General features: G+C 64.6%; 100 protein-coding genes, 1 tRNA gene and 1 other RNA gene (1 of these 102 running past the window's edge). 70 read left to right on the top strand and 32 right to left on the bottom strand.

Annotation, left to right across the window (positions count from 1 at the left end; genetic code table 11):
- Positions 1-651: the 3' portion of a single-stranded DNA-binding protein gene (locus O3656_RS00510; protein WP_500062127.1), read on the top strand. Its footprint begins 132 nt before the window's first position; only the last 651 of its 783 coding nucleotides appear in the window; its start codon lies off the left edge, out of view; it ends in the stop codon at positions 649-651.
- Here O3656_RS00510 and O3656_RS00505 read toward each other — a convergent pair.
- The 5 genes from O3656_RS00505 to O3656_RS00485 are packed head-to-tail and all read right to left on the bottom strand — an operon-like array spanning position 648 to position 14,605.
- Entirely contained in the window at positions 648-1,112 is a 465-nt protein-coding gene (locus O3656_RS00505; RefSeq protein ID WP_500062126.1) for a holo-ACP synthase, read from the bottom strand. The two genes, O3656_RS00510 and O3656_RS00505, sit on opposite strands and share 4 nt — an antisense overlap.
- Positions 1,113-1,115: 3 nt before the next feature.
- Positions 1,116-10,343 (bottom strand): fatty acid synthase subunit beta domain-containing protein, encoded by a 9,228-nt coding sequence (locus tag O3656_RS00500; RefSeq protein WP_500062125.1) that lies wholly within the window; start codon positions 10,341-10,343, stop codon positions 1,116-1,118.
- Between the two features lie 44 nt (positions 10,344-10,387).
- On the bottom strand, positions 10,388-11,944 hold the full coding sequence (locus O3656_RS00495) for an acyl-CoA carboxylase subunit beta (RefSeq protein WP_500062124.1): 1,557 nt from the start codon (positions 11,942-11,944) through the stop codon (positions 10,388-10,390).
- Positions 11,941-13,734, bottom strand: a complete 1,794-nt coding sequence (locus tag O3656_RS00490) for an acetyl/propionyl/methylcrotonyl-CoA carboxylase subunit alpha (protein WP_500062123.1) — start codon at positions 13,732-13,734, stop codon at positions 11,941-11,943. The genes O3656_RS00495 and O3656_RS00490 overlap by 4 nt, the downstream gene beginning before the upstream one ends.
- Entirely contained in the window at positions 13,721-14,605 is an 885-nt protein-coding gene (locus tag O3656_RS00485; RefSeq protein ID WP_500062122.1) for a biotin--[acetyl-CoA-carboxylase] ligase, read from the bottom strand. Before O3656_RS00485 ends, O3656_RS00490 begins: the two co-directional genes overlap by 14 nt.
- Before the next feature lie 319 nt (positions 14,606-14,924).
- Here O3656_RS00485 and ettA point away from each other — a divergent pair, with 319 nt between their 5' ends.
- From ettA to malQ, 3 genes are all read left to right on the top strand, one after another.
- Complete coding sequence (gene ettA / locus O3656_RS00480) at positions 14,925-16,607, top strand: energy-dependent translational throttle protein EttA (protein ID WP_500062121.1); 1,683 nt, start codon at positions 14,925-14,927, stop codon at positions 16,605-16,607.
- A 270-nt stretch (positions 16,608-16,877) separates the two neighbouring features.
- Complete coding sequence (locus tag O3656_RS00475) at positions 16,878-17,162, top strand: PTS sugar transporter subunit IIB (RefSeq protein ID WP_500062120.1); 285 nt, start codon at positions 16,878-16,880, stop codon at positions 17,160-17,162.
- 41 nt (positions 17,163-17,203) lie between these two features.
- Positions 17,204-19,354, top strand: coding sequence for a 4-alpha-glucanotransferase (malQ, locus tag O3656_RS00470; RefSeq protein WP_500062119.1), 2,151 nt, complete (start codon positions 17,204-17,206; stop codon positions 19,352-19,354).
- 72 nt (positions 19,355-19,426) lie between these two features.
- On the opposite strand, the gene O3656_RS00465 is transcribed toward malQ, so the two are convergent.
- The 4 genes from O3656_RS00465 to O3656_RS00450 all read right to left on the bottom strand — a co-directional run bounded on the left by O3656_RS00465 (position 19,427) and on the right by O3656_RS00450 (position 22,392).
- Positions 19,427-19,900: a PTS sugar transporter subunit IIA gene (locus O3656_RS00465; protein WP_500062118.1), complete on the bottom strand. Its 474-nt coding sequence runs from the start codon at positions 19,898-19,900 to the stop codon at positions 19,427-19,429.
- Positions 19,897-20,127 (bottom strand): PTS sugar transporter subunit IIB, encoded by a 231-nt coding sequence (locus tag O3656_RS00460; RefSeq protein WP_048674525.1) that lies wholly within the window; start codon positions 20,125-20,127, stop codon positions 19,897-19,899. Before O3656_RS00460 ends, O3656_RS00465 begins: the two co-directional genes overlap by 4 nt.
- Positions 20,128-20,233: 106 nt before the next feature.
- Positions 20,234-21,496, bottom strand: coding sequence for an MFS transporter (locus O3656_RS00455; protein ID WP_500062117.1), 1,263 nt, complete (start codon positions 21,494-21,496; stop codon positions 20,234-20,236).
- Entirely contained in the window at positions 21,493-22,392 is a 900-nt protein-coding gene (locus O3656_RS00450; RefSeq protein WP_500062116.1) for an HAD hydrolase family protein, read from the bottom strand. Before O3656_RS00450 ends, O3656_RS00455 begins: the two co-directional genes overlap by 4 nt.
- A 204-nt stretch (positions 22,393-22,596) precedes the next feature.
- On the opposite strand from O3656_RS00450, the gene O3656_RS00445 reads away from it, so the two are divergent.
- Genes O3656_RS00445 through O3656_RS00435 form a run of 3 tightly spaced genes read left to right on the top strand, consistent with a single transcriptional unit; the run spans position 22,597 to position 26,755 of the window.
- Positions 22,597-25,056 (top strand): glycoside hydrolase family 3 C-terminal domain-containing protein, encoded by a 2,460-nt coding sequence (locus tag O3656_RS00445; protein WP_500062115.1) that lies wholly within the window; start codon positions 22,597-22,599, stop codon positions 25,054-25,056.
- A gap of 45 nt (positions 25,057-25,101) precedes the next feature.
- Positions 25,102-25,713: a hypothetical protein gene (locus O3656_RS00440; RefSeq protein WP_500062114.1), complete on the top strand. Its 612-nt coding sequence runs from the start codon at positions 25,102-25,104 to the stop codon at positions 25,711-25,713.
- 31 nt (positions 25,714-25,744) lie between these two features.
- On the top strand, positions 25,745-26,755 hold the full coding sequence (locus tag O3656_RS00435; RefSeq protein WP_500062113.1) for a glycosyltransferase family 2 protein: 1,011 nt from the start codon (positions 25,745-25,747) through the stop codon (positions 26,753-26,755).
- A gap of 9 nt (positions 26,756-26,764) precedes the next feature.
- On the opposite strand, the gene O3656_RS00430 is transcribed toward O3656_RS00435, so the two are convergent.
- Genes O3656_RS00430 through O3656_RS00420 form a run of 3 tightly spaced genes read right to left on the bottom strand, consistent with a single transcriptional unit; the run spans position 26,765 to position 29,353 of the window.
- The gene (locus O3656_RS00430; RefSeq protein ID WP_500062112.1) at positions 26,765-27,286 is read right to left on the bottom strand and encodes a GNAT family N-acetyltransferase; all 522 of its coding nucleotides are present in this window, start codon (positions 27,284-27,286) and stop codon (positions 26,765-26,767) included.
- Positions 27,283-28,641, bottom strand: a complete 1,359-nt coding sequence (locus O3656_RS00425) for a GHKL domain-containing protein (protein ID WP_500062111.1) — start codon at positions 28,639-28,641, stop codon at positions 27,283-27,285. Before O3656_RS00425 ends, O3656_RS00430 begins: the two co-directional genes overlap by 4 nt.
- A gap of 1 nt (position 28,642) precedes the next feature.
- Entirely contained in the window at positions 28,643-29,353 is a 711-nt protein-coding gene (locus tag O3656_RS00420; RefSeq protein WP_500062110.1) for a LytR/AlgR family response regulator transcription factor, read from the bottom strand.
- Between the two features lie 161 nt (positions 29,354-29,514).
- Between O3656_RS00420 and glf the strand changes: the two genes are divergently transcribed.
- The 5 genes from glf to O3656_RS00395 all read left to right on the top strand — a co-directional run bounded on the left by glf (position 29,515) and on the right by O3656_RS00395 (position 34,296).
- Entirely contained in the window at positions 29,515-30,657 is a 1,143-nt protein-coding gene (glf, locus tag O3656_RS00415; protein ID WP_500062109.1) for a UDP-galactopyranose mutase, read from the top strand.
- A 16-nt stretch (positions 30,658-30,673) separates the two neighbouring features.
- Positions 30,674-31,612, top strand: coding sequence for an AEC family transporter (locus O3656_RS00410; RefSeq protein WP_500062108.1), 939 nt, complete (start codon positions 30,674-30,676; stop codon positions 31,610-31,612).
- 183 nt (positions 31,613-31,795) lie between these two features.
- On the top strand, positions 31,796-33,382 hold the full coding sequence (locus O3656_RS00405) for a sodium-dependent transporter (RefSeq protein WP_500062107.1): 1,587 nt from the start codon (positions 31,796-31,798) through the stop codon (positions 33,380-33,382).
- Positions 33,379-33,540, top strand: coding sequence for a methionine/alanine import family NSS transporter small subunit (locus O3656_RS00400; RefSeq protein ID WP_016461098.1), 162 nt, complete (start codon positions 33,379-33,381; stop codon positions 33,538-33,540). The genes O3656_RS00405 and O3656_RS00400 overlap by 4 nt, the downstream gene beginning before the upstream one ends.
- Before the next feature lie 9 nt (positions 33,541-33,549).
- Positions 33,550-34,296, top strand: a complete 747-nt coding sequence (locus tag O3656_RS00395; RefSeq protein WP_500062106.1) for an HAD-IIB family hydrolase — start codon at positions 33,550-33,552, stop codon at positions 34,294-34,296.
- Positions 34,297-34,389: 93 nt separating this feature from the next.
- On the opposite strand, the gene O3656_RS00390 is transcribed toward O3656_RS00395, so the two are convergent.
- The 4 genes from O3656_RS00390 to O3656_RS00375 form a co-directional block, all read right to left on the bottom strand.
- Positions 34,390-35,268, bottom strand: coding sequence for a TrmH family RNA methyltransferase (locus O3656_RS00390; protein WP_500062105.1), 879 nt, complete (start codon positions 35,266-35,268; stop codon positions 34,390-34,392).
- Between the two features lie 7 nt (positions 35,269-35,275).
- On the bottom strand, positions 35,276-36,340 hold the full coding sequence (locus O3656_RS00385) for a quinone-dependent dihydroorotate dehydrogenase (RefSeq protein ID WP_500062104.1): 1,065 nt from the start codon (positions 36,338-36,340) through the stop codon (positions 35,276-35,278).
- A gap of 18 nt (positions 36,341-36,358) precedes the next feature.
- Positions 36,359-36,913, bottom strand: coding sequence for a hypothetical protein (locus O3656_RS00380; RefSeq protein ID WP_500062103.1), 555 nt, complete (start codon positions 36,911-36,913; stop codon positions 36,359-36,361).
- Between the two features lie 186 nt (positions 36,914-37,099).
- On the bottom strand, positions 37,100-37,681 hold the full coding sequence (locus tag O3656_RS00375) for a DUF3043 domain-containing protein (RefSeq protein ID WP_500062213.1): 582 nt from the start codon (positions 37,679-37,681) through the stop codon (positions 37,100-37,102).
- 97 nt (positions 37,682-37,778) lie between these two features.
- Here O3656_RS00375 and O3656_RS00370 point away from each other — a divergent pair, with 97 nt between their 5' ends.
- The 6 genes from O3656_RS00370 (at position 37,779) to trpD (ending at position 43,128) form a co-directional block, all read left to right on the top strand.
- A complete protein-coding gene (locus tag O3656_RS00370) occupies positions 37,779-39,152 on the top strand; it encodes a M20/M25/M40 family metallo-hydrolase (RefSeq protein WP_500062102.1) in 1,374 nt (457 codons plus the stop codon).
- Positions 39,149-40,117: a glycerate kinase gene (locus O3656_RS00365; protein WP_500062101.1), complete on the top strand. Its 969-nt coding sequence runs from the start codon at positions 39,149-39,151 to the stop codon at positions 40,115-40,117. The genes O3656_RS00370 and O3656_RS00365 overlap by 4 nt, the downstream gene beginning before the upstream one ends.
- 85 nt (positions 40,118-40,202) lie before the next feature.
- The gene (erpA, locus tag O3656_RS00360; RefSeq protein ID WP_003792846.1) at positions 40,203-40,556 is read left to right on the top strand and encodes an iron-sulfur cluster insertion protein ErpA; all 354 of its coding nucleotides are present in this window, start codon (positions 40,203-40,205) and stop codon (positions 40,554-40,556) included.
- Positions 40,557-40,575: 19 nt separating this feature from the next.
- Complete coding sequence (locus O3656_RS00355; protein ID WP_500062100.1) at positions 40,576-41,565, top strand: FKBP-type peptidyl-prolyl cis-trans isomerase; 990 nt, start codon at positions 40,576-40,578, stop codon at positions 41,563-41,565.
- 115 nt (positions 41,566-41,680) lie between these two features.
- Entirely contained in the window at positions 41,681-42,073 is a 393-nt protein-coding gene (locus tag O3656_RS00350; RefSeq protein ID WP_500062099.1) for a response regulator transcription factor, read from the top strand.
- Entirely contained in the window at positions 42,073-43,128 is a 1,056-nt protein-coding gene (trpD, locus tag O3656_RS00345; RefSeq protein ID WP_500062098.1) for an anthranilate phosphoribosyltransferase, read from the top strand. The genes O3656_RS00350 and trpD overlap by 1 nt, the downstream gene beginning before the upstream one ends.
- 13 nt (positions 43,129-43,141) lie before the next feature.
- On the opposite strand, the gene O3656_RS00340 is transcribed toward trpD, so the two are convergent.
- Positions 43,142-44,875, bottom strand: a complete 1,734-nt coding sequence (locus O3656_RS00340; RefSeq protein ID WP_500062097.1) for an exonuclease domain-containing protein — start codon at positions 44,873-44,875, stop codon at positions 43,142-43,144.
- 58 nt (positions 44,876-44,933) lie between these two features.
- Between O3656_RS00340 and O3656_RS00335 the strand changes: the two genes are divergently transcribed.
- From O3656_RS00335 to O3656_RS00325, 3 genes are all read left to right on the top strand, one after another.
- A complete protein-coding gene (locus O3656_RS00335; protein WP_500062096.1) occupies positions 44,934-45,746 on the top strand; it encodes a lysophospholipid acyltransferase family protein in 813 nt (270 codons plus the stop codon).
- 213 nt (positions 45,747-45,959) lie between these two features.
- The gene (locus O3656_RS00330) at positions 45,960-47,177 is read left to right on the top strand and encodes a pyrophosphate--fructose-6-phosphate 1-phosphotransferase (protein ID WP_500062095.1); all 1,218 of its coding nucleotides are present in this window, start codon (positions 45,960-45,962) and stop codon (positions 47,175-47,177) included.
- Positions 47,178-47,187: 10 nt separating this feature from the next.
- On the top strand, positions 47,188-48,627 hold the full coding sequence (locus tag O3656_RS00325) for a class II 3-deoxy-7-phosphoheptulonate synthase (RefSeq protein WP_500062094.1): 1,440 nt from the start codon (positions 47,188-47,190) through the stop codon (positions 48,625-48,627).
- 71 nt (positions 48,628-48,698) lie between these two features.
- Here the strand turns inward: O3656_RS00325 and pknB are convergent, their stop codons facing one another.
- Complete coding sequence (pknB, locus tag O3656_RS00320) at positions 48,699-50,636, bottom strand: Stk1 family PASTA domain-containing Ser/Thr kinase (RefSeq protein ID WP_500062093.1); 1,938 nt, start codon at positions 50,634-50,636, stop codon at positions 48,699-48,701.
- 83 nt (positions 50,637-50,719) lie between these two features.
- Between pknB and O3656_RS00315 the strand changes: the two genes are divergently transcribed.
- Entirely contained in the window at positions 50,720-51,073 is a 354-nt protein-coding gene (locus O3656_RS00315; RefSeq protein WP_500062092.1) for an Rv2175c family DNA-binding protein, read from the top strand.
- A 16-nt stretch (positions 51,074-51,089) separates the two neighbouring features.
- Here O3656_RS00315 and O3656_RS00310 read toward each other — a convergent pair whose 3' ends face one another.
- Positions 51,090-52,193: a polyprenyl synthetase family protein gene (locus tag O3656_RS00310; RefSeq protein WP_500062091.1), complete on the bottom strand. Its 1,104-nt coding sequence runs from the start codon at positions 52,191-52,193 to the stop codon at positions 51,090-51,092.
- Between the two features lie 144 nt (positions 52,194-52,337).
- Here O3656_RS00310 and O3656_RS00305 point away from each other — a divergent pair, with 144 nt between their 5' ends.
- From O3656_RS00305 to O3656_RS00225, 17 genes are all read left to right on the top strand, one after another.
- Complete coding sequence (locus O3656_RS00305; RefSeq protein ID WP_500062090.1) at positions 52,338-53,864, top strand: RNA polymerase sigma factor; 1,527 nt, start codon at positions 52,338-52,340, stop codon at positions 53,862-53,864.
- A 125-nt stretch (positions 53,865-53,989) separates the two neighbouring features.
- A complete protein-coding gene (locus O3656_RS00300) occupies positions 53,990-54,388 on the top strand; it encodes an ABC transporter (protein WP_500062089.1) in 399 nt (132 codons plus the stop codon).
- Positions 54,389-54,446: 58 nt separating this feature from the next.
- Positions 54,447-55,688, top strand: a complete 1,242-nt coding sequence (ftsY, locus tag O3656_RS00295; protein ID WP_500062088.1) for a signal recognition particle-docking protein FtsY — start codon at positions 54,447-54,449, stop codon at positions 55,686-55,688.
- 102 nt (positions 55,689-55,790) lie between these two features.
- Positions 55,791-57,374, top strand: coding sequence for a signal recognition particle protein (gene ffh, locus O3656_RS00290; protein ID WP_048676307.1), 1,584 nt, complete (start codon positions 55,791-55,793; stop codon positions 57,372-57,374).
- Between the two features lie 2 nt (positions 57,375-57,376).
- Positions 57,377-58,483 (top strand): amidohydrolase family protein, encoded by a 1,107-nt coding sequence (locus O3656_RS00285; protein WP_500062087.1) that lies wholly within the window; start codon positions 57,377-57,379, stop codon positions 58,481-58,483.
- Positions 58,484-58,697: 214 nt separating this feature from the next.
- Entirely contained in the window at positions 58,698-59,165 is a 468-nt protein-coding gene (gene rpsP, locus O3656_RS00280; protein ID WP_500062086.1) for a 30S ribosomal protein S16, read from the top strand.
- 2 nt (positions 59,166-59,167) lie between these two features.
- Complete coding sequence (locus tag O3656_RS00275; protein WP_003792828.1) at positions 59,168-59,407, top strand: RNA-binding protein; 240 nt, start codon at positions 59,168-59,170, stop codon at positions 59,405-59,407.
- 89 nt (positions 59,408-59,496) lie between these two features.
- Positions 59,497-60,009: a ribosome maturation factor RimM gene (gene rimM / locus O3656_RS00270; protein WP_500062085.1), complete on the top strand. Its 513-nt coding sequence runs from the start codon at positions 59,497-59,499 to the stop codon at positions 60,007-60,009.
- A gap of 4 nt (positions 60,010-60,013) precedes the next feature.
- Complete coding sequence (trmD, locus tag O3656_RS00265; RefSeq protein ID WP_500062084.1) at positions 60,014-61,366, top strand: tRNA (guanosine(37)-N1)-methyltransferase TrmD; 1,353 nt, start codon at positions 60,014-60,016, stop codon at positions 61,364-61,366.
- Positions 61,367-61,538: 172 nt separating this feature from the next.
- Complete coding sequence (gene rplS, locus O3656_RS00260) at positions 61,539-61,895, top strand: 50S ribosomal protein L19 (protein ID WP_007588732.1); 357 nt, start codon at positions 61,539-61,541, stop codon at positions 61,893-61,895.
- A gap of 110 nt (positions 61,896-62,005) precedes the next feature.
- Positions 62,006-62,752: a signal peptidase I gene (gene lepB / locus O3656_RS00255; protein WP_500062083.1), complete on the top strand. Its 747-nt coding sequence runs from the start codon at positions 62,006-62,008 to the stop codon at positions 62,750-62,752.
- Positions 62,749-63,420 carry a ribonuclease HII gene (rnhB, locus tag O3656_RS00250; RefSeq protein ID WP_500062082.1) on the top strand — a complete coding sequence of 224 codons (672 nt, stop codon included), beginning with the start codon at positions 62,749-62,751 and terminating at the stop codon, positions 63,418-63,420. Before lepB ends, rnhB begins: the two co-directional genes overlap by 4 nt.
- A 55-nt stretch (positions 63,421-63,475) precedes the next feature.
- Entirely contained in the window at positions 63,476-63,775 is a 300-nt protein-coding gene (locus tag O3656_RS00245) for a DUF2469 domain-containing protein (protein WP_500062081.1), read from the top strand.
- Positions 63,776-63,905: 130 nt separating this feature from the next.
- Positions 63,906-64,346, top strand: coding sequence for a YraN family protein (locus O3656_RS00240; RefSeq protein WP_500062080.1), 441 nt, complete (start codon positions 63,906-63,908; stop codon positions 64,344-64,346).
- Positions 64,343-65,890, top strand: coding sequence for a YifB family Mg chelatase-like AAA ATPase (locus O3656_RS00235; protein WP_500062079.1), 1,548 nt, complete (start codon positions 64,343-64,345; stop codon positions 65,888-65,890). Before O3656_RS00240 ends, O3656_RS00235 begins: the two co-directional genes overlap by 4 nt.
- Positions 65,883-67,043 carry a DNA-processing protein DprA gene (gene dprA / locus O3656_RS00230; RefSeq protein ID WP_500062078.1) on the top strand — a complete coding sequence of 387 codons (1,161 nt, stop codon included), beginning with the start codon at positions 65,883-65,885 and terminating at the stop codon, positions 67,041-67,043. The genes O3656_RS00235 and dprA overlap by 8 nt, the downstream gene beginning before the upstream one ends.
- Positions 67,044-67,052: 9 nt before the next feature.
- Positions 67,053-67,964 (top strand): tyrosine recombinase XerC, encoded by a 912-nt coding sequence (locus O3656_RS00225; RefSeq protein WP_500062077.1) that lies wholly within the window; start codon positions 67,053-67,055, stop codon positions 67,962-67,964.
- A 61-nt stretch (positions 67,965-68,025) separates the two neighbouring features.
- Here the strand turns inward: O3656_RS00225 and O3656_RS00220 are convergent, their stop codons facing one another.
- Positions 68,026-68,520 carry a peptidoglycan DD-metalloendopeptidase family protein gene (locus O3656_RS00220; protein ID WP_500062076.1) on the bottom strand — a complete coding sequence of 165 codons (495 nt, stop codon included), beginning with the start codon at positions 68,518-68,520 and terminating at the stop codon, positions 68,026-68,028.
- A gap of 444 nt (positions 68,521-68,964) precedes the next feature.
- Here O3656_RS00220 and rpsB point away from each other — a divergent pair, with 444 nt between their 5' ends.
- The 18 genes from rpsB to aspA all read left to right on the top strand — a co-directional run bounded on the left by rpsB (position 68,965) and on the right by aspA (position 85,331).
- Positions 68,965-69,795, top strand: coding sequence for a 30S ribosomal protein S2 (gene rpsB / locus O3656_RS00215; RefSeq protein WP_500062075.1), 831 nt, complete (start codon positions 68,965-68,967; stop codon positions 69,793-69,795).
- A gap of 25 nt (positions 69,796-69,820) precedes the next feature.
- Positions 69,821-70,648, top strand: a complete 828-nt coding sequence (gene tsf, locus O3656_RS00210) for a translation elongation factor Ts (protein WP_500062074.1) — start codon at positions 69,821-69,823, stop codon at positions 70,646-70,648.
- A gap of 130 nt (positions 70,649-70,778) precedes the next feature.
- A complete protein-coding gene (gene pyrH, locus O3656_RS00205; RefSeq protein ID WP_500062073.1) occupies positions 70,779-71,489 on the top strand; it encodes a UMP kinase in 711 nt (236 codons plus the stop codon).
- Positions 71,490-71,527: 38 nt separating this feature from the next.
- Positions 71,528-72,085, top strand: coding sequence for a ribosome recycling factor (gene frr, locus O3656_RS00200; protein WP_500062072.1), 558 nt, complete (start codon positions 71,528-71,530; stop codon positions 72,083-72,085).
- Positions 72,085-72,996 (top strand): phosphatidate cytidylyltransferase, encoded by a 912-nt coding sequence (locus O3656_RS00195; RefSeq protein ID WP_500062071.1) that lies wholly within the window; start codon positions 72,085-72,087, stop codon positions 72,994-72,996. The genes frr and O3656_RS00195 overlap by 1 nt, the downstream gene beginning before the upstream one ends.
- A gap of 92 nt (positions 72,997-73,088) precedes the next feature.
- Positions 73,089-74,273, top strand: a complete 1,185-nt coding sequence (rlmN, locus tag O3656_RS00190) for a dual-specificity RNA methyltransferase RlmN (protein WP_500062070.1) — start codon at positions 73,089-73,091, stop codon at positions 74,271-74,273.
- Positions 74,270-74,959 (top strand): DivIVA domain-containing protein, encoded by a 690-nt coding sequence (locus O3656_RS00185; protein WP_500062069.1) that lies wholly within the window; start codon positions 74,270-74,272, stop codon positions 74,957-74,959. The genes rlmN and O3656_RS00185 overlap by 4 nt, the downstream gene beginning before the upstream one ends.
- Positions 74,952-75,500, top strand: coding sequence for a DivIVA domain-containing protein (locus O3656_RS00180; protein WP_500062068.1), 549 nt, complete (start codon positions 74,952-74,954; stop codon positions 75,498-75,500). Before O3656_RS00185 ends, O3656_RS00180 begins: the two co-directional genes overlap by 8 nt.
- Positions 75,500-76,771, top strand: a complete 1,272-nt coding sequence (dxr, locus tag O3656_RS00175) for a 1-deoxy-D-xylulose-5-phosphate reductoisomerase (RefSeq protein ID WP_500062067.1) — start codon at positions 75,500-75,502, stop codon at positions 76,769-76,771. Before O3656_RS00180 ends, dxr begins: the two co-directional genes overlap by 1 nt.
- Before the next feature lie 2 nt (positions 76,772-76,773).
- Positions 76,774-78,015, top strand: coding sequence for a M50 family metallopeptidase (locus O3656_RS00170; protein WP_500062066.1), 1,242 nt, complete (start codon positions 76,774-76,776; stop codon positions 78,013-78,015).
- Positions 78,016-78,141: 126 nt separating this feature from the next.
- Positions 78,142-79,308: a flavodoxin-dependent (E)-4-hydroxy-3-methylbut-2-enyl-diphosphate synthase gene (ispG, locus tag O3656_RS00165; RefSeq protein ID WP_500062212.1), complete on the top strand. Its 1,167-nt coding sequence runs from the start codon at positions 78,142-78,144 to the stop codon at positions 79,306-79,308.
- 20 nt (positions 79,309-79,328) lie between these two features.
- Positions 79,329-79,832 carry a hypothetical protein gene (locus tag O3656_RS00160; protein WP_500062065.1) on the top strand — a complete coding sequence of 168 codons (504 nt, stop codon included), beginning with the start codon at positions 79,329-79,331 and terminating at the stop codon, positions 79,830-79,832.
- 109 nt (positions 79,833-79,941) lie between these two features.
- Positions 79,942-80,358, top strand: a complete 417-nt coding sequence (locus O3656_RS00155) for a hypothetical protein (RefSeq protein WP_500062064.1) — start codon at positions 79,942-79,944, stop codon at positions 80,356-80,358.
- A 78-nt stretch (positions 80,359-80,436) separates the two neighbouring features.
- Positions 80,437-82,245, top strand: a complete 1,809-nt coding sequence (locus tag O3656_RS00150) for a proline--tRNA ligase (protein ID WP_500062063.1) — start codon at positions 80,437-80,439, stop codon at positions 82,243-82,245.
- 1 nt (position 82,246) lies between these two features.
- A complete protein-coding gene (gene def / locus O3656_RS00145; protein ID WP_016461051.1) occupies positions 82,247-82,738 on the top strand; it encodes a peptide deformylase in 492 nt (163 codons plus the stop codon).
- A 170-nt stretch (positions 82,739-82,908) separates the two neighbouring features.
- On the top strand, positions 82,909-83,412 hold the full coding sequence (locus O3656_RS00140) for a DUF3145 domain-containing protein (protein WP_048676248.1): 504 nt from the start codon (positions 82,909-82,911) through the stop codon (positions 83,410-83,412).
- The gene (locus O3656_RS00135) at positions 83,412-83,783 is read left to right on the top strand and encodes an acyl carrier protein (RefSeq protein ID WP_500062062.1); all 372 of its coding nucleotides are present in this window, start codon (positions 83,412-83,414) and stop codon (positions 83,781-83,783) included. The genes O3656_RS00140 and O3656_RS00135 overlap by 1 nt, the downstream gene beginning before the upstream one ends.
- Positions 83,784-83,918: 135 nt before the next feature.
- The gene (aspA, locus tag O3656_RS00130; RefSeq protein ID WP_500062061.1) at positions 83,919-85,331 is read left to right on the top strand and encodes an aspartate ammonia-lyase; all 1,413 of its coding nucleotides are present in this window, start codon (positions 83,919-83,921) and stop codon (positions 85,329-85,331) included.
- A gap of 73 nt (positions 85,332-85,404) precedes the next feature.
- On the opposite strand, the gene O3656_RS00125 is transcribed toward aspA, so the two are convergent.
- Together O3656_RS00125 and aceE are read right to left on the bottom strand one after the other, a co-directional pair.
- A complete protein-coding gene (locus O3656_RS00125; RefSeq protein ID WP_500062060.1) occupies positions 85,405-85,974 on the bottom strand; it encodes a flavin reductase in 570 nt (189 codons plus the stop codon).
- A 151-nt stretch (positions 85,975-86,125) separates the two neighbouring features.
- A complete protein-coding gene (aceE, locus tag O3656_RS00120; protein WP_500062059.1) occupies positions 86,126-88,870 on the bottom strand; it encodes a pyruvate dehydrogenase (acetyl-transferring), homodimeric type in 2,745 nt (914 codons plus the stop codon).
- A 323-nt stretch (positions 88,871-89,193) separates the two neighbouring features.
- Between aceE and O3656_RS00115 the strand changes: the two genes are divergently transcribed.
- Both O3656_RS00115 and O3656_RS00110 read left to right on the top strand, forming a co-directional pair.
- A complete protein-coding gene (locus tag O3656_RS00115) occupies positions 89,194-89,595 on the top strand; it encodes a DUF3052 family protein (protein WP_500062211.1) in 402 nt (133 codons plus the stop codon).
- A 102-nt stretch (positions 89,596-89,697) separates the two neighbouring features.
- Positions 89,698-89,771, top strand: a tRNA-Val gene (locus O3656_RS00110).
- Positions 89,772-89,824: 53 nt separating this feature from the next.
- Here O3656_RS00110 and O3656_RS00105 read toward each other — a convergent pair.
- The 5 genes from O3656_RS00105 to lipB form a co-directional block, all read right to left on the bottom strand.
- The gene (locus O3656_RS00105) at positions 89,825-92,635 is read right to left on the bottom strand and encodes a tetratricopeptide repeat protein (protein WP_500062058.1); all 2,811 of its coding nucleotides are present in this window, start codon (positions 92,633-92,635) and stop codon (positions 89,825-89,827) included.
- A 190-nt stretch (positions 92,636-92,825) separates the two neighbouring features.
- Positions 92,826-94,208 carry an NAD(P)/FAD-dependent oxidoreductase gene (locus O3656_RS00100; protein ID WP_500062057.1) on the bottom strand — a complete coding sequence of 461 codons (1,383 nt, stop codon included), beginning with the start codon at positions 94,206-94,208 and terminating at the stop codon, positions 92,826-92,828.
- Between the two features lie 87 nt (positions 94,209-94,295).
- A complete protein-coding gene (locus O3656_RS00095) occupies positions 94,296-95,780 on the bottom strand; it encodes a class I adenylate-forming enzyme family protein (RefSeq protein ID WP_500062056.1) in 1,485 nt (494 codons plus the stop codon).
- Complete coding sequence (gene lipA, locus O3656_RS00090) at positions 95,777-96,832, bottom strand: lipoyl synthase (RefSeq protein ID WP_500062055.1); 1,056 nt, start codon at positions 96,830-96,832, stop codon at positions 95,777-95,779. The genes O3656_RS00095 and lipA overlap by 4 nt, the downstream gene beginning before the upstream one ends.
- Entirely contained in the window at positions 96,829-97,506 is a 678-nt protein-coding gene (lipB, locus tag O3656_RS00085) for a lipoyl(octanoyl) transferase LipB (RefSeq protein ID WP_500062054.1), read from the bottom strand. Before lipB ends, lipA begins: the two co-directional genes overlap by 4 nt.
- A 60-nt stretch (positions 97,507-97,566) precedes the next feature.
- On the opposite strand from lipB, the gene O3656_RS00080 reads away from it, so the two are divergent.
- Complete coding sequence (locus O3656_RS00080) at positions 97,567-98,481, top strand: Nif3-like dinuclear metal center hexameric protein (protein WP_500062053.1); 915 nt, start codon at positions 97,567-97,569, stop codon at positions 98,479-98,481.
- Positions 98,478-99,221: a zinc ribbon domain-containing protein gene (locus O3656_RS00075; RefSeq protein WP_500062052.1), complete on the top strand. Its 744-nt coding sequence runs from the start codon at positions 98,478-98,480 to the stop codon at positions 99,219-99,221. Before O3656_RS00080 ends, O3656_RS00075 begins: the two co-directional genes overlap by 4 nt.
- Before the next feature lie 3 nt (positions 99,222-99,224).
- Here O3656_RS00075 and O3656_RS00070 read toward each other — a convergent pair whose 3' ends face one another.
- Both O3656_RS00070 and O3656_RS00065 read right to left on the bottom strand, forming a co-directional pair.
- Complete coding sequence (locus O3656_RS00070) at positions 99,225-100,562, bottom strand: alpha-L-fucosidase (RefSeq protein WP_500062051.1); 1,338 nt, start codon at positions 100,560-100,562, stop codon at positions 99,225-99,227.
- Between the two features lie 79 nt (positions 100,563-100,641).
- Positions 100,642-101,454 (bottom strand): YaaA family protein, encoded by an 813-nt coding sequence (locus O3656_RS00065; protein WP_500062050.1) that lies wholly within the window; start codon positions 101,452-101,454, stop codon positions 100,642-100,644.
- Between the two features lie 52 nt (positions 101,455-101,506).
- On the opposite strand from O3656_RS00065, the gene rnpB reads away from it, so the two are divergent.
- An RNA gene (gene rnpB, locus O3656_RS00060) (RNase P RNA component class A) lies at positions 101,507-101,870 on the top strand.
- Between the two features lie 51 nt (positions 101,871-101,921).
- Here the strand turns inward: rnpB and ppgK are convergent.
- From ppgK to panB, 3 genes are all read right to left on the bottom strand, one after another.
- Positions 101,922-102,674, bottom strand: a complete 753-nt coding sequence (ppgK, locus tag O3656_RS00055) for a polyphosphate--glucose phosphotransferase (RefSeq protein ID WP_500062049.1) — start codon at positions 102,672-102,674, stop codon at positions 101,922-101,924.
- Positions 102,675-102,813: 139 nt separating this feature from the next.
- Positions 102,814-103,698, bottom strand: coding sequence for a type I methionyl aminopeptidase (gene map, locus O3656_RS00050; protein ID WP_500062048.1), 885 nt, complete (start codon positions 103,696-103,698; stop codon positions 102,814-102,816).
- Between the two features lie 28 nt (positions 103,699-103,726).
- Complete coding sequence (gene panB, locus O3656_RS00045; RefSeq protein WP_500062047.1) at positions 103,727-104,587, bottom strand: 3-methyl-2-oxobutanoate hydroxymethyltransferase; 861 nt, start codon at positions 104,585-104,587, stop codon at positions 103,727-103,729.
- Between the two features lie 170 nt (positions 104,588-104,757).
- Here panB and pheS point away from each other — a divergent pair, with 170 nt between their 5' ends.
- From pheS to tyrS, 8 genes are all read left to right on the top strand, one after another.
- Positions 104,758-105,843, top strand: a complete 1,086-nt coding sequence (pheS, locus tag O3656_RS00040; protein WP_500062046.1) for a phenylalanine--tRNA ligase subunit alpha — start codon at positions 104,758-104,760, stop codon at positions 105,841-105,843.
- Between the two features lies 1 nt (position 105,844).
- Positions 105,845-108,493: a phenylalanine--tRNA ligase subunit beta gene (pheT, locus tag O3656_RS00035; protein WP_500062045.1), complete on the top strand. Its 2,649-nt coding sequence runs from the start codon at positions 105,845-105,847 to the stop codon at positions 108,491-108,493.
- Between the two features lie 102 nt (positions 108,494-108,595).
- The gene (locus O3656_RS00030) at positions 108,596-109,084 is read left to right on the top strand and encodes a flavodoxin domain-containing protein (protein ID WP_500062044.1); all 489 of its coding nucleotides are present in this window, start codon (positions 108,596-108,598) and stop codon (positions 109,082-109,084) included.
- A 73-nt stretch (positions 109,085-109,157) separates the two neighbouring features.
- On the top strand, positions 109,158-109,679 hold the full coding sequence (gene argR, locus O3656_RS00025; RefSeq protein WP_500062042.1) for an arginine repressor: 522 nt from the start codon (positions 109,158-109,160) through the stop codon (positions 109,677-109,679).
- 61 nt (positions 109,680-109,740) lie between these two features.
- Positions 109,741-110,961, top strand: coding sequence for an argininosuccinate synthase (locus tag O3656_RS00020; protein ID WP_500062041.1), 1,221 nt, complete (start codon positions 109,741-109,743; stop codon positions 110,959-110,961).
- A gap of 99 nt (positions 110,962-111,060) precedes the next feature.
- Positions 111,061-112,416: an O-antigen ligase family protein gene (locus O3656_RS00015; RefSeq protein ID WP_500062040.1), complete on the top strand. Its 1,356-nt coding sequence runs from the start codon at positions 111,061-111,063 to the stop codon at positions 112,414-112,416.
- Positions 112,417-112,457: 41 nt separating this feature from the next.
- Positions 112,458-113,885 (top strand): argininosuccinate lyase, encoded by a 1,428-nt coding sequence (argH, locus tag O3656_RS00010; RefSeq protein ID WP_500062039.1) that lies wholly within the window; start codon positions 112,458-112,460, stop codon positions 113,883-113,885.
- A gap of 70 nt (positions 113,886-113,955) precedes the next feature.
- On the top strand, positions 113,956-115,218 hold the full coding sequence (gene tyrS, locus O3656_RS00005) for a tyrosine--tRNA ligase (protein WP_500062038.1): 1,263 nt from the start codon (positions 113,956-113,958) through the stop codon (positions 115,216-115,218).
- Positions 115,219-115,343 lie beyond the last annotated feature (125 nt).

Genomic DNA, 115,343 nt, shown 5'->3' with positions numbered 1-115,343 from the left:
ACGGGCAACGCCTCCTACGTGGAGGACGGCGCCTACTGGTACACGGTGGAAACCTGGGATACGCTCGCCTCCAACGTGTTCCGCAGCTGCCGCAAAGGCGACCCCGTCGTGGTGGTTGCCCGGCCCGTTCCCAACGGGTGGGTCGATGGGGCGGGACAGATTAGATCATCGATCGTCTACCGGGCCTCCTCGGTCGGCCATGATCTGGCGCGGGGGACCTCCCAGTTCAGAAAGAATGGCGCGCACTCGACCGACGAAGCCGCGGGAGGCACGGAGGGTGATCCCTATTCGACGAGGTCGGGGCCGGGTTCTGCGGTGATATCGCAGGGGTCGGGAGCGGAGGCCGAGCTCACGAACCAGCCGCACACTGAAGCTGTTGCCCCGGATGGAGGAACGGAGATGCTACCCGATGAGGCAGGCACACAGGATAGAGGGCCGACGCTTCACGCTCCGGCAGCGGGAGGCGACCTGACGCCTGTGGGCACATTGGAGGGGTGCGTTGGTGCTGAGGTTGAATCCTCGACCCCGAGCGGAAACACTGCGTCATGCTTCGACTATTCGGCGGTGGACCACGCCGGTGCCGATGCGACGAAAAACGCGTCGTTCGAGCCTCATGACGATGATGCGCTCGAACCGTCCGACGCCGCTTAGGCGGGCGCATCCACGATCGCGACCTGCGCGATGGCGCACGTCCCGTCGTGGCTGATAGAGACGAGCGCACTCCACGTGGAGCGCGCCCCGAGCGAGACCTCACACGCGGCGGCGACTCGTCCGTGCAGCGCGATCGCGGGGCGGTTCCACTCGTCGTGGATTACCTCAACCTCGCGCCAATCCATGTCGGTCTCGCTGATGAGGGGTGGAGTACCGAAGAGGGCACACGACCAGGCCTTCACAAAGGCCTCTTTCGCGGCCCACAGGCCGCCCGCGTGACGGGCCACGGCCTCGTCATAGCGGGCGGAACCGGGCTGAGCGCCAGAGGTGGCGGCTGCGCGGGCGCGGACCCGGCGGGCCTCCCTGGGCGTCAGAACGCCGTCCAGGAAGGTCGACCCCGGTTCCCTCACCTGAGCGGCAAACTCAGGGAGGGAGACCAGGTCAACGCCGAGTCCGCGCATCGCTCACTTGCCTTCGGGCAGGTGGTAGAAGCCGTCCTCACCGAGGCGTGCGTTCGGATCCAGCAGGATCGCTGCCTCAACCTCGTGCGCGTCACCCGCGATGCCGACAGCCGGGTCGTCGGGCAAGCGGCGACCCTCCACTGAGGTGAACAGCGGGGCGTGGCCCAGCATTCCCATCTCGATATGACGCTGGCCGTTGCGCAGGCGGCGATCCGATGCTGCGCGCCACGCCTCGAGGCGCTCACGTCCGGCCTCGCGCTCCACGATGGCCTCGAAGGCGGCCGGGTTAACCAGCGCCAGGAAGCCGGAGACGTGACCGAAACCGAGCGAGGTCGCGAACGCCGCACGCACCGGTCCGCGAGAGGACAGGTCGAGCGGGGAACGCAGCCACACGAGCGGGCTGTACTGCTCCATCGCGTCGTCGACGCAATCCAGCGCGACGTTCGCGGGGATCAGACCCGTGCGGAACACATCGATGATGCCGCCCACCTGGAACACGCACGCGCCGCCCTTCGCGTGACCCGTGAGGGTCTTCTGCGAGATGACCAGCAGCGGGTTGCCGGGGGTGCGGCCCAGCGCCATGCCGACGCGGGTGTGCAGATCCGACTCGTTGGGGTCGTTGGCGTTCGTGGACGTGTCGTGCTTGGACACGAAGGCCACGTCGTCGATACCAACGCCGAGCTCGCCGAGGTTGCGGGCGATGACCGAGTCACGTCCGCCGCGCGCCACCGCGAGGGCACCCAGGCCGGGCGCCGGAATCGAGGTGTGCGCACCATCGCTGAAGGTCTGCGCGTGTCCCACGACTGCCAGGACCGGCAGGTTCATGTCGAGCGCCACCGACGCGCGGGTCAGCAGCACGGTGCCACCACCCTGTGCCTCGACGAAGCCGCCGCGGCGGCGGTCATTGGCGCGCGAGACGAAGCGCGAGGAGATGCCGCGAGCGAGCAGCTCGTTCGAGTTCGCCGTCGCGTTCATCGCGCCGAAGCCCACGATCGACTCGACCTGAATGTCGTCAATCGCGCCGGCCACGACGAAGTCAGCCTTGCCAGCCTTGATCTTATCGACGCCCTCCTCGATGGAGACCGCGGCGGTCGCGCAGGCACCGACCGGGTTGATCATCGAGCCGTAGCCGCCCACGTAGGACTGCATCGTGTGTGCAGCCACGACGTTAGGCAGGGTCTCCTGCAGGATGTCCTGCGGGTATTCCTCGCCCAGGAAGCGGTCGACGAACAGCTTGTGCATCGAACGCATGCCACCGAAGCCGGTGCCCTGCGTGGAGGCAACGGCCGCCGGGTGGACGATGCGCAGCAGCTCGGCGGGGCTGAAGCCGGCGGACACGAACGCGTCGACGGCGGAGACCAGGTTCCACACGGCGATCGGGTCGATCGAGTCCAGCATCGAGGCCGGGATACCCCAGCGAGCCGGATCGAAGTCGGTGGGGAACAGACCACCGATGCGGCGGTTGAGGGTCGCGCGACGAGGCACGCGCACCTGGGCGCCGGACTTGCGGGTCACCTGCCACTCACCGAACGCGGTCTGCTCGACCACGGTGAACTGCGGGTCAGCCTCGGCGTAGGAGCGAGCCTCGGCCTCGTCCTCGACCGTGAACGTGATGTCGCGGTCCAGGAAGACCATCGCCGACTCGGGCGTGTAGCCGTCGTGCAGCGGGCCGTCATCGTGGAAGAAGCGCACGCCGGAGCGGGCCACGACCTCGTCGCGGTAGTGATCGAAGATCTCCGACTCGGGGACCAGCTGGTCGTCCTTGTCGTACCAGCCGCCCACGGGGGTGTCCGACCAGGTCAGCAGGCCGGTCATCCAGGCGAGTTCAAGCACGCCCGCAGGGGTGAGCTCGACGGTGCCGTCGGTGTGGATGCCGAGCTCGGCCTGCACGCGGGTACGAGCACTGCCCCACGGGCCGACCTCGCCGTGACCGACGATGACGACCGTGTCGGCCAGCGACGCGGTGGTGTGACCCCACTGTGACGGCTCGACGTGCGGCACGGTGACCTGCGAGGGCGAGGGCAGCGCGGACACGGTCGCAACCGGTTCCGATGCGGGGGCCTCGGGGGCTGCGGCCTCTGCCTGGGCGCGCAGGGCGCGCAGGTCGATGGAGGAGTCCAGGCCGCCGGTCAGGTCGGCATCCACCGGAGCGGAGGCAGCCTGGGCGCGGACCTCGGTGCTCGAGAGCGCGAGCAGCTGCTCGGCCATTTCCTTGGTCGACCAGGTGCGAACACCCGCAGCCTCGACGGCGGCGACCATCGGGTCGTTACCGCCCATGAGGCCGGTGCCACGCACCCAACCGATACGCGGGTGAGCGATCGACACGCGCGAACCCCAGATCGGCTCTGCCGTCCAGCGGGTCGCGATCGCGTCGAAGGAGGCCTTCGCCTCAGCGTACGCGCCGTCGCCGCCGAAGATGCCGCGGTTGGGGGAACCGGGCAGCACGACGTGCAGGCGGTGGTCGGCGTGCATGTCGGAACCGATTGCGCACAGACCGGCAATGGAGCGCTCGACGCTCCACAGCAGCAGTCGCATCTGGTTCTCGGAGGCAGGACCCGCGTCGGCCAGCGTGCCGGAGACGCGCGGGGCTGCGAAGGGGTAGAACAGCGTCGGGACCAGGGCTTCCTTGGTCACCTTAATGTCGGCGCCCACGGACTTGGTCTGCTCGGTGCCGATCCACTCCACGAGCGCGTCGACGTCGCGGTAGGAGGCCAGGTTAGCGGGAACCAGCCACAGCTTCGCGCCGCCTGCGGCGTGCGTGCGGTAGAGCTCCTTGGCGAAGGCCAGGCGCGCGGCCGAGATCGACGAGGAGGTTGCGATGACGGTTGCGCCGCCGGCGAGCAGGCCGCCCACGACCGCGCCGCCGATGGAGGCGGGGGTCATGCCGGTGACCACTGCGACGTCGCTGGCGTAGGGCAGCTCGTCCGAGGAGGAGAGCGCGTCGGCCGCGATCTGCTCCAGGCGAGCGGCGCGCTCGTGATCGCCCTCGCCGCGCAGGCGGTTCGCCCAGTACGAGGCCTGTTCGGCCACTGCGCGACCGGTGCCCACGAAGGACGCACCCTCGGCGAGGGTGCCTTCGGCGACGTAGCGGGCGACATCCTCACGGGCGGATGCCCAGCGGTCGTCCAGCAGGACGGCGCGCGCGGCATCGAAGCGAGGCTCGACGAGGTCGACCCAGCCCGAACCCAGTTCGGCGGCAACCGCGTCGATGACGCGAGCGTCATCGGAGGAATCCTCGCCGGTGGGGGCAGGAGCGTTCAGGCCCAGCTCGGACAGGATCGTGCGAGCCGTCTTGGCCAGGACGCCGTCCTCACCGGTGACGGACGCGGCGTAGGCGTCGAGAGCAGCGGAGTCGACGACACCGCCACCGGCAGAACCGCCAGCGCTGGGCAGGGACACCGCGATGCCTTCGCGGGCAGCAACGGCGGCCACGGCAGCATCGATGAGGGCATCGACACCGGCGGCGTTCGTCGGGGCGTCCAGGGGCAGGGTCGCCAGGTCGCCGTCGCGGGTCGAGGCACCCTCACGGGTGCCCAGGACGATCTCGGCGGTGACGTGATGCGCCCAACCGGTGCCCAGCTGCCACGTTCCGGTGACGCGCTCGGCGATGCGGCCGGCCTTGACGCCAGCGGCACCGAACAGCTTGCGCGTGCGCTCCTTGACGGCCTCGGCCAGAACCGGCCCGAAGGGCTTGTAGCCCTTGGCAGCCTTGTCGACCGTCGCAGACAGCGTGGCCACATCGGCCTCGCCGGCACCGTCGATCGAGTTCAGGCCCAGCTCGGAGGACATATCCATGAGCAGCTGGTTGCGACGCGAGGAGACGCCGTTGGTGAGCGACTCGGTCGTGTCGGTGGCGCCGACCTCGTCGATGCGGATCTTCGCGGACAGGGCCAGCAGGGCGCGAATCGCGGAGGACGCGGTGAAGGGCAGGTCCGCGACGTCGGCACCCGAGGGGCCGCCTGTCGGAGCCGCGGGGGCGGGGGCCGGAGCGGCCTCGGCCACGGGGGCGGCCGGAGCGGGCGCGGGGGCAGCCTCGGCGGCGGGAGCCTCCGGGGTGATTTCCTCGTCCTCATCGTCCTCGATCACGGCGACATCGGTCGCGTAGACGCGGGACTCGTCGCGCTGGACGTTGAAGACATCCACGCGAGAGAGCGCGAACTCGGGGGCGAGCAGGGTACGCGCTGCCAGGTTGGCCAGCGTCGGGGCGGCACCCAGGCCGACCTCGATGACCTCATCGACGCCCAGGCCCGCAACGCCGGGGGCGGCCTCTTCGGTCGAGAGCAGTACGCGCTGCGTCTCGATCCAGCGCACCGGGGAGGCGAACTGCCAGCACAGCAGCTCGATGAGCAGCGTGCGGGCCAGGACACCCGGGGTGGCCAGGGCGCCGTCCCACGCGCCTTCCGTCTCGAGCAGCTCGCGCACCGTCTCGGAGGGAACCACGTCGAGGATGGACTGGGCGAACTCGCGGGTGAGCTCGAAGGGACGCGCCACCAGGTTGGGGATGTAGCGGCCCACGAGCTTCGCGGGATCGATCTGCGCGGGAATACGTTCGTCGAGCTTCGTGCGGAAGTCCGCCACGCCACTGCGCAGGACGGTGGAGTGGAAGGGCACGTCGATGCCGGGAACGTACATGAAGGGACGCTTGCCGCCACGCTCGGCAGCGCGCTTGCTGGCGTCCTCCTCGAGGGCCTTCAGGCCCGCAACCGTGCCGGCGACCGCGTACTGCTGACCCGCCAGATTGAAGTTCACGATCTGGAGGAACTCACCCGAGGCCTGAGCGATCGAGTCGACGTACTCCACGACGTGCGCATCATCGACGCCGAACTGGTTCGGACGCAGGGCACCCATGCGGTAGTTCGAACGGCCGTTCTCATCGCGGGGCACGAGCGAGTGCATCGTGGAACCGCGCTGGAAGACCAGGTCGAGGACGGTTTCGAGGGGGAACACTTCCGCGTAGGCTGCCAGCGCGTCGTACTCGCCGAGGGAGTGGCCGGCGAAGGCAGCGCCGGGAACCAGGACGCCCTCTTCGCGCATGCGGGCCGTCTGGCCGATCGCCAGCGTTGCGAGCGCAACCTGCGTGAACTGGGTGAGGTTCAGGACGCCCTCGGGGTGACGGTAGGTCACGCCGCGCGCCACGATCTCGGTCGGGTTATCGCGCACGATCGACAGGATGGAGAAGCCCATCGCCGAGCGGGTGTGTGCATCCGCGCGGCGCCAGACCTCGTCGACCGCCTTTGACTTGGTGCGCTCGTCAAGGCCCATGCCGGCGCTCTGGATGCCCTGGCCGGGGTAGACGTAGGCGACCTTCGGGGCGAAGGTGTAGGCGGAGGCGCGAGACACGACCTGCTTGTTGATGCGGCAGGTGACCTCGAGGGACAGGCCGCCGCCGACGACGCGACCCACGCGCTCGACGGTGATCTCAACCTCGTCGTTCAGGTCGACGGTGCCGTACATGTAGTACGTCCAGCCGGCGATCTGAGCGCCGCCCTGGCCGGCGACGACAGCCTCGGCCGCGTGCTGAGCGGTGGCCGACAGCCACATGCCGTGCACGAGGGGTGCGTCCATACCTGCGACCTTGGCGGCCGCGTAGGAGGTGTGGATCGGGTTGTAGTCGCCCGACACGATCGCAAACGGCGTCATGTCGTCGGGGGCCTTGACGCTCACACGACGCAGGACCGAGCGGGGCGTGTCCACGACCTCGATGGTTGCGCCACCGAAGGGCGCGGCCTCGGAGGGCGCGCGGTTGCCGGTGGCGCGGCCACGGATCGCGAAGCGCTCCTGCGTGGAACCCACGTGCTCACCGTTGGCGGTCAGCTCGAGGGCGACCGTGACGATGCGGCCGGAGGAGGACTCATCGACGGCGGCCACGTGGCTGGTCACGTCGATCGTCGAAATGCCGCGCTGAAGCATCTGCTCGGGCGTGTACTCCAGGGTGATCGAGTGATCGAGGTGGACGGCGTTGAGCAGGCCCTCAATGACCGGGTAGTCGTTGTGGATGGCAGAACCCAGGGCCGCGTAGATCGCGGGCCAGGCGGGGCCAAGCAGGGCGTCGGGAGCCCAAGCCGCCAGCTCGTAGTTGGCGGGCAGGGCGGCACCCGTGGCCTCGGCGTGGTCGAAGCCCAGCGTGGGGGCCAGCGTGAAGGAGTAGTGGGCCTCGCCGAAGACGGACTTGGTGGAGGGAACCATCACCGGCAGCGCGTCCACGGTGTCACCCGCGACGGACACGGAGGTCACGCCGGCGGTGGCCGCGAGCATCGCGTACATGTGCTGGGGCAGCTTGGCCTCGTCAATGACGGGGACGGCGCCGTCTTCACCGGAGATAATCAGCGGGAAGACCAGCTCGCGCACGGCGTGCTTGTCGGTGCCGCGCGGATCATTGTCCCACGCGGTGTCCAGGTGGATGACCATGTCCACGCCGGTGTCAGTCGGATTCAGGGAGACGCGCTCCTCATCGAGGATGGCGGCGGGGTTCGTCATGAGGTGGCCGGTCCACGAGATGAAGGGGACCTTGCGCAGCCATTCCTCGCGGGTGGCAGCGGGCTTGCCGTTGCCCAGGCGGGAGGCGACCGGGGTCGCCACGACGCCGGAGTCGGTCAGACGCGAGGCTGCGGCGGCCTCGAAGCGGCCCAGCAGGGAGGCGACGGGCTCGTCGACGCGGTCGATGCCGGCCACGGAGACGGGGCCGGGGATGATGCGGACCTGGTCGGCACTGTAGCGCTCGTCCTGCGCCTGCCACAGGCAGTCCTGGCCCCACCAGCGGATGAGGTCGTCATCCAGGATCGGGACGAAGGGCATCGGCTTGGGGTAGGAGCGGCACAGAGCCGGGAACCAGGCGGCGTCGATCGGGGTGACGTGCGTGGTTGCGGCGTTCGGGTAGGCGGCCATCAGACGGTCGGCGGCGGCGTGCGCGTCGGCGACGTCCTCGACGGTCGGGAAGAGGGTTTCGACCTCGCCGTGGTCCACGGGCGCCAGACGCGCCTCGACGCGCTGGAGCAGGTCGTGGTAGCGGATCTGCCAGGTGGGATCAACCCACGGGTAGGACAGGTCAGCGAAGCGGCGCACCCAGGCTTCGTAGGTCATCTCTTCGAGGTCACCGAAGTAGGGCTTGGCCGTGTGGGAGAGGATTTCGACGATCTCGTCCTTGCGGGCGCGCACCTGGGCGCCATCGGAGCCGATTTCGGCGATGATGCGAGCGGCAGCGGCGGCCGCGTTGGATACCTCGTGCATGTCGGCGCGCAGGTGGGACAGGCCGGAGGTCATGCCGCCGCGGGTCACGCCCTCGCCGACCCAGCCGCCAAGCTCGTCGTTGTCGGGCACACCGGGGGTGGCCACGAGGAGCTCCTTGACGGCCTTCGTCGTGTGCGCTTCCTTCGTAGTCATCGCGGCGGTACCCACGAGGACACCGTCGACGGGCATGGGCGGGCGGCCGTAGCGTGCCGACCACTCGCCGGTCAGGAAGTCGGCCGCGCGCTCGGGCGTACCGATGCCGCCACCCACGGTCAGGACGATGTTGGACTGGGCGCGCAGCTGCGCGTAGGTGGCCAGCAGCAGGTCGGACAGGTCCTCCCAGGAGTGGTGGCCGCCGGAGTGGCCGTCCTCGACCTGGACGATCACCTTGATCGGATCGGCCTCGCGGGCGATCGCGATGACCTTGCGGATCTGGTCGACCGTGCCGGGCTTGAAGGCCACGTAGGGGAAGCCGTCGGCGCGCAGCTGCTCAATGAGGGCGAGGGCCTCGTCCTTCTCGGGGATACCCGCAGAGACAACGACACCATCGATGGGGGCGCCGGACGCGCGCGAACGCGACACGATGCGGGCCTGGCCGAACTGCAGGTTCCACAGGTAGCGGTCCAGGAACATGGAGTTGAACTCGGCGGTGTGACCGGGACGCAGCTGGGCGCGCAAGCCCGCCAGGTTCTCGTTGTAGACCTCTTCGGTGACCTGACCACCACCGGCCATTTCGGCCCAGAAACCGGCGTTGGCGGCAGCGGCAACGATCTCGGGGTCAACCGTCGTGGGGGTCATGCCGGCCAGGAGGACGGGGGAGCGGCCGGTCAGGCGCGAGAAGGCGGTGTCGACGACGGTCTTGCCGTCGGGCAGGGTCACGAGGCCGGGGCGCAGGTGCGACCAGTCGGTGCCGGGCTCGGGGGCCCAGCCGGGGGTCGCGGCCTTGTCACGGTCGGAGGCGGTTCCGGCGGCGACGACGCCGACGCTGGTGCCTTCGACGAGGGCGCGGGTCATGCGCACGGTCGTGGCACCGGGGCCCATGTCGACGATCCACGTGGCACCCGATTCGGCGGCGGCGCGGATCTGAGCCGGCCAGTCCACGGGGGTCGTGAGCACGGCGGCGGCCAGGGAGTGGGCAAGCTTGGCGTCAATACCGCACTGGGCGGCCCACTCGTCCACGAGGGCGAGGGCGTCGGCGAGCATGGGGGAGTGGAAAGGCACGTAGACCGGCAGGTATTCGCACACAGGGGTCAGCGGGCGACCGCCGCGCTCGTGCGCGTCGTGCGCGGCCTTGTCCTTGGCGGCGGCGCGCTCAATGGCGGCGACCAGGGACGCCAGGTCGTTGGGCGCACCCGAGACGACGTGAGTGTCGGTGTCGTTACGCAGCGCGATCGACAGCGGATGCGAGGTCGAGGGCAGGGAGGAGATGATGCGCTCGAGGAGAGCGTCGGACACACCTCGTACGGACACCATGTAGGTGGCGTCGCCCGCGTGCGGGGCGCGGGCGCGACGCGTGATGCGGGCAGCGGCCGCGCCGATCAGGCGGGCCAGCGCGAAGACGGAAGCGGCGCGGGCCTCGTCTCCGGCGATCCACGCACGCGCAATCTCCACGCCGAGCACGCCCTGAGAGTGTCCCTCAAAAGCGGTGGGCTGGTTCGCCACGATGTTCAGGCCTGCGCGCGTCAGGTCGATGAGTGCACCCAGCTGGGCGGCAACGATACCCGGAACCGACAGGGCGGCCTCGTCCGGGCCTGCAACGTCGCGGGTCACAGCCTCCTCGCCAGCCTCGGCCGGGATAGCGAAAGGCAGGGACGCAACCGACTGGGTGGCCAGCGAGCGGCGCACCGGGGAGAGCACCTGATCCGAGGCCTTGATGACGCCGTCAACGATCGCAGCGATCTCAGGATCGTGGGCGATCTCGTCGAGCGCGGCACGCCACGGGGTGGCCTGACCGGCAAAGGTCAGCGCGTAGGGGGTCTCATTCAGGGAGGTCACAAACGACATGTTCTTACTTTCCTTCGGGGACAATTCTTCTCAAACGGCTCCGGTCACAGAGGACCGTTGTCGTGACGCTTGACGTGGGGTGCACGCTGGTCTTTGGAGACCAGCAGGTGCAGGGAATCGATGATGGTCTGTCGGGTATCGGCGGGGGCGATGATGCCGTCGAGCTGACCGGAGGACACGGAAACCTCGGGATTGACGGTTTCCTCCTCGTAGCGGGCAACCAGCTCGGCCTTCGTCTCTTCGAAGGTGCCGTTCTCGCGGGCGGCAGCGAGTTCGCGACGGTACATGATCGACGCCGCGCCCTCGGCACCCATGACCGCGATCTGCGCGTCCGGCCATGCGTACGCCAGGTCCGCGCCGATCGACTTCGAACCCATGACGATGTACGCGCCGCCGTAGGCCTTGCGCAGGATGACGGTCACCATCGGGACGGTCGCGTTCGCATAGGCCACAATCACCTTTGCGCCGCGGCGGATGATGCCCGCCTGCTCCTGCTCGGTACCCGGGCGGTAGCCGGGAACATCCACGAAGGTCACGATCGGCAGACCGAAGGCATCGCAGAAACGAACGAAACGAGCAGCCTTCTCAGAAGCATCCACGTCGAGCGTGCCCGCATCGTTCATCGGCTGGTTGGCCACGATGCCCACCGACTGGCCATCGACGCACGCGAAACCGATCGTCACGTTGGGAGCGAACAGGTCCTGAATCTCCACGTACTCGCCGTGGTCCACAAGGGAACGCACCACGTCGCGCACGTCGTACGGCTGACGCGCCGAGGTCGGAACCAGCTCTGCAACCGCGCGTGCCGCCGCCTCGTCCTCGGGATTGGGAATGTACTCATACTTGGGAGGCGCAACCTCGCACGAGGACGGCAGGTAGTCGAGGAGCGAACGCACGTAGTCGATCGCCTCTTCCTCCGTGTCCGCCATGTGGTGCGCGACGCCCGACTGGAAGTTGTGAATCGCCGCGCCACCCAGCTCATCGAGCGTGACCTTCTCGCCGGTCGTCGCCGCGACGACATCCGGACCCGTCACAAACATGTGCGAGTTCTCGCGCGTCATCACGATGAAGTCGGTGAGGGCAGGCTGATACACGGCACCACCGGCGCACGGACCCAGAATGATCGAAATCTGGGGAACCAGACCCGAGGCCTCGCACGTCTTCTTGAAAATGCGGCCGTACTGCGCCAGAGCGACGACGCCCTCCTGGATGCGGGCGCCGCCCGAATCCTGAATGCCGACGATCGGAATACGCATCCGAATACCCCGGTCAATCAGATCGACGATCTTATCGCCCTCGACCTTACCCAGCGTGCCACCGAGAACCGAGAAATCCTGAGCGTAGGCAGCGACCATACGACCCTGGACGCGACCGTAACCAGCCGCGACCGCAGAACCGATACGGCCCTCACGCACCGAACCACCGATGAACTGACCGACCTCGTGCCACACGCCATCGTCAAAGAACAGAGACAGGCGCTCGCGGGCCGTCAGCTTCTTCTTGGCGTGCTGGCGCTGCGCGGCCTTCTCTTCGGCGGCCTGCGCGATTGCGTCTTGGGCCTGAATGAACCCGTCACGCGTGAGCGGACTGGGTGTGCTCATCGTGCCTCCTCTTCGGTAGCGATGTGGGCGATGCGACTTCCCGCGGTCACGGTGTCACCCTGCTTGATCGACAGGGAGGTAACGGTGCCCGCGCGGGGAGCGAGAAGCGGCTTTTCCATCTTCATGGCCTCGAGGACGGCCACGAGCTGGCCTTCCTCGACCTGGTCGCCCTCGGAGACGGCCAGGGCAACGACGATGGCCTGCATGGGGGCGACGATGTCGCCGGGGGCACCCTGGTGAGGCCCGGCCTGCACGGCGTATGCGCCTGCGCGGCGCGGGGCTGAGCGCAGCGGCTGGGGTGGGCGCGGGGCACGAGCCGCCGGGGCGTTAAACATGCCCGCCGGCAGCGTCAGGGACACCCGGCGTCCGTCCAGCTCGATGATGTAGGTCTGACGGGGCAGATCAGCAGTCGACGAGGCCTCGGCCGGCACCGCCAGATCCGAATAGTCGTGCTGGGGCATGAACGTCGTCTCGAACCACCGCGTCGAGACGTTGAATCCGCCCACGCCGCAGAAGTCGGGATCGTTGATGATGTCCTGGTAAACGGGCACCGGGGTGGCTACGCCCTGCACCGAGAACTCGGCCAGCGCGCGGCGCGAGCGAGCGAGAGCCTGCTCCCGGTCCGCACCCGTCACGATGATCTTGGCGATCATCGAGTCGAAGGCCGTCTGGACCGAATCGCCCTCATCGATACCCAGTTCGAGGCGGATGCCGGGTCCCAGGGGCCAGTGCACCTCATCGAGGCGACCGGCGGTGGGGGTGAGGTCTTTCGAGGGATCCTCGGAGGTGACGCGGAACTCGAAGGAGTGGCCGCGCGGCTCCGGGGGAGTGGTGAGCGGCAGTCCCTGCGCGATGCGAATCTGCTCGCGCACCAGGTCGATGCCCGTGACTTCTTCGGAGACGGGGTGCTCGACCTGCAGGCGCGGGTTGACCTCGAGGAACCAGATGCTGCCGTCGGGCTCCAGGAGGAACTCGACCGTGCCCACGCCGACGTAGTTCACGTGCTCGAAGAGCGCGCGCGACGCGTTCACGAGCGTTTCGTGCGCACCCTCGGGCAGGAATGGCGCGGGCGCCTCCTCGACCAGCTTCTGGTTGCGGCGCTGCACGGAGCAGTCACGGGTAGAGATGACGTGGAAGTTTCCCAGCGAGTCGCGCGCCGACTGGGTCTCCACGTGACGGGCGACCTCGACGAAGCGCTCGACGAAGTGAGCGCCCAGGTCGGCGGCGTCCGTGTGACGAGCAAAGAACAGGTCCAAGTCAGCCTGCGAGCGGATGATGCTGATGCCTCGGCCGCCGCCGCCGTCGGCTCGCTTGAGCACCACGGGGTAACCGGCGGAGGCGATGAATGCCTCAACTTCCTCGCGCGAGGTCACGGGTTCGGACACGCCGGGAACCGGCGCAACGCCGCACTCCTCGGCGACGCGACGCGCCTTGATCTTGTCACCCAGCGCATCAATGACGTCGGAGGCGGGGCCGAGCCACGCAATGCCGGCATCCTCGACGGCGCGCGCGAATTCGGAGTTCTCCGAGAGGAATCCGTAGCCCGGGTGAATCGCATCCGCACCCGTCTCTAGCGCAATCGCCAGGATTTTCTCACCGTTCAGGTACGTCGACGCAGCATCGTCGCCGCCCAGGGACAGCGCCTCGTCGGCCTCGCGCGTGTGGGGTGCGGCCATGTCCTGATCAGCGTAGACAGCGATCGTCGAGATGCCCATATCCGTGGCCGTGCGGCACACGCGCAGAGCGATTTCTCCACGGTTGGCGACGAGGATTCGATTAATTGTTCGCACGCTTCTCCTTGGTGTCGTGAGCGATTGTCAGAGGTATTCCGGTAGCCAGGACGTCGCCGGCGTTGATGTCGTGAGTGTGACCGTCATCCGTGCGCACGAGGAGGGAACCGGTCGACGATAGCGACACTGCCTCTCCTTCGAGTGCCACGTGGCCGCTGGGGTCCGTCGGCTCCGCGAGCGCAATACGGCGGCCGAGGAGCGGCAGGGCGCTTGCGGCTTCCTTGGCGAGTCCGCTGTCGTGGGCGTTTCCGCGGGCAATAAGTGCACGGATCCGCTTCTCTAGTCCGGAGAGCACGTCGGCAAGGACGGCATGTATGACAGCGTCAGTTGCCTGGGCTGCCTCGTCGTCACCTTCGGCGTACAGAGAGGTGGCTTGCTCGGTGGCGAGGTTATCGGGGCGTTGGGCAACGTTGATACCGTAGCCGAGGATGATCGCGGTCGTGAACGGGGACGAGGCCGGTGCGAGCTGGGCGAGGATTCCACAGATTTTGCGTTCTCCATCGACGAGGACGTCGTTGGGCCATTTCAGGCAGACACTGTGGCCGAGAGGTTCGAGTCGGCGCGCGAGCGCATCGCGAACAGCCAGGCCGCAGGCGTACACGAGCCATCCGAGTTGATCGGTGGGAACCGAGGTAGGCAGGGAAACGACGGTGGACGCGAGGATGGCCTCCCCCTCGGGGGCTATCCACGTCCGTCCGAGGCGGCCACGCCCGGCGCTTTGGCAATCGGCGATGATTGTTGTGAGATGCGGGGTGGGTGTCGCGGTATCGGTGAGGAGACTGGCCGCGAGATCGTTTGTCGAGGGGGTGCAGTGGACGTGATAGATCGGCGCACTGGTACCGTCGATGGTGATACGTTCGGGCGTATTCAACGGCGTTCCTCCCTCCGGGTGATGCTGTTTGACAGTGGAGGCACTCGTCCCCCGATACTTAAAAGTTTGTCTTAAAAATCAAACCTACGCATGCGTTTTTTAAAAAATTGGAATAGTTTTCGACAAATCACTACGGATCCGTAACCATCGCGTAACCCTTGCGGAAAGCGGAAGGCGGGAAATCCGCGAAATAGTGCGCTGAGATGAGGATCACCGACCCCTGCATCCCACTGTGCGGCTCATCGGCCCGTACCGGGTCGGTACCATAGGGGTGAACACGCGCGCGAGGGCGCGCCTCGAACCACCCGAACGGAGTAACGTGGCGGAGTTTATTTATCAGATGATCAAGGCTCGCAAGGCCATCGGTGACAAGGTCATCCTCGACGATGTCACCATGAGCTTCTTCCCAGGCGCCAAGATCGGTATGGTCGGCCCCAATGGTGCCGGTAAGTCCTCGATCCTGAAGATCATGGCTGGCCTGGATGAGCCCAGCAATGGCGAGGCCCGTCTGACCCCCGGCTATACGGTCGGCATTCTGATGCAGGAGCCCATCCTCGACGACACGAAGACCGTCATCGAAAACGTTCGTATGGGCGCTGCCGATATTTTCGCTAAGCTCGCGCGCTTCAATGAGATTTCCGAAGAGATGGCGAATCCTGACGCGGACTTCGATGCGCTCATGGAGGAAATGGGCAAGCTGCAGACCGAGATTGATGCTGCCAATGCGTGGGATATCGATTCTCAGCTCGACCAGGCTATGGATGCGCTGCGCTGCCCGCCCCCGGACCAGCCTGTCTCCGTGCTCTCCGGTGGTGAACGTCGCCGCGTGGCGCTGTGCAAGCTCCTCATTGAGGCCCCCGACCTGCTCCTGCTCGACGAGCCCACCAACCACCTCGACGCCGAGAGTGTGCTCTGGCTCGAAAAGCACCTTGCGTCCTACCCGGGTGCGGTCATTGCGGTGACCCACGATCGTTACTTCCTTGACCATGTTGCCGGCTGGATCGCTGAGGTTGACCGCGGTCACCTGTACCCCTACGAGGGCAACTACTCCACCTACCTGGAGACGAAGGAAAAGCGTCTCGAGGTTCAGGGGCAGAAGGATGCCAAGCTTGCCAAGCGTCTGAAGGAAGAACTCGAGTGGGTGCGCTCCAACGCAAAGGGGCGCCAGGCCAAGTCGAAGGCCCGTCTGGCTCGCTACGAGGAGATGGCGGCCGAGGCCGAGCGCACGCGCAAGCTTGACTTCGAGGAAATCCAGATTCCGCCGGGTCCGCGCCTGGGTAGCGTCGTCATCGAGGCCAAGGATCTTCGCAAGGGCTTCGGCGACCGCTCCCTCATCAACGGTCTGTCCTTCTCGCTGCCACGCAACGGTATCGTCGGCATCATCGGCCCGAACGGCGTTGGTAAGACCACGCTGTTCAAGACAATTGTTGGCCTTGAGCCCCTTGATGGCGGCGAGCTGACGATCGGCGAGACCGTCAAGATCAGCTACGTTGACCAGACGCGCGCCGGCATTGACCCTGAGAAGACGGTGTGGGAGGTTGTCTCCGACGGCCTGGACTTCATCCAGGTGGGTAACGTGGAAATGCCCTCGCGGGCCTATGTCTCCGCCTTTGGTTTCAAGGGTCCCGATCAGCAGAAGCCGTCCGGTGTCCTCTCCGGTGGTGAGCGCAACCGTCTGAACCTGGCTCTCACCCTTAAACAGGGTGGCAACCTCCTCCTGCTCGACGAGCCCACGAATGACCTGGATGTTGAGACCCTCAGCTCGCTGGAAAACGCCCTCCTGGCGTTCCCCGGCTGTGCCGTTGTTATTACTCACGACCGCTGGTTCCTCGACCGTGTCGCCACCCACATCCTGGCGTGGGAGGGCACCGAGGAGCATCCGGACAAGTGGTACTGGTTCGAGGGCAACTTCGAGGCGTACGAGAAGAATAAGGTCGCGCGCCTCGGCGAGGCGGCGGCGAATCCGCATCGCGTGACGCATCGCAAGCTGACGCGCGACTGATCTGCGCGACGCACATGACTGCGGGGGAGGGCCGAAAGGTCCTCCCCCGGTTGTATGTTGAGTAGGCACGCGCGAAGTCCTGATGGTGTCAATCTGCGAGAAGCGAGATTGACAGGGTGGGTGATTGTAGCTGCTTGCAGGAACTTTCGCCTCTGTCACGGGCGATCGGCGGATATTTGCTCATGTAGCGGATGCCACTTGCCTTTTGCGCAGGTCACATCTACTATGTGACACGTATCGCAAATATCCGACCGCGCGAAAGGGGCTCCGATGGCGATTGAACAAACGCTTATCGACGCGCTGGGTGGACACCTCAATATTGTCGAGGTCGAACCCTGCACGATGCGCATCCGAATTCAGGTGAAGTCTCAGAGAGACGTCGACGAGGCTGCGCTGCGCGTGGATGGCGTTCTTGCCGTCGTGCGTTCTGGTGATGTTGTCCAGATCGTGTGTGGCGCACAGTCGGACGATGTCGCTGCTGCAATGATCGCGATCCTCTCAGGCGTGGCCCATGACACGTCCACGGAGACTCTGTCTCAGCGAGTCCACGCCTAGAATTAAATGTGTTATCAGCCCGCAACGTAGAAGGCTTTTCTGTGGATATTCACGCTCCCGCATCTGACAACATCGAAGAGCTGCGCCGTATCGCCGATGCCAACGGCGTCGCAACCGGCTTCTGGGACTGGTATGGGAATTGGGTGGGCGTCAGCGCGTCCACACTACTGAAGGTTCTCGGCGCCCTCGGACTGCCCCTCGACGAATCCTCCACGGTGGGGGATGTGCATGAGGCGCTGCGCATCACCGACGAGCGCGAATGGCGTCGTACCCTCCCTCCGACGATCGTCGCCCGCCAGGGCGGCGGGTACCTCTTCCCGGTGCACGTGCCAGACGGTTCATGGGTGAACGTCCAGTGGGTGCTCGAAGACGGTCGCAAGGGCGCGTGTGATCAGGTGGATCGCTACGTCCCGCCCCGCATGATCGACGGTGAGCTCGTGGGTCGCGCGACCTTCGATGTCCCTCACTGGCTGCCGCTGGGCTGGCACCGCCTCGTCGCCACTGTTGAGGGTGGGCGCGTCGAGTCTGCGACCCTGATCATCGTTCCCAACACGCTCTCGCTGCCGCTCCTGGAGTCCTCGCGCCGCGTGTGGGGCGTCAACGCTCAGCTGTACTCGACGCGCTCGGCCTCCTCGTGGGGCATCGGTGACGCCACCGATCTGGCTGACCTGGCAGCTATCTGTGCTGACAAGGGCGCGGACTTCCTGCTCATCAATCCGGTACACGCATCCCAGCCTGTTTCTCCGCTGGAAACGTCGCCGTACCTGCCGGTATCGCGCCGCTGGCTTAACCCGATCTACATCCGCCCCGAGGACATTGAGGAGTTCTCATCCCTGCCGCAGGCCTCACGCGATGCTATCGAGCAGCTGAGTGATGAGACCCGTCAGTTCGACAGTCGCGAGGACCTGATCGATCGTGATTGTTCGTGGGAGGCCAAGCGCAAGGCGCTCGAACTGATCTTTGCGGCTCCTCGCTCGTATCACCGCCAGAGCCAGCTGGATCACTTCATTGAGCGTGGCGGCTCGGAGCTTTCCAACTACGCGCTGTGGTGCGCCCTCGTTGAGCGCGAAGGCACGATCGAGTTGCCCGAGGACCTGGCCCGTTCCTCCGCGCCTCGCGTCGAACTTGAGCGACTCGAGCTGGCCGACCGCGTTGACTTCTACCAGTGGTGCCAGTGGGTCGTCGCCGAGCAGCTCGAGCATGCGCAGCATGTGGCCCGCGAGGTTGGCATGGAGATCGGTGTCATGGCTGACCTGGCCGTCGGCGTGCATCCCTACGGTTCCGAAAAGTGGAGCCGTCCCGAGCTCTTTGCCAGCGGCATGAGCGTGGGTGCTCCGCCGGACGTCTACTCCCAGCAGGGACAGAACTGGTCGCAGCCGCCGTGGTCGCCGCGGAGCCTTGCCGAGTCGGGCTACCTGCCGCTGCGCGACATGGTCCGCGCCGCCCTGGCCAACGCGGGTGCCGTGCGTATCGACCACATCCTGGGTATGTTCCGCCTGTGGTGGATCCCGGAGGGGTGCGCCGCCACCGAGGGTACCTACGTGTACTACGACCACGAGGCCATGATGGGCGTTATCCTGCTGGAGGCTCAGCGCGCGGGTGCCGTCGTTATTGGCGAGGATCTCGGCGTGGTCGAGCCGTGGGTGCGTGACTACCTGCGTGAGCGCGGAGTCCTGGGCACGTCAGTCGTGTGGTTCGAGAAGGAAGGTGGCGGCTGGCCGCTGCGTCCCGAGCACTACCGTGACCGGGCGCTGGCAGCCGTCAATATCCATGACCTGCCGCCGACGCTCGGCTACATTCGTGGCATTCAGACGACCCTGCGTTCCGAGCTCGGTCTGCTGACGGATGATATTGAGACGGTGCGCGCCGGTGATCGCCTTGAGCTAGAGCAGATCAATGCACGCCTGCTTGAGTACGGTTGCGTTGACGGTGCCCAGCCCAGCGAGCGCGAGACCGTTGAGGGCCTGTATCGATACGTCGCGCGGACCCCGTCAAAGCTCGTCGTCGCTTCGCTCGTCGACGCGGTTGGGGATGTGCGCCCGCAGAATATGCCGGGCACGGGCGCCGATCAGTACCCGAACTGGTGCGTGCCGCTGTGCGACTCTGACGGCGACGAGGTCGCGATCGAGGAGCTGCCCACGGATGAGCGCCTCACGTCGTTGTTCGCTTTGCTCCGCGGTAGCGTCAACTGACGCAGCCCAGCGTCCCTGCGAATGGTCCCCGCGACTCGAAAGAGTCGCGGGGACCATTCGTTGGAGCGGTGATCACTCTCCGTCTGGAGTTGAGAACAAAGGAACGAGTGCGCCCACCGCGCAGCTTTCCGCGTTGTATTCAGGTCGCACGTGTACGCCGGACGGGTTCACGACGATGACGGGCACGCAGGGGGAGAGATGCGCCTCCTGGACGGGGGCGAGGTCCCAGTGGATGAGGGGCCTGCCGACGTCGACGATGTCTCCCTCATCGACGAGGGGCGCGAAACCCTTTCCGCGCAGTCCCACAGTATCGATCCCCAGATGGATGAGGATGGAGACCCCGCGCGTCGAGGTAACGATCGCAGCGTGTGACTTGAGCTTGGTGACGACGCCGGCGATGGGGGAGCACACCGTGATGCACGATGCGTCGGCATCGGGAAGAAGCGCGCGGCCATCTCCAACAACGCCACTGGCAAAGACGGGGTCAGGTACGTCGCTGAGTGGCAGGATGTGTGCGGCGAAAGGTGCGTGGACGAGGAAGCTCACCGGCTCGCGTTCATCTGCTCGACGAGGTCCTCAGAGTCGGGGCCCATGACGACCTGGACGGCATCGCCGACGATGACGACGTCGAAGGCACCGGCCTCGCGCAGCTTCGCCTCATCGATGAGGTCGGTGTTGGCCGCGTCGAGGCGGATGCGCGTGATGCACGCTTCCAAGTTGGAGATGTTGTCCCAGCCGCCCAGGGCTTCGATGATGGTCGTTGCGGTGTCCATGGTGTCCTCCTTGGCTCAATGACCCAAACCGCTGCGGTTTGCCTCACACTTATGGTATCGCGACGGTGCGTGAATAGACACTCTTGCGCCTACCGAGCGCGTCACATTATGAGGCGTCGGCGGCGCTCGTTCCTCGAATGCGTGCTGCAGGTGTGAAGCCCATGGCGATGCCCGCCGCGATCGACGCTGCGGTGAAGATGTACATGGTTGCCTCGACGCCCACCCATGACGCGATGATGCCCGCGACGAAGGATCCGAGGGGCATGACTCCCCAGACTGCGAAGCGGAAGATCGCGTTCATTCGTCCGAGCATGTCGGGCGGGCAGATTTCCTGGCGCAGACTCATCTGGGTGACGTTGTAGATCGTGATGAAATACGACGAGACGACGCCGGAGCAGGCGATGACCCACGCGGCGGCGACCGGGACGTGGACGGATGCGGGTTGGGCAAGGAGTGCTGAAACACCAACGATGTTCGTGATGACGATGCAGCGCCCGATTCCCAAGCGCGTGATCCACGCCGACCTCGTGAGAGCACCGAGGATACCGCCGAGCGCGCCCGCGCTCAGTAACAGGCCGAGCTGCGTGGCGCTCATGCCGAGGGTTCGCAGGACCAGGATGGGTAGGAGGACCTGGATGCCTGCCCCCGCGAATGCTGCGCATGCGATGCAGGAGAAGAGCGGAAAGAGGAGGCGTTGTCCGCGCACGAAGGACAGTCCTTCGACAATCTGAGAACGAAGTGACGCATCGGAGTGGGCGGGACGTGGTTCGGGGGTACGGATGCGCCAGATCGCCCACGTCGAGCACACATAGGTCGATGCCGTCAGCAGGTAGGCCAGGGGAGGGGCGAGGACGCCGAGGAGCCAGCCGCCCAAGCCCGGCCCGCCCGCGCGCCCCACCTGGTAGGAGGCCTCGAGGCGTCCGTTCGCGGCTCCGATGTAGCGTTTTGAGGCGATCATGGGCACGTAGGACTGATAGGCGACGTCGAAGAAGACGGTGGACAGGCCGAGGAGTGCGGCGACGACCATGAGGTGGGCGATGGTGAGAGAGAAAAAAGCGTAGGCAGTCGGGATGGAGACGAGCGCGGCGATGCGCGCAAGGTTCGCCGCGATCATGACGTGGCGCTTGCGCCAGCCGTCCACCCACGCGCCCGCGGGGAGTCCGACGATGAGGAAGGCCAGCGTCTGCAGGCCGGAGAGGACGCCGATCTGCGTTTCGCTCGCATGAAGGACGGTAATCGCGATCGCAGACGTTGCGAGAGTACCGACCTGGAAGCCCACTTGCGCCGCAGTTTGGCCCGCCCACAGGTGCATGAAGGCGGAGTTGCGGGTGAGGGGATGGTGCAGCCAGCGCTGCAGTGATCCGCTCACTGCGTATCGCCGAGGCCGGAGCCCCTCGTGTGGTCACGTTCAGTCAGCCCGGCGGCACGCAGAGCCCACGCGAGTCCATCTTCGGAGACGCTGGGGGCGACGATGTTTGCGGCCTTCACGAGGTCCTCGCATCCGTTCCCGATGCTGATGCCGAGCGCGGCGGTTTCCACGGCCTCGATGTCGTTGTTGGAGTCGCCGAGTGCGACGGTGCGGGAGCGGGGAATGCCGACATATTCGCAGACCGCGCTGATTCCGACTGCCTTCGACAAGTGGGCGGGGACGACTTCGAAAGGCACGTATCCTGCTGCTCCCACCGAGCCGATAATCGCACGGTAGCCGGCGGGGAGTGCGGCCGTCACCCGCTCCAACGATGCCTTCTCGGGCGGCACGTACGCAGTGACCTTCGTGAAGGTACCGCTGCCGATGTCGACGATGAAGGGCGTGATGGACTGGGCGTATTCGATCCAGTCCTCGGGGTATTTGCCAGCCCTGGGGACGAAAAAGTCGAGATACCCCTCCGACGGGCCCATCTGGTCCGGACCCTGCCAGATGTAGAAGGCGTCGAGCTCCTCCCACAGGGTAGTCAAGGCCTCGACGTGGTCGCGTGGCATGCGCTCATCGACCAGGACCTGATTCCCGACAGAGGCGTATCCGCCGGCACCGCCGACGATCCCTTCGAAACCGACGTCCCAGAAGCGTGGGTAAACTTCGGGTGCCGAGCGTCCTGTGCAGGCAAAGAGGCGGTGTCCGTTGCTCCGGACCTCGTGCAGAGCGTCGATCGCTGAGCGCGGGATGCGCTGGCGCGAATCGCACAGCGTTCCGTCGATGTCGACGAAGACCGCGCGGGGAGAGTCAGCCTCGTTGCATGCCTGTGCAGAACCGTCGGTGTTCGTCATAGAGCAATCTTATCTCAGGGACGACAAGCCCTCGGATGTGCAGAACACGGCCCGCAAACGACAAGCCCTCGGATGTGCAGAACACGGCCCGCAAACGACAAGCCCTCGGATGTGCAGAACACGGCCCGCAAACGACAAATCATGCGCATGGTCGGTTGCTCAGCGCAGCGAAGGCACACACTAGAGTCATTGATGACACCCGCGATGGAGCATGAAAGGCAGTTCACGACGATGGAACACCAAGCACTGAGCGACGCTAATGACCTGACGCTGCTGCAGGCGGCGGCTCTTTTGTCGGGATCGAGCGCCTGGGACTCGCGCGCGATCCCCGCTGCGAATGTCCCTTCCTTTGTCATGAGTGATGGCCCGCACGGCGTGCGCCGCCAGCTTGGCGACGCCGACCACCTGGGCATCGCGGAGTCTGAGAAGGCGACCTGTTTCCCGACTGCGTCGGCCGTTGCAGCCACCTGGAATCCTGACCTGGCCCGCGAGATGGGCGAGGCACTCGGACTGGAGGCGCGGGGACTCGGCGTCGACGTCCTGCTCGGCCCGGGCCTCAACATCAAGCGCTCGCCCCTGTGCGGACGTAACTTCGAGTACTTCTCCGAGGATCCGATCCTTGCAGGACGCATGGCAGCGGGCCTCGTCCAGGGAATTCAATCGACGGGAACCGCCGCCTGCCCCAAGCACTTCGCTGTCAACTCTCAGGAACTGCGCCGCATGGCCTCGGATTCCATCGTGGATGAGCGCACGATGCGCGAGATCTACTTGACCGGCTTCGAGACCGTGTGCCGAAGTGCGAAGCCACGGGTGATCATGAGCTCCTACAACCTCGTCAACGGTACCTACGCCCACGAGAACAAGCACCTGCTCACCGACATCCTGCGCACTGAGTGGGGTTTTGACGGCATGGTCGTCTCCGATTGGGGTGGTTCGAACAGCGCCGTCGCAGCGGTGCGCGCCGGTGGTAGCCTCGAGATGCCCGCTCCCGGCCTTGCTGGTGCGCGTCAGATCGTCGAGGCGGTTGAGGTTGGAGAATTGGATGCGGTCGACGTCTACGCGCGTGCCCAGGAGGTCCTCAACGTCGCGAGCGCGAGTACTGGCCTGCCTGCGCCCACTCCCTACGACCTCGACGAGCACCATCAGTTGGCTACGCGTATTGCCTCTGAGGCGATCACGCTCCTGCGCAACGAGGGCGACCTTCTGCCGCTGAGCGCGGGCACGAGCGTTGCGCTCATCGGCGATCTTGCGGATACACCGCGCTTCCAGGGATCGGGTTCCTCCCAGGTCAACCCCACGCGCATCGAGTCTCCGCGCGAGCTGCTCGAAGCGCAGGGAGAGGATGCCCGAGGCCTCGTTCTCACCGGGTACGCCCGCGGTTATGAGCGCCATGGCGGCACGAGCGACGCTCTCATCGCCGAGGCCGTGGCCCTCGCCGAGCGCGCTGACGTAGCGCTTGTTTACGTAGGTCTCGACGAGCTGGCCGAATCCGAGGGACTGGACCGTCCCCACATGCGCCTGCCCGAGGGCCAGGATCGCCTCATCGAGGCCGTCGCCGCAGCGAATCCGCGCACCGTCGTCGTCCTGACCGGTGGTGCCAGCGTCGAGATGCCGTGGGCCTCGTCCGTGCCCGCGCTCGTCAACGGTTACCTGACCGGGCAGGGAGGCGCCGCCGCGATGCTCGACGTCCTCACCGGCGTGGTCAATCCGTCGGGGCGCCTGGCCGAAACGTACGCGCTCTCCTACGAGGACCACCCTTCCGCCGCATGGTACCCGGCGACCGGGCCGCTGTCCTACTACCGCGAAGGCCCCTTCGTCGGCTACCGCTACTTCACGACCGCAGGCATCGACGTTGCATTCCCCTTCGGCTACGGCCTGTCGTACTCGCGTTTTGAGTACTCCGACCTCCAGGTGAACCAGGAGGGCGCGACCCTCACGGTCACCAACACCTCCACGCGCGACGGTGCCGAGGTCGTCCAGCTCTACGTCAGCGCTCCCGGCGGCGTGTTCGGCCCCGCCCGCGAGCTCAAGGGTTTCGCAAAAGTCGAGGTTGGCGCCGGAGCATCGGTGAGCGTCACGATTCCCTTCGACCGCTACACGTTCCGGCACTGGGAGACGTCGCGCGCAGCGTGGGAAACCGAGGCGGGAACCTGGACGATCCACGTGGGACGCAACGTCTCCGACACGCCGCTGAGTGCCACGCTCGAGGTCGAAGGAACCACGCCCTCGCCGATCGACCCGGCCCTCGGCCACTACCTGAGCGCGGACGTCGCAGGCATCACCAACGGCGAGTTCGCGATCCTCCTGGGACGGACGATCCCGACCGCTCACCCCGCGGACGACCTCGTCGCCTCCGACCCGCTGTCCGAGATGACGCGCGCCAAGACCTGGCTCGCCCGCGTCGCCGGACGGGGGCTCCACGCCATGAAAGCCAAGGCCGACGCGAAGGGGGCCCCGGACCTCAACATCCTCTTCGTCCTCAACATGCCTTTCCGTGCCATCGCGAAGATGAGTAACGGCGCGGCAAGCCCCGACATGGTGGACGCGATCCTTCTGGCCGTCAACGGACACCCCCTGCGAGGACTCACTCGCGCCGCCCTCGGCTACCTGTCCAACGCCCGCGCCAACAAGGCTACCCAGCGCGAACTCGACCAGACCCGATGACGCGGCCCCGGCCTCGTTACTCCCAACTGACGTAAAGGAACACTCATGCAGGCTCTTTCCCGGTGGTGGAAGAACTTCGAAACCAAACACACGACGGTTGCCCAGTTCATCGTCTTCTTTATCCTCTCCAACGGCATCACGGTGCTGCAGCTGATCCTCATGCCTGCCTTTAAGGCGTTGTTTGCACACACGAATCTCGTCGACACGGCGTTCCAATTCCTGCCCGTCGGCGTCTCGCACGGACACACGGTCTTCCTCTTCGACTACCCGGCAGGATCAATGTCGGTCGGGGGCGGCGGCGGCCTCGCGTATTTCCTCGCCGTGGAGATCACCCTGCTGATCGCGCAGGTCATCAACTTCTTTGCGCAGCGCAACGTCACCTTCAAATCCAACTCCTCCGTGGGCAAGGCTGCCTTCTGGTACGCAGTCGCCTACGTCGTTATCACGATCGCAGCCGCCGCCCTTCAGGTTCTCTACAAAGACCCGATCTACGCGTGGGCGATTTCGGCGATGGGCGCGGGCGGTGAGACCTTCGCCGATGTCATCACGATGATCATCAACGCCGCCATCTCCTTCTGGGTGTTCTTCCCCATCTTTAAGGTGATCTTTAAACAGGAACCCTCGGAGAAGGACGCGCGGGTCAGCGAGGCACAGTAGACTACTGGCAGACTTCACGAGAGGAGACTCCATGAGCGCGCCGCTGCTGACGGTTATTGTGCCCGCCTATAACTCCGAGGATTACCTCGACCGGGCGCTCACGACGCTCGTCGGATACGGCGACGAACTTGAGGCGATCATCGTCAACGACGGTTCGAAGGACGCTACCGCGCAGATCGCCGACGAGTGGGCCGCCCGCTACCCCTCCGTGAAGGTCATTCATCAAGAGAACAAGGGCCACGGCGGCGCCGTCAATGCCGGCCTCGCCGCCGCCACTGGCACGCACGTGCGCGTCGTCGACTCCGATGACTGGCTGGACCGTCGCGCCACGAACGCTGTCCTCGACTTGTTGCGTGAGGAACGCGAGGCCGGGCGTGACCTGGATCTGCTCGTCACCAACTACGTCTACGACAAGCAGGGAAAGTCGGTCAAGGCCGTCATCCGCTACCGCAACGTTCTGCCTCGCGGACGCACCTTCGGCTGGGCGGACCTGCGCCGATGCCGCTACGACCAGTACCTCATGATGCACGCCCTGACGATGCGCACCGAGGTCGTGCGGGCCTCCGGGCTGGTCATGCCCGAGCACACGTTCTACGTGGACTACCTGTACTCGTTCGTGCCGCTGCCCTACATTTCCACGATCCGCTACCTGGACGTGGACCTGTATCACTACTTCATCGGCCGTGACGACCAGTCTGTCAACGAGAAGGTCATGATCACGCGCCTCGATCAGCTGGCCCGCGTGAACGAGGCGATGACCCGTGCGCTGCCTCCGCGTGCCGAGGTCGAGGACAAGCTGTGGCGCTACATGGTCCACTACCTGCGCATTAACGCCGTCGTCTGCTCGGTCATGGCTCAGCTCTCGGGCACGCCCGAGCACCTGGCGCTCAAGGAGCAGATCTGGGAGACCATGGACCAGATCAACCCCGAGGCCACGGATCGCCTGCGTCAGGACCTGCTCGCCGGTCTCGTGCGCCACGCCTCCCCGAAGGTCGTGCGCGGCGGCTATAAGGTTGCGGCGGCTGTCCTCGGCTTCAACTGAGACGCACCCTCAGCGCGCGGCGAGCGCCAGCTCCGTTCGGTGGACGGTGAGGCGCTTGCCGATGAGCGGGTATTCCACGTCCTCTTCGCGGCTGCGCCACGCAAAGCCGAGCTTTTCGGAGACCCGGCGCGACGCGTCGTTTCCGTCGAAGTACTTCAGGATGATCGTCGACACGCCCAGCTCCCGCGCGCGGTCGATGATGGCACGTCCAGCTTCCGTCGCATAACCGTTGCCCCAGTAGGGCGCGCCGATCCAGTATCCGATGTCAGCGACGGTGTCATCGGTCGTGTCTGCGTCAATGCGCAGCGCGATCGAGCCAATCAGCTCACCGGTCGACGCGAGCGTCACCGCGTAGCTGTCGGGTGCAGCCAGGAACGTCGACAGAGCCTCGTGAGCCTCGTCGATGTGCTCGTAGGGCTTCCATCCGCACAGCATCCCGATACAGGGATGGCGGGCGAACTCAAAGAGAGCGGGCGCGTCGGAATCACTCCAGGGGCGCAAGCGCAGGCGCGGTGTGTCGATGATCGTCATTCGTCCTCCTGGGCATTCGTGGACGGGAGAAGAACCGTCAGCGTGAACCAGTGGTCTGCCACGTCCGTGACGGCTTGCCCGCCGTATTTGCGGGCCGTCCACTGGATGGATTTGACGCCCCACCCGTGTCGGACGGTGTCGGGCTTGATCGTCGTCAGGCGTCCGCCTGCGTCCGTGTTGAGGCGACCGTCGAACCAATTGTCGACCCGGATGACGACCATCTGTCCCTGACGAAACAGTGCCAGTTTAATGAGGCGCTTGGCCGGGTCGTCGACGCGGCGCGAGGCCTCGATTGCGTTATCAAGCGCATTGCCGAAGAGCGTGGCGATATCCATCGACGACATGGTGCCCAGGAGCGCGCCGTCAGCAACCGCCGTGAAATTGATGTCGGCGGCTGCGCACGCGCGCCCCTTCGTGGTGAGGATAACGTCGAGGACAGCGTTGCCACTGTGGTACTGCTGACCGATCTGCTCGATCGAAGACTCGAGCTCGGCAAACGATGCGGCGGCGCGTCCCGGGTCCAGCTCCGCGCGAATTGCCTCGACCTGGTGCTTGAGGTCGTGGTGGGCGCGGGCCACCTGTTCCATGTCCTCTTTGGCGGCCAGGTACTGATGGTGCTGGGCATCCAGCGATGCCTGGATGGACGCAAGCTCGCGCTCGGTCGCGCTCTGCTGGATGCGCTCGAATTGCGCGAAGAGGATCGCGTAGCCGGCCAGGTCCACGAGGGTGCGGATGTAGAAGACCTCCCACCCTGCGCGCCCGGAAAATGGGGTGGCCGTCGAGACGAAGCTGAGGTTGGACAGGGCAAAGATGGTGATGCCGATGAATACTGCCGAGGCCAGGTCAGGCAGGCGCAAGACGGGAAGCGCTCCCTGGCGGCAGACGCGGCGTTCAAAGTAGTAGACGACGGCCAGGCATGTCGCTGAGATCGCGGTGTATACGAGGAGGGATGCGGGGTGCCAGAAGGGTTTGTCGGCATGGGAGTAGACGACGACCTGCCAGGCGAGGGATGCTGCGAGCTCGGCCACGATGAACGCGCGTGCGCTCATGTGCGTCACCCAGCGCCAGTCCAGCGCGGTTCCCACGCGGATCACACACCACACGAGGGCGTACGCCGTCATCATGCCAGGAACCCACAGGGGCAGGGGAGCTCGGCCGAGCAGTTCCTGGGCGCCGGCGAGCACAGCGAGGCCACCGCCGGCCGCAGCGGCGAGCCGCCAGCGGGGGATAGCGGCGTTTGGGTTCAGGGCATTCGACGACGCCGAGCGCGCGACGACGAAGACATACACGAGGGCGGCGCCCCATTCGGCCAGGGCAGTGAACAGGCGCGGAATGTCGGGGAGGGACTCGAACACGTCAGTGGATCCCGCCCGCGAAGCTCGCCAGAGCCGTCATGAACGCCTTCTTCCGAGGCCGGGAGATACGCAAGCTGTCCCCGCCCGTCATCAGGCACTCCTGGTCGGCGACGCCGCGCACGTGGGCAAGGTTCACGAGGTAGCAGGAGTTCGACCGGAAGAAATCGTGCCCGTCCAGTTGGTCTTCCATCGCTTTGAGCGAGGAGGTGATGGAGTAGGTGCCCGAGGTCGTGTGGACGTCGAGGCGGTGCTTGATCGACTCGACGTAGACGATGTCGGCGACGTCGATGCGGTGGGTCGACGTGCCCGACTGAAGGAGGACCGAGGCGCCGCGCCGCTTGGCGACGGTCTCGAGACACCGTGACAGCTCCTGTGAGAACGCGAACCACGGCAGGGGTTTCATGAGGTAGGACAGTGCCCCCACCTGATAGCCATGAATCGCGAACTGCGCGGCTGACGTGATGAACACGAGGACGACCTCCTGATCGACCTCGCGGATCGCCCGGGCAGCGGTCATGCCGTCCACGTGCGTCATCTGGATATCCATGAAGATGATGTCGTACACCGGCTTGTAGCCGCCGATGATCGCCCCGCCGTCCTCGAAGTAGGTGATGTCGAAAGTGACGCCGTTTTCCTCGCTGTAGCGGGCAAGGTAGTCGGCGAGAAGTTGGCGCGAGAGTGCCTCGTCCTCGACGACGGCGATGCGCACCATGATCCGACCCTCCCTTATCGATCAGTTGATAGATACAAGAATAAGTAAGCGTGACCGCTCTGTTTGAGCGAGTCCACGCCCCGGCCTCGTCGATCACATTGAGGCGCACCCGGCAGTGGCGACCGCTACCATTGACCTGACGACCGTGAAAGGGGAGTGGAGTGGATCTGCTCGTTGTTGGGTCGGGCTTTTTTGGCCTGACGTTTGCCCGCGAGGCCGCGGAGCGATTCGGTATGAACGTGACCGTCATCGAGCGTCGCGATCACATTGGAGGAAACGCCTACTCGTCGATCGACGAGGCCACCGGCGTCGAAGTGCACCGCTACGGCACCCATCTCTTCCACACGTCGAACGAGCGCGTGTGGTCCTACGTCAACCGTTTCACCGCCTTCAACGACTACCGTCACCGCGTCTACGCCAACTACCGGGGCGTCGTCTACCCGCTGCCCATCAACCTGGGCACCATCAACCAGTTCTTCGGTGCAGCCTATTCGCCCGCCGAGGCCCGCGCGTTGATCGAGCAGCAGGCCGCCGAGATCACGGGCGAACCCGGCAACCTCGAGGAGAAGGCAATTAGCCTGATCGGCCGCCCCCTCTACGACGCCTTCATCGCGGGCTACACGGCCAAGCAGTGGCAGACGGATCCGCGCGAGCTGGCCGCCTCCATCATCACGCGACTGCCCGTGCGCTTCACCTACGAGAACCGCTACTTCCAGGATCGCTACGAGGGCCTGCCCTTGAACGGCTATGGCGCGTGGATCGCGAACATGGTTGACCATCCGCGCATCACAGTGCACACGGGCGTGGACTTCTTTGATGAGTCCACGCAGTTCTCGAAGGCGGCGACGGTGGGCCAAGTGCCCGTCGTCTACACGGGCGCGATTGATCGCTACTTCGACTACGACGCGGGTGAGCTTGGTTGGCGCACCCTCGATTTCGAGACCGAGGTTGTCGATGTACCCGACTACCAGGGCTGCTCGGTCATGAACTACTCGGATCGCGACGTGCCTTTCACGCGCATTCACGAGTTCGCCCACCTGCATCCTGAGCGGGATCGTAGCGGTGCGACCAACACGATCATCCAGCGCGAGTACTCGCGATTCGCGCGCCCCGGCGACGAACCCTACTATCCGATCGCCTCGCCGTCGGACCGCTCGACGCTCGCGGCATATCGCGAGATGGCGGCGGGGGAGCAGGGCGTTCTCTTCGGCGGGCGCCTGGGTTCCTACCAGTACCTGGACATGCACATGGCGATCGCCTCGGCCTTGACCAAGGTCGACGAGGCCGTGGCCTCCTGGCGCTGACGGGTTTCCTGCTGCCGTGGCGTCGATCGTCTGGTCGGTCCTGTCGATCGCCCTCATCATCGGTGTTGGCTGGGTTGCTCGTCGTGGCGGTGCACTCGGCCCGGAGGCCGCAGGCACGCTTGCCTCGGCTACGTATTGGGTGGCCAGCCCCGCGATGCTCTTCCACGCCATCGTCTCCACTGGGACCTCGGGAGTCTTCGGTGTTCCGCTCGCCGTGGCCGCCGCGTCGGGCGTCGGGACAGCGCTCATCTTCGCGCTGGTCGCGCGGCTTTTCCTGCGCCTGGCGCGCGGCGAAATCGCCTTGGGGGCCATGGCCTCGTCCCTCAATAACGGTGCGTATATCGGCATCCCGATCGCCGTCTACGTCCTGAACGACGCGTCGGCGGTCGTTCCCATCCTGGTGTTCCAGCTGGGTTTCTTTACCCCGATGTTCTTCGTCCTGGCCGACCTGGTGGGCTCCGGGCAGCGGCCATCGATTGTCGGCGTTGCGAGGGTCGTCGCGCGCAATCCCATGGTCATTGCGGCGGTGTGCGGTTTCCTGTTTTCCGCTGTGGGGTGGCCGATGCCGACCCTCCTCGACGTGTCGACGTCTATGCTGGGGGCTGCCGCGCCCCCGATGATTCTTCTGTCCTTCGGGGCCTCGCTCGTGGACCGTCGGTCGGCGTCTGGGGATTCCGGTATTGCTGCGACCGCCTGCGCCATCGTTGGCAAGCTCGCCCTTCAGCCTGCGATCGCGTGCGGCGTCGGAATTCTGCTCGGGCTGACCGGCCCCGCCCTCATGTCCGTGACCATCATGGCGGCGCTTCCCTCCGCCCAGAACGCCTACATCGCGGCTACTCGTGCCAAGGCGGGGGAGCGGATCGCGCAGGGAACGGTCCTCGTGACGACCTTCGCATCGCTGCCCGTCGTCGTTGGTATTGCGGCACTTTTCCATGCGTTGGGGCTCGTGGATTAACGTGTTCGTCTCTTATGAGGCGCTTTGAATATGGCCTGTCCGTGGCTGCTGTGTGCCAAGAATACGTAAAAAAGAGTGCAAAAACACGTTCTGTATCGTGGACTCTGGCTGACTTCCGCGGATATCAGACCTAGTCTGGCTGGGAATTATCCCGTATATACACGAATGCAAGGAATTCACTCCATGTCATCCTCCGCATCCAAATCCGCGCCTCGTGCGCGTGACTCGTGGAGCGGCCAGACAGGCTTCCTCCTGGCGGCCATCGGCTCAGCCATCGGCCTGGGCAACATCTGGCGTTTCCCCGGTGTCTCCTACTCCAACGGTGGCGGCGCCTTCCTGGTCCCGTACCTCGTTGCACTGATCTTCGTTGGCATCCCCATGCTGTGGCTCGACTACGCGGTCGGCCACAAGTTCCGCGGTTCACCGCCGTGGGCACTGCGCAAGATCATCGGAGGCGGCGAGTTCATCGGCTGGTTCCAGACCTTCGTCTGCTTCGTCATCATGGTCTACTACGGCGCGGTCCTCGCGTGGGGCGTGCAGTACACGATCTACTCGGTGAATGCGGCTTGGGGCGACGACCCGACGACGTTCTTCACTGATACGTTCCTGCAGGTTGTCCCCGGTGATACGTTCTCCTGGGCTCCCGCCTGGTCGGTGATGATTCCCCTCGCGCTCGTGTGGGTCCTTGTCCTCTTTGTGATCGGACGAGGCCTGTCCAAGGGTGTCGAAGCGGCTAACAAGGTCTTCCTCCCGCTGCTCGTCATCCTCTTCCTGGCGCTCGTCGTTCGCGCGCTCTTCCTGCCCGGTGCCGTTGAGGGCCTCAATGCCTTCTTTACCCCGAACTGGGCCGCGCTCGCTGATCCCAAGGTCTGGCTGGCCGCCTTCGCGCAGATCTTCTACTCGCTGTCTGTGGGCTTCGGTATCATGCTGACCTACGCCTCCTACCTCCAGCGCAAGTCGAACCTGACCGGTACGGCGCTCGTCGCCGGCTTCGCGAACTCGTCCTTCGAGATCCTCGCCGGCATCGGCGTCTTCAGCGCCGTCGGCTTCATGGCCCACCAGGGCGGCGTGAGCGTCTCCGAGGTCGAGGGCCTGACCGGCCCGATCCTGTCCTTCGTGACCTTCCCGAAGATCATCTCGATGATGCCCGGCGGCCCGATCTTCGGCGTCCTCTTCTTCTCGTCGCTGGTCCTGGCCGGCGTGACCTCGCTGCTCTCTCTCCTCCAGGTCGTTTCCGGCGGCCTGCAGGACAAGTTCGGCTGGTCGCCCGCCCGCTCGGCGCTGGTCCTCGGTGTGCCCGCGACCGTCATTTCCCTGGTGCTTTTCGGTACCCGCTCGGGCCTGAACAACCTCGACATCGTTGACAACTTCATCAACTCGATTGGTGTCGTGTCCTCGGCGATCATGTTCGCCGTCCTGTGCGCGGTCGCAGGTCCGCGCCTCGGGGTGCTGCGCGCCCACCTGAACTCGGTCTCCAGCGTGAAGGTTCCCAAGCTGTGGGAGCCCCTCGTCGGCATCGTTATCCCGCTCGTCCTCTTCATCATGATGGCGATGTCCATCGTTGACTTGCTGACGAACGGCTACGGCAAGTACCCGACGAGTTACGTGCTGATCTTCGGCTGGGGTTCCGTTGCGGTTGCAGTGGTCGCCGCCCTGATCCTCACGCTTATCCCGTGGAAGCATCGTCCGGTGGACACCCAGGCGACGGTCGCTCAGATCCTCGCTGATGACACTGACGAGACCGCTTCGATCGAAGGAGGTGCCAAGTGACCGCTCCCGCTATCGCCCTCATGATCCTGACGATTCTGCTCGTCTGGGGTGGCCTCGTCGCTTCCGTCGTCATGCTGCAGGTTCTCTCGGTCCCGTCGGACGAGGAGACCGAGGCAGCACAGCGCGCTATCGAAGCCGCCGAAGCTGCGAAGCAGTAGGGTGGCATCGTGAAGCTCGTTGCCTTTGATCTCGATGACACCCTGGCGCCCTCGAAGTCGCCGTTGCCCGCCCGCATGGACGTGGCCCTGCGTGCCCTGTTGGACCACGTGGAGGTGTGCATCATCTCCGGTGGTCAGATGGGGCAGTTCCGCACCCAGGTGCTGGACAACCTGAACGCCACTGACGAGGAGCTCTCTCGCCTGCACCTGATGCCCACGTGCGGCACTCGCTACTACCGCTACGAGGATGGCGCGTGGGTTGAGCGTTACGCCCACGACCTGGATCCCGAGGTTGCCGCCCGCGCGGTTGCCTCGCTTGAGCGTCACGCGCGTGAGCTCGGCCTGTGGGAGTCCAATCCGTGGGGCAACATCATCGAAGACCGTGGCTCGCAGATTACCTTCTCCGCTCTTGGCCAGGAGGCGCCGCTCGATGCGAAGCGCGCCTGGGATCCGGACGGCACCAAGAAGGCCGCCCTGCGCGACGCGGTGCAGCCCGACGTGCCGGAGCTGGACGTGCGCGGCGGCGGCTCAACCTCGGTCGACATCACCACGCGCGGAATCGACAAGGCATTCGGCATGGGCAAGCTTGTCGAGGAGACGGGAATCCCCGCCTCCGAGATGCTCTTCATCGGTGACCGCCTTGATCCGGAAGGCAACGACTATCCGGTCAAGGCCGCCGGTTACGCGACGCGGGCCGTGAGTGGCTGGGAAGAGTGCGTCCAGGTCATCGACGAGCTCGTGGCATCCATGAGCTGAAGCGTCGGACAGACGACGAGGCCGGGGCTGGGCAACCAGCTCCGGCCTCGTTGCGTTGTGCGACGGCGGTCGCGGCACCGCTTGCTGATAACCTCAGTGTTGCTGCGCCCCAATGCCCCTGGTGGCCCAGAAGACGACGGCGGATGCTGCCGCGACGTTGAGCGAGTCAACCCCGTGGTCCATGGGGATTTTGACGGTGTAGTCGGAGGCTGCGATGGTGCGACGCCCGAGCCCGTCGCCCTCGGTGCCCATGACCATCGCGAGGCGCGCGTCGGGGCCTTGGAGGATCGGGAGCGAGGCGAAGTCATCGAGGGAGACGGAATCGTCTGAGAGGGCCAGGGAGGCGACAGTGAAGCCGGCCGTCTGGAGGGTCGTGATGTCCCCGGGCCACGATTCGAGTCTGGTCCATGGGACCTGGAAGACGGTGCCCATGGAGACGCGCACGGATCGCCGGTAGAGCGGATCCGCACAGGAGGGGGTCACGAGGAGGGCATCCACGCCCAGCGCGGCCGCGCTGCGGAAGGCCGCGCCGACGTTCGTGTGGTCGACGAGGTCTTCCAAGACCACGACGCGGCGCGCGGGCGAGCCTGCGCGTGCGGTGGCGAGCAACTCGCTAAGGGAGGGGAGGACGGGGCGCTGCATCGCCGCCAGGGCACCGCGGTGCAGGTGGAAGCCCGTCATCTGCTCCAGGACGTCCTCGTCGGCAACGAACACGGGGATATCGGCACCGTCTGGAGCGCCCGTCGCCTCCGCGATGAGCGCTTCGAGTGTGGGCAGCCAGCGCCGGGACATGAGGAAGGAGCGCGGGTGGTGGCCCGCGCGGATGGCACGTTCGATGACGTTCGCGGATTCGGCCATGTACAGGCCGCGTTCTGGCTCGATCTTGGAACGAAGTTTGACGTCTTTGAGGCGCGTGTAGTCGTCCAGGCGCGAGTCTGCGGCGAGATCCGCGCTGGTCAGTTCGATGATCATGGCGTCCTCAGGCGCGCTGGAGGGCGCGAGAGACCTCGCCCGGCCAGGACGGGCCTTCGAAGATGAAGGCGGAGAAGGCCTCGACCAGGTCGGCGCCCGCTCCGATCATGCGCAGCGCGTCCTCGGGTGAGGAGATGCCGCCGGTTCCGATGAGGATCTGTTCCTCGTTGAGGTGGCGAGCCACGAGGGAGACCACCTCGAGGGCGCGGGGCAGTAGCGGAGCGCCGGAGACGCCACCCTCGCCCAGGTCGTGGTTGATCGTCGTGTTCGTGGCGACGACACCTGCCAGGCCGAGTTCCTTCGTCAGCTCGACGACGGCGACGATGTCCTCATCGGCGAGGTCGGGGGCAATCTTGACGAAGAGGGGCATGACGCGGTCGGGGGCCCCTGCCTCGCAGCCGCGGCGGGCGGCTTGCAGGATCGGGCGTAGGTGATCGACAGACTGCAGGTCACGCAGGCCGGGCGTATTGGGCGAGGAGACGTTGACGACGACGAAGTCGACCCAGTGGGCCAGCGTCTTCGCGCAGTACTCGTAGTCGGCCGGGGCGTCCTCCTCGGAGGTCACCTTGTTCTTGCCGATGTTGGCGCCCACAATGGCGGCGCGGCCCGCGGACGTTGAGCGCAGCTCGCGCAGCTTGTCCGCGGCTGCGTCCGCGCCAGCGTTGTTGAACCCCATACGGTTGCGTAGGCCGCGCTCTTCCATGAGGCGCCACAGGCGCGGTGCGTCGTTGCCGGGTTGAGGGCGCGGGGTGACGGTTCCGATTTCGACGAAGGCGTAGCCGAGTGCGCACATGCCGAGCACGGCCTGCGCGTCCTTGTCCATGCCGGCCGCGAGGCCCAGACGCGAGGGCAGGCGGCGCTGCCCCAACGTCAGGGGGACCTCGACTCCGTTCACCATCCGGGTGGGGCTGTGGTGGGGATCGAGGTAGCCCAGTGTGGCGCGCATGAGTCCGCGCGTCGGGGCGAATCGTCCGGCCACGGAAATCGCTCCCAGACCCAGGTGGTGTGCATCCTCCGGGTCGGAACGCGAGATGAAGTGTGTGAAAGCCCAGTTGTACGCGCGTCGGATCATGCTTCCTAGGATAGTTGATCAGTCCCACCATGCCCACCACCACCGCGTGGATGATCCGTCTCGAACGAGGACCCTCATTTCGTCGGGCGGTATCGCTTCCTCGCCAAGGCCGAGGACCGAGGATAGCGTGAGCCAGTGTTGAAAGCTCGGATATCGATCCTCGTCGATGGGGGCACCGGTGTGTGCGATGATTGCCGACTCGGGGACGAGCACGGTGTCGATGCTGACGCGTTCGTCTCGGCGAGGGGCCCGGATGACGTATCCCTCGAGCGTGAGCCCGTCGATGCGCGTGGCGGCGCGCAGCAGGTCGATGATCCGAGGCGCGTTGTTCTGCCTGTCATCGCGCGCGTCCTTCGGTAGGAGCGTGGAGAGGCGTCGGGCGTCTAGGCCCGTGAGATCAGCGAAGCGTGCGTAGTCACCGAGGTCCCACCCGTCGCACAGGTAGGGCGCGAGGAGTGCGGAGATGCCTCGGTCATCCAACCAGTGGGCGGGGCCGTACATGCCGTCGGGGGAGGGCTCGTCCTCCTCACAAGCAATATCACAGGTGGGCAGCAGTGTGGTCGTTGTGTGCATGATGCATCCTTGTCGTCTCTGTCGGGCGTCGATGCTCCGACACGAACAGGATGGCCTGCGAGAGGAAGGGGAATCCAGCGCGACGGCGGCCCCTGTGGATACAGGGTTGGTCGCGACGGACCCTGTGGATAAAACGCGTCGGCCCCGCCACCATGTGGATGGGACGGGGCCGACGTGGTCTGCGGATTACTTTGGGAACTGCCCGCGATCAACCTGGGGGCGCGGCGAGCGCCAGCGACGCGGCATGATCATGCGGGAGAAGGTGTAGTACCCGGTGCCGGAGGGAATATCCTCGCGCGGGTGTGCCTCGGCAAAGGTGCGCTTCACCTTGCGCCACACGAGGAAGGCCTCAACCGCGGTGATGATGAAGGAACCGTACATGAGGATCGACGATCCGTAGAGCAGGTAGGCCTGGTACTGCAGCGGGATCTTGTTGCCGAGCATCGAGAGCAACATGATCAGGATGATGGAGACCATCATGACGGCGAGGATCCACTCGGAGAACGAGTGTCGTGCGTCCACGTAGTCGCGCACGAAGCGACGGGCAGCGCCCTTATCGCGTGCCGGGAGGTATTTCTCCTCGCCGGTCACCAGCGCGCGCTGTTCGGCGTCGAAGCGCGCGTTGCGGGCGGCGCGTGCGGCACGCTTGGCTTCCTTGCGGTCCTTGGGAACCAGCGGGTGGATACGGGCGGCCTCGGCGTCCTTACGCTTGGGCGTGGGACGGCCTTTTTTGCCGCCGGGCGTCGTTGAGACTGGCTCCACGTGCATCGAGGTCTCGTCGTTGTTGTTCTTGCTTCGTCCAAACACGGTTCAAGGCTAGCGGATAGCCTGCCCGCCTCGCACTCCCATGGTCTACCCTGGTCGTATGGCTGATACTTCACACACATTGTCGTCGTCCGTTTTGAGGGAGCGCCTGGAGGCTGCTTTCCCGTCTCTGCTGGAGGAACTCACGCAGCTCGTCGCGATTCCGTCGGTGTCGTCGGATCCTGCGCACGCCGCCGACGTGGAGCGCAGCGCTGAGCATATTCGTGAGCGTTTCGCTTCCCTTGGTCTGGACGCCAAGGTCCTGCGCGAAACCGCTGCGGATGGGACCGAGGGCAAGCCCGCGCTCGTCGCGCATTCGCCCCGCATCGAGGGTGCCCCGACCGTCCTGCTCTACGCCCATCACGACGTGCAGCCGGTGGGCGAGCTGAGCCGTTGGAGCATGGACCCCTACAAGGCGGAGGTTCGTGGAGACCGCATCTACGGCCGCGGTTCTTCCGACGACGGCGCCGGCATCACGGTGCATCTGGGTTCCCTGTCGATCCTTGGCGAGGACCTGCCGGTCAACGTCGTCGTGTTCATTGAGGGCGAGGAAGAGATCGGTTCTCCTTCGTTCACCGCGTTCCTCGATGCACACAAGGATGAGCTTGCCGCCGACGTCATCGTCGTGACGGATTCGTCGAACTGGAAGGTCGGCGAGCCTGCCGTCACCTCAACGCTGCGCGGCAACGCGATCGTGACCGTCGATGTGACTGTCGCGGACCACGCGGTGCACTCGGGTGCGTTCGGTGGCCCGCTGCTCGATTCCGTCGCGGTTTCCTCGATGCTGATCGCCTCGCTCTTCGACGAGAAGGGCGATGTCGCGGTGCCGGGCCTGGGCGGTTCGGATCACGCGGACGTGGATTGGCCGGAGGAGGAGCTGCGTGCCGCGGCCGGCATGGTCGAGGGCCTGCAGTTGGCGGGTTCAGGCGACATCGCCGCCCGCATGTGGACCAAGCCCTCGATCTCGGTCATCGGTTTTGACGCGCGTCCCGTTTCTAACGCCTCGAACACGATTGCCCCGCACACGCGTTTCCGCCTGTCGATGCGCACGGTCCCCGGCGTCGATCCCGTCGAGGCTCAGACAAAGCTCGTTGACTACCTGCTCGCTCATGCGCCCTTCGGTGCGCGCGTCGAGGTCACGGCCGAGGATGCGGGGGCCGGCTACCAGGCTGACATGGATTCTCCCGTCACGAAGGCGCTGCACGAGTCCCTCACCGAGGCCTGGGGCGTTCCCTCGGTCAACATCGGCGTGGGCGGCTCGATCCCGTTCATTTCTGACTTCCAGCGTATCTTCCCCGACGCGCAGGTCGTCGTCACGGGCGTTGAGGACCCGCTGACGAACGCTCACTCGGAGGATGAGTCGCAGTCGATCTCCGACCTGAAGGCCGCGATCCTCGCCGAGGCGCTTCTGCTGACGCGCGTGGCGGCCCTGTGAGTCGTGTCGTTGTCGCCGGTCGGTGGGACGGGGGTATTCCCGTCTTGCCGACCGGCGACGCACTTGCTGCAATCGGTCGGGGCGTCCTCTCGGGCGATCCGGGCGCGGCAGTGGTGACGGTTCCCGTCGGCACCGGACCAACCTTCGACGAGGCCGTGGCGGCCTTGCGCTCCCAGGCCTCGTTCGTGCGTGTCCCGGCGGATGCCTCGTCGTCGCGTGAGGCGGGCGTGTGCGTGGCGGAAACGCTCGGGATGCAGCGGACGGTCATCGTTGAGGGGGGACACAACGCTTCCCCGGACTGCGGCATCGGCTTTCTCGAAGGACTCCTCGGCGATAGCTGTATTGATCCGAGGCGGCCCGAGGCGCTCGCCGATGCGCTGACGCGCGCCCAGGACCTGGTTGCGGATGCTGACGTCGATCTTGTCTGCGCGGCATCCACCGCGCGGCCGCTTGTGGGCCTCGACTCGATCCTTGCCGTTGCACCCGACCTGGAGCCGATCGAGAGTCAAGACACCGCCCTGACGGCTGCTCTCACGCAGGCGTTCGCGCACCGTCCGCTGAGGCGCCGCCAGCTTTTGGCGGGTCAGGAGGTCCACCCGGCGCGTCTGCGCGGTTCAGGTGCCGGTGGTGGCGTGGGGGCCGTCATCGCAGCGATCGGTGGACGTATCGTCTCTACCGGTGATCTGCTGTCCCAGCTTCTCGATCTGGATGACATGATGGAGGGCTGCGACCTCGTGATCGTCGCCGAACCTGAGCTGTCCTCGCCGCTGCTTGCTGAATCGACGCTCGACTGTGTGACGAGTGCCGCTGCAGCGCATGCGCTGCCCGTCGTCGCTATCACCCACAGGTCGAGTCTCTCGCACTTCGAGAAGGCCGAATGGGGGCTTCACGGAGTGTTCGAAATGGGGGAGTCCGTCACCCTCGAAGACGCCGGACGCCGCGTCGCCCGCACCTGGTTACGCTGAGCGCGCACCCCAGCCGTGGCGCGTGGTCCACGCAGGGGAGTAGTGTGTCAAGCGAATACGTCTATCCGTTACGAAAAGGAGCATCATGTCCGAGTCCGCAACTCAGGCTCCCACCCACGAGGTCATCCTCACCGACGTCGCAGCTGCGAAGGTGAAGAGCCTCCTTGAGCAGGAGGGTCGCGACGACCTGCGCCTGCGCATCGCCGTTCAGCCCGGTGGCTGCTCCGGCCTCATCTACCAGCTGTACTTCGATGACCGTACCCTCGACGGCGACGCGATTCGCTCCTTCGACGGCGTTGAGGTCGTCGTCGATCGCATGAGCGTTCCCTACCTGAGCGGCGCCACGATCGACTTCGCCGACACGATTGAGCGTCAGGGCTTCACCATTGATAACCCCAACGCCCAGAACACCTGCGCCTGCGGCGAATCCTTCCACTGAGCCGAAAGAACACTTTTCCATGATGTCCTCCCTGCGCCGCTTCGGCGCCCTCGCCGGCGCAGCCGCCCTCGTTCTCGGGCTCGCGGCTTGCTCCGACGCTTCGTCGTCTTCGTCTCCCGCTCCCGCGGAGATCGACTACTCCGCCTGCTCGACGGATGACTCCGCTGACCAGAACGCGAACGTCGACCGCAGCGGCAAGGGAAACTTCCCGTCGATTACCGGCGATGACACCCCCGTGATCGCCGCCGGGAAGGGAAGCGAGCCGACCGACAAGGTTCTCGTCAAGACCCTCAAGCAGGGCGATGGCGCGCTCGTGTGTCCGGGTGCGACAATCAGGGCGAACTACGTGGGTGCTCTGTGGAACGGCACCGTTTTCGATTCGTCCTTCAAGAAGGGACAGCCGATCGATTTCTCGCTCGACCGGGTCGTCAAGGGCTGGGGCTACGGCCTGGCCCACACGCACGTGGGTGACCGTGTCGAGCTCGTCATTCCTGCCTCTTTAGGCTACGGTAGCCAGGCCGCTGGCGATATTCCCGCGAACTCGACCCTCGTCTTCGTCGTGGACATCGTGGGCGTTGCCACCGAGAACCTGGCCGACGAGTCGATTCTCAGCGGCGCGACTGCGACCGGCGAGGAACTTCCCGCCGGTGTGACCGTGACCGGTGATCCCGGTGTCGAGCCGACCCTGGCTATCGATGAGAGCGTCGCCGCACCCACCGAGCGGAAGATCTACACGATCTACAAGGGCTCGGGTGAGGAACTCGTAGACGGGGAATCCTTCCTGTACAAGGCGGTCGCTGGTGGCTTCGGCGCGAACGGACAGACCCAGTCCAGTTGGAGTCAAGCTCCTGTCAAGGAGGCTGTGACGAACGCGGGTCTGGCCGGTTACACTGTTGGCTCCCGTATCCTCCTTGTTGTCCCGATCCCGGCTTCGCAAGCGCAATCGGGTACCCCGGCTCAGGCGAACGTGATGGTCGTCGACATCGTCGGCACCTCCTCGATGCAGTGACGATACGCCGACGCAGGTGAACGTGAGCGGGCGGCTCCCAGTGTGGGAGCCGCCCGCTACCCGTTAGAATGGGGCCATCGCGTCGAATTGGCCGACATATGCAAGGAGAGCTTCCATGAGTGAAGAAACCGTTCGAATCCTGGTTTTCAGCGACGATAAGGACAAGCGTCAAGCCGTCATCAACGGCGTCGGGCTGCGTGCCTCCAAGGACACGCCCCGCATCGAATGGGTGGAGGCCGCGACGGCTTTCGGCGTTCGTGACGCCTTTGATCAGCAGGATTTCGCGATGCTGATCCTTGATGCTGAGACGAAGAAGGAGGGCGGCATGTCCGTCGCCCAGGATCTGCGTGAGACTCGTGACGGCGTTCCTCCGATCGTGTTCCTGACGGCTCGACCGCAGGACGAATGGCTGGCCACGTGGGCCGGTGCAGCGGCGGTCGTGGCCGACCCGATCGACCCGATCATCCTGCAGGAAACGGTCGCCGACGTGCTGCTCGGAGCCAAGTGATGGCCGCTCAGGAATGGGCTCCGATCATCCAGGCGCTGACCGCGGGCGAGAGCCTCGACTACGGCCAGTCGTACTGGCTGATGGATCAGGTGATGAGCGGCGAGCTCGGCGAGGCGCGACTCGCTTCCTTCCTGACCGCCATGGCTATCAAGGGTGCCACGGTCGACGAGATCCACGGCCTCGCCGATGGCATGCAGGACCACGCGGCACACGTCGATCTGCCCAGCCGCGCCCTCGACATTGTGGGCACGGGCGGCGACGGGTACAAAACCGTCAACATCTCGACGATGTCCGCCATCGTGCTCGCCGCGATGGGCATCCCGCTCGTCAAGCACGGCAACCGTGCGGCGACCTCGAAGTCGGGTTCGGCGGACGTGATCGAGGCGCTCGGCGTCAATCTTGACCTCGACGCCGACGCCCTACGCCGCGTCTTCGATGAGGTGGGCATCGCTTTCCTCTTCGCCAACAAGATGCACCCGTCGATGCGTTTTGCTGCTCCCGTGCGCCGCGCGCTCGGTTTCCCCACGGCGTTCAACGTCCTGGGACCGCTGACGAACCCCGCGCGCGTGCAGGCGTGTGCGATCGGCGCGTCGCGTGAGGAGAACGCGCGACTGATGGCGGGCGTCTACGCCTCGAGGGGCCTGAGCGCGCTCGTCTTCCGTGGCGCGAACACGGGTCTCGATGAGCTGACGACCACCGACGCGAACCAGGTGTGGATCGTGTCGGGCGGATCTGTGACTCCCACGGAGTTCGACGCCCGTGAGTCCCTGGGCATGGCCTCGTCCTCGATCGAGGACCTCGCCGGCGGTGAGGCTGCCGAGAACGCGGCTGTTGCCCGCGACGTGCTGTCGGGCGGTGGAGCGGATTCCGTCCGCGATGCCGTTGCGCTCAACGTTGGCGCTGGCATCCTGGCGTGGGAGGGCCTGGAAAACCCGGTGACTCAGGCTGACTTTGAGAGGCGCATGCGCGGTGCCGTCGAGCGTGCCCTGGGCGTGCTGGCGGACGGCTCGGGTGCGCGCCTTATCGAGCGTTGGGTGGCTGCATCGAACGAATAGGGACAAGCCCGCGTCAGGTGTGCGGGCGGTGATGCGGATGGGCGGTTGCGTGGGCCAGGAGCTCGCGTAGCCGCCCGTCGCATAGCGGGCTGGCCGTCGGCTGGGCCCAGGGGAGAGGTCCGTTCCACTCGACGAGGCGCGTTCCCTCGCGGGCCAGCTCGGCGCACAGAAGCGCTGTTTCTGCCCACGACGCGCAGCTTGCTGCGACGCCGTCGGTCTCGATGGGTGTCGTGGACGTCAGAACGTCGATCCACGGGGACGGGTCGGAACGCGGCGGAATGACGACGGAACTGAGATGTCGGCCGTGGGAGGCGACGTGCAGGATCCAACCTGGTTCGCCCCCGTCTCTGCGTGATCCCCACACGATGCGCGGCGCCGCCAAGATCGGTCGCATTGTCGCGCGTTCGACGCCCGTCATGTAGGCGCTGAGGTCGTCACGAGCGGCCGCAGCGGGCTCAAAGAGTCCCTGGGTGGATAGCCTCTCCATGAGCGCGGTGAGCGCGCGGGGAACGGCGAGCGAGGAGGCAGCCACGGCCTCGTCAAGGAGGCGTAACCTAACGTCGGGTTCGGCCTGCGTTAAAACGCGCTCGATCGCTCCGGCTGCCCGCAGGGCGTGCGCTCGCGTGCCGAAGGGGCCGAGTGCGTGCGGCAGATCACCGAGCGTAATGGACGATACGACGCGTGGTCGGCCTGCCTCGGCGATGACCCAGTGCTGGGATCCCTGACGCGTCGATGCCGAATTGTAGGGCGGTGCTAGCTCCCTGATATCGCGCAGTTCTCGGATTCTCGCCTCGAGGATGGATGCGGTGGGATAGGGCCGCACGCCCGCGGCGAGGGAGACCATGCGCTGTACCTTCGGCCGCTTCTCGGCCTTCGTGTAGTAGCTGCCCACGCGCGAGCGCAGGGACGAGGCCGATCCCACGTAGAGTGTGTCACCCGCCGTATCGATAAAGTGATACACCCCCGGGGAGGCGGGCAAGTCCGCGACGAAGGGCGGCGTCGAGGGGCGGCGCGCGGGTGCCTGATCGGTGAGAGCGACGAGGTCCTCCACGTCGGTGGCACCTGCCCCTGCGAGCAGTTCGATGAATCCCAGGAGGATCTCAGCGGTTGCCCGGGCGTCTCCGAGTGCGCGGTGTTCGGGGACCGTGACGGTACCAAAGTACGAAGCGATCGTGGCGAGCTTGTGGTTGCGCACGAGCGGGCGGGGCAACGCGAGGCGCGCGAGGGCAAGGGTGTCCACAACGCGTACACGAGGCCAGGGGAGCGAGGACGCGCGGGCCGCGCGACGTAGGAAGCCCACGTCGAAAGACGCGTTATGCGCGACGAGGATGGGGGAGTCCTCCGCGCCGAGGCCAGACCACTCCAAGAAGCGCTCGAGGACGGCCGCGATCGGGTCTGCGTGTGCAACCATCGCCGGCGTGATCCCCGTCAGCGACGTAATGAACGGGGGAATGGGGCGTGAAGGTTTGACGAGTGAGGAAAATTCTTCCACCACGGCACCGCCCCGAACGCGCACCGCACCGATTTCCGTAATCTCAGCGCCCGCACCCAGCCCCGTCGTCTCCAGGTCGACGACCACCCAGTGTCCGCTGGTGGCGGGGGTGCCGACGGCGTCCAGGCTGGGCTGTAGCTCCACCGACGAGGCCCGGGATAGCGCCTGCGACACCAACGATCGGGCGAAAGGCCGGGCCGACTCACCGGGCGTTATGGTTTCCCCACAATCGCGCACGGGAGTCTGTTTCGTCATACAGTTGATACTAATTCGTTCGCGCGCTCGCGCGCCCGTCGAGACTTCAGGAGTGACAGTGGCGTTCTATCAGGCTCTCAAGGTGACCGGCAGCCCCGTTCTGAAGGCGGCCTATCACCCGTGGATCCGCGGCAAGGAGAACATTCCAGCCGAAGGACCCGCCATTCTCGCGTCCAATCACAATGCCGTGTGGGACTCGGTGTTCCTGCCGATGATGCTCGACCGTGAGGTCGTCTTCATGGGAAAGGCCGACTACTTTACGGGCACCGGTCTCAAAGGGTGGATGACGAAGGAGTTCATGCGCGCCGTCGGAACCATTCCCGTCGACCGCACCGGTGGCCGCGCGTCCGAAGCGGCTCTGAACGCCGGACTCAAGCGCCTGCGCGACGGTGAACTCTTCGGCATCTACCCCGAAGGAACGCGCAGCCCCGATGGGCGCCTCTACCGCGGCAAGACCGGCGTCGCGCGCCTTGCCCTCCTCTCCGGCGCACCCGTTATCCCCGTTGCGATGATCGGCACCCATGCCGCGCAGCCGATCGGCCAGAAGATTCCCTCGCGTACCAACATCGGCATGGTGATCGGTGAGCCCCTGGACTTCTCGCGCTACAAGGGCCTGCACAAGGACCGCTACGTGCTGCGCGCGATCACCGACGAGATCATGTATAATCTGATGCTCCTGTCCGGCCAGGAGTACGTCGACCTGTACGCCGCCGATGTCAAGGCGCAGCTGGCAGCCGAGGGTGCCTTCGAGGGCCCGGTTCCCTCCAACGGTCGCCCCGCGCCCGGCGGACGCACCGCTCCCAACGTCCCCGTGCCCACCGCCCCCGAGGAGGAGAGCGGCGAGGACCAGGAGGCCTCGGACAAGGAGTAACAGCACCTCGCCGTCATCTCACGGTTAGCTCGGGCACCGGGGTTTGTGGGACGGGTGCCCTTGGCGAAAGGCGATGCGGGCCGGGTAGAATGAACTGTGCCCTGCACACGCGCGCGCCCGTGCACTAGGCAGCCCCATCGGGCAGCCGGGGTGAGGCGGACCGCGCATGCACGCGCGGGGCCGTACCCAACCAACCTGAGAAAGGTGACATTCATGTCGGTCCGTCGTGTTGCCCTGCTGACCGCAGGTGGCTTCGCCCCGTGCCTGTCCTCCGCCGTCGGTGGACTCATCGAGCGCTACAACGAAATTGATCCCACGGTTGAGATCATCGCTTACCAGAACGGCTACCACGGCCTGCTCACCGGCAACTACGTGCTGGTCGACGAGGAAGCTCGCAAGCACGCTGCCGTCCTGCACCGCTTCGGTGGCTCCCCGATCGGTAACTCCCGCGTCAAGCTGACGAACAAGAAGAACCTGGTCGAGCGCGGCCTCGTCTCCGAGGATGAGGACCCGCTGCAGAAGGCTGCCGAGCAGCTGCGCGCTGACGGCGTTGACGTCCTGCACACCATCGGTGGCGACGACACCAACACGACGGCCGCCGACCTGGCCGCCTACCTGGAGGAGCACGACTACCACCTGACCGTCGTGGGCCTGCCGAAGACGATCGACAACGACGTCGTGCCGATCCGCCAGTCCCTGGGTGCCTGGACCGCGGCTGAAGAGGTCTCCGAGTACTCCCAGAACATCATCGGCGAGCACCGCTCCAACCCCCGCATGCTCATCATCCACGAGATCATGGGCCGCCACTGCGGTTGGCTGACGGCCGCCGGTTCGCAGCGCTACCACGAGTGGCTCAAGACCCAGGAGTGGGTGCCCTCGATCGGTCTGTCGAAGGAGCGTTGGGACATCCACGCCATCTTCCTGCCCGAGATGAAGATCGACCTGGATGCCGAGGCCAAGCGCCTCAAGGCCATCATGGACGAGCAGGGCAACGTCAACATCTTCCTGTCCGAGGGCGCTGGCGTCCCCGAGATCATCGCGGAGATCGAGGCTGCCGGCGGCGAGGTCCAGCGCGACCCCTTCGGCCACGTCAAGCTCGACACGATCAACCCCGGCCAGTGGTTCGCCAAGCAGTTCGCCGAGAAGATCGACGCCGAGAAGGTCATGGTCCAGAAGTCCGGCTACTTCTCGCGTTCCTCGCGTGCCAACGCCGACGACCTGCGCCTCATCAAGTCGATGACCGACCTCGCCGTCGAGTGCGCCTTCAAGGGCGAGTCCGGCGTGATCGGCCACGACGAGGAGGACGGCGACCGCCTGAAGGCCATCGCGTTCCCGCGCATCGCGGGCGGCAAGCCCTTCGACATTTCCGCCCCCTGGTTCGTCGAGATGATGGCCGAGATCGGCCAGACCGTCGAGCCCGCTGGCGAGTGAGTCGCTGCGCGTGATTCCTTCGATCACTCCCGGACGCGGCGGTGAGCCTGTGCGTAAGCCTCGCTCCCGCCGCGTCCCCGAGCGCCTGTGGTCACCCGAGTCCGGGGAGCGTGCTCCCTGGGATACGTGGCGCGGCCTGGACGCAGCCCAACAGCCTACCTACGCGGACGCGGAACATCTCAGTGATGTGACGGCGCAGCTGCGCCGCCAGCCGCCGCTCGTGTTCGCCGGTGAGGTTGACGACCTGCGCACGTGGATGGGTGCGGCTGCCCGCGGCGAGGCCTTCGTCCTGATGGGCGGAGACTGCGCCGAGACATTCGCCGAGGCGACGGCGGATCACGTGCGCCTGAAGATTCAGACGCTGCTGCAGATGGCGGTCGTGCTCACGTACGGCGCGTCTCTGCCGGTCATCAAGGTCGGCCGCATCGCGGGTCAGTACGCCAAGCCGCGATCCTCCGATTGGGAGACTCGTGACGGCGTGACGCTGCCGAGCTACCGCGGCGATGCGGTGAACTCCTTCGAGTTCACCTCCGAGGCGCGCGAGCCCGATCCGCAGCGCCTTCTGTCGCTGTACAACCATGCGGCGTCGACGCTCAACCTGATCCGCGCTTTCACGAAGGGCGGCTACGCCGACCTGCGTCAGGTACACCGTTGGAATCAGGGCTTCATGTCGAACCCGGCGTACGCGCGCTATGAGTCACTGGCGGAGGACATCCACCGTGCGATTAAGTTCATGGGTGCCGCGGGCGTCGACTTCGAGACGCTGCGCGACGTCGACCTGTATTCGTCGCACGAGGCATTACTGCTCGAGTACGAGTCGGCGATGACCCGCATCGATTCGCGCACGGGAGAGCCGTACAACACGTCTGCCCACTTCCTGTGGGCGGGGGAGAGGACGCGCGATGAGGAGGGCGCTCACATCGAGCTGCTGTCGCGCGTTCGCAACCCGATTGGGGTCAAGCTCGGTCCGTCGACCACGCCGGACCAGATGCTCTCGCTCGTTGATCGCCTGAACCCGGATGGTGAGGAGGGGCGCCTGTCGTTCATTACGCGTATGGGTGCCGGACGTATCCGCAAGGCGCTTCCGCCGCTGCTGGAAGCGGCGCGGGAAGATGGCCGTCCGATTACGTGGATGACCGATCCGATGCACGGCAACACGATTACGTCCTCGACCGGCTACAAGACACGCCGTTTTGAGACGGTCATGGATGAGGTTCGTGGCTTCTTCGAGGCTCACGAGGCAGCGGGCACTGTTCCTGGCGGCCTGCACGTCGAGCTCACCGGTGATGATGTCACCGAGGTGATCGGCGGCAGTGAGCACATCGATGACGAGTCGTTGCGTGATCGTTACGAGACGCTCGTGGATCCGCGTCTGAACCACCAGCAGAGCCTGGAGATGGCCTTCCAGGTCGCCCAGTACCTGGCGAAGGGTTCCTCCCACGAGGAGTGAGTTCACCGCACATAAGTATCCCCGGCCTCGTCTGTTATGGACGAGGCCGGGGATACTTATGACGGGCGAGGTCAGACGATCGTGATCGTAACGACGCTGCCCTTTTTCAGCATTGTTCCGGCGGCGGGATCGGTCTGTCGGACGGTTCCGAAGAAACCGCCGAGAATTGCCTCCTCTTGGACGGTGAAACCGGCCGCTTCGAGTGCAGCTCTGGCGTCGTCGCGCTGGCGGCCGACAACGTCGGGTACAGCAACCTTTTCGGGTCCCTTGGAGACCGTGTAGGCGACGGTGTCGCCTCGGTGCAGGACTGTTCCTTCAGCTGTTTGCTGAGAGATGACCTGACCTTGCGCGACCGTATCGGAGAACGCTTCGGTGGGCGCTGCGACGAGGCCGAGCCCCTCGATAGCCTTCTTTGCGGCGTCCGCGCTCATCCCGTTGAGGGATGGAACGGTGAGAGGCTCGCGTCCCTTGGAGAGGACGACGTCGATGGCCTTGTCGTGCGGCACCGAGGTGCCCGACGGCACGGACTGGGAGATGACCTGTCCCTGCGGAATATCCTCGGAGTAGGCATCGGTTATGGCACCGAGGGCCAGGCCTGCATCGGTGAGCGCTTTCTTCGCATCATCCTGGGTCTTGCCGGACACGTCGGGCACGTTCTTCATGTCGACGCCCTTGGAGACGTGGAGCGAAACCTCAGCGCGCTTATGGACAGGCGCACCGCCCTCAGGGTCAGAGCGAGTGACGGATCCGGTTGCTACGTCGTCCGAAAACTCCTCCTCGACGGTGAAGGTAAGCCCCATCGCACCCAGATCAGTCTCAACATCTGCGAGAGGACGACCGTCAGTAGCGGGCATCGTCAGATAGGAACCGGGGCCGTATTCGGTCCACCACCAGGTGCCTCCGATGCCAGCGACGGCGAGGAGGAGGACGACGAGGCTCACCCACAGGGCAGCACGCTTGTACGTTTTCGTCGTGCCCGCCTCCTCGGGCGTTGGGATCGGCGCGGAGGTGTGGACCGTCGTCACGGTTGAGGGTGCAGGAAGCGGCCTCGTGAACTGCGCGGACATCACCTCCGTATTGAGCGCGGTGGTCTCGGAGGCACCGCTGCGGTCGGCGGGGGCGACTTCTGCGCGGCGATTCGCTAGCTCGGCAGGTATGGCAGCGGCCGCGCGCGTTACCAGGTCGATGGCTTCGGAGGCATCGGCGGGACGCGAGGCGGGGTCGCGGGCTGTCAGCGCCGCGACGAGATCGTCGATTTCGCGGGGAATCCAGGGCTGGGAAGCCGACGGCTTGGGGACGTCGTCGGCGACGTGATGGGTGGCGATCTGCAGCGGTGATTCGCCTGCCCACGGCACAGCGCCGGTCAGCATCTCGTACAGCATGATGCCCACGGAGTAGATATCCGAGCGTGCGTCGGCCTCGGCTGTGGTGGCGATTTCCGGCGCGATGTACGCCACTGTTCCGAGCATGTTGCCCGTCGACGACATGGAGACCTCGGACGCTGCGCGTGCCAAGCCGAAGTCGGTGACCTTCGCGGGGCCGTCGGTCGGAACGAGGATGTTCTCTGGCTTAATGTCGCGGTGGATCACGCCGACGCGGTGAGCGGCACGCAGGGCTTCAAGGGTATCGGTCGTATAGCGCAGTGCCTGAGGGATCGTAAAGGCACCCTGTGCGCGCAGCAGTTGGCGCAGGTTCGTTCCGTCGATCAGTTCCATCACGAGGAAGCCCTGGCCGGTGATGACGCCCTGATCGAAGACGGAGACGACACCGGGATGAACGATGCGCGCTGCGGAGCGTGCCTCGCGGCGGAAGCGTGCGACGAAGTCCTGGGAGTCCGCGAGGTGCGGGTGCATGACCTTCAGGGCGACCGGGCGCTCAAGGCGTTCGTCCTGGGCGATGTACACGGTGGCCATGCCGCCACGCGCTAGACGACGCGTGACTCGGTATCGTTCGTCGACCAGAAGCCCAATCAGTGGGTCGGTCTGGTCGAATGTCTGTTCGTCGCTCACTCGGTCGATTCTATGGGAGTTTTCGCGAAATTATCGGAAGTGCCCACCTCGGTGCGGCGCATGAATGGGGTAGTCTTGCGCTCATGACCAGTGTTGATATCACCGTGCGCTCCACCGACGAGGTCTGCCGTCTCCTCGGCATTGAGGAGCGCCGCCTCAAGCAGCTGATCCGCGACCGAGTCCTCATTGAGGCGCGCGACGGCGCGGGCGTGCGCGGCGTGCCCCGAGAGATCATTATCAAGGGAGAGAACGGCTGGGAGCCGCTCCCGTTCCTGCAGGGAACACTCACCCTGCTGGCGGATGACGGGTTTACGTCTGAGGAAGCGCTCGCGTGGCTCTACACCGTTCAGGACGAGCTGGGTGAGCGTCCGATCGACGCGCTGACGTCGGGGCGCCATCACCGGGTGAATCGGATCGCCTCGACGCTGGCCTTCTGATTCGCGTCGGTGGGGCTCACGCTCGCCTGGCGGTGAGGATCGCGCACAGTTCGCGCAGCATGGCGCGGGCACCGTCGTCGAAGGACGAGGCCTCAAGCGCTGCGTGCCCGTCGGCTACCAGGCGCGCAATCTCAGCTTCGTGGGGGGCGCGACCGTTGGCCTCGACGATGCGGGTTGCCGCGCTGAGGCGCTCAGGCGATGCCTCTGCCACCCCCAGAACCTCGGTGAGGGCGGACCGCTCGGCGGGGGAGGAAGCCTCCCAGGTGAGTGCCAGGAGGACGGTGCGCTTTCCTTCGCGCAGATCATCGCCCGCGGGTTTTCCGGTCACCGCGGGGTCTCCGAAGACGCCCAGGTCGTCGTCGCGCAGCTGGAATGCCAGTCCCCAGGGCGTCAGGATCTCTTCGAGGCTGCGAGCGAGTGCCTCGCCGTCGTCGAGCGTGGAAGCACCGCAGATGGCACCCAAAATTGCCGGGTGAACGACCGAGTAATGAGCCGACTTATGGAGTGCGACCTCCAGCGCGTCACTGACGTTGAGCACGTCCGAGCGTTCGGGGTCGAGCGGGGTCTGCTCGGCGGCGATGTCCAGGTATTGGCCGAGCGCAACTTCAGCGTGCATGTCGGCGAAGCGGCGCGCGAACGCGCGCGCTCGTTCTTCGTCAAGCCTCAGCGCCTGCTCGTCTGCGGCGGCGGTCGCTGCGGAGAACAAGAAGTCCCCGACAAGGATCGCAGCGTGAGCTCCGAAGTCCCTCGATGATCCGATCCACGACCTCGATGCATGGTGGTTGGCGAGGCTTCGATGAGGGGTCGGGATGCCGCGACGCTCGTCTGCCTTGTCGATGATGTCATCGTGAACGAGAGCGCTGGCCTGGTAGAGCTCAAGCGCGGCGCCGAGGTGGGGGAGGGACACGTCTTCCAGGGGGGTAGCCGCCCCGAGCGAGTAGCCGATATGCGCCATCAGCGCGCGAAAACGCTTCCCACCGCGCACGGACGCGAGCACGGCCTCGGAAAACTCCTCGGATCGGCACGATGCGCCTGCGCGGACCAGAAGGCGCGCGAGGCTCGAGGCCGTTGCCTCGTCAATGTGCGGACGCAGCGTCGCGAAACTGTCGCTCAGAGTCATGAGGTAACTCTAACTGAGGTTGTGCTCCGAGCGGAGTCCAATGCGGGGCATCCTCACACCTACCGCCAGGAAAACTACGAAGCAAAGCACTAGACTGGCAACGGTATGCCGATTTGCAATCGGCTCTGTTGTGCATGCCCATCAATGAAAGGGACCCGTGTGAGTGCATCTCGCGCTTCGGCAAAGGACTCCGCGACGACTGAGGAAACCACGGAGGTGACGACCCCCGCGAAGAAGACGACGCGCGCCAAGAAGGCCACGGCCCCCGCGGCTAGCGCACCAGCCGAGGAGAAGAAGTCGGCCGCGAAGAAGGCTCCCGCGAAGAAGACGACGAAGAAGGCCGACGCCGTCGAGACCGACAAGCCCGCCGCAAAGAAGGCTCCTGCCAAAAAGGCAGCGAAGAAGGCTGGTGCCGGCGAAGACAAGACCGCGAAGAAGCCTGCGGCCAAGAAGCCGCGCGGTCGCAAGAAGAAGGACGAGGAAATCGTCGAAGAGGTTGTCGTCGAGGAGCTCGGTGACGCTGCCGAGGAGGACTTCGAGCCCACGGGCGACGATCTGGAAGATCCGGATCTCGAGGCAGGCGCCGACGACGAGGATGTGACCGACGCCGAGGAAGAGGCCGAGGAAGAAGACCCGAAGGTCGCTGAGGGTGCGGCGTTGCGCGAGCGTACCAACGCTGGCATCCACGTGAAGGGTGGTTTCGTGGTCTCGGATTCCGACGAGACCGACGAGCCCGTTCAGCAGGTGACGGTCGCCGGCGCAACGGCCGATCCGGTCAAGGACTACCTCAAGCAGATCGGCAAGGTGTCGCTGCTGAACGCGGAGCAGGAAGTTGATCTTGCCCGCCGCATCGAGGCGGGCCTGTACGCCGAGTACAAGCTGAAGAACCAGGCCGACGAAATGACCAGCCGCGAGCGCCGCGAGCTGCATTTCCTTGCGCAGGATGGTCAGCAAGCAAAGAATCACCTCCTCGAGGCAAACCTGCGTCTCGTCGTGTCCCTGGCCAAGCGCTACACGGGCCGTGGCATGCAGTTCCTGGATCTCATCCAGGAGGGCAACCTGGGTCTGATTCGTGCCGTGGAAAAGTTTGACTACACCAAGGGCTACAAGTTCTCGACGTACGCCACCTGGTGGATTCGTCAGGCGATCACCCGAGCGATGGCGGACCAGGCGCGCACGATTCGTATTCCGGTCCACATGGTCGAGGTCATCAACAAGCTGGCCCGTGTTCAGCGCCAGATGCTGCAGGACCTTGGTCGCGAACCCACGCCTGAGGAGCTGGCCAAGGAACTCGACATGACGGCCGAAAAGGTTGTCGAGGTGCAGAAGTACGGCCGCGAGCCGATTTCGCTGCATACGCCTCTGGGTGAGGACGGCGACTCCGAGTTTGGTGACCTGATCGAGGACTCCGAGGCTATCGTCCCGGCGGATGCGGTGTCCTTCACCCTGCTGCAGGAGCAGCTGCACCACGTGCTGGATACGCTCTCCGAGCGTGAGGCGGGCGTCGTGTCGATGCGCTTTGGTCTGGGCGATGGTCAGCCGAAGACCCTCGACGAGATCGGCAAGGTCTACGGCGTGACGCGCGAGCGTATCCGCCAGATCGAGTCCAAGACGATGTCGAAGCTGCGCCATCCGTCGCGTTCGCAGGTGCTGCGCGATTACCTCGACTGACGCGCAAGCGTCATGCATGGGGGCTGGGAACAAACGTTCCTGGCCCCCATGACAATATCGTCACAAAGCTCGTTTGCTCGGGTGGCTCCATCGCACAGCGGGGTCCGATAGGGCAGGATGATGACATGCTTGAGGGTGCGTTGATTCTTGTCGTGACTGTCGTTCTTGTCCTCGCCGTCGCCGGTGGTGTCGTGGCGGTGCTGGCTCTGTCTCGTCGTAGCGCGGACGAGTGGAAGGGTGTCATCAAGCGAGAGAGCGAAGAAATCGCGGACGAGGTGAAGACTCATCATTCGCTTCCCAAGCGCGCCTCGACGTCCCCCGATGGTCCCGTGGTGCCGCGGACAGCTTCCCTGCAGTCTCTCCTTCAAAATGCTGACTCGCGGAGCGCATACTTCGACGCTGACCGCTTGCCGGGCATCGATCGGCTGGAGACGGTCACCGGCCGCGTGAGTGAACGCTTTGATCGCGGCCGTCGGGGCTCCGACGGGGGTCATGCCTCCGCGCAGGAGTCGGCGCAGTCCTAAGGTAGTGATGCCGCACTCAGGTTTTCGGTGAAGAGCGTCCATAGGGGATAATGACCCTATGGACGCTTTTATTTCCACTCTCCAGTCACCGTGGGCGGTCGTTATCGGCCTGCTGGTCGCTGTGCTGATCGGTGTGCTCATCCGCATCGCCGTCAGTTCCAAGCGCCGCTCCACGGACGACGTCAGTATCCCCGTTGAGCCCCAGGTTCCGGCCGAAGCACCCGGCGACGCGCCCGCTTCTGCCCCGCAAGAAGGCGGCGATGAGCCTCGCGCTGGCCCGTCTGATACACCTGTGTCGACCTCCGAGGAACCCTCTGAGGCACCCGCCGCCCCGGCCTCGTCTATCGAACGCCCCGAACCCGTGCGCGGCCGCATGGAGCGCCTGCGTGAACGTCTTGCATCCTCCGGTTCGCTGGGGCGTGCCATCCTCGGTGTTCTCAGCCGAGGACAGCTCAGCGCTGCTGACTGGGAGGAGATCGAGGAATCGCTCCTCATTGCCGACCTCGGCCTCGAAGCAACCGACACGCTGATGGAGGCCCTCAAGCGCCGTGTTGCCGTCGAGTCCGTCACGGACGAGGCGCGCATCCGTGACATTCTGCGCGAGGAGCTCCTCGCTCTCGTTGGTCCCGACATGGATCGCTCCCTCAACCTCGAGCGCCCCGAGGTTGATGGTGCCACCAAGCCTGCCGTTGTCCTCATGGTGGGCGTGAACGGCACGGGAAAGACCACGACCGTCGGCAAGCTGGCTCGAATCCTCGTCGCGGAAGACAAGTCCGTGATCCTCGGTGCTGCTGATACCTTCCGTGCTGCTGCCGCCGATCAGCTTGCCACGTGGGGCGAGCGCGTGGGCGTGGACGTCGTGCGCAGCGATCGCGAGGGGGCTGACCCGGCTTCCGTCGCCTTCGAGGCCGTGCGCGAGGGTGTTGAGCGTGACGTTGACGTTGTCCTCGTCGATACTGCGGGTCGCCTGCAGAACAAGTCCACGCTGATGGACGAGCTCGGCAAGATCAAGCGCGTCATGGCCAAGCAGGCACCGGTTTCCGAGGTCCTCCTCGTCCTCGATGCCACCACCGGTCAGAACGGCATGAAGCAGGCCGAGGTGTTTGCCGAGGCTACCGGCGTGACCGGCATCGTGCTCACGAAGCTCGACGGCTCGGCCAAGGGCGGTATCGTCGTGTCCGTCCAGCGTGCGCTGGGTGTGCCCGTGAAGTTCGTCGGCCTTGGCGAGGGCGCGGACGATCTCGCTCCCTTCGATCCGCAGGGCTTCGTCGACGCGATCGTGGGCTGCGCGCAGGGCTGAACCCTCCACTCATGACGCGCACCTCGGCCCCGGTGAGGAGACTCCCGGGGCCGAGGTGCGCTAACCTGTGCCTAGTACAGCCGCCATCTTGGGAGTAAACACGTGTTTGGAAACCTGTCAGATCGCCTGACCCAGTCCTTCCGCAGCCTGCGCAGCCGCGGCGTCCTGACCGAGTCGGACGTTGATCACGCGATTTCCGACATCCGTCGCGCGCTTATCGACGCCGATGTCGCGCTCCCCGTCGTTCGTCAGTTCACCACGCAGGTGCGTGAAAAGGCCTACGGCGCGGCCCGTTCGAAGGCTCTCAACCCGGGCCAGCAGGTTGTTTCCATCGTCCACGAGGAACTCGTCGAGATCCTCGGTGGCGCGACGCGTGAGCTGACCTTCGCCGAGTCTGGTCCCACGGTCTTCATGCTCGCGGGTCTTCAGGGTGCCGGTAAGACCACGCTGGCGGGCAAGCTCGGCAAGTGGCTGCGTGAGGAAGGTAAGACCGTCCTCCTCGTCGCCTCCGATCTCCAGCGCCCCAACGCTGTCCAGCAGCTGCAGGTCGTTGGCGAGCGCGCCGGCGTCAAGGTGTGGGCGCCCGAGCCCGGCAACGGTGTCGGTGACCCCGTCGAGGTTGCGCGAAGCGGCGTCGAGTTCGCACGCCAGAGCGGCATTAACGTGGTCATCGTCGATACGGCCGGTCGCCTCGGTGTTGACCAGGAGATGATGGACCAGGCGATCGCGATCCGCGATGCTGTGAATCCGCACGAGATCATGTTCGTCCTCGACGCCATGGTCGGTCAGGACGCGGTCTCCACCTCCACGGCTTTCCGTGACGGCGTCGGCTTTACGGGCGTTGTCCTGTCGAAGCTGGATGGCGACGCGCGTGGCGGTGCCGCACTGTCCGTGCGCGGCGTGACGGGTGCGCCGATTCTCTTCGCGTCGACGGGTGAGGGCCTCGACGACTTCGAGCGCTTCCACGCCGACCGTATGGCGGGACGCATCCTCGACATGGGCGACATTCTCACCCTCATCGAGCAGGCCGAAAAGAAGATGGATGCCGAGGAGGCGGAGAAGGTCGCGGCTAAGGCGATGGCCGGCCAGCTGACCCTCGCTGACTTCCTGAGCCAGCTGCAGCAGATCAAGAAGCTGGGCTCCATGAAGAAGATGCTCGGCATGATCCCGGGTGCCGCGCAGATGCGCGAGCAGATCGAAAACTTTGATGAGCGCGAGGTGGATCGCGTCGAGGCCATCGTCCGCTCGATGACCCCCGCCGAGCGTGAGGATGTCTCGATCCTCAACGGTTCGCGTCGTGCGCGTATCGCCCGTGGTTCTGGCACGACGGTCACCGAGGTGAATCAGCTCGTGCAGCGCTTCGAGGCGGCGCGCGAGATGATGGCGCAGATGGGGCAGATGGGCGGCGGCGTGCCCGGCATGGGTGCGCTGCCCGGACGCGGCGGTAAGGCTAAGCAGAAGGCTAACGCCCGTAAGGCGCAGGCTCAGCGTGCGCGCATGAAGAAGAGCGCGCGTTCTGGTAATCCCGCGAAGCGCCGCCAGCAGGAGCTTGAGGCCATGCTGCCTCCGTCGGAGCGCAGCGCGCCCAAGGGTTCGTCCTTCGGCGTCGCCCAGGAGGCTCCCGCTCCGCGTCCGACCATCGACGATCTGCCGGACGACGTCAAGCGCATGCTCGGCCAACTCTGAGCATGGAGTTCTCCGGGCTCGCCCTGTGGGCGGAAAACGAGTCCGAACGCCCACAGTGGGTGCACGGCACGTGGCGTGTCGACGGCGGAGTGATCCGCCGTGTGGGCGACGAGGAAACCGCGCCCTCGGTCGGTTTCATCGTCCCCGGCATGGTCGATACCCACTGTCATATCGGATACTCGGCAACGGGTTCGGTGTCCGAATCCGAGATGGCGGAGCAAGCACGAGCAACGCTTGCGAGCGGCGTGACGGTTGTGCGCGACTGCGGCGTGCCCCTCGACAACTCGCCTGCGGCTCGCGCTACCGGCCTGCATCTGATCCGCTGTGGTCGCCACGTCGCGCGCCCGAAGCGCTACATGCGTGATCTGCCGCTTGACGTTGAGGATCAGCGTGAGCTTCCCGAGGTCCTCACCTCGATGGCGCGAACCTCCGATGGCTGGGTGAAGATCGTCGCCGACTGGATCGATCGCAGCGCCGGAGCCGACTCGGACCTCATGCCCTTGTGGGAACCCTCAGTCCTGAGTGACGCGGTGTGCGCCGTTCACGAGGCCGGAGCGAGGGTCGCCGTACACGCGTTCTCTCATCGTGTCATCGATTCGCTGATCGAGGCCGGTGTTGACGATATCGAACACGGAAGCGGAATCGATGCGGATCAGGCAGCTGAGATTGCCACGCGCGGCATCGCGGTGACGCCCACCCTCCGACAGGTAGAGCTCTTCAAGGACTTTGCCGCGCAGGCGGGGCAGAAGTATCCCGTCTACGCCGCGACGATGCGGGGCATGTACGAGACGCGCCGTGAGCACTTTGAGATGCTCGTGGACGCGGGAGTTCTATTGCTGATGGGAACGGATTCGGGCGGCTACCAGGATCATGGAACTATCGTCGGCGAACTCACGCTCTGGCATCAGTGGGGAGCGCCCGCTCAGTTCACCATCGATGCAGCCACATGGGTGAGTCAACGCTACCTGGGATACCCCGGCCTCGTCGAGGGCGGCCCCGCCGATTTTCTCCTCCTGAATGAGGACCCGAGGATCGATCCCCTCGCGTTGTCGAGGCCCTCTCGCGTCACGCTGGGAGGAAGCACTGCGTGGGAGCGAACCTCCGCCTGAGCGCCCGGCGTGATGGAATTAACCGACTCATGCGACGCCGCGCACGTCCCCGGCTTGGGATATCGATGCGAAATATGGCATAATCGCTAGCTGTACCCGGCGGTTCGTAGACCCTCTCACTGCGCATCGTCGTGTCCCGGTCCAATGCGACCCCTGTGTTTCCCACCTTGGGACGCAACGGTCCACACCAATCTGAAATGGAGAGACCACTCAAGTGGCAGTTCGAATTCGCCTGAAGCGCGTGGGTAAGATCCACGCTGCCCAGTACCGTGTTGTCGTCGTCGATTCGCGCAAGAAGCGTGACGGCCGCGTCATCGAAGAGGTCGGCTACTACGATCCTCAGCCCAACCCGTCGATCATCCGCATCGACTCTGAGCGCGCCCAGTACTGGCTCGGTGTTGGCGCTCAGCCCTCCGACCAGGTCCGCAACCTGCTGGTCCTGACCGGTGACATCGCCAAGTTCAACGGTAAGGCCGACGCGGTTTCCCGCGTGAAGGTCTCCGAGAACGACAAGGCCGCCCAGGCCGAGCAGGCCATCAAGGACGCCGAGGCTGCTGCCGAGAAGTCCAAGGCCGCTGCTTCCGCCAAGAAGGCCGAGGAAGAGGCCGCCGCTGCCGCAGCCGCTGCTGAGGCCGAGGCCGCCGAGAAGGCTTCCGAAGAGGCCGCCGGAGAGGATGCCTGAGCATGCTCGCCGACGCGTTGGAGCACCTGGTCAGCGGCATCGTTGACCACCCCGAAGATGTCGAGGTGACGCCTCGTTCCATGCGACGTGGCCAGCTTCTCGAGGTTCGCGTGAACCCCGAGGATCTCGGGCGCGTCATCGGACGCGGCGGTCGGACGGCTCGCGCGCTGCGCACCGTCATGGGTGCGCTGTCCACGCGTGGCACTGTCCGCGTTGACGTCGTCGACACGGATCGCGAGTAAGACTCGCACACGTCACGGAGGGGTCCGGCACTGCCGGGCCCCTTCGTTGTATCCTTCGGGGGAGTCCCCGTTCATCGTGAGGAGAACATATGCAGCTTACCGCCGCTATTGTCGGCCCCGCCCATGGCCTGCGTGGAGAGGTTATCGTGGACGTGCGCAGTGATGACCCCGAGGTCCTGGCACCCGGTGCCCGGTTGGATGTTGCGGGGGAGAAGCGCCACCTCACGGTGAGGAGCGTTCGTGTCCACAAGGAGCGCGTGCTCGCCTCGTTTGAGGAATGCAATTCCCGTGAGGAGGCCGAGGCCCTGCGTGGCGCGCGCCTGCTCGTCGATGCTCATCCGGAGGAGGATGCGTGGTATCCGCATGAGCTCAAGGGGCTTGAGGCGCGCACTCCGTCCGGAGATGTCCTCGGGACAGTGAGTGGGTTGACGCCCGGTGCCGCGCAGGATCTCCTCCTCGTGGCCACGGAGCGTGGAACCGTTATGGTGCCTTTCGTGACGGCCCTCGTCCCGACTGTCGACGTTGAGGGGGGCGTTGTCATCATCGACGCCCCTCCGGGGCTATTTGATGATGATGCTGTGTCGGAGCGCGAAGGTTGCTGAGCTCGTGCGTTTCGATCTCATCTCTATCTTTCCCGACTACTTCGCGCCTCTCCGACTGTCCTTGATGGGCAAAGCGGAAGAGACGGGTCTTGTGGACCTGCAGGCGCATGACTTGCGCGACTGGGCCACGGGCAAGCATCGCAGCGTCGACGATACCCCGTACGGTGGCGGCGCCGGCATGGTGATGCGCGCGGACGTGTGGGCCCGCGCCTTGGACGAGGTGCTCTCCGTTCCGCTTCCGGAGCGTCGCGACGAAGGGGCCCCGGCCTCGCCGAGGCGTGTCCTCGCGATCCCAACGCCTTCGGGCACGCCGCTCACGCAGGCCCGAGTGGAGGACCTCGCGCACGCCGACCAGATCATCGTCGCCTGCGGACGCTACGAGGGCATCGATGCGCGCGTCGCTGAGCATTACCGAGGCGCGGGGGTTGAGGTTGTCGAGTTTTCCATTGGTGACTACGTCCTCAACGGCGGTGAGGTTGCGGCAATGGTCCTGACCGAGGCGGTTGCGCGTCTCCTCGACGGCTTTATGGGCAACCCGGAGTCGCTTGTCGAAGAGTCGCACTCGGGAGCGGGGTTGCTCGAGTATCCCGTGTACACGAAGCCGCGCGACTTTCGTTCCCTCGAGATTCCGGAAGTTCTCCTCGGTGGCAACCACGCCGCGATCGAACGCTGGCGTCGTGACCGCGCGATAGAGAAAACCGCGCGGATTCGGCCCGATCTCGCGCTGTCGTTGGATGCCTCGTCGCTGACGGGTGAGGATCGCGCGGCACTCGCGTCCTGCGGCGTCGCCTACACCCGTGACGGAACGGCGCATCGCGTTCAGGTGCGCCTCGCAAGGCCCGACGATGCCGCCGCTGTCAGCGAGCTTGCTGCGCGTACCTTCCCGGATGCGTGCCCTTCCTCCCTCCCGGCTGAAGCGATTGAGGAACACATCGCGACGCAGCTGTCGCCGACCGTCTTTGCGGCTGTCATCTCCTCGCCCGATGAGCATCGGCTTTTTGTTGCGGAGGTCGAGGGCGCGCTCGTCGGTTATGTGCTGACCCACGTTGGTGCCCACGCGCTGCCCGGTGATCTTGTGCGCCCCGGGCGCGTCGAGGAAGGCAGTGCCTACCTGTCCAAGTGCTACGTGGGCGAGGAGTGGCGGGGGAGCGGTATCGCCGATGCGCTGATCGAACGAGCCGTCGCCGACGCAGGCGAGGCAGGGCACATGTCCATCGTCCTGGGCACTAACCGTGGCAACAAGTCCGCACAGGCCTTCTACAAACGCCATAGTTTCCGCAAACGCTCGAGCCGTACGTTTGATGTGGGAGGCGTTCGCAACTACGACGTCGTCATGGTGCGTGATCTCACCGCATAATGCGGCGGCGCACTGGCAGATCTGCTCGAGGCTGTGGGATAATAGCGGGGATTGTGCGCGGTTCATCCTGCCGCAGGGGGACACCGAGGCGCACGATCACACGTCAGATGAGCGGGCAAGACCCGCCCAACCAGGCGCTTCCGACCTGCGGCAGATGCGTCAAGGAGAAGAAATGCAGAAGCTGGACGCCGTTGATGCGGCATCGCTGCGCGATGACATCCCCTCGTTCCGAGCCGGTGACACCCTCAAGGTGCACGTCAAGGTTATCGAAGGCAACCGCTCTCGTATCCAGGTCTTCCAGGGCGTCGTGATCGCGCGTCGCGGCCACGGTGTGTCCTCCACGTTCACCATCCGCAAGGTTTCCTTCGGTGTTGGCGTTGAGCGTACCTTCCCTGTTCACGCCCCGACGATCGACCACATCGAGGTCGTCACCAAGGGCGACGTGCGCCGCGCCAAGCTCTACTACCTGCGTGAGCGTCACGGCAAGGCCGCGAAGATCAAGGAGCACCGTTCCGGCAAGGCCGAGTGAGGCCGGCCGGGCACAAGCCTTGGCATTTTTCACGGAAAGGCCCGACACCGCGCGCCGGTGTCGGGCCTCGCCGTATCCTGGGATAGTTGACGTAACGACAAGGAGATTGCATGACCCCGACTGCAGGCCCGACGCTCGGACCGTTGCATGCGCCTTCGCTCCGGGATCGTGACCGTGCGGAAGCCCGCGCGCGGCGTAACCCGCTCGTGTGGCTACGCGAGATTCTCGTGATTATCGTCGTTGCCCTCGTTATCTCCTCGCTCCTGCGTGCTTTCATCGTGCAGGTGTTCTGGATTCCCTCTCCGTCCATGCACAACACGCTCGTTGAGGATGACCGGATTGCTGTCTCGCGTATTGACGCGTTGACGTCGAATGTTCAGCGCGGAGACGTCATCGTTTTCGATGACACACTCGGCTGGCTCGGATCGTCGGAGACGACTGCGCCTTCTGTTTTGCGTCGGCTTGGCGAATTCACGGGCTTTGTCCCAGGCGGTGGCGAACAGACTCTCGTCAAGCGTGTGATTGGCGTTGGTGGAGACCACGTCACCTGCACGAGCGCGACCGGCAAGGTCAGCGTCAACGGGGTCGAACTGGATGAGACCTATGTTCCCGACGGCCAGGTCCCCTGTGGTGAACGCACCTTCGACGTAGTCGTTCCTGAGGGACACCTGTGGGTGATGGGTGATAACCGCTCCAATTCCGCAGACTCTCGCTATCACATGGGCTCTGGTCAGTCACCCTACGTGCCGGTCTCCTCGGTTGTGGGCACCGTCCAGGCCGTTATCTGGCCGACGTCTCGCTGGACGACCGACATCGCGCATCACGAGGTTTTTGCCTCCGTTCCTTCTGCGTCATGACAACCGCGTCCCGTGAGCTGGAGGTCTCCCTGGCCAGGCGCTGGGGTGTCGTCGCTGGCATGGACGAGGTGGGTCGCGGAGCCCTCGCTGGCCCTGTCGCTGTCGGCGTTGCGCTCATTGGCATTGATGCAGCACCCGTGCCCGAGGGGCTGACAGATTCCAAGGCACTCACGCCGCGCAGGCGCGAGGCGCTCGTTGAACCTGTGCGCTCGTGGGCACTCGCATCATCCGTCGGCTACGCGTCCGCGCAGGAGATCGATCAATGGGGCATCATTGCTGCGCTCCGGCTCGCCGGGCACCGCGCGCTTGCCGACGTCGCTGACCGGGGCCTCGTCCCCGGTGGCGTCCTCTTGGACGGGTCCCACAATTGGCTGTCGGCCCCGGATGACCTCTTCGGAGCGCTCGATGGTCCCGAGGATCCTTTCGGGCGTGAACTTCCCGTGCACATGCAGGTGAAGGCTGATGCTTCCTGCGCGGTTGTGGCCGCCGCTTCCGTTCTTGCGAAAGTTGCACGTGATCACCTGATGCAGGGGCTCGATGATCCCGGATACGGATGGGCCTCGAACAAGGGTTACGGTTCTGCCGCGCACGCACGCGCTATTGGTGAACTAGGCGTCTCGGATTATCACCGCCGCTCGTGGAAGATGCCGACGCAGGCCACAAAGTAGGGCGCGCCCGGGGTGGCACCACGCCGCCTGGGGCGCGGCCCGGCATGATGGGTGCGTGAGCGAAGAAATCGAAGGTTACGAAAACAATCTGGAGTTGGAACTCTTCAAGGAGTACCGCGATGTCATCGGATTGTTTAAGTACGTGGTTGAGACCGAGAGGCGTTTCTACCTGTGCAATCACGTTGATGTGCAGGCTCGCCCGGTCGGCGGGGATGTCTTCTTTGAATTGACGCTGAGCGATGCCTGGGTGTGGGACATCTACCGTTCGTCCCGTTTCGTGCGTTCGGTGCGCGTCGTCACGTACAAAGACGTGAATGTCGAGGAGCTTTCGAAGCCGGAGCTCGACATCCCCTAACCGTCGACGACGCCGAGGCGCGCAGTTATCCACAGGCCTTGTCGCACACCGTCCCCTATCCACAGGGGGCGGTTTTCGCGTTGTTGTGTCCTTCCTGCAGGGAGCACTGTGGGTGCGGAGGTGATCCGTGATGGGATGCAACATGCGGCCCGATCGTCGGGCGTTAGGCGCTGCGGGTGAACATACCGCCCGTTTGCTGCTGCAAGAGAAAGGTCTGCGCATTCTCGAATCGAACTGGCGGGACGGTCGCCGGGGAGAGCTTGACATTATTGCGCGAGACGATGCTGATCCACGGCGGTCGTGGACCGTGGTGGTGGAGGTACGCACGAGGGTGGGGCGCAGTCACGGAAGTGCGCTCGCATCGATCGATCCGCGTAAGGTGGCCAGGCTCCGCGCGCTGACAGGCGCGTGGTGTCGCGCTCATGGGCCTCTGTCCTCCCGCGTGCGCATTGATGTCGTTGCGATCACGGTGGACGCGAGGACGCTGAGCGCCTGGCCTGCGCCCATGGACGAGGCAGTGGACCTTCGCGCTCTGGGCGCGCAGGTGACCTGGTTGAGGGGTGTGCAATGAACGGGCCGGGTCTTGCTCGCACGTATTCGATGAGCGTCGTCGGCATCGAGGGACATCTGGTAGATGTGGAGACCTATGCGGGCGCTGGACTGGTGGCGTTTACGCTCGTGGGGTTGCTCGATACCTCGGTCCGTGAGGCACGTGATCGTGTGCGCGCGGCTTTCGAGTCATGCGGATTGGACGTGCTGGATCAAAGAATTACCGTCAACCTCTCTCCGGCTGGTATCCCGAAGTCGGGATCTGCTTTCGATCTGTCGATTGCAGCGTCCGTCGCGTTGGCCACCGGTCTTGTGTCTCCCGCCGCGTTTGAGGATGCGGTTCTCGTGGGAGAGCTTGCCCTCGATGGAAGCATTCAACCGGTTCGAGGGGTTTTGCCTGCCGTGCTGGCCGCGCGTTCTTTGGGTGTGCGACGGGTGATTGTGCCGACGGCGTGTGCCCAGGAAGCACGGTTGGTCAGTGGCATAGAGGTCCTTGACTTCTCCCATTTCGCCGACCTCGTCGCGTGGGCCGGGGGTGATGCTGTCAAGGCACCGTTCCATGGGCGGCTCGGGATACGCCGCGAGGTCGAGCAGGAGGCCGCTTCGCTGGCGCTCGACATGTCGGATGTGCGCGGACAACCGGAGGCGATTTCGGCGTTGGAAGTTGCCGCGGCCGGTGGACATCACGTGTTTCTCCTCGGTGAGCCCGGAGCGGGTAAAACGATGCTTGCCTCCCGACTTCCGACGATTCTTCCGGACCTGGATGCTGATACCGCGCTCGTGACGACGTCGTTGCATTCCGTTGCGGGGTTGCTTCCTACCGGCATGTCTCTTATGAAGCGGCCCCCGTTTCAGGCCCCGCACCATAGTGTGACGATGCCGGCGCTCATTGGGGGAGGAACCCGTACTCTCGTCCCCGGGGCTGCCTCCCTCGCTCACGGCGGGATTCTTTTTCTTGACGAGGCCGCGGAGTTTGCGCCCTCCGTGCTCGACTCGCTTCGCGAGCCGCTGGAATCCGGTGCGATTCACCTGCATCGCTCGGGGGTTCAAGCACGCTATCCGGCGTCGTTCCAGCTCGTGATGGCATCGAACCCGTGCCCGTGCGGCGGCGGAAGCGGCGGCCGTCGCTGCACGTGTTCATCCATCAATAGGAGGCGCTACCTGGCGCGCTTGTCGGGTCCGCTGCTCGACCGTATGGACATACGAATAGATGTGCACACGCCGAGCCGCGCGGATATGGCGGCGACCACGATGGTCGATTCCGAGTCCATTCGGCAGCGCGTCATCGAGGCACGTGCGAGGACGCGGAGGCGTCTTGAGGGGACTCCGTGGACGCTCAACGCGCAGCTTCCCGGGGCGTGGCTACGCCACCACTCGGGCATCGAGACATCGCTGATGAATGAACTCGATCGGCTTGTTGAATCGGGGCACTCCTCAATGCGAGGGGTGGACCGGATGCTGCGTCTGTCATGGACGCTTGCCGACCTTGATGGGGCGGCGCGCCCCACGTTTGACCACATCGTTGCAGCGCAGCAGCTGCGAAATGGAGCAGATCACTATGAATGAGACAGAACTATGGGAGGCCGCTTGGTGGTCGGCCGTTGCTGAGCCGGCCGACCCCTGCGCCCGGGTGGTCCGTCGCGCGTTGGGCGACCGCGGGGGTCGTGACTGGTTACAGAAAAGGTGGGTCGGCGTGCCGGAACAGCTCGTCGGGTACCCGAAGGTTGATTGGTTGACGCAGTGGGGCAGGTGGCGTGAGCGTGCCCTGGCCGTCGATATCGATGTCGAGCTCGAACGTGTCGCACGCACAGGTGGGGGATTTCTCATCCCCGGCGATCCTCGATGGCCGGAACAGCTTGTCTGTCTGGGCGAGGAGGAGCCGATGGGCCTGTGGTACCTGGGGGTGCTCCCCGAGGCTGCCCGTATGGGTGATTACCTGTCTGTCGTGGGCGCGCGTGCGTCCACCGGTGCGGGAAACCGCCATGCCCGCAACATGGCGGCATACGTCGCCTCTGCCGGGGTCACGGTTGTTTCCGGGGGCGCGATTGGGATTGATATTGAGGCCCATCGTGGGGCACTGTCCGCGCATGGGCGCACGATCTGCGTTCTTGCGGGTGGAGTATCCAATCCGTACCCGGCTGCTCACGGGAGCGACTTCCGAGCCATCGTCGAGGCGGGAGGCGCTCTCATCTCTGAGGTTGCTCCGACTGCCAGGCCCGCGAAGTGGCGTTTCCTCACCCGTAACAGGCTCATCGCGGCGTGGAGCGCGGCAACCGTCGTCGTCGAGGCCGGAGCGCGTTCGGGCGCCCTTGCGACGGCGCGCCGCGCGATGGAATACGGCCGGGAACTCGGCGCGGTACCCGGCCCGGTTGATGCACCGATGTCAGTCGGCTGCCTGGAACTGGCTCGCAACGGCGCGACGATTATTCGCGATGGTCGCGATGCCCTCGAACTAGTGCGTCCCGTCAGTGTCGAAGGGACGGAACCTCTCTTCGGAATGCCCATCGAAGAGGATAGGGGTATTGCTGCCCTGGAACCGATACAGCGCCGAGTGTGGGAAGCGCTTCCCGCACGTGCGCCGTCGTCGGTTGAAGCGATCTGCATTGCGGCGGGTCTCTCACGCGCGGAGGTCAGTCGCGCACTCATGGATCTGTCTGTCGCGGGCCTCGTGTCGGGATCGACGCGTGGCTGGGCGCGAGCAGGAGGAAGCAGATCGTAGGATAGCCACATGACACGCACTGCGGGGGAGCGCTGGGAAGAGTATTTGCGCCTCGGACGACGGATGAGTCCCCATACGATCAGCGCGTATCGCGCCGACCTGCGTTCGCTGATGGAGTTTGTGTCCCTCGAGGAGGAGGCGTCGCCCGAGCGGCTGCGTGAGGTGCTGACGCAACGCGCTATTCGCTCGTGGCTCGCTCAGACGCTTGCGGCGGGGGGCGCGCGGTCGACAATCGCGCGCCACACCGCTGCGGTTCGCAATTTCACTGCGTGGGCGCTGCGAGAAGGGATCCTCCTGCGTGACCCGGCTGCGCTGCTGTCCTCGCCGCGTGCCGATCAGCGCCTGCCTTCCCCCCTCGACGAATCGGACGCGCGGGTGCTCCTCAACACCGCTCGCGACGAAGCCAAGATGGGCGGGCCGTCGCAGGTACGTAATTGGGCGATCCTCGAGCTGACCTATGCCTGTGGCCTGCGAGTTTCCGAGGTCTGCGCCCTCGACATGTCGTCGTTGAACCGTGACGCACTCACCGTACGCGTCGTCGGTAAAGGAAATAAGGAGCGCGTGGTTCCGTATGGGCCTCCGGCAGGGCAAGCCCTCGATCACTGGCTCGTCCGAGGCCGGCCGCAGTTGGTGAGGGAGGGGAGCGGTAACGCCCTCTTCCTTGGAGAGAAGGGCGGTCGCATCGACCCGCGTGTTGTGCGTTCAATGGTGCACAAGATGGCTGCGCGCGCCGGTGTTCACGACATTGCACCCCATGGGCTGAGGCACTCGACGGCGACCCACCTCCTGCAGGGTGGGGCCGATCTGCGTGCCGTCCAGGAGATGCTCGGGCATTCGTCACTCTCGACCACGCAGCGCTATACCCACGTGGATACCGCGCGGCTGAGTGCGATTTACCAGCGGGCGCACCCGCGAGCGTAAGGGGCGAGGTGTCACCCGCTCAGCGTGCTCCGCCTGCACTTAGATGGACTCCGTGATGCCCCTACCCGGCCGTGGCCTCGTCCCAGGGGAGTAGATGCGGGCGCCCGATTGTCAGGCGGATTGGGTCGATGTAGGTACGTCGCCCTGTTTTAACGCCCCAGTGCAGCGTCTGCGAGTCTGCCTCAACGACGCCGATAACGTCCCCCTTCTCGACGTGATCGCCGACAGTGACGGTGGGAGTGACAGGTAGGTACGTCGACCAGACATCGCGGCCACGTACGCTGTGGTGAATCGAAATGACCCCACGGCCTGCGACTGGACCAGCGACGGTGACCGTCCCCGGTGCACAGGCGTAGACCGCGGATGGAGCTGGATAGCGCAACGTGACTCCCCGCCGCCCGGGCAACCAATCGTGAGCCGGCGGGGAGAACCCTTCGACAACCGGGACAGGCGCTCCCGTCGGCCACTGCCAACGGTCTTCCTGTGTCGTCCCAACGGCCTTGGGAGGATACGCCGCACACAACAGGGCGGTGATAACGACTGCAAGGCATGCCATGCGAGACCGGGCGCGATTACTGAACGACAACATCATGCCCCCAGTGTGTGAGTCCGCCTTCGCGAGATCCAGTCGTTTTATCACGGTTGTGGATAGCCGGAGGTCGCCACACATGCCTGTGGATGACACGCGAGGAGGGTCCGTTTCCACCCTCCTGCCTCGGCCTCGTCAACCGCACAACCAGTTAGGCAAGGTCTCATCACTCTAGGTGCGGTGAATTGACCGTACCTGAGGTAAGATGGCCAGGCACTTGCCATGTGCAGGTGACTTCGCGTGCCATTATCGCCGACCACGGGAAACCGCCAGGGAAGCGAGGCGCGGCGGCTTCGGTCCCTTCGGGGATGGTCGCCGGTCATGGCACCAGGGTGCGTTACGCGCACAGCAAACCGATAACCCGGGGGAAACCCCACTGATCACTCGCGACTTGCGGGGAAAGGACGAACCATGGCAATCGTTACCATGCGTCAGCTCCTCGAGTCCGGTGTCCACTTCGGTCACCAGACTCGCCGTTGGAACCCGAAGATGAAGCGCTTCATCCTCACCGAGCGCAACGGCATCTACATCATCGACCTGCAGCAGACCATTGCTGACATCGACATCGCTTTCGACTTCGTGAAGCAGACCGTCGCCCACGGTGGCACCCTGCTCTTCGTCGGCACCAAGAAGCAGGCCCAGGAAGCCGTGGCCGAGCAGGCCCAGCGCGTCGGCATGCCCTACGTGAACCACCGTTGGCTCGGCGGCATGCTCACCAACTTCTCGACCGTTGCCACCCGTCTGCAGCGCCTGAAGGAACTCGAGCAGATCGACTTCGACGATGTGGCCGCCTCCGGTCACACCAAGAAGGAACTGCTCATGATGCGCCGTGAGAAGGACAAGCTTTCGCGCACGCTCGGTGGCATCCGTGACATGGCCAAGGTTCCCTCGGCCGTGTGGATCGTCGACCCCAAGAAGGAGCACCTCGCGGTCTCCGAGGCTCGTAAGCTGCACATCCCGATCGTTGCCATCCTCGACACCAACGCTGATCCGGACGAGGTCGACTACCGCATCCCCGGCAACGACGACGCCATCCGCGCCGTCTCCCTGCTGACCCGCGTGATCGCCGACGCCGTCGCCGAGGGCCTCATCGCCCGCTCCGATGTCCGTAAGGGCAAGGGCGAAGAGACCGCCGCTGAGCCGCTGGCCGAGTGGGAGCGCGAGCTCCTCGAGGGCGAGATTCAGGCTGACGAAGCTGCCGCCGCCGAGGTTGCCGAAGAGTCGGCCACCAAGCAGGACTGAACTTTTTACTGAGAGGAATCATCCGATGGCGAATTTCACCGCTGCAGATGTGAAGGCGCTGCGTGAGCAGACCGGCGCCGGCATGATGGATGTTAAGAAGGCTCTGACCGAGGCCAACGGCGACGCCGAGAAGGCTCTCGAGATTATCCGCCTGAAGGGCCTGAAGTCCCTGTCCAAGCGCGAGGGCCGCCAGGCCTCCGCGGGCCTGCTGGCCGCTCAGACCGACGGTACCGTCGGCGTGCTGGTCGAGGTCAACTCGGAGACCGACTTCGTCGCCAAGAACCAGAAGTTCATCGACTTCTCCAACGAGGTCCTGGCTGCCGCCGTTGCGTCCGGCGCTGCCGACCTGGACGCGCTGCTCGCCGCCCCCATGGGCGAGGGCACCGTCAAGGATCGTCTGGATGCTTTCGCCGCCATCATCGGCGAGAAGCTCCAGGTTGGTCGCATCGTGCGCGTCGAGGGCGAGAACGTCGACCTCTACCTGCACCAGACCAACCCTGACCTGCCCCCGCAGGTTGGCGTCTTCGTCGTCACCGATGCCGCCGGCAAGTCCGTTGCCCACGACATCGCGATGCACGTTGCTGCTTACATGCCCGCCTACCTCGATCGCGATTCGGTACCGGCCGACGTGCTCGACAAGGAGCGCGCCACCCTCGAGAAGATCACGCTCGAGGAAGGCAAGCCCGCCAACATCGTTCCTAAGATCGTTGAGGGTCGCCTGAACGCGTTCTTCAAGGACAACTGCCTCGTTGACCAGGCCTTCGCCCGTGACCCCTCGAAGTCCGTCGGCCAGGTCCTCAAGGAGGCCGGCGCCAAGGTCACCAACTTCGTGCGCGTGCACGTGGGTGCCTGATCTGGTGACGTCGTCAGCTTGCTGACAGTTGGGAGCGGTCCCGCCGAACGGCGGGGCCGCTTTCCTTTTACCAGGTACTATGGTTCCTAAGCGTTCCGCCCTCTCAGGGCCGTCATAAAGGAGAAGCGTCATGTCGACGAACCGCCGCGTTTTGCTCAAGCTTTCAGGAGAGGCCTTCGGAGGTGGATCGATTGGTTTGGATCCGAAGGTCGTCCGAAACATCGCTGAGCAGGTTGCGACGGCAGTGCGTAATGGCGTGCAGGTCGCGATCGTCGTGGGCGGCGGTAACTTCTTCCGCGGTGCGCAGCTGGCCCGCGAGGGCCTTGAGCGTTCGCGTGCAGATTACATGGGCATGCTCGGCACAGTGATGAACGCCCTGGCACTTCAGGACTTTATCGACCAGTCGGGTATTCCGGCTCGCGTGCAGACGGCGATCACGATGGCTCAGGTCGCTGAGCCGTACCTCCCGTTGCGAGCGATTCGTCACCTGGAGAAGGGACGCGTCGTTGTCTTCGGTGCCGGTGCGGGCCTGCCGTATTTCTCGACTGACACCGTGTCCGCGCAGCGAGCCCTGGAGATCCACTGCGATGAACTCCTCGTCGCGAAGAACGGTGTGGACGGCGTCTATGACGATGATCCGAACAAGAACCCCGATGCCCATCGCTTCGACACGCTGACGTATTCGGAGGCTCTCCGCCGCGACCTGAAGGTGATTGATGGCTCTGCGCTGGCACTGTGCCGCGAGAATGGGCTGACGACGCGTATCTTCGGCATGGGCGAGGATGGTGCGGTGACCCGCGCGCTGATGGGCGATGAAATCGGTACGCTAGTGACGGCGTGATATAACCTTCACAGACCACTGACTTAAAGGAGCACATAGTGATCGACGATATTCTCCTCGAAGCCGAGGAAAAGATGGACAAGGCCGTGGATGCGGCCAGCCACGAGTTTGCGAACATTCGCACCGGACGCGCGACGTCCTCGATGTTCGAACAGCTCCTGGTTGACTACTACGGCGCCCCCACGCCGATGCAGCAGCTCGCTAGCTTCCAGATTCCCGAGGCTCGCACGGTTCTGATTTCTCCCTTCGACCGTACCGCGACGCAGGAAATCATCCGTACGCTGCGTGAGTCCGACCTCGGCGTGAACCCGACCGACGACGGCAACGTCGTGCGCGTTGTCCTGCCCGCTCTGACGGAGGAGCGGCGCAAGGAGTACGTCAAGCAGGCCAAGAGCAAGGCCGAGGACGGTCGTGTGTCCGTCCGCGGTGTACGCCGCAAGGCGAAGGACCAGCTCGACCGCCTGAAGAAGGACGGCGAGGCCTCTGAGGATGACGTTGAGCGCGCGGAAAAGTCGCTGGATGCAACGACCAAGGCACACACGGAGCTGATCGATAAGATGCTTGCCGCGAAGGAAAGCGAACTGCTGACGATCTGATGGCGTCAACTGATCGTTCGTTCCTCGCCCGCGTCTTTTCCCCGGGGCCTACTCGTGAGAACCATCCCGCGAGTGGGCCGACGGGGAAGGCCGGGCGCAACCTTCCGCAGGCAATCACGACTGCGGTCGTGCTGATCGCCGCTGTCGCAGTCCCGCTCTTCACCTCGCTTCCCGCATTCGTTGGTGTTATCGCCTTCGTGTGTCTTATCGGTATTTGGGAGCTTGCCGGCGCGTTTGCGCGCATGGGCATTACGTTGACTGTCACACCGCTGTATGTCGGCGCGATCGGCATGGTGACGTGTGCGTGGTGGCTGGGCACTGAGGGCATGCTGTTCGCCCTGTACATTACGGTCTTCGTGTGTGCTGCGTGGCGTCTCCTTGATCATCGACAGAAATCGCGGATGAGCGACGTCGTGTCCTCGACGTTTGCTGCTGTGTACGTTCCGTTCCTGGCCTCGTTTGTCGTTCTCATGCTCGCCGCATGGCATAACCCGTGGGTGTTCGTTGTCTTCGAGCTCATGGTGATCGCCAACGACACGGGAGGTTGGGCGGCTGGCGTCATGTTTGGCAAGCATCCGATGGCACCCGCACTGTCGCCGAAAAAGTCGTGGGAGGGCTTTGCTGGATCCGCGCTCACCGCGATGGCGGTAGGCTCGGTCGGACTGTGGCTGCTTGGTGCCTCGTGGTGGTGGGGCCTGATTGCCGGTATCGCCATCGCCTTCGTGGGAACGATGGGCGACTTGACTGAGTCTCTCGTCAAGCGTGAGGCCGGCCTGAAAGACATGTCGCAGATCCTGCCCGGGCACGGAGGTGTTCTCGACCGAGTGGACGCTCTGCTGATGAGCGCGCCGGTTGCCTACTTTATTTTCGCGTGGGCACTGCCGGGTATTTCTTGGGAGTCTACCCATTGAGCCAAGTAACGAAGCAGCCCCACGGGGCGCATGAACGTACGCAGAAAGCACAGGGGCCGGCGGATCCTACGCGTCGCAGCTCACGGCGTGAGGTGCGGCCGACAGACCAGCCGCCGGAGGGTGCCACACACAAGGATGCCAAGCCCGTCCTGTCGTTCACGGCGAAGCGACGTGGAAAGGCACCGGCGCACCTCGCCGATCTTGATGCGGCTGGCCGTAAGCAGGTCCTGAAGGACCTCGGGCTCCCCGCTTTTCGCGCTGATCAGCTTTCGCGTCACTATTTCACGCACTTTGAGGCCGATCCCGCGAAGATGAGCGATATTCCCGTGGGGATGCGCGATGCGGTGTTGGAAGCACTGTTGCCCCCACTCGTGACGAAGGTGGTCTCCCTGGAGGCTGACGGTGGGCGCACGATCAAGGACCTGTGGTGTCTCTACGACGGCGCGCAGGTGGAATCCGTTCTCATGCGTTATCCGCAGCGCACCACGCTGTGTGTCTCCTCGCAGGCGGGATGCGGCATGGCGTGCCCGTTCTGTGCGACGGGGCAGATGGGCCTCACTCGTAATCTCTCGACGGCCGAGATCGTCGATCAGGTGCGCGAAGCCCAGGCCTCGTGCCGCGACGGCAAGCTAGCGGGTGGACCGACCCACCTGTCGAACGTGGTCTTTATGGGTATGGGTGAGCCTCTGGCGAACTACAAGACCGTGATCGGTGCCCTGCATCGTCTCATCGACCCGGCCCCCGAAGGTTTTGGCATGAGTGCCCGCAATATCACGGTCTCCACGGTCGGCCTCGTGCCTGCGATTAAGAAGCTCGCGGGGGAGGGGATGCCCGTTACCCTCGCGGTGTCCCTTCATGCTCCCGATGACGACCTGCGCGACGAGCTGATTCCGATTAACTCGCGTTGGAAGGTTGGCGAGCTTCTGGACGCTGCGCGGGGCTACTTCTTGGCGACCGGGCGTCGCGTGTCGATCGAGTATGCGCTCATCAAGGACATGAACGACCAGGAATGGCGCGCACAGCTCCTCGCCGATGAGCTCAATAAACGAGGCCATGGCTGGGTGCACGTCAACCCGATCCCCCTGAACCCAACCCCGGGCTCGATTTGGACGGCGTCCACGAAGCACGCCCAGGATACGTTCGTTGAGCGCCTGCGCGACAACGGTATCGCGACCTCTATTCGCGATACGCGCGGTTCCGATATTGATGGTGCGTGTGGCCAGTTGGCCACGGCGGTTGCCGAGGGGCGGAGGCCCGGCGGTGAGGAGCGAGCATGATCACGACCGATTTTTCGCGTACGTTTTTGCGCGAGGGCTACGACATGAGTGAGGTGCGAGCGTTCCTCGCCGATGTGGAGCGCACGATCAAGGGGCAGGTGAGCGAGGCGGATCAGATCGTGACCGCTCAAAAGGCTGAGGAGATCGAGTTTTCCGTTAAGTTCCGCGGTTTCAACATGGACCAGGTGGACGCCGAGATAGAACGCTTAATCGGCGTGTTGAGGGGGCTTGATCGCGAACGCGAGTGGGCGGCACAGCATGAGGATGAGGTCGGCGAGGGAGCGGCGGACGTTCGCGCCGACGAGCCCGCCCCGGCCTCGTCGACCGAAGCGCGCAGTGCCCCCGAAGCGCGCAGTGCCCCCGAAGCGCCCGTGGTTCCTCCCGCAGCTTCACAGGTGCTCACCTCCGATATCCGGCCGATCACCCCAGAGACGCCCCGAGCAGATTCTGGCGACGTGGCGGTGTCCCCGCAGCCGACCGAAGCGCAGGTCGCCCACGTGTGGGACGTTGACGCGACACAGGCGGCCACCGATAGCTTCGGCGTTGAGCGCATAGTCGATCACCACGCAGCCGATCCGCCCATCCAGACGGTCGTGGACCAGGTGGCCCCCGAGTTTGGCACCCAGGAGGCCGTCGATGAGATTCTTCGTTCCATGACTCAGAGTATAAGGAGCAATGATGACTGAGTTCCCTAGGGTTGGTCTCTTCTCGAAGGGCTACGACTGCGAGCAAGTCGATGCTTTCTTCGAGGATGCCCGACGTGCATACGAGGGCGCTGTTCCCCCGGAGCAGTTCAGCGCGGAGCAGGTTCGTCTGGCGACCTTTGAGCTCAAGAGCCGCGGCTACAACATCGAAGCTGTCGATGGGGCGATGAATCGTCTGGAAGCCGCGTTCGTCAACCGTGACCGTGCCGACTCGGTGGCTGCTGAAGGTGAAGCGGCGTGGTATGACCGCGTGGCGGATCGTGCGACGACGCTGTACCCCCGCCTGCAGCGTCCGCGCGGCGAGCGTTTCTCGCACCCGACGTCGGGCCGTGGGTACGCCTGCGAGGAGGTCGATGACCTCCTTGATCGTCTCGCCGCCTACTTTGACGAGGCCGGTGAGCTGACCGCTGATGAGATTCGTACTGCGACTTTCCGGCCGAAGCGCGGCAAGAAAGCGTACGCGGAGGGACCGGTGGATGCCTACCTCGGGCGTGCTGTCGAGATCCTGCTCGCGGTCGACTGATGCTGGGGAGCGTGAAGCGTAGCGGTGGTGTTGTTCCCGTTATCCTTTTGGGATCGACGGGGTCGATCGGCACCCAGGCTCGAGAGGTTATTGACGCGCATCCGGGGCGTTTTCGCGTCGTCGGTGTGAGCGCCGGTGGCTCGTCGATTGATGTCCTCGCCGAGCAGATCGTTGCACTTGCCCCCGCGTTTGTGGGTGTTGCACGCGACGTGCGCGAGGAGCTCGACGCCGCTGTGCGCGCCCTGGGTGGCCAGTGCCCACAGGTGTTCGTGGGCGAGCAGGCGTCGGTCGATGTCGTTCGCGCGTCGGTGGAGCGGGCGCGGGAGGACTATCCAGGCCTCGTTCCCGTCGTCCTGAACGGAATCACCGGCGGCGTGGGCCTGTCGTCGACCCTTGCAGCGTTGGAAAGCGGGGCACGCCTGGCGCTGGCGAATAAGGAATCGCTGGTTGTTGGTGGCACCCTCGTGAAGAACGCGATGCGTTTTCCGGGGCAGATTGTCCCGGTGGATTCCGAACATTCTGCGATTGCGCAGGCACTCGCGTCGGGCGTCCACGAGCGTGGCCTAACCTCTCCGGTTGTGTCGGGCCGTTCCGAGGTCGCTGACCTGGTTCTCACCGCCTCCGGTGGTCCGTTCCGTGGGCGCACGCGCGAGCAGTTGCGTGGTGTGAGGGCGCAGCAGGCTCTCGCGCACCCGACGTGGCAGATGGGTCCCGTCGTGACGATCAACTCCTCGACCCTGATCAATAAGGGCCTGGAACTGATCGAGGCGCACTTGCTCTTCGACGTGGCGCCTGAGCACATCATCGCGACCGTTCATCCGCAGTCCATTGTGCACTCGATGGTGACGTGGTGCGACGGAGCAACGACGCTGCAGGCCTCGCCTCCAGATATGCGTCTGCCGATCGCGCTCGGCCTGACCTGGCCTGAGCGTCTGGCGGGCGTGGAGAGTCCCCTGACGTGGGCGGCGGCGTCGCAGTGGACGTTTGAGCCGGTCGACAATGAGACGTTCCCGGCGGTGGACCTGGCGCGCTTTGCCGTCGGCGAGTCTGCGACGCATCCCGCGGTGTTGAATGCTGCCAACGAAGTGCTGGTTGATGCTTTTATTGCGGGGGAGGTCCCGTGGCTCGCGATTGTTGACACTGTGTCGGCGGTCGTGCACGAGCACGAGGGTATTGTGGATCCCTCGTTGGATGACATTGTGGCCGCGCAGCGCTGGGCTGATCAGCGCGCACGCGAACTCGTTCGCGCAGGCCAGTGGAAGGATATGTGAGCGTGGGCTCTCTCGTCGGTATCGTTGTTGTTGTTATCGGAATTCTTGCGTCGGTTGCCCTCCACGAGGTGGGGCACATGCTCCCGGCGAAGAAGTTCGGCGTGTTGGTTCCGGACTATTCGGTGGGCTTTGGCCCGGCCCTGTGGAAGAAGAAAGTTGGGGACACCACCTACGCGCTGCGCGCTATCCTGCTCGGCGGCTACGTGAAGATCGTCGGCATGTACGCTCCGGCGCGTCCGGGGACGCGACTCGTGGGACGAGGCGGGAAGCCGACCCTCGCTCAGGAGGCGCGCGAGGCCTCGGCTGAGGAGATCCCTGAAGGGCAGGAACATCGCGCGTTCTATCACTTGAGTGCCCCGAAGAAGATCACCGTCATGCTCGGTGGACCGATGATGAACCTGCTTATCTGCTTCGTGCTTTCCGCGATTGCGATGATGGGGATCGGTGCCCCGACGGCGTCGCGTACGATTGCCGAGGTGCCGACGACGATCACGAGTGCGTCTGGCGAAGTGGCTTCTCCCGCGTACGAGGCCGGGGTTCGCCCCGGGGACACGGTCGTCGCGTGGAACGGGCAGCCCGTCTCGACTTTCGCGGACCTGCAGCGAGCCGTTGGGGCGACTGGGGAGGGCGAGTCTGCTGTCCTGACCGTCGAGCGCGACGGCGGGACCGTCGACCTGACGGTGACTCCCGTCACGGGGGCCCAGGGAGCCCGCATTGTTGGCGTGACCGCCGGGTATGAGTACGTGTCGGCGTCGCTGTCGGACGTTGCCGCCGCCAACTGGCAGATGTTCACGGGCACGGCGTCGGTGGTCGTGCGCCTTCCGCAGGCTGTCTGGCAGGTGGGGCGCTCGATCGTCACGGACGAGAAGCGCGATGCGTCCGGTGTGGTGTCGGTTGTTGGCGTGGGTCGTATGGCCGGCGAGGTGACGGGCGATTCGCAGGCGTTGGGCCTCCAGGATACTCGCCAGGTCGTGGCGGTGCTGCTGAGCCTGCTGGCGTCGTTGAACATGGCGCTGTTCGTCTTCAACTTGATTCCGTTGCCGCCCCTGGATGGTGGACATATTGTGGGTGCCCTCTATGAGGGTGCCCGGCGAACGTTCGCTCGCATGCGTGGCGCGCAGGACCCGGGGCCTGCCGATACGGCCCGCCTGGTTCCCTTGACGTGGGCTGTGGGCGGTGTGCTGGTCGTCATGAGTGTCATTTTGATCGTCGCGGACATCGTGAAGCCGGTGTCTCTTGGCTGATAAGCCTTGACAAAGGCGGGCGAGCCCCCCGCCGATGAAAGCGAGTCTGACCACGCGTGCGTGGTCCGTGTGGGAAGGATGCGCACAGTGCGCGATAATGAATCGGTGAGTGAAATCAATCTTGGAATGCCCGGCATTGCGGCGTCGCCGTTCCCGCGCAAGCAGACGCGTCGGATCATGGTGGGCGACGTGCCCGTGGGCGGGGGTGCTCCCATCTCCGTTCAGTCCATGACGACGACGAAGACGCACGACATCGGAGCGACGCTCCAGCAGATCGCTGAGCTGACCGCGGCCGGTTGCGACATCGTGCGCGTTGCGTGCCCGACGGATAAGGACGCGGATGCGCTTGCGATCATTGCCCAGCAGTCGCGTATCCCGGTGATCGCCGACATCCACTTCAAGCCGAAGTACGTCTTTCAGGCGATCGAGGCGGGCTGTGGTGCGGTGCGCGTCAACCCTGGCAACATCCGGAAGTTCGACGATCAGGTCAAGGACATTTGCAAGGCTGCCTCCGATCACGGTGTGTCGCTGCGCATCGGCGTCAACGCCGGTTCTCTGGATCCGCGCCTGCTCAAGAAGTACGGCCGCGCGACGCCCGAGGCTCTGGTTGAGTCCGCGATCTGGGAGGCCTCCCTCTTTGAGGAGAATGACTTCCATGACTTCAAGATCTCGGTGAAGCATCACGATGTGCTGACGATGATTCAGGCCTACCGCATGCTGTCAGAGGCGGGGGATTGGCCGCTGCATCTGGGCGTCACCGAGGCGGGTCCGGCCTTCCAGGGCACCATTAAGTCTGTTTCCGCTTTCTCGATCCTGCTCGCTGAGGGTATTGGCGACACGATCCGCGTCTCCCTGTCCGCTCCTCCGGTTGAGGAAGTCAAGGTCGGCACGAAGATGCTGGAGTTCATGGGCCTTCGCGACAAGACCCTGGAGATCGTCTCGTGTCCGTCGTGCGGTCGTGCTCAGGTGGATGTGTGGACGCTCGCGGAGAACGTGACTGAGGGGCTGAAGGACCTGACCGTTCCGCTGCGCGTTGCTGTCATGGGCTGCGTTGTCAACGGGCCGGGCGAGGCCCGAGAGGCAGACCTCGGCGTTGCTTCCGGCAACGGTAAGGGACAGATTTTCATTCGAGGCGAGGTTGTTGAGACCGTGCCGGAGGATCAGATCGTCGAGACTCTCATCCGTCGCGCGAATGCCCTTGCCGAGGAGCTCGGGCTCGAACCGGGTTCCGGTAGCGTCGAGGTTGCCCCCATCACTGCCCCGGAGGTCAAGCTGCCGGGCATTGACTTCTGAGCGTTCGCAAGGAGTATCACATGCGTTTTCGTACTCTCGCGTGCCTGTCACTCGTTGCGGGTGCTTGCGCTGTGGCGGCTACGGGCTTCCCGCGGCGCATCGGCCTGACAGCGTCTCAGGCGGACGTGTCGCTGCCCGGTGACCTGGTTCTTCCCGGCGCGAACGTGGTCGTTGATCGCGGCATCGCGATCGAAGCGCCGGCGTCCACTGTCTGGGATGTACTCGGTCATGTTTTCGAGCCTGAGGACGAGTCCACGGTCATCGATATCGAGGACGAGGATCATATCCTGATGCGCGTCGCACCGCCTGGCGCCCCGGAGGGGGCCGAGGCCTCGGGCACGTGTGTGATCGCTCTGCTGCCCTTGTCTCCGTCGCGTACGTTGCTGCACATTCGTGAGCGTCATGTGGCGCAAGGCCGTGAGCGCGCGCTCGCGTGGGCGGGAGTCACCGCAGAGTCCCTGTCGTCGCTGTCCATGCTGCGTGATTTGCGCGATGCGTGCGTTGGTGGGCTTGTTGATGCCTGATTAGTCTCGTTTCCGACCTTTCGGTTGGACAGATATCCCCGTTGGTGTTGTAGTATCGCTAGGTACGCAACGCCAACGGGGATGTTGCTTTTGTCCGAAGGGGGACGCAATGGTCGCCAACTCCACCGCTCTGATCGCACTCGTGGGACTCGCTATCGCTCTTGTCTGGGCGTGGGCGTGGTTCGGTATCGGCGCGAGCGCGCGCCGTGTCTCCGTGCGTCTGGAGCTTGGCGGTGGCAACACGGCTGGCGAAATGGGGCGGGTCGTGTGGCCGCTGATGCCATTGCTGTCCGTTCTGTGGTTCCTGACTGCGGATCTGATGGCTCGTGAGGCTCGCGGACTCGACACTCTTGGTTCCCTCGGCCTTGTGATTGGTGTTCTTGCCCTGATGGCGGCGGTCGCTGTTCAGGCTCTTTACTTCGGTGGCCTGCCCGAGTGGGCATACCCGGGGTGGATGGCACGCCGTTACTACGCGTCGCACCCGGGTGCCCGTGAGCGCGAGCTCGGCACCCGCGCCGCGATCTGAGTGCTGCTACTGCCTCGATGAGGGGCTACACGGCTGTGCCGGTGGCCTCAAAGGCTTTGCGTGCCGTACTCTTGGAGCATGCTTCGAAATCTCTCGACTTTCTTCCTGCGAACCCTGCGCGAAGACCCGGCTGACGCCGAGGTTAACTCGCATAAGCTTCTGGTGCGTGCCGGTTATATCCGCCGTTGCGCCCCCGGCATTTACACGTGGCTGCCCCTCGGCTTGCGTACGCTGCGCAAGATCGAGGACATCGTCCGCGAAGAGATGGATGCGATGGGCGCGCAGGAGGTCCATTTCCCGGGCCTGATCCCTGCAGACCCCTACAAGGCAACGAACCGCTGGGAAGAGTACGGTCCGACGCTGTTCAAGCTCAACGACCGCAAGGGCGGCGACTACCTGCTGGCCCCCACGCACGAGGAGATGTTCACTCTTCTCGTGAAAGACATGTACTCCTCGTACAAGGATCTGCCTGCGACGCTGTACCAGATCCAGACAAAGTATCGCGATGAGGCCCGTCCGCGCGCGGGTCTGATTCGTGGCCGTGAGTTCGTGATGAAGGACGCCTACTCCTTCGACATTGACGACGAGGGGCTGAACGCTTCCTACCAGGCCGAGCGTGACACCTACGAGCGCATCTTCCAGCGCCTGGGCCTGCCGTACGTCATCGTTTCCGCGATGAGTGGTGCGATGGGCGGCTCGCGCTCCGAAGAGTTCCTGCACCCCTCTCCGATCGGCGAGGATACGTTCGTGGCGTCCCCGGGTGGCTACGCCGCCAACGCGGAGGCCGTGACGACCCCCGTTCCTGACGTTCAGGATGCGTCCGGCGTTCCAGCTCCGGTTGAGGTGCCGACTCCCGACGCGCCGACGATCGAGGCGCTTGTGGACCTGCTCAACGAGCGCTACCCGCGCGAGGACCGTCCCTGGAGCGCGGCAGACACGCTGAAGAACGTCGTCGTGACGCTGACGCACCCGGATGGCGAGCGCGAGCTCCTCGTCGTGGGCGTGCCCGGTGACCGCGACGTTGATATGAAGCGTCTCGAGGCTTCCGTTGCTCCCGCCGAGGTTGAGATGGCCTCGGACTCCGACTTTGGGCCGCACCCTGAGCTGGTGCGCGGCTACATCGGCCCCACGGTGCTTGGCCCCAACTCGCCCAAGCGTGTCGTGGACGAGGAGGGCAACGTCTCCGGTTCCGTGCGCTACCTGGTCGACCCGCGCGTCGTCGAGGGGACCGCCTGGGTGACCGGCGCGAACGCCGAGCAGCGTCACATCCTGAACCTGGTCATGGGCCGCGACTTCACGGCTGACGGCACGATCGAGGCCGCTGAGGTGCGCGAGGGCGACCTGGCTCCCGATGGTTCGGGCCCCCTCCACCTCGAGCGTGGTATCGAGATCGGCCATATCTTCCAGCTGGGGCGCAAGTACGCCAAGGCCTTGGGCCTGACCGTGCTCGACGAGAACGGCAAGACTCAGGTCGTCACGATGGGTTCGTACGGCATCGGCGTCACTCGCGTGATGGCTGCTCTGGCCGAGGCCAACTGCGACGAGAAGGGTCTGAGCTGGCCTGCTCAGATCGCGCCCTTTGACGTGCACGTCCTGGCGACCGGCAAGGGTGACGAGGTCTTCGACATCGCGCAGTCTCTTGGCGAGCAGCTCGACGCTGCCGGCCTGGACGTCCTCGTCGACGATCGCCGTAAGGTGAGCGCTGGCGTGAAGTTCAAGGACTACGAGCTCGTGGGCGTGCCCTTCGGCCTGGTCGTCGGACGTTCGCTGGCCGACGGCGAGGTGGAGATCCGCGTGCGCGCCACCGGCGAGACCATCGTCGTCCCCGTCGACGAAGCCGTCACTCGCCTGCGCGAGCTCCACGCCGCGGCCCTGAAGGGAGAGTGACATGGCTATTCGTCCCATCCGCATTATCGGCGACCCGGTCCTGCGTACCGTGTGTGACCCGATCACGGAGATCACCCCGAATGTGAAGGCCCTCGTCGAGGATCTTCTCGAAGGCGTCGACATGGACGGTCGCGCCGGTCTGGCCGCCAACCAGATTGGCGTCAGCCTGCGTGCGTTCTCCTGGAATATCGACGGCGAGATCGGCTACGTGCTGAATCCCCGCATTGTTGCTCTGAGCGAGGACGAGTACCAGGACGGCGACGAGGGCTGCCTGTCGGTTCCCGAGCTCTGGTACCCGACCGAGCGCGCCTGGTACGCGCGCTGCGAGGGCACCGACCTGGACGGCAAGAAGGTTGTCGTCGAGGGTGAGGAGCTGATGGCTCGCTGCATTCAGCATGAGTGTGACCATCTCGACGGTCACATTTACATTGATCGCCTGGATCGCGCGACCCGCAAGAAGGCGCTGCGAGACATTCGCAACGCGGGTTTCTAAGCATCGAGCGTTGTCGTGGCGTGGACGCGCCGGGGAATGGAATGCATTCCCCGGCGCGTTCGACTATCCTGTAACTACATCGTGTGCGCTGTTAAGGCGCAGATCATTGCGACTCTCGGCTGTTTAGGGCGTAGGGGAAGACGATCCTGACAAAGCCAACAGGAGGAACAATGAGAGGGTCATACACCCGCGGTGTACTTTTCGTGCACTCAACACCGCCCGCTCTGTGCCCGCACATCGAGTGGGCGCTGGGTACCGCGCTCGGCCAGGAGGTCCACCTCCAGTGGTCGGATCAAGAGGCGGCGCCGGGCATGGTTCGCTGCGAGTTCTCGTGGGTCGGACCGGTTGGCTCGGGCGCCCGTTTGGCGTCCGCTCTGCGCGGTTGGGAGCACCTGCGCTACGAGGTGACGGAGGAAGCCACCGCCTCGAGCGACGGCGGACGCTGGTGCCACACGCCTTCCCTGGGTATTTTCCACTCACAGATGGACACGGTCGGCAACGTCGTCGTGCCCGAGGATCGTATTCGCGCGGCCCTGGAGTCTGCGACCACGTACGAGGAGCTGCGCGAGGGCCTCGACCTAGCCCTCGGCCAGGCGTGGGACGATGAGCTTGAGTCCTTCCGCCATGCGGGTGCCGGCGCCCCCGTGCGCTGGCTGAATAACCGGGTCGGCTGATGGGCTCCATCGCCGACCTGCTCGGTGACCAGCTGCGCGCAGGCTTAGCGCAGCTGGTCGATCCCGATGCGTCTGACGACGCGCCCGGCGCGGCCCCGGCCTCGTCGGAGAGCAGAGTTGACACCGCGCAGGACCGCGCCCGCGAGGCCGCGATGGAGGCTGTGCTCGACGAGGTGGAGCTTGACCCCGCCGACGCTCGCGGGGAGCTCACGTTGCGTGGCGACCTCGACATGGATGATGTCTCCCTCTACGCCGTCGTCGCGCGCGTCGAGCGCGAGGCCAAGGTGGCTCTCGCGGATGCTGCGATCAAGGAATGGGTGACGCTGGCAGACCTGCTTGACGCGGTCACTGACGCCGTGTCCAATCACTAGCGAAAGAGCTGATTACGGGAGTCTCAACGACTTCTCCAATGTTCGTAAAGTGCCGGAATTTCGGGCCTACAGGGCCTACCATGGAGGCGCATCGGCCGGAAGGAAACGGCCGGAGGACAGACGGAAGGAACAACGTTGACCCGCACCGAAGAAGATCTGCTTGGCACCCGCGAAGTACCCGACGACGCGTACTGGGGCATTCATACGTTGCGCGCCATCGAGAACTATCAGATCTCGGGGCGCACGATCAATGAGGCGCCCGAGCTGATCCGCGCTTTCGCCCAGGTGAAGAAGGCGTGCGCGATGGCGAACATGCAGCTCAAGGCGATGAAGCCGTCCAAGGCCGAGGCGATCATCGCCGCGTGCGACGAGATCATCGAAAACGGCCGCTGCATGGACCAGTTCCCCGTCGACCAGTTCCAGGGCGGTGCCGGCACCTCCGTCAACATGAACGCGAATGAGGTCATCGCGAACCTGGCACTGGAGATCCTCGGTGAGGACAAGGGCCGCTACGACATCATCAACCCCAATGACCACGTCAACCGCTCGCAGTCGACGAACGACGCTTACCCGACGGCCTTCCGTATTGCGCTGTGGCGTAAGGTGAATCGCTTGCGCAAGGCCATCGATGAGCTGGCCGATGCTTTCGATGAGAAGGGTGCTGAGTTCCGCCACATCCTGACGATGGGGCGCACGCAGCTGCAGGACGCCGTCCCGATGTCGCTGGGCAGCGAATTCTCGGCCTTCGCGCACACGCTCCGCGAGGAGGATGAGCGCCTCGTGAACAACGCTGAGCTGCTCCTCGAGACGAACCTGGGCGCGACCGCTATCGGTACCGGTCTGAACACGCCCGATGGCTACCAGCAGGTTGTCGTGCGCCACCTGCGTCGTATCACGGGCGCGCGTGTCGTTGGTTCTCCGGACCTCCTCGAGGCGACCTCCGATACCGGCGCCTATGTCTCCATGCACGCGACCATCAAGCGCAGCGCCGTCAAGCTGTCGAAGGTCTGCAACGACCTGCGCCTGCTGGCCTCCGGTCCTCGCGCGGGCCTCAACGAGATCAACCTCCCGAAGATGGCGGCGGGCTCGTCGATCATGCCCGCCAAGGTCAACCCCGTTATCCCCGAGGTCGTCAACCAGGTCTGCTTCAAGGTGATCGGCAACGATCAGACCGTGACCATGGCGGCCGAGGCGGGACAGCTCCAGCTCAACGTCATGGAGCCCGTCATCGCCCAGGCGCTCATCGAGTCGATCAACCTGCTCGTGAATGCGTGCGACACGCTGCGTGAGCGCTGTGTGAATGGCATTACCGCCAATCCGGACGTGTGCCGCCACTACGTGGAGAACTCCATCGGTATCGTCACATACTTCAACGACGTGATCGGTCACCACCTGGGCGACGTCGTCGGTAAGCGTGCCGCCGCAGAGGGTAAGACCGTCCGCGAGGTCATCCACGAGATGGAGCTCCTCTCGGAGGAGGAGGTCGAGCGTATTCTCTCGCCCGAGAACCTCGCGCACCCGAAGTACGCGGGCACCGACGAGAGCTGAGTAGCCTCTACGTACAGACGAGGCCGGGGATCCCGCGTGGGTCCCCGGCTTTTGTTGTTGGTACGTGACGGCGCTAGGGGAGGAGCGACTCTTTGAATGAACGAACGAAGGTGCCGAAACGCTCCACACGGTCCGAGAAGTAGCGGTAGATGCGCCTGCGCGCGTCTCCGACGTATTCGACGGTGTGCAGATCCACGTAGCGGAAACGGCCCTGCTCGTCAATGAGTGAGGGGGCCACCAGGCGCTGGGTAATCTCGCAGCGGAAGTGCGTGTAGGTGCCATCCTCTGTGGCCTCCAGGACGCGGCAAACGAGGCTCATCTGGGAGTCGTCGAGGACGGGGACGCCGTCATAACTGCTTGATGCCACGCGGGCATCGCCAAGCTTATTCCCACCAGAGACGGTGCCCGCATACTCGAAGAGGCCCATGGCCTCGGGCCCGAAGAGGTTCAGTGAGCACACGCCGGAGCGCTTGATCGAGCGTGCCGCGTGTGTCGTCGAATCGCAGCCGATCATGACCATCTGTCCCAGCGAGTACGACGATGACCCCGTCGTGATTCCAACGCCGACAGCGTCGTCGGGGTAGGCCAGGATGTAGACGGGAAAACCGTAGTAGAACTTTTCGGTCTCGTAAGGAACGTGCATGCATCCATTGTGCGCCGCGCGCGTCAGGAGGGCAGAGGCTATCCCACCTGTCGGGGAATGAGAGGAGGCCGGGAACCCCCGCGTGGGGGTCCCCGACCTCGTTCTCATGACCGCTGGGCACCGCGATGGAGGAGCGCGGGCCTAGCGACGATCACTCCTCGCCAGCGTGGTCATTACCCTGGATCGCGTAGTTGAAGAGCTCGTACTTGTCGATCGCCTGCTGGACGACCGACGGGTCAACCTGGCCCTTCTCGGCGAGGGCAGCCAGCGTGCGCACGACCATCGACTCCGCGTCGATGTGGAACCAGCGGCGAGCAGCGCGGCGGGTGTCGGAGAAGCCGAAGCCATCCGCACCGAGCACGTGGTAGTCGCCCGGGACCCACTGACGAATCTGGTCAGGCAGCATGCGGTCGAAGTCGGAGGAGGCCACGAACGGACCCTCGCGACCCGCGAGCTTCGTCGACACGTAGGGGGTACGGCGCGGCTCGGACGGGTGCAGGAAGTTGTGCTCCTCGGCGTCCAGGCCATCGCGGCGCAGCTCGTTCCACGAGGTCACGGACCACACGGCGGCGTCCACGCCCCAGTCGCGAGCCAGCAGCTCGCGAGCCTCGCGCGCCCACGGCACGCCGACGCCCGAGGCGAGCAGCTGAGCCTTGGGGCCGCCGAAGTTCTGGTGCTCCTCGACGTTGTAGATGCCCTTGATGATACCCTCGACGTCCACGTTCTCCGGCTCGGCCGGCTGACGGATCGGCTCGTTGTACACGGTGATGTAGTACATGACGTTCGGATCGCGGCCATCCGCGTCGCCGTACATGCGCTGGAGGCCATCCGCCATGATGTAGCGAATCTCGTACGCGTACGCCGGGTCGTAGGACACGAACGCGTGGTTCGTGGCAGCCAGGACCTGCGAGTGGCCGTCCATGTGCTGCAGACCCTCGCCCGCAAGCGTCGTGCGGCCCGCCGTGGCACCGATAACGAAGCCCTTCGTCATCTGGTCGCCCGCTGCCCAGAACTGATCACCCGTGCGCTGGAAGCCGAACATCGAGTAGAAGATGTAGATCGGAACCATCGGCAGGTCGTGCGTGGCGTACGCCGTGCCGACGACCTGGAAGGCGGCGGCCGAGCCGGCCTCGGTGATGCCCGTGTGCATGATCTGGCCGCGCTCGGACTCGCGGTAGGACAGCATCATGTCCGCATCCACGGGCGTGTACGACTGGCCGGTCGTGTTGAAGATCTTCGCCGACGGGAAGATCGCGTCCAGACCGAAGGTGCGAGCCTCGTCGGGGATGATCGGCACGAAGTACTTGCCGACCTGCTTGTCCTTGATGAGGTCCTTGAACAGGCGCACGAGGGCCATGGTCGTGGCGACCTCGAGCTTGCCGGAGCCCTTCGAGAGCGCCTCGAAGGGACGGGTGGGCAGCTCGGGGAGCTTGGGCGCACGGTCGGCGCGGCGCTCGGGCACCCAACCGCCGAGGATCTCGCGGCGCTCCTTCATGTACTGCAGGGCCGGGTGATCGGCCGGCGGCATGTAGTACGGCGGCATGTAGGGATCGCGCTCGAGTTCCTCGTCCGTGATCGGGATCTGGAGGCGATCGCGCAGCTGCTTGGCGTCCTCGAGGGTCAGCTTCTTCATCTGGTGCGTCGAGTTACGGCCGGCGAAGTGCGAGCCGAGGGCGTAGCCCTTAATCGTGTGCGCGAGGACGACGGTCGGCTGGCCGGTGTGGTCCATGGCTGCCTTGTAGGCTGCGTAGACCTTGCGGTAGTCGTGGCCGCCGCGCTTGAGCTCCCAGAGCTGCTCGTCGGTCCAGTTCTTGACCATTTCCTTGGTGCGCGGGTCGCGGCCAAAGAAGTGCTCACGCACGTAGGCGCCGTCGTTCGCGCGGAATGTCTGGTAGTCGCCGTCCAGGGTCTCGTTCATGACGTGGACGAGGGCATCGTCCTTGTCGGCGGCGAGCAGCTGGTCCCAGCCACGGCCCCAGATCACCTTGATGACGTTCCAGCCCGCGCCCTTGAAGAAGGCCTCGAGCTCCTGGATGATCTTGCCGTTACCACGCACCGGGCCGTCGAGACGCTGCAGGTTGCAGTTGATGACGAAGGTCAGGTTGTCCAGGCGCTGCTGGGCGGCGAGCTGGAGCATGCCGCGGGATTCGGGTTCGTCCATCTCACCGTCGCCGATGAAGGCCCACGTGTGCTGCTGCGAGGTGTCCTTGATGCCGTTCATGAACAGGTAGCGGTCGAACCAGGCCTGGTAGATGGCCTCGGCGGGACCCAGGCCGAGCGAGACCGTGGGGAACTCCCAGAAGCGCTCAAGCTGGCGCGGGTGCGGGTACGAGGGCAGACCGTGCTTGGTCGAGACCTGCTGACGGAAGCCGTCCATCTCCTCTTCGGAGAGGCGACCTTCGAGGAAGGCACGGGCGTAGGGGCCGGGGGAGGCGTGTCCCTGGAAGAACACGTGGTCGCCGCCGCCGGGGTGGTCCTTGCCGCGGAAGAAGTGGTTGAGGCCGACCTCGTAGAGGGTGGCAACCGATGCGTAGGACGAGATGTGTCCGCCGACCTTGACGCCGGGGCGCTGAGCGCGCGTCACCTGGACGGCGGCGTTCCAGCGAATCCAGCGGCGGTATTCGCGCTCCATGGCCTCGTCGCCGGGGAAGTAAGGCTCCTGGTCAACGGGAATGGTGTTGACGTAGGGGGTCGTGTACTCCTGGGGGAGCTGAACGCCGTTGCGGCGCGCCTCGTCCAGCATGTGCAGCAGGATGTAGCGCGCGCGGGGGCCGCCCTTTTCGTTGATGAGCCCGGACAGGGACTCAACCCATTCGGCGGTCTCCTGGGGGTCGTTGTCGGGAACCTGAGGAATCAGGCCGTTGACGACGGGGTGGGACTCGTGGAGTTGGCTCACGGTGTACCTTCTCGCTTGACTCGGTGCTGCTCGCGCAGCGTGCGTGGGCGATGTCCTCGGGCGACATCGCGCATATCGGGACCATTGTCCCACTATTGGGGATCCTTTGCGAGTGTTTGCCTCGCGTATCGACTATGAGGTGCGTATCACCGACGTATCGATCTTCTGTGCCGCATAAATTCCCAGCTCAGGCGGGGCCGCAGGCGGGGCGGTGTTTCATGGTTGTTCATCCCTTGCATTCCAGTAGCTTCCATGCCCTAGGATGAAGGCGTGAACGTTGATATGACACTGAGCGTCAGCTCGTTGATGGGCGGTGCTGCGTGATGGCAGTGAGCCTTGGTTTTGCGTCCGATGCGATCGTGCAGGAGTTCTACGTCGATGATGACGTCGATCAGGTTGTTCGTGATGCGGTTGAAGGGGAGACGGGGCACCCGCTCGTAGACGTCGATTACGCGGACGTCGTGGATGGTGCGATTGTCTGGTGGCGCGCGGATGATGCTGAGGAAGAGGACCTCGCGGATGTGCTCGTTGACGCGATGTCGAACCTGGACGATGGTGGGCTTATTTGGGTGCTGATTCCCAAGCCGGGTCGGCCGAATTCTGTGCGCGTGGGCGACGTGGAGGAGGCCGCGGAGATCGCGGGCCTGCACGCGACGACGTCGACGGCGCTGGGGCAGAACTGGGCCGGTGTGCGCCTCACCGCGCGTCCGCGGTCGCGTCGCTAGTTTCATCGACGAGGCCGGGGCGGGGCAGCGCTCTTCTGTGCTGTGTCGCTCGGCTTCGGATGTGACCGTACGTGCCTCTTCTGGTAGATTGGCGTGTGCGTGGGGCCTTTAGCTCAGTTGGCTAGAGCATCTGGTTTACACCCAGAAGGTCATCGGTTCGAGCCCGGTAGGGCCCACAAAAGGCAGGGGCCGGAAGCAACAGCTTCCGGCCCCTGCCTGTCGCTATCTTTCAGTCCATGTGTCGCCTGGTAGTGGGACCTGATTCAGAAGTGGTTGCCAGCAGTTGCTCCACGTATTCGAGATTCGCCCGGATGGTGGTTGTGAGTGGATGGTTGTAATCAAGGAATTCATCGCACTTTGCAAGTGCGCTCTCAAATTCGTGGCGCGCACTTTGAAATTGATTGTCTTGTAGATAGGCGCATCCGAGTGAATTTACTGTCCATAGTGTTTCGAGATGGTGATCACCGTGAAGTTCAGTTCCTTCAGTAAGGGCTTTTTTGAGTGTGGATATTGCCTTCTCCATATCGCCATTTGCTTCATGTGCTTCGGCAAGGTTTCGGAGTGTGATGAGATGTTCCACGTGCCGATCCAAGTGAAAACGTTGTCTGTCCTGAAGTAATGAAGTAAATTCGCTAATTGCCATGGTAGCGTCGCCCATCTTGAGGTAGGCAAGAGCTAGGTTGTTGCGAATTGCTAAAGAGATGTCATCAGCTGGATTCAATATCTGCTTGCTGAGCTCAAAGGCGACAATGAACATTGGTAATATGATGTCCGGTTCGTATACTTGAGTGTATGTTTCTGCAAGATTATTTAAACTTCCGATAGATTGCTCATGTTCAAGACCGTACGTTTGGACAGATTGATCGAACGCGCACTCAAGTAACTCGATGGCCTTTGAAATGTTTCCAAATGCCTTATAAGCGGTCGCAAGATTATTCATAGACGTGATTAATTCTTTGGCATCAATATCCGTCATCTGTTCATAAGCTTCCAATATTTCTGAATGTAGACGGATCGCTGTTTGATAGTCTCCTGCCGCCTCGTACGCGCATCCGAGTTGATTCTGCAGGGCGAGCGCATCTGAATGCTCGAAATTTCCAATAGAATTGACGAGAGAGACGGCGGCGCTAAGATTCACAGCATGCTGCGGTATGCCTAGCTCGAAAGCTTGGCCAAATGTTTGGAATAGGCATTCTTGCGTGGCTGACTCGGCAAATAAACAGAGAGAGTATTCTTGTGTGCTTACTGCCCTCAATTGTTCGATAAGGTCAAGCGCGTTATGTCGGCGTGAATCTGTATTGTTCCCGCGGTCCATATTGGTGGTAACTCTACTGAGAACCGCAGTGCTTGATTCGTTAGCATCTCTGCGTTCCTTCTCGGTCCAGGATTCGCGTAGCACTTGTGCCTGTAGGCGATGAAGCATTGTTGTTGCTTTGTCTGCAGACTGTTGGACGATGGATCTGTGAATAAGCTCGGTGAGTGCATCGTGAGCGTCCTCGTCGTCGGCTTGGTGAGCGCCTTGAAGTTCTCGGTCGTCCTGTTGCTCAATGGTGGGGTCGAGCCATCGCGTGGGCACACCGGACTCCGCGAGCAGCGCGAGCGCACCCAACTGGCGTCGAGCCATGTGCTTCGTACCATTCTTCATACTGTCGACGGCGGCTTCGACGGCCATCCACAGTACCGTGGCCACGTCGTCCGTATACTCGTCTCCAAGATTATGGTGAATGTCAAGTTCCTCGCCGCGGGAATCCAATCGCTTGAGATACCGGGCCAATGACAGGTCTTTGTGACGTGCGGTCCCAGCAGCCTGGGCAATAGCGAGAGGTAAGTCGCCCAGGCGCTGTGCTAACGCATCCGCGGCGTCATGATCGTCGCACCTGGTGACCGTTAGAAGGTAGTCGATCGACTCGCTGCGATCGAACACACCTACCTTGATTGTCTTCCAGTCGTGATGTTCCCAGCCAGCGTTGTTCGTTGTCGTTGCGACGACGCGTAAGCCTTTGCAACGCGGCACGAGTCCTGAAAGATCATCGATATTCTCAACGTTGTCGAAGACGATAAGTCTGTCTGAGGGATCCGCCGATTTCAAACGGGTGAAGAGCCGACGAATAATGTCCTCGGGAGCGGGCTGGTCACTCGTGTCAATCTTCAGTTCTTTCTTCAGTTCTTTAGCGAGTTCGACCAGATCGCTCGTGATGGATTCGGTCGAACTCGCATTCACCCACGCGACGAGGCTCCAGCGTGCGTCCTCGCACTGTTGAGCCAAAGTTGACGCCAGCTGAGTCTTGCCGCAGCCACGCATGCCCACCAGGACCGTGCGTTGTTTTGTTGGGTCGGTGATCAGCGCATTCAAATGCTCTTGCTCGCTACGCTTGACAAACCGGTTCTCCGCCACCACGTCCGGTCGACTACCAAAATAGACGCGGCTCGGCGTACGGTCACCGGAAACGAGCTCGCCGACCATGTGTGCGACGTCATCAATGCTGTCGCGAATTTTGCCAGTCGCTTCGCAATTCTGTCTGCAAATCGTCAATGACTGCTTGACTGCTACACGCAGGTAGTTCGGTGAGCGCTCAGCGTAGTCAATGTACTGCTCGGCGACCGCTATGATCAGTTCGTCGAAGTATGGCACCAAGCACTCGTCGAGCTGCGCGCGCTGTTTCAAAGCCTGTTCTTGAAAGTATGCACGAAGTGCTTGAGGGTCATGCACTGCTTTTTCAAGGATCCAGTTATGATCGCCGATGGTGTCTAAGACAGCTTCTACCTCTGCGCAGGGACTCGCCAGACGACTGGGATCAATGCCTTCGCGGTGGCATCGCTCGTACATGTCACGCATCCGCGTAGTCAGATCTTTTTTGATCGCGCGTTCGACCTGCTTCTGGGAACCTTTCTTCCCCAGGACCAGCTGGGAAATTGCTACGAGAGGCTCGGCTGTATCGCCGATAATGTCCGCGCCGAGGTTGTTATTAGTGGAGCGTAACAATGCCTTCGTGAAGGCTACGGCTACGCCAAGAAGCGGGGCTGCTACGGGGTCAATCATGCCTCGTATTGTATGACAGGACACTTAACACTCGCGCGTTATTTGTTACGACATTAAGAATGTTCGTGCGGCATGGCAACGCCGGAAGCTCTCGCTTCCGGCCCCACACCGTGCCTGTCTGCCTGTTTGTCAGTGCGCGCTTGCTGTGCCCCAACGCTGGCCTGAGGAAAGGTTTGAGCGACAACCTCGCTCAGTCCTCGTGCACGTGTTCTTCCTGCACACGCTCCTCGACGACGTCCTCGCCGGCGACGAGCTTGCCGGAGGCGCCAGCGCCCAGCTGCTCCATGGCCAGGCGGCCCACCATCTGCTGGTTCGTCGTCGTGCGCTGCGAACGCGCACCTGATAGGAAGCTGAAGAACCAGTTCACCAGTGTGCCCACCTGCGACTTGAAGCCGACGATGTAGAGCAGGTGCAGGAAACACCAGGCCACCCACGCGGTGAAGCCCGTCATCTTCGTGTTCCCCATCTTCACGACCGCCTTGAAGCGCGCGATCGTCGCCATCGACCCCTTGTCGAAGTAGGAGAATTCCGTGGCCTTCGGCGTGCGGCCAGCCAGGCGTGCGGCGATGGTATCGGCGGCGAAGCGCGCGGACTGGATGGCACCCTGCGCGACGCCGGGCACGCCCGGGAACGCCATCATGTCGCCGAGCACGAAGATCTCGGGGTGCCCCGGCAGCGTCAAGTCCTTGTTGACGCTCACGCGGCCCGCGCGGTCTACCTCGGTGCCCGTCGCCTCGCCCAGGGCCCGGCCCAGTGGGCTCGCAGACACGCCCGCAGCCCACACCTTGCACACGGACTCGATCCGCTCCTCTTCGCCGGACTTGTACTTCAGCGTCACGCCCTCGGCGTCCACGTCCGTCACGAAGGCGTTCATCTTCATCTCGACACCGAGCCCCGCCAGCGCCTCCTCTGTCTTGTGGCCGAGCTGCTCGCCGAACGGGGGAAGCGGGTGCTCGGCACCGTCCACCAGGATGACGCGTGCCTTGGTCGGGTCGATATTACGGAACTCGCCTTTCAGCGTGTGAGAGGCGAGCTCGCGGATCTGCCCGGCCATCTCGACGCCCGTCGGGCCCGCGCCCACGACGACGAAGGTGAGGAGCTTGCCCACCAGAGCGGGATCGGTCTCGATCTCCGCCAGCTCAAACGCGCCGAAAATACGCGCGCGCAGCTCGAGGGCGTCGTCGATCGTCTTCATACCCGGCGCGAAGACCGCGAAGTGATCGTTGCCGAAGTAAGACTGACCGGCACCCGCCGCCACGATCAGCGTGTCGTACTCGGTGCGCTCATACTTGTTGTGGTTGCGCCACTTCACGACGCGCGCCTCGACGTCGATCTCCTCGACGAGCGCCTGCAGGACGGTAACGTTCTTCTGCTTCCGCAGGATCTCGCGCGTCGTGGGGGCGATGTCGCCCTCGGAGAGGATGCCCGTGGCCACCTGGTACAGCAGCGGCTGGAAGAGGTGGTGCGACGTGCGCGCCAGGATGGTGATGTCGGCGTCGGCCTTGTTCAGTCGACGAGCTGCCGTCAGGCCTGCGAAGCCGGAACCGATGATGACAATGCGGTGGCGGGACATAAGACTCTCCTTCAATTAAGCAAGGCTAATCTTATCTAAATATGGTGCACATGTATTGTGAAGTTAGGCGCACCTAAGCCGCTGTTCTTACGAGTCGAACAGGCCGGCCGCCGCGACCGGATCCGGCTTGCCCGTGGTCGTCGTCGGCAGCGAGTCCACGACCAGCACGCGACGAACCTTCTCCCAGGGTGCGAGGGTATCGCTGAGAGCCTCGGAGAGTGCCTCGATGCTCATCGACGAGGCCTGGGCGCGGCCCTTGGGAGAGGGGACGACAAGCGCCGCGACGATCTGTCCCCAGCGCTCATCCGGCAGTCCCACGACAAGCGCATCCGACACGACGTCCAGCGAGCGTAGAGCCCGTTCGACGCTCGGGGGAGCGACGAGCTCTCCGGCCGTGTTGATCATGCGGTGGGCGCGTCCCACCATGTGCAGCCAGCCGTCCTCGTCTTTCGTTGCCAGGTCGCCGGTGCGCAGCCACTCCTCGCCGCTTACGACGCCGGGGCCTCGCACCCAGATTTCACCCAGCTCGCCGACCCCGGCTTCGCGCTCGTCGGTGGCCATGACGCGCAGGTCGACGTAGGGGAAGGGAACACCGAGCGATCCGGCGGGCGCGCCAGAATCTGGGGTGGCAACAGTTCCCGCACCGGAGGTCTCAGTCATGCCCCACACGTGGATGGGGGATAGGCCGGCTGTACGCATCGCGTCCGCGAGGTCCGCCGTCATCGCGTCGCCGCCGATGAGGGGACGTACCCACGACGACAGGTCGCCGCCGCCGCGCTCATACTCATCGAGGATGGCGCGGACAATCGCGGGCACGGCGAACATCATGGTGATCCCGTAGCGCTCGATCGCGTCAATGACGCCGCGAGCGTCGAAAGAACCGGGGAAGCCGAGTGTGACCAGCGTGCCGCCGTGCGTCCACACGTCCATTGAGGTGCCGTTGAAGCCTCCGATGTGGCTCGCGGGTGCGCACACGCCGACCACCGATGACGTCGGCGCATAGTCGAAACCCTCGCGGAAGTTCGTCGACCCCCACCACATGACCTCGTGGGTGAGTTCCACAGGGCGTGGAGTGCCCGTGGACCCCGAGGTAAACAAGATGGCGGCGAGCTCGGTTCCGCAGCGCGCGGGAGCGTGCCCGATGGGGGTAGCGCGATCCACCCACGCCGACAGATCCGCAAACGACGCGACCTGCGCGCCCGCGTCGGACAGGGCGGAAGCGTGTGCGCGGGAGACCTCGTCAAGGAATACCCATGAGACGTCCACCTGTGCGCACATTGAGGCGAGCGCCGGCGATGGCATCCGCGGCGACAACGGGACCGTCACCGCGCGCAGCCACGATGCGGCCACGTGGACGATGTAGTGCCACGGCGAGTTCGCGCCGATGACCGCGATGCGTGTCCCCTCACCGATGCCGTTATCTGCAAAGACAGTGGCGAGGCGAGCGACCGCGTCGGCGGCCTCGCGCACGGTCCACTCCTCGCCCGTCACGGCGTCGACCAAGGAGCGGCGGTCGGGGTGTCGGTGCGCTGAGGCCAGGAGTGCCCGGGCGGGAGAATAATCCGGGGTCACGAGGCCGAGGCGGCCTTCGCGGCGTGACGCTCCGAACGCTCCTTCAGGCGTGCCAGGACGGAACCGGCCTCCTGCAGCGTCGAACCGGAGTTCTCGATGTGGCGCAGCTGCCCGGGGATCTCAAAGCCACGGGCACGCATGCCCTTAGCCCACAGCAGGCCCGCGCGGTACGAGGAACGCACGAGTGGTCCGGCCATGACGCCCGCGAAGCCCAGCTCCTCGGCCTCGGCTGCCAGCTCAACGAACTCCTCGGGGTGGACCCAGCGGTCGATCGGGTGGTGCAGGGGAGAGGGACGCAGGTACTGCGTGAGGGTCAGCAGGTCACAGCCCGACGCATGCAGGTCGCGCATGGCGGCGCTGATTTCCTCGCGCGTCTCGCCCATACCCAGGATCAGGTTCGACTTCGTGACCATGCCGCCGTCGTGGGCACGCCTGATCATCGCGAGCGAACGATCATAGTTAAAGGCGGGGCGAATCTTCTTGAAGATGCGCGGCACCGTCTCCAGGTTGTGCGCGAAGACCTGCGGGCCGGCCTCGATCACCATGTCGATCGACTCGGCCTGTCCGCGGAAGTCATCGACGAGGAGTTCCACGCCCGTCCCCGGGTTGAGCTCGTGGATGAGGCGGCACGTCTGCGCGTACAGCCACGCGGCACCGTCGGGCAGATCATCGCGGGTGACGCCCGTGATCGTCACGTAGCGCAGGTCGAGGTCGCGCACAGACTCAGCGATACGGCGCGGCTCGTCCTTGTCGTACTCGGTGGGGCGGCCCGTCGCGATGTCGCAAAAGTCGCAGCGACGCGTGCACAGGGCACCACCGAGCAGGAACGTCGCTTCGCGGTCCTGCCAGCATTCGTAGATGTTGGGGCAGCCGGCCTCCGCACACACCGTGTGCAGCCCTTTGGCGTGCGACAGGGAGCGCATGTCCTGGTAGTTCTCGCCGGCCTTCGCGGTCGTACGAATCCACTCCGGCTTCTTCTCGATCGGCGTTTGAGAGTTACGCACCTCGATGCGCAGGAGCTTGCGTCCTTCGGGATCGGGCAGGGTACTCATAGCGTTGACCTCGTCGTGTAGGAAACAGAAATGGGAGTGGTCGCCAGGCAGGGGGAAATGTGCTCCACCATGCGCGGGACAAGTTCGGCAGCGGCGTCGCCCACCGTCGTGTGGACGCCCTCCCACGACAGGGAGGTCACTTCAGCGTCGGTGAGGCCACAGGGGATGATGCCTTCGAAAGCATGTGCAGGGTCGATGTCGACGTTGAGGGCGATACCGTGCAGAGTGGCACCGCGCGCGACCTTCAAGCCGATCGCGCAGATCTTGCGGTCGCGGCGTCCCTCTTCGGTGAGCCACACGCCCGCGCGTCCCTCGACGCGGTGCACCGGCAGGTCCCAGACCTCGCGCACGGTGTCGATGACCGAGGCCTCGACCGCCCGGATCCACTGGACGAGATCGACGGGCTCGCGCAGCCGAACAACGGGGTAGACGACGACCTGTCCGGGACCGTGCCACGTGGCCGAACCCGCGCGGTCCGTCCGGACGACGGGGATCGTCGTCGAGGGAATATCCTGCGGCTTCGTGTGGCGACCGGCCGTCCACGTCGGCGTGAATTGAGAAACGATGAGCGTGTCCTCGCCGCCAGCGAGGACCTCCTCGTGCAAGGAGCGCTGAAGCGCATCAACCTGCATGTAATCGACCAGCCCCTGGTCGAGTAGACTCAAAATCTGCACGTTGTGATCATAGTCGCGGGCAGGGTCCCTTGCTAGATGGGGGTCCGGTATGCTTGGCGCATGCAGTCTTCGTCTCATTTCAGCACCCCCGATATCCCGGTCGCTGCACCCGCCACCTCCTGGACAGTCCGCGACGTGATGGCCCTCATGGAATCCTGGTATCCCGCGGCGACGGCCCAGTCGTGGGATCGCGTCGGGCTCATTGTCGGAGACCCGGACTCGCCCGTGCGCTCCATCCTTTTGGCCCTCGATTCCACCGCTGCCATCGCCAACCAGGCCGTGGCTGGTCCCAGCGGCGATGGGAACTCCTACGACATGGTGATCACCCACCACCCGTTGCTCCTGCGCGGCGCGTCCTTCCTGCCCGTGACCGACCCGAAGGGCGGTGTCGTGACGACGCTGATCCGCTCCGGGATTGCTCTCTTTAATGCGCATACGAACGCTGACGTCGCCTGTGACGGTGTCGCGACGGCGCTCGCCGATCTCATCGGTCTGCGCGATACAATCCCGTTGGAGCCGTGTGGCACTGACACCGAGGGACATGAGATCGGCCTGGGACGCGTCGGCAGCGTTGCGGAGACGACGCTTGGATCTTTCGCCGACCATGTCGCATCCGTGCTGCCCGCCGGTCCCTCCGGCCTGTTCGTCGGGGGAGACGAGGCGGCTCCGGTGCGTCGCGTGGCCGTGCTGGGCGGGGCAGGCGATAGCGCGCTTGAGAGCGCCCGGGCTGCTGGAGTAGACGTCTACCTCACGGCGGATCTTCGTCACCACCCGGCATCAGAGCACTTGGAGGGCGGTGCCCCTGCGTTGCTGTGCGGATCGCACTGGGCGACGGAGTCGCCGTGGCTGCCCGTCCTCGCACGCAAGCTTCGTGAGGCCGCCAGCGCCGCCGATGTGGAACTTCGCGTGGAAGTCTCTACGATTGTCACCGAGCCATGGACCAGTCACCGAGTCACTCAGGGAGAACTAGCGTGAAAGCAAAGCACACCGACCAGCTCGAGCTTCTCGAGCTCCAGAAGCTTGATCAAAAGGAGTCGGCGCTGCGCCACAAGCGCGATTCTCATCCCGCGCACGCGACGGTTCGCGAGTTCGCCGGTCGCGTTGCTGACCTGCAGCGTGCAGCTATCAGCCAGAACGCGGTCATCGCGGACACGACTCGCGAGGTGACGCGCATTGAAGACGAGATCGCGAAGGTCTCCGAGCGCCGCAAGCGTCAGCAGGCACGCATTGATAACAATCAGGTGCCCTTGCGTGACATCTCGCTGATGGAACACGAGATTGCTCAAATGGATCGTCGCCTTGCCAAGCTCGAAGACGATCAGGTGGAGGCCGAGGAACGCGTTGAAGCCGCTCGTGCCGCGCAGGAGAAGATGAAGGCTGAGGCGCAGGCTATTGCCGCCGACATTGAGGCCCTGAAGGCCCAGTTTGAGGCCGATGTTGCCGATGCCGACGATGAACTGCGCCGCGTGATTGCCGCCCGACGCGAGCTCGCCGGCCGCCTGCCCGCAGATCTCGTCGAGGAATACGAGGACGCGCGCCGCCGCAACGGTGCCCTTGCAGTTATCGAGGTTCGCGACGGTTACGGCATCGGAGTGGCCGCCGACCTGAGTCCGATGGAACTCGAGCGCATCCGCCTGACGCCCGACGATGAGCTCTACCTGACCGAAGACACCTCGCAGATTGTCGTACGGACCGCCGCGAATACGCCGCGTTGAGGCTTAGGCCTCGATCCCGTAGGCATCCGCCAGGTAGAATCCCTGCCTGCTCTTCGTGACCGTCACCCGGACGTGGGTGGCGGTCACGGGCGTCTCCAGGGTGATGATGCGTCGGTAACCCACGCAGCGCACGCGAGCGATTTCGCGCTCAACGTCGCCGTCGACGCATGCGGTCACCACGGCCTCGTCGATGCGCTGTCCCTGGGCGATGTCCTCCTCGAGAACGACCGCGCCAACCGCGCGCGGCGCGTCAAAGCGCAGGGCCACGACGTCACCCTCGTCCTCGCGGGATGCCTCGATCCGGCGCGAGCGGAAGTCGGCGATCTTCTCACCGAGGCGAGCGAGAACCTCGGCGTCGGCGTCGGCTAGCAGGCCGTGGCGGTTCGGGGGAACGTTCAGGAGGAACGTTGCATTGCCGCCGACCGAGCCCTTCCAGATCGAGAACAGTTCGTCGACGCTGCGCACCTGGGAGTCTTCGGCGTCGTGGTGGAACCAGCCCTTGCGTGTCGAGGTGTTGACCTCGGCGGGGTACCAGGCGAGGGGGCCAGAGTAGTGCGCCAAAGCCTCGCGCGACCCCAGGTCCTCGTCGCCGGAGGCCACCAGACGGGAGAACTCTCCATCGTCGGCCTTCTGTGATTTCTCAGCGGTGCGCTCGGCCTCGCGCAGGGATGCGGGCACAACGGACCATTCGTTGGTTCGCACCGACCCCGCCTCGTTGCCGCACCAGCGCACGTCTGGGCCGCACACGGAGATGACGGCTTCTGGTGCCAGCGCGCGAACCGTGTCGTAGATGCGTTGCCAGTCGTAGACCTGGACCTTGCCGTTGGGGCCTTCGCCGCACGCGCCGTCGAGCCAGACGGAAAACACCGGGCCGTAGTGGGTGAGCAGCTCGATGAGCTGGTTGATGTAGAAGTCGTTGTACGCCTCGCCCTGGCCGTATGTTGGCTCGGTCATGTCCCAGGGGGAGAGGTAGATGCCGAACTTGAGGCCGTGGCGCGCCGCAGCATCGGACACTTCGCGCACGAGGTCCCCGTGCCCGCCCTTCCATGGTGAGGATGCGACCGAGTGCTTCGTGTAGGCCGAGGGCCACAGGCAGAAGCCGTCGTGGTGCTTGCACGTCAGAATTACGCCGGTCATTCCGGCGCTCACGAGGGCGCGCATCCACTGATCGACGTCGACGCTGCTCGGATTGAAGAGCGCGGGATCCTCGCGGCCCTCGCCCCACTCGCGGTCCGTCATCGTGTTCATGCCGAAGTGGATGAAGGCGTACATCTCCATCTTCTGCCACTGGAGCTGACGGTGGGTGGGCCGAATATTGGCCAGGTAGTCCTCGTTGATCATGCCTATGGTTTCCGCTTGATGGCCGACGCGTCGGCCCGGCCTGCACCCTGCAGGTTCCGGAAAAAGGATAGCCTACCGCTCAGTGCGTGACCAATGTAACTGTGCGTGTCGATCCGCCCTTCTTGGTCGACTTTTCGGGGCCGTACTCAACCTCCGTCACGCGGTGTTCGCTCCCCTTCGCGTCACCCAGTGACAGTGAGTATGCGGCGTCTTCAAGGGCTTTCTCGGCCTCGTTCGTTTCCTCGGCGCCGTAGCCACCCATCCCAAGGAGGAGGCCTGTGACCGCGCCGCGCCAGCGCTTCGCGTCGTGCGAGATCACCGAGCGCTTGCCGTTTGCTTCGCGCTCGACGCGCAGTTCCCAGACGCGCGCCCACGGAGCCTTGCATGCTGCGCGATAGGGGCCGCTCCGTCCGTCGATGATGATGCGCCCGGAGGCCTCAGGGGACAGCGCCTCATCGAGGCGTGGTGCCCACCAGGTTGAGAGAACTCCCAGCTCGGGCAGCGACACGCCCATCGCGAGGCGGTGGTCGGGGATGACATCAGTGGGGGAGAGGACCCCGAAGAGACCCGAGAAAATCGAGATGTGGGACGCGCCGTCGCTTGCCCACGCTCCGGGTGCACTCTGCTCGATCGCCTCGTAGAGCACGCCGGTAAAGAGCGACGAGGCCGGGGCACAGGGAGCGGACATGAGCGCGGTGTTGACGGACAGGTCGATGCGTGCTCCGACCTTGAGGACGGCTGCTGCTTCGGGGCCGTCTCCAAGAGCCCCGAGCGTGTCGCACACGGTGCGTCGGCTTGCCGCAAGGCCAGGGCGAGACAAGGCGTTCATATCGAGAGACGGGCCTTGCGTGGGCGCGTTCTTTCCCTCCGACGGGGGCAACCAGATCAGCATGGTGACCACCCTATCGCGGGGGCACGGCCATGCGCGCTATGATCGATGCGGATCTGCCGGCTGGGCGGCCGCGCGCGGAAACGCTCGAGGAACGTCCGGGCTCCACAGGGCAGGGTGATGGCTAACAGCCACCCGGGGTAACCCGCGGGACAGTGCCACAGAAAACAAACCACCGGCGCACACGCGTCGGTAAGGGTGAAAAGGTGAGGTAAGAGCTCACCAGCGGCGCGGGCGACCGCGTCGGCTAGGTAAACCCCACCCGGAGCAAGACCGAGCAGCAGGCAGGGCGGCCCGTCCAATGCCTGCGGGTAGGTTGCTGGAGGCCGTCGGTAACGACGGTCCTAGATAGATGGTCGCCACCGCACGACCGGCAACGGCGTGCGTGACAGAACCCGGCGTATAGGCCGACAGATGCCAGAAGGACCCCGACTCGCGTCGGGGTTCTTCTGCGTCTACGCGGTATATGCTCAGGCGCTGTGCTTCGCCGCGTAGTAGGCGGCACCGACGATGCCAGCGGTGTTCAGGAGCTTCGCGGGAATCATCGGGGTCTTCAGATCCAGGAGGGGCATGAACTTCTCGTGGTTTTCGGACACGCCGCCGCCGACCACGAACAGGTCGGGGTTGAGCAGGAACTCGACGTGGCTGTAGTAGCGCTGGAGGCGCTGCGCCCACTGCTCCCAATTCAGGCCTTGGAGGGTCTTCTGACCCGAGGATGCGTTCTTCTCCGCGTCGGTGCCGTCGATCTCGAGGTGGCCGAGCTCGGTGTTGGTCAGGAGCGTGCCATTGACGATGATGGCCGAGCCGATGCCGGTGCCCTGGGTGGTGAAGACGATGACGCCGTCGCGGCCCTTGGCTGCGCCGTAGGCGACCTCGGCGATGCCCGCCGCATCCGCGTCGTTGAGCGCGACGACGGCACGGCCGAGGTAGCGCTCCATGAGCTCGTCGACGTCGACGTTGACCCACGACTGGTCGAGGTTCGCCATGTAGGGAATGACGCCGCCAAAGACGGGGGCAGGGAAGGTGACACCGATCGGCACGCCGACCTTCACGTCGAGTTGGTTGACGACCTCGCGGCATACTGCGGCAACAGCGTCGGGTGTCGCGGGGTTGGGTGTGGGGATTCGAACCTGATCGCCGATGTACTCTCCGGTTTCCAGATCAACGAGCGCGCCCTTGACGCCCGATCCGCCGATATCGATGCCGCATGCGACCTGAGCCATGACCCCTCCTCGGGTAATGAAATCCTGTTGTCCACGGGCCCCTGAAGCCCGTCGTACGTGAATTGTAAGGGAAACCACGAGTAATAGTGAAGCCCGCTTCAGACTGTGAGAGTCAGAAGCGGGCCTCGGCTCACGCGTATCAGGGAAGGGTAAGGATTTCGGCTCCATCCTCGGTGACAACGATCGTGTGCTCGAACTGGGCCGTGCGGGAGCGGTCAGCGGTGACGATCGTCCAGTCGTCATCCCACTGCTCCCACTCGACGGTGCCGAGGGTCAGCATCGGTTCGATAGTGAAGACCATGCCGGGCTCCATCACGGTGTTGTATGCGGGGGCGGCATCGTAGTGGGGAACGATGAGACCAGAGTGGAAGGCCTCACCCACGCCGTGCCCCGTGTAGTCGCGGACCACGCCGTAGTCGAAGCGCTTCGCGTAGGCTTCGATGACGCGGCCAATCACGTTGATTTCACGGCCCGGGCCGACGGCTTTGATGCCGCGCATCATCGCGTTCTTCGTGCGTTCGATGAGCAGGTGTGACTCCTCGTCGACTCTGCCGACCTCAAACATTGCGCACGTGTCGCCGTGGACGCCGTCCTTGTAGGCGGTGATGTCGATGTTGATGATGTCGCCGTCCTCGAGTGGACGGTCGTCGGGGATGCCGTGGCAGATGACCTCGTTGATCGAGGTACAGATGGACTTGGGGAAGCCCATGTATCCCAGGCACGACGGGTAGGCGTCATGGGCGATCAAGAATTCGTGGCCGATGCGGTCGAGTTCCTCCGTGGTGACGCCCGGTGCGATGGCGGCGCCGACGGCTTCGATCGCGCCCGCGGCGATACGACCGGCCTCACGGATCTTTGCGATGGTCTCGGGGCTCTTGATGTCCGAGGCCGTGACGCGTTCGGGTCCGTCGTGGAACATGTACTCGGGCCGCTCGATGTGCTCGGGCACGGCACGCATGGATGAGACGTGTCCCGGCTTCAGCGTGCCGAGGGGTGCTCGACGAGCGGGTGCAGATGCTTCCATGGGGTGTTCCTCCTGCGAAGGGGTGACGTCAGTCGTTCTTGTAGTTCTCGGGGCCGGGGAAGGAGCGCTCGCGCACGGCTTCCACGTAGTCGGAGGCGGCCTCGCGCAGGGCCGCTCCGAGCTGACCGAACTTGCGCACGAACGAGGGCGTCCAGTCGGAGTAGCCGGCCATGTCCGACCATACGAGGACCTGGCCGTCCGTGTTCGGGCCCGCGCCGATGCCGATGGTGGGGATGGCGAGGCTGCGCGTCAACTCGGTCGCGATTCCTGCGGGCACCATTTCGAAGACGACCGCAAAGGCCCCTGCCTTCTCGATGGCCTCAGCATCGCGGCGCAGTGCGTCGGCACCGGCTCCGCGTCCCTGCATGCGCGGTCCGCCCAGCGTGTTTTCGGACTGAGGCGTGTAACCCAGGTGTGCGCAGACGGGGATACCGGCTGAGACGAGCGCTTCGATGATGTGCGCGCGATTTTCCCCGCCCTCAAGCTTGACGGCGTGTGCCCCGGCCTTCATCAGGCGCGCGGCAGAAGCGAATGCATGCTCCGCAGAGTCCTCGTAGGTGCCAAAAGGCAGATCTGCGACGATCATGGCGCGTGAGGTCGATCGAGCGACCGCTGCGGTGGCACGCTCCATATCCTCAAGAGTGACGGGCAACGTCGAGCGATGGCCGAGAATCACGTTGCCCAGCGAATCGCCGACGAGGAGCATGTCGACGCCCGCTGCCTCAAGGATCGGCGCGGTGAGAGCATCGTAGGCGGTGAGCATCGTGAGGGGAATGCCCTCCGCTTTGGCGCGCGCGATGTGCTGGATCCGCACGCGTGGGGCGGAAAACAGGGTGGGCGTGGGCGACGAGGCCGTGGCGCCTTCCTCCGGTTGCGTTATGTGAGACACAGGATTCCTTTAGTGAGCTGATAGATGGCGCGAGAGCGCATTCACGTCTTACAGGGTAGCGCGCCCGTGGATCCGGTGAGCTGTGAGGATAGGCGAACGGGTAGGATGGTGGGCGGTGCGCGTGATGCGCGCAGTAATGACCCCAGATGGAAAGAAGAAGGAAGCAGGACATGGCTGGCAATGCCCCTGACCTTGATCCTCTTGACGAGGCAGCCGTCAACGCCGTTCGCGAGGCCGGCCTCGCCGATATCGCAGCTGCGGACTCGCTCGACGCTCTGAAGGCTGTCCGCGCCGCGATTCTCGGAGATCAGGCCCCGCTCGTGACCGCGAATCGTACGATCGGTTCGTTGGAGCCCTCGCAGCGCGGTCTCGCCGGAAAGAACCTCGGACAGGCGCGCAAAGCCCTGACTGAAGCTCTCGAGGAGCGCAAGGCTGTCCTCGCCGCCGAGCACGAGGCCCGCATGCTGGTCGAGGAGTCGGTCGATGTGACGCTGCCGACGACGCGTCGCACGGCGGGTGCGCGTCACCCCCTGGAGACCCTCATGGAAGAGGTCGCCGACTTTTTCGTGGCGATGGGCTGGGATATCGCCGAAGGCCCCGAGATTGAGCACGAGTGGTTCAACTTCGACTCGCTGAACTTCGACATCGATCACCCAGCGCGCCAGATGCAGGACACGCTCTACATCGACGGCCGTAGCGTCGGCGCCGAGACCGAGGATGGCGCTCACCTCGTGATGCGCACGCACACCTCCCCGGTCCAGTCCCACGCAATGCTGTCTCGAGGCGTTCCGCTGTACGTGGCATGCCCCGGTAAGGTTTTTCGTTCCGACGCGCTCGACGCGACCCACACGCCGGTGTTCCACCAGGTCGAGGGTCTCGCTGTCGACAAGGGGCTGACGATGGCGCATCTGAAGGGCGTCCTTGACCACTTCGCGAAGGCGATGTTTGGTCCCGAGGCCAAGACTCGTCTGCGTCCCTCGTACTTCCCGTTCACCGAGCCCAGCGCTGAGATGGACCTGTGGTTCCCCCAGAAGAAGGGTGGCCCGGGCTGGATCGAGTGGGGTGGCTGCGGCATGGTGAATCCGAACGTGCTGCGCGCGAACGGTATTGATCCCGAGGTTTATTCGGGCTTCGCGTTCGGCATGGGTATCGAGCGCACGCTGATGCTGCGCCACGGCATCGCCGACATGCATGACATCGTTGAGGGAGACGTTCGCTTCTCCCAGCAGTTCGGAGTGAATGGAAGGGGTAACTGACATGCCTATGGTCCCGCTGAGCTGGCTGGCCGATCACGTCGACGTCGCCGAAGGAACGGACGCCGCCGCCCTCGCTGCCGCCCTTGTGAAGGTTGGTCTGGAAGAGGAAGAGATTCATCCCGCGCGCGTCACCGGACCTCTCGTCGTCGGTCGCGTCCTGACCCGCGTGGAGGAAACGGCGTCCAACGGCAAGGTCGTCAACTACTGCCGCGTAGATGTCGGCGAATACAACGATGCCCCCGGTACCGGCAAGGAGCCGTCGGAGCTGCCCAGCCGCGGCATTATCTGCGGCGCTCATAACTTCGACGTCGACGACCTCGTCGTCGTCTCCCTTCCCGGCGCGATCCTGCCCGGTGATTTCCAGATCGCAGCGCGTAAGACCTACGGCCACGTCTCGGACGGCATGATTTGCTCCGCACGCGAGCTCGGTCTGGGTGAGGATCACTCTGGCATCATCGTCCTACCGAAGTTCTTCCCCGACCGTGAGATCCCCGCGGTTGGCACCGACATCGTGTCGTGGCTGGGTCTGGGTGAAGAGGTCCTGGAGATTAACGTGACCCCGGACCGCGGTTACTGCTTCTCGATGCGCGGCATTGCCCGCGAGTACTCGCACTCGACGGGTGCCTCGTTCCGCGACCCGGGCCTGCCGGGCGTTATCGCGGCCGAGCCGCCGGCTGCGAACTCCAATGGCTTCCCGGTCGTGTTCTCTGACGATGCCCCAATCCGCTGCCGCGCGGGTGTGGACCGCTTCGTCGCGCGCATCGTGCGTGGGACGAACCCCTCCGCTCCGACGCCTCGGTGGATGGTCGAGCGCCTCGAAGCTGCGGGCATGCGCTCGCTGTCCTTGGCTGTCGACATCACGAACTACGTCATGCTGGACCTTGGCCAGCCGATGCACGCCTACGATCTGGGTGCACTTGCTGCTCCGATCGTCGTGCGCCGCGCTCGCGCTGGCGAAACGCTGGTGACCCTGGACGAGGAGAAGCGTGAGCTCGACCCGCAGGATCTGTTGATCACCGACTCGCCCGAGGGCGAGGGGTCGCGCATTATTGGCATCGCAGGTGTCATGGGCGGCGCCTACTCCGAGGTCAGCGAGAACACGACTGACGTTCTGTTTGAAGCCGCGCACTTCGACGCGGTGTCCGTTGCTCGCAGCTCCCGTCGACACAAGCTGCACTCCGAGGCTGCGAAGCGTTTCGAGCGCGGCAGCGATCCCGCGCTGCCCGCCGTCGCGGCGCAGCGCGCTGTCGAGCTGCTGGTCCAGTACGGCGGTGGCACAGTCGATGAGGGCGTGACGGATATCGATGAGCGCGGCGAGGCCGTCGTCATCGCGCTGCCCGTCGGCGAGGTTGAGCGCCTCACCGGTGTGGTGCACAGTCCTGAGCGTATCGCCGAGCTGCTGCGCACGGTGGGCTGCATCGTTGAGGGACCGAAGGACGGCGTGTTCACGGTGACGGCCCCCTCGTGGCGTCCCGACCTGACCCTGCCTGCCGACCTCGTCGAGGAAGTCGCACGCCTTGACGGCTACGACAACATCCCCGTGATCATGCCGACGGCGCCGGCCGGCCACGGTCTGACGAGCGCGCAGAAGGCACGTCGACTGGCGGCTTCCACGCTGGCTGATGGGGGACTGGTCGAGGTTGAGTCCTACCCGTTTGTGTCCGATACCTGGGACCGTCAGGGCATTCCCGAGGATGATCCCCGCCGCGAGGCTCTGCGCCTGCGTAACCCCATGGCGGATGATTCGCCGTGGCTGCGTACCACGGTCCTCGACACACTCCTCGATGTCGCCGGTCGCAACGTATCGCGCTCCAATGCGGACGTCGCGATCTTCGAAGTCGCCAAGGTCGCACGTCCCGCCGGCACCGTTCCGGCTGACCTACCCAGTGCCGATGAGCGCCCCTCCGACGAGGTTCTCGCGGCGCTCGAGGCGGGTATTCCGGCTCAGCCGTGGCACATCGGTGGCGTCTTGACGGGTTCGGCCGTTCCGGCTGGCGTCCTGGCGAACGCCCGTGCCTTTGATTGGGCGGACGCGCTGGAGTACGTGCGTCGTGTGGCCTCCGCTCTCGGCGTGCGCGTCGAGGTCACCCGCGCCTGGATGGATCAGTTGCCCGCGCACAAGGGTGCTCCGATGCCCGCTCCGGCAACGGATCCGGCTGCGGTTGCGCCCTTCCACCCCGGACGCGTCGCGCGCGTGTTCGTGCGTGCCGGTCGCGACCTCGTGGATGTTGCCCTTGCAGGTGAGCTGTCGCCTGCCGCGTGCCGAGCTTTCGGACTTCCCGCACGTTCGTGCGCCTTTGAGATCGATATGGATGCTCTCATCTCCCAGATGAGCGACCAGCCCATCCAGGTCAAGGGCGTGTCGACGTTCCCGCTCGCCAAGGAAGACATCGCTCTCGTCGTGCCCTCGGATATTCCCGCCTCACGCGTCGAGCAGATCGTGCGCCAGGGTGCCGGTCAGCTTGCGGAGTCCGTGACCCTCTTCGATATCTACGAGGGCGACCAGGTACCCGAGGGTTATCGTTCCCTCGCGTTTGCGCTGCGTCTGCGCGCGGCTGATCACACGCTGACCGCGAAGGAATCGTCGCAGGTTCGTGAGCAGGTCGTCGCGAAGGCAGCCAAGGTATTGGGCGCATCCCTGCGCGCCTAACCAATTCCTAGCGCTCGGCCGGTCGAATCGGCGGTGTGGCACCCCACTCATTTGGGGTGTTGTGCCCACCGATTCGACCGGTCTTCGCTTTACCATTGGTACATGCACATCCTTGTTACTGCAGCATCAAAACACGGGGCGACGGACGAAGTCGCCGACGCCATTGCGAAGCGTTTGGAGGCGGCGGGCTTCACCGTCGACCGTCTTGCGCCCGCAGATGTGACCACGGTCGATCCTTATGATGCTGTGGTCGTTGGCTCTGCTGTGTACATTCTTCAGTGGATGCCCGAGGCGCACGAATTTATGGAGCGTTTTCAGGATCAGCTGCGTGACAAGCAGGTCTGGGCTTTCTCTGTCGGCATGAACGGCGTCCCCAAGCATTCTGAGCAGGACGGTAACCGTGTTGGACCTCTACTCACGCACGTGAATTGTCGTGAGCTGCGCACGTTCCCGGGGCGCTACAAGCCGTCGCTGCTGTCGCTGCGTGAACGTTCGATCGCGCGCCTGGCTGGCGTGGTTGAAGGCGACTTCCGCGATTGGGATGCTATCAATGCGTGGGCTGATGACATCGCAGCCCAGCTGCGCGACTGACAGTTTTAACAGTGAGCGGGTGAGGGAATTCCCTCACCCGCTTGCTTATTTATATGCATCATGGTGTATAATAATGCATATGAGTGCAACACCTGCGTTTCCGAGCACGAAGAGTGCGCGGCACGAGATGATTCGAGACCTTCTGGCGGCTGAGTCCATCGGTAGCCAGGAGGGTCTGCGCGCCCGCCTGGCTGAGCGTGGCATTGATGTCACCCAGACGACTCTATCCCGTGACCTCATGGACCTGCGCGCGACGAAGATTCGCGATGCGTCAGGCACTCTCATCTACACGGTGCCCGATCACGATGGCGGTCTCACGCACGACGCTGAAGCGGCCAACGTTCGCCTCGCGCGCTGGTGTCAGCTTCTCCTTGTCACCTCCGTGAAGGTGGGGAACCAGCTGGTCCTGCGTACGCAGGTCGGGGCGGCGAACCTCCTCGCCTCCTCAATCGACGCAGTCAGGCGCGACGAGATTGCTGGAACGATCGCCGGTGATGACACAATCCTCGTCATTTGCCGCAGCGAAGAAGGCGCGGCCGAGGTGGAACGTGCCTTGTTGGCCCTCGCAGAACCTGGTGCACTCCCCGAAAACTAGCCCCTGCCTCGTCCTAGCGAGTGTGCGGGCACCACGAACCCAACAATTGGAAGGAACCTACATGTCGAGCAAAGATCGCGTCGTCCTGGCGTATTCAGGCGGTCTGGACACCTCTGTCGCTATCGGATGGATCGGTGAACAGACGGGCCGCGAGGTCGTCGCTGTTGCTGTTGACGTCGGCCAGGGTGGCGAGGACCTTGAGGTTATTCGTCAGCGTGCGCTCGATTGTGGAGCCGTTGAAGCGTACGTTGCGGATGCGCGCGACGAATTCGCGACCGAATACTGCATGCCTGCGCTGAAGGCAAACGCCCTCTACGAAGGCAAGTACCCCCTCGTGTCGGCGCTGTCGCGTCCCGTCATTACAAAGCACCTTGTGAAGGCTGCGCGTGAGTTCGGTGCGACGACGGTCGCACATGGTTGCACGGGTAAGGGCAACGACCAGGTCCGCTTCGAGGTCTCGATTACCTCGATGGCGCCCGACATGGACTGCATTTCCCCGGTTCGTGACCTCGCCTTGACGCGTGACGTCGCGATTGAGTACGCCGAGAAGCACAATCTGCCGATTGAGACGACGAAGCACAACCCGTTCTCGATCGACCAGAACGTTTGGGGCCGCGCGATCGAGACCGGTTTCCTCGAGGACCTGTGGAATGCTCCGACGAAGGACGTCTACAACTACACTGATGATCCGACCTACCCGCCGCTGCCCGACGAGGTCGTCATCACGTTCGACAAGGGCATTCCCGTCGCCATCGACGGCCGACCGGTGACGCCGCTCGAGGCCATCCAGGAGATGAACCGCCGCGCTGGCGCTCAGGGTATCGGCCGTATCGACATGGTCGAGGATCGTCTGGTCGGTATCAAGTCCCGTGAGATTTACGAGGCTCCCGGTGCCGTTGCGCTCATCGAGGCACACCAGGCGCTCGAGTCGGTCACGCTGGAGCGGATGCAACGCCGCTACAAGCGTCAGCTTGAGCAGACGTGGGGCGAGCTGGTCTACGAGGCGCAGTGGTACTCGCCGTTGAAGAAGTCGATGGATGCCTTCATTGAGCACACCCAGCAGTATGTCTCCGGTGATATCCGCATGGTGCTCCACGGTGGTCGCGCGACCGTGAACGGACGCCGTTCTGAGTCCTCTCTGTACGATTTCAACCTGGCGACCTACGAGACCGGCGATACCTTCGATCAGTCCTCGTCGCGTGGCTTCATCGATATCTACGGCCTGCAGTCGAAGCTCGCTGCGGCTCGCGACGTGCGCTTCGGCGTGAACATGGGCTTCTGAGCGTTTGGTTGAGGGCGTTCTCACAGAGAATGTCTCAGTTGGGTTTCAAGAGGCGGGAGCGGCGAGAATGCTGCTCCCGCCTCGCTTAGTGTTTCGTGTATGACGTATGAGGCGAGCACTGTGAGCGATGCCGTGGGGAGCGACGGAGATGATGCCCTGCGCACGCGCATGATGCGCTACACGGTTGCTGCAATGTTTTTCGCCGGCTTTGCCGGTAAGGGAATTCGTGGCATCTTCGGCGATATTGGTTCGCTCATGCCGATGCTGATTCTGCTTGTATCCTTCGTTGTGCTCTTCCGTATCTCGGGCCGCTCACTGTTGCTCCGTCGCTTCCCGACGACGACATGTCTGTTCGTTGCGTGGTGTGCGCTCTCGTGCGCATGGTCGGTGGCGCCGTTGCTCAGTGCCGAATACACCGTTTTGTCGGTGTCCCTGACGCTTGTGTCGATAGCCGTGGCCGTTGCACTGCCGCTCACGGAGCTCGTTGGTGCGTTGATTCTGGCATTCCAATGGATCATCGGCTCTTCTTTCGTTCTCGAGGCGTTGGTTGCCTTTTTCGGGCACGGTCCTCTGGCTCCCCCGATCATGTGGGGGAGGGGTCTCCTCCCCGCCTCGTACTACTGGATCGATGGCCTGCTCCTGAAGGGAGGCCCCATTCAGGGCTTTCCTGGCAACAGGAACCCCCTGGCGTTTGTCGCGCTACTGCTGGCGGTGTGCCTGATTCTTCGCTACATGCAGACGAAGCGGTCTCGCCTTGCGACATTCTTGTGGCTTGCCGCATGCGGCGTCGTCCTGTTGCTGACGCAATCTGCGACGGTTGCTCTCTCGACGGTTGGATGCCTGCTCGTGATTGCGGGGCTCGTCGTTCAACGTCGGGTTCCGGAGCGTCTGCGCCTGCGTGTTGTCGGCGGTTTCGCGGGTCTTGGTGTCCTCACTGCGATTGCGGCGTTCTTCTGCCGCCACATAATCGCTGATGCGTTCGGTCGCAGTCCCGACATGAGCGGACGCTCAGTCATTTGGCATTCCGTTGCGCCGCTCATCGCGCAGCGGCCGATCGGTGGCTGGGGATGGTTCATCGGCTGGCCGACGCAGATGGAGCCTTTCGCGTCGCTCGTTATCCGTCCCGACGGGACGCCCACCAACCAGGCGCATAATGTCTACGTCGAGGCAGCTCTGACAACGGGCTTCGTCGGAGCCACCCTGATCACCGTGGCGATTGTTTGGACGCTCTACCGGGTGGTTAAAGTGGCAGTTGCGCACATCGACGATAACCTGTGGGACGTCATCCCTGCGGTGATCATCATCGCGATGTTCATTCAGTCATTCACTGAGTCGAGGTTGCTCTTCGAGGGTAACTGGATGCTCTTTGTCATGATCGCGACGTGGGTGAAGGTGCGCGGGGAGGTTCCCGTGGTGTGGCCTTCGGCGGCTCGCCAGCATCTCGAATATTCTTAAAACATAGAGACAATACCGTCGCTCGACCCAGGAGGAACCTCATGTCGCAGTCCGAAACGCACGTCTCCCTGTGGGGTGGCCGTTTTTCCGGAGGGCCCTCACAGGCCCTTGCTGCGCTGAGCGTGTCCACGCACTTCGACTTCCGCCTGGCGCACGTGGATATCGCTGGCTCGCATGCGCATGCTGATGAGCTGCATCGTGTTGGTCTGCTGACTGACCAGGAATGCGCGGATATGCATGACGCTCTCGCGCGCCTGGAAGCGGATGTCTCATCGGGTGCGTTCGTGCCCTCCGTCGACGACGAGGACGTGCATACCGCGCTGGAGCGTGGCTTGATTGAACGTGCGGGCGCCACGCTGGGTGGCAAACTGCGAGCTGGCCGCTCCCGTAACGACCAGATCGCGACGCTGATTCGTGTGTACCTGCGCGAGGAGGCCCGTCACCTGGCGGGTCGTATCCTGGATATCGCGCAGGCGCTGCTCGGTCAGGCGGTGCGCGCCGGGGATGCGGTGATGCCGGGTCGTACGCACATGCAGCATGCGCAGCCCGTTCTCGTTGCGCATCATCTGATGGCGCACGTGTGGCCGCTGCTGCGCGACGTGGCACGCCTGCGTGACTGGGATAAACGCGCAGCGATCTCCCCGTATGGCTCCGGTGCTCTGGCCGGCAACACGCTCGGTATGGATCCCCGCCGGATTGCTGGCGCACTGGGCTTTTCCGATTCCGTTGAAAACTCGATCGACGGTACTGCCTCGCGTGACGTTGTCGCCGAGTTCTCCTTCGTGTGCGCCCAGATGGGCATCGATATTTCGCGCCTGTGCGAGGAGATCGTCATCTGGAATACGAAGGAGTTTGGCTACGTGACGCTGGACGACTCGTACTCCACGGGTTCGTCGATCATGCCTCAGAAGAAGAATCCTGACGTTGCGGAGCTTGCCCGCGGCAAGGCCGGCCGCCTGATCGGCGATCTGACCGGTTTGCTCGCGGTCCTCAAGGGCATTCCGCTCGCGTACGATCGCGATCTCCAAGAGGACAAGGAGCCGGTGTTCGATCAGATCGACACCCTCGACGTTCTCTGTCCCGCTGTCGCTGGCATGATCGACACGATGACCATTCATCTTCAGCGTCTCGAGGAGCTCGCGCCGCAGGGCTTTTCGCTCGCCACTGACATCGCGGAGTGGCTCGTCAAGCAGGGGGTTCCGTTCCGCGACGCGCACGAGATCTCCGGTGCGTGCGTGCGCCTGGCCGAGGCCAGGGGAGTGGAGCTCGCCGATCTGACCGACGAGGAGCTCGCCCAGGCCTCGTCGTCGCTGACCCCCGAGGTGCGCTCCGTGCTCACCGTCGAAGGCTCCGTGGGCGCGCGCCTGGGCCGTGGCGGTACTGCCCCCGAGCGGGTGCGTGAGCAGATCGCCGAGGCCGAGGCTGGCCTGCGCGAAGCACGCACGTGGGCGGCGTCGGCGCTTCGTTAACACCCCTACTCGCAAGCCGATACACTAAGACGGTATTCATCCGTCGACTCCGCAAGGAAGGACAACTTTCGTGACAGATATCCTGGACGAACTGCAGTGGCGTGGGCTGCTCGCTCAGCACACCGACCTCGAGGCTCTTCGTGAGCACCTGAACGCCGGACCTGTCACCTTCTATTGCGGCTATGACCCGACTGCTCCTTCTCTTCATCACGGCCACCTCGTGCAGCTGATCGTCATGCGCCACCTGCAGCTCGCTGGCCATCGGCCGCTCGCGCTCGTGGGCGGTGCGACTGGGCAGATCGGTGACCCGCGCCAGAGCGGCGAACGCCAGCTCCAGTCGACCGAGGTCGTCAAGGGATGGGCGGACCGCCTGCGTTCGCAGATCTCTCGCTTCCTTGATTTTGAGGGACCCGCAGCTGCGACGATGGTGAACAACCTGGACTGGACCCAGGAGATGAGCGCCATCGATTTGCTGCGCACGATCGGCAAGTACTTCCGTGTGGGCACGATGCTCAACAAGGATATCGTCGCGCGTCGCATCGCATCGGATGAGGGTATCTCCTACACGGAGTTCTCCTACCAGGTACTCCAAGCCAACGACTTCCTTGAGCTCTACCGTCGCCACGGGTGCACGCTTGAGACCGGCGGCAACGACCAGTGGGGCAACATGGTCGGCGGTGTCGACCTGATCCGTAAGGTTGAAGGCGTTGACACCCATGTCATGACGACCCCGATCATCACGAAGGCGGACGGCACGAAGTTCGGTAAGTCCGAGGGCGGCGCCATCTGGCTCGACCCGGAGATGATGACCCCGTACGCCTTCTACCAGTTCTGGCTCCAGGTCGCGGACGATGATGTCGTGCGCTTCCTGAAGATCTTCACGTTTAAGTCGCGTGAGGAGATCGAGGCACTGGCTGTTGAGGTGGCCGAGCGTCCCCACCAGCGCGCTGCGCAGAAGGCCCTCGCTGCCTCCGTCACCGAGCTTGTGCACGGCAGCGAGCAGCTTGAGCGCGTTCTGGCGGCGACCGATGCCCTCTGGGGTGGCGGTGACATCCGGGATCTGGACGAGGCTACCCTGGCAGCTGCGACCGCTGATCTTCCGCGTGCGTCGGTCACCATCGGTGAATCGACCGTGGCCGATGCTCTCGTTGCTCTCGGTTTCGAGAAGGGAAAGACGGCTGCACGTCGCACGATCTCGTCCGGTGGTGCCTCCATCAACAATGTGAAGGTGGGGGATCCCGAGGCCGTTCTACGTGAGGAGGACGTGCTTGCGGGTGGACTGGCTCTCATTCGTAAGGGCCGCAAGAACCTCGCCGTGCTCGAACTGAGCTAACGCTTCCAAATCAGAGGGCGTCCGATGTGCATTGGACGCCCTCTTTTCGTTGTGTTTGTTGGGTTTGTGGGGTGTGTGGTGGGGGTCACGGTGTTTTGGTTTGACTTTGGGTGTGGGGGTGAGTA

It is taken from the genome of Pauljensenia sp. 27098_8_83, assembly GCF_041432695.1.
In the GTDB taxonomy this organism is placed as follows: Bacteria; Actinomycetota; Actinomycetes; order Actinomycetales; family Actinomycetaceae; genus Pauljensenia.
Note: the sequence above shows the minus strand (reverse complement) of the source record. Positions and strands in the feature narration are given on the sequence as shown.

Bases quoted from the DNA above. Each gene is read 5' to 3' on its own strand.
- O3656_RS00505 (WP_500062126.1), bottom strand. From the start codon at position 1,112: ATGCGCGGACTCGGCGTTGACCTGGTCTCCCTCCCTGAGTTTGCCGCT.
- O3656_RS00500 (WP_500062125.1), bottom strand. From the start codon at position 10,343: ATGTCGTTTGTGACCTCCCTGAATGAGACCCCCTACGCGCTGACCTTT.
- O3656_RS00495 (WP_500062124.1), bottom strand. From the start codon at position 11,944: ATGAGCACACCCAGTCCGCTCACGCGTGACGGGTTCATTCAGGCCCAA.
- O3656_RS00475 (WP_500062120.1), top strand. From the start codon at position 16,878: ATGGCGATTGAACAAACGCTTATCGACGCGCTGGGTGGACACCTCAAT.
- O3656_RS00460 (WP_048674525.1), bottom strand. From the start codon at position 20,127: ATGGACACCGCAACGACCATCATCGAAGCCCTGGGCGGCTGGGACAAC.
- O3656_RS00450 (WP_500062116.1), bottom strand. From the start codon at position 22,392: ATGACGAACACCGACGGTTCTGCACAGGCATGCAACGAGGCTGACTCT.
- O3656_RS00445 (WP_500062115.1), top strand. From the start codon at position 22,597: ATGGAGCATGAAAGGCAGTTCACGACGATGGAACACCAAGCACTGAGC.
- O3656_RS00440 (WP_500062114.1), top strand. From the start codon at position 25,102: ATGCAGGCTCTTTCCCGGTGGTGGAAGAACTTCGAAACCAAACACACG.
- O3656_RS00435 (WP_500062113.1), top strand. From the start codon at position 25,745: ATGAGCGCGCCGCTGCTGACGGTTATTGTGCCCGCCTATAACTCCGAG.
- O3656_RS00430 (WP_500062112.1), bottom strand. From the start codon at position 27,286: ATGACGATCATCGACACACCGCGCCTGCGCTTGCGCCCCTGGAGTGAT.
- O3656_RS00420 (WP_500062110.1), bottom strand. From the start codon at position 29,353: ATGGTGCGCATCGCCGTCGTCGAGGACGAGGCACTCTCGCGCCAACTT.
- O3656_RS00405 (WP_500062107.1), top strand. From the start codon at position 31,796: ATGTCATCCTCCGCATCCAAATCCGCGCCTCGTGCGCGTGACTCGTGG.
- O3656_RS00390 (WP_500062105.1), bottom strand. From the start codon at position 35,268: ATGATCATCGAACTGACCAGCGCGGATCTCGCCGCAGACTCGCGCCTG.
- O3656_RS00385 (WP_500062104.1), bottom strand. From the start codon at position 36,340: ATGATCCGACGCGCGTACAACTGGGCTTTCACACACTTCATCTCGCGT.
- O3656_RS00380 (WP_500062103.1), bottom strand. From the start codon at position 36,913: ATGCACACAACGACCACACTGCTGCCCACCTGTGATATTGCTTGTGAG.
- O3656_RS00375 (WP_500062213.1), bottom strand. From the start codon at position 37,681: ATGCACGTGGAGCCAGTCTCAACGACGCCCGGCGGCAAAAAAGGCCGT.
- O3656_RS00370 (WP_500062102.1), top strand. From the start codon at position 37,779: ATGGCTGATACTTCACACACATTGTCGTCGTCCGTTTTGAGGGAGCGC.
- erpA (WP_003792846.1), top strand. From the start codon at position 40,203: ATGTCCGAGTCCGCAACTCAGGCTCCCACCCACGAGGTCATCCTCACC.
- O3656_RS00355 (WP_500062100.1), top strand. From the start codon at position 40,576: ATGATGTCCTCCCTGCGCCGCTTCGGCGCCCTCGCCGGCGCAGCCGCC.
- O3656_RS00350 (WP_500062099.1), top strand. From the start codon at position 41,681: ATGAGTGAAGAAACCGTTCGAATCCTGGTTTTCAGCGACGATAAGGAC.
- trpD (WP_500062098.1), top strand. From the start codon at position 42,073: ATGGCCGCTCAGGAATGGGCTCCGATCATCCAGGCGCTGACCGCGGGC.
- O3656_RS00340 (WP_500062097.1), bottom strand. From the start codon at position 44,875: ATGACGAAACAGACTCCCGTGCGCGATTGTGGGGAAACCATAACGCCC.
- O3656_RS00330 (WP_500062095.1), top strand. From the start codon at position 45,960: ATGTCGGTCCGTCGTGTTGCCCTGCTGACCGCAGGTGGCTTCGCCCCG.
- O3656_RS00315 (WP_500062092.1), top strand. From the start codon at position 50,720: ATGACCAGTGTTGATATCACCGTGCGCTCCACCGACGAGGTCTGCCGT.
- O3656_RS00310 (WP_500062091.1), bottom strand. From the start codon at position 52,193: ATGACTCTGAGCGACAGTTTCGCGACGCTGCGTCCGCACATTGACGAG.
- O3656_RS00305 (WP_500062090.1), top strand. From the start codon at position 52,338: ATGAAAGGGACCCGTGTGAGTGCATCTCGCGCTTCGGCAAAGGACTCC.
- O3656_RS00300 (WP_500062089.1), top strand. From the start codon at position 53,990: ATGCTTGAGGGTGCGTTGATTCTTGTCGTGACTGTCGTTCTTGTCCTC.
- ftsY (WP_500062088.1), top strand. From the start codon at position 54,447: ATGGACGCTTTTATTTCCACTCTCCAGTCACCGTGGGCGGTCGTTATC.
- O3656_RS00285 (WP_500062087.1), top strand. From the start codon at position 57,377: ATGGAGTTCTCCGGGCTCGCCCTGTGGGCGGAAAACGAGTCCGAACGC.
- O3656_RS00275 (WP_003792828.1), top strand. From the start codon at position 59,168: ATGCTCGCCGACGCGTTGGAGCACCTGGTCAGCGGCATCGTTGACCAC.
- rimM (WP_500062085.1), top strand. From the start codon at position 59,497: ATGCAGCTTACCGCCGCTATTGTCGGCCCCGCCCATGGCCTGCGTGGA.
- rplS (WP_007588732.1), top strand. From the start codon at position 61,539: ATGCAGAAGCTGGACGCCGTTGATGCGGCATCGCTGCGCGATGACATC.
- lepB (WP_500062083.1), top strand. From the start codon at position 62,006: ATGACCCCGACTGCAGGCCCGACGCTCGGACCGTTGCATGCGCCTTCG.
- rnhB (WP_500062082.1), top strand. From the start codon at position 62,749: ATGACAACCGCGTCCCGTGAGCTGGAGGTCTCCCTGGCCAGGCGCTGG.
- O3656_RS00240 (WP_500062080.1), top strand. From the start codon at position 63,906: ATGGGATGCAACATGCGGCCCGATCGTCGGGCGTTAGGCGCTGCGGGT.
- O3656_RS00235 (WP_500062079.1), top strand. From the start codon at position 64,343: ATGAACGGGCCGGGTCTTGCTCGCACGTATTCGATGAGCGTCGTCGGC.
- dprA (WP_500062078.1), top strand. From the start codon at position 65,883: ATGAATGAGACAGAACTATGGGAGGCCGCTTGGTGGTCGGCCGTTGCT.
- O3656_RS00225 (WP_500062077.1), top strand. From the start codon at position 67,053: ATGACACGCACTGCGGGGGAGCGCTGGGAAGAGTATTTGCGCCTCGGA.
- O3656_RS00220 (WP_500062076.1), bottom strand. From the start codon at position 68,520: ATGGCATGCCTTGCAGTCGTTATCACCGCCCTGTTGTGTGCGGCGTAT.
- rpsB (WP_500062075.1), top strand. From the start codon at position 68,965: ATGGCAATCGTTACCATGCGTCAGCTCCTCGAGTCCGGTGTCCACTTC.
- tsf (WP_500062074.1), top strand. From the start codon at position 69,821: ATGGCGAATTTCACCGCTGCAGATGTGAAGGCGCTGCGTGAGCAGACC.
- pyrH (WP_500062073.1), top strand. From the start codon at position 70,779: ATGTCGACGAACCGCCGCGTTTTGCTCAAGCTTTCAGGAGAGGCCTTC.
- O3656_RS00195 (WP_500062071.1), top strand. From the start codon at position 72,085: ATGGCGTCAACTGATCGTTCGTTCCTCGCCCGCGTCTTTTCCCCGGGG.
- O3656_RS00185 (WP_500062069.1), top strand. From the start codon at position 74,270: ATGATCACGACCGATTTTTCGCGTACGTTTTTGCGCGAGGGCTACGAC.
- O3656_RS00180 (WP_500062068.1), top strand. From the start codon at position 74,952: ATGACTGAGTTCCCTAGGGTTGGTCTCTTCTCGAAGGGCTACGACTGC.
- dxr (WP_500062067.1), top strand. From the start codon at position 75,500: ATGCTGGGGAGCGTGAAGCGTAGCGGTGGTGTTGTTCCCGTTATCCTT.
- ispG (WP_500062212.1), top strand. From the start codon at position 78,142: ATGCCCGGCATTGCGGCGTCGCCGTTCCCGCGCAAGCAGACGCGTCGG.
- O3656_RS00160 (WP_500062065.1), top strand. From the start codon at position 79,329: ATGCGTTTTCGTACTCTCGCGTGCCTGTCACTCGTTGCGGGTGCTTGC.
- O3656_RS00155 (WP_500062064.1), top strand. From the start codon at position 79,942: ATGGTCGCCAACTCCACCGCTCTGATCGCACTCGTGGGACTCGCTATC.
- O3656_RS00150 (WP_500062063.1), top strand. From the start codon at position 80,437: ATGCTTCGAAATCTCTCGACTTTCTTCCTGCGAACCCTGCGCGAAGAC.
- def (WP_016461051.1), top strand. From the start codon at position 82,247: ATGGCTATTCGTCCCATCCGCATTATCGGCGACCCGGTCCTGCGTACC.
- O3656_RS00140 (WP_048676248.1), top strand. From the start codon at position 82,909: ATGAGAGGGTCATACACCCGCGGTGTACTTTTCGTGCACTCAACACCG.
- O3656_RS00135 (WP_500062062.1), top strand. From the start codon at position 83,412: ATGGGCTCCATCGCCGACCTGCTCGGTGACCAGCTGCGCGCAGGCTTA.
- O3656_RS00125 (WP_500062060.1), bottom strand. From the start codon at position 85,974: ATGCACGTTCCTTACGAGACCGAAAAGTTCTACTACGGTTTTCCCGTC.
- O3656_RS00115 (WP_500062211.1), top strand. From the start codon at position 89,194: ATGGCAGTGAGCCTTGGTTTTGCGTCCGATGCGATCGTGCAGGAGTTC.
- O3656_RS00105 (WP_500062058.1), bottom strand. From the start codon at position 92,635: ATGATTGACCCCGTAGCAGCCCCGCTTCTTGGCGTAGCCGTAGCCTTC.
- O3656_RS00100 (WP_500062057.1), bottom strand. From the start codon at position 94,208: ATGTCCCGCCACCGCATTGTCATCATCGGTTCCGGCTTCGCAGGCCTG.
- lipA (WP_500062055.1), bottom strand. From the start codon at position 96,832: ATGAGTACCCTGCCCGATCCCGAAGGACGCAAGCTCCTGCGCATCGAG.
- O3656_RS00080 (WP_500062053.1), top strand. From the start codon at position 97,567: ATGCAGTCTTCGTCTCATTTCAGCACCCCCGATATCCCGGTCGCTGCA.
- O3656_RS00070 (WP_500062051.1), bottom strand. From the start codon at position 100,562: ATGATCAACGAGGACTACCTGGCCAATATTCGGCCCACCCACCGTCAG.
- O3656_RS00065 (WP_500062050.1), bottom strand. From the start codon at position 101,454: ATGCTGATCTGGTTGCCCCCGTCGGAGGGAAAGAACGCGCCCACGCAA.
- ppgK (WP_500062049.1), bottom strand. From the start codon at position 102,674: ATGGCTCAGGTCGCATGCGGCATCGATATCGGCGGATCGGGCGTCAAG.
- map (WP_500062048.1), bottom strand. From the start codon at position 103,698: ATGGAAGCATCTGCACCCGCTCGTCGAGCACCCCTCGGCACGCTGAAG.
- pheS (WP_500062046.1), top strand. From the start codon at position 104,758: ATGGCTGGCAATGCCCCTGACCTTGATCCTCTTGACGAGGCAGCCGTC.
- pheT (WP_500062045.1), top strand. From the start codon at position 105,845: ATGCCTATGGTCCCGCTGAGCTGGCTGGCCGATCACGTCGACGTCGCC.
- O3656_RS00030 (WP_500062044.1), top strand. From the start codon at position 108,596: ATGCACATCCTTGTTACTGCAGCATCAAAACACGGGGCGACGGACGAA.
- argR (WP_500062042.1), top strand. From the start codon at position 109,158: ATGCATATGAGTGCAACACCTGCGTTTCCGAGCACGAAGAGTGCGCGG.
- O3656_RS00020 (WP_500062041.1), top strand. From the start codon at position 109,741: ATGTCGAGCAAAGATCGCGTCGTCCTGGCGTATTCAGGCGGTCTGGAC.
- O3656_RS00015 (WP_500062040.1), top strand. From the start codon at position 111,061: ATGACGTATGAGGCGAGCACTGTGAGCGATGCCGTGGGGAGCGACGGA.
- argH (WP_500062039.1), top strand. From the start codon at position 112,458: ATGTCGCAGTCCGAAACGCACGTCTCCCTGTGGGGTGGCCGTTTTTCC.